Genomic DNA, 115,343 nt, shown 5'->3' with positions numbered 1-115,343 from the left:
GCAAGCTGAAAAGCAGTTTTTGGAGGCTCAGGCAAAGAAATGGCCGAATTTGTCCGGCACGGCATTAAAGCGCCATTTATCGGTAATCGCTGCCACGCCGATTTCAACCAACAAAGTATTAAATGACTACGTTCAAGAAGTAGGAGAGCGTGTTCTTGCCGCTAGCCCCCACAAAGGTCGAGACTATCGATTTTTGGTTCTTGACGATGAAAACCCCAACGCATTCACAATGGGGCAAGACTATATTTACATTAATCGAGGGCTCATCACCTTGTACCAATCTGAGGCGCAACTCGCCGGAGTATTGGGTCATGAAATTGGTCATAACATCGGGCGTCATGTTTCACGCAAGCAAGGAAAGGGCGTTCGAGACAGTATTTTTGCAACCACTATGAGTATTCTCGCTGGTTCAAACGCGGTTGGTAATGCGATAGCAACGCAGAATGCCGCAAATCTTCAAAAATACAGTCGAAAGCTAGAACTTGAAGCCGATCGTTTTGGTGCGACTTACCTGTACGGTTCTAAATATGAGCCCGAAGGCTTAGTGCAGGGCCTTGGCACGCTATTTGACTACGTAGGTTTACTGGCAGGTAAGGAGACCGGTCCTCGCTATCACGGTATATTTTCCTCCCACCCTCGAACCGATATGCGGCTAAGAGCTGTGATTCGAGAGGTTGGGGAGCTCCCTCCTGGAGAGGCTGATTTGGGGCGAGGTCGTTTTCGTGACGCACTTGGAAACGTGGTTTTTGGGCCGAACTTAAAACCCACGGCGCCTCCAGGCTACGTACGATATAACAATGAAACTCTGGGCATTACGTTCCTCCACCCGGAGGAATGGAATAGAACCATTAAGGGCTCTAAAATCATCATTAAGGACCCTGATCAAACACTGCAATTCAAGATAGAAATCGAGAAAACAGCCAATAAGACGGACACCAGTGACGTTGCGATTAAAGCAAGATACCCAGATGATTTATCTGATGTGAGGAAAATAAACCCTAAGTCTACAAAAGATCTTGGTGTTGTGGCGATGCGGCCGAATCAACGTGTTGCGCTAATTAAGGTGGCTCGTAATACGTTTCATTTTCAAGGCATTAGTCGCGACAATAAGTTGTCCAAAGAAGTGGACGCCATATTTTTAGGCATGATCGCTAGTTTTAGGCGCTTGCACCCGAACGATAAAAACTTGACTGAGTTAAAGAGAATCTATTTTGAGCAACTAAAGCCTGGTGAAACCTTTGGGTCGATAGCGGCGGATAAAAAGGACGAGAACGTGGCCAGTGAGCCAGAGCTCCGTGTAATAAATGGCTATTTTCCTAAAGGAGAAGCCGAACCGGGGACGTGGATTAAGAAGGTACGTCTAGTTAAGGTGGATCAAAATGATCGTAAAGGAAAAACGGCCGATGGAAAGGCGGTGACAAAAGGCAGCGCTACAAACAAGCCTTAAAACAAACTTTGACTTTTTAGTGTTGCCTGTCTGACGCGACTCTTGTAAACAGTGTTAGAATACAGGTTTTAGCACTAATTGATAATAAGTACACCATGGCAGGACACAGTAAGTGGGCAAATATTAAGCACCGTAAAGCAGCTCAAGATGCGAAACGCGGCAAGTTATTTACCAAACATATTCGTGAAATTACCGTTGCTGCGAGAGAAGGCGGAGGTGACCTTGACTCAAACGCCGCGCTTAGAATTGCGGTAGATAAAGCACTCGGCGTAAACATGACTCGAGACACCGTTGAGCGAGCTATCAAACGCGGCACCGGTGATTTAGAAGGGGTTAACTACGAAGACATGACCTATGAGGGGTATGCCCCTTGTGGTATTGCCGTGTTAGTGGAGTGCAGTTCCGATAATAAAAATCGTATCGTCGCAGAAGTTAGGCATGCCTTTAGTAAATATAATGGCAGTTTAGGAACGTCAGGTTCAGTGGCGTATATGTTTACTTCATTGGGCGTCATAGAAATGGCCGAAGGCGCGGACGAAGAGCAAGTCATGGAAGTTGCCTTAGAAGCCGGCGCTGACGATATTGTGACGCATGAAGACGGAACAGTCGAAGTAACGTGTCCTCCGGCAGAGTATGTTGCCTTAATGGGAGCGTTTGAGCAGGCCGGCATGGCCGTCGCAAACTCGGAAGTAACAAAACGAGCCGAGAATGAGATTGCACTAAGCCAAGATGATGCAGAAAAAGTAATGAAGCTGATTGACGCGCTAGAAGATTTAGATGATGTTGTTGAGGTGTTTTCTAATGCCGACTTTCCGGAGTCAGCGTTTGAAGCGCAATCCTAATTTTTATTCTGTTACGTTGCCATGTGCGCAGCGTACGGAACTGCGATTTGGCTGTTAAACCATAAAGCTGGCAGGCTCTTTCAATGAAGCAACTCGCTCCGTTAGAACTAATCAACCTTTAAATCGACTATCCTATTGAGCCTCCAACCCCCCACTATTATTCTTGGTATTGATCCAGGGTCACAAATAACAGGCGTTGGTGTGATTCGATCTCAAGGAAATGAGTTAAAACATATCTACTCAGAATCGTTGAAGCTGCCTAAAGGTGAATTGCCGTTAAGGCTAGAGGACCTGTACGTACGTTTGCAGAACATTATTGCTCAAACCAAACCTGACATAGTATCGATTGAACGGGTTTTTGTTGCTAAAAACCCTCAATCAGCGCTTGTCCTAGGCCATGCCCGCGGAGCCGCCATGTTGTCCGCCGTGACTAATAAGATACCCGTGGTTGAATACAGCGCTACTGAGATTAAAAAAACCGTAGTGGGTAAAGGGCGTGCTGATAAAGCTCAAGTACAGCATATGATGAGGGTGCTACTTGGTTTGAGAGTGGTTCCTGAAGTCGATGCGTCAGATGCTTTAGCGGCCGCGGTATGCCACGCGCACCATCAACAAATTAATAAAGTATTAAAAGGGGCATAAACATGATTGCATGGCTAAAAGGGGAATTGCTCGAAAAACTGCCGCCGAGTTTGGTGCTGAATGTCAACGGCGTGGGTTATGAGTTAGAAGCTCCGATGTCGACGTTTTATGATTTGCCTGTTGTCGGGGAGCAAGCCACGGTTTTTGTTCACATGGTGGTGCGTGAGGATGCACAGTTGTTATTTGGGTTTACCAGTAAGCAACAGCGTGAATTGTTCCGAAGCCTTATTAAAGTCAATGGTGTTGGACCGAAGGTCGCTCTTGCTGTCTTATCAACGCTGTCTGCGCAAGAGCTATTGCAATGCATGGCGAATGAAGATGTAACGCAATTATGCCGAGTGCCAGGTATTGGCAAGAAAACGGCACAGCGTTTGGTGGTTGAAATGAAAGACCGCTTAGAAAAAGAATTCGCTCATGTGGCGTTAGAAGTAACGGCGGGTGAATCCAGCAGTAATAATACAAGAGATGCCGTTGATGCGCTGGTTGCTCTCGGGTATAAAAATACAGAGGCAAGCCGAGTGATTAAATCCTTGGATAGTTCAATGAGTAGCGAAGAGCTTATTCGGCAATCACTCCGAGTCTTGTCAGGCAATGTGCTGTAGCTCGAATTATTATGATCGATGAGAATCCAATCAATCCGGACCTTCAAGGCAATGACGATGACGTTGTTGATAGGGCGTTGCGACCGGAATACTTGCAAGACTTTGTGGGTCAACCAAAACTCAAAGAGCAGTTATCTATTTTTATACAAGCGGCTAGATCCAGGAATGAGGCATTGGATCACGTGTTACTGTTTGGGCCACCAGGTCTCGGTAAAACCACGCTATCAAACATTATCGCGCGTGAGATGAATACCAAAATTCGTCAAACTTCAGGACCTGTACTTGAGCGTGCTGGTGATTTGGCTGCCGTATTGACCAATCTTGAGCCCCACGATGTTCTGTTTATTGATGAGATACACCGGCTGAGCCCGGTAGTCGAAGAAATACTCTATCCAGCTATGGAAGATTTTGAGCTCGATATTATGATTGGCGAAGGGCCAGCGGCACGTACAGTAAAGTTATCATTGCCACCGTTTACGCTAATTGGCGCAACTACTAGAGCTGGTCTGTTGACATCGCCTCTTCGAGACCGATTTGGCATAGTCCAACGTTTGGAGTACTACAATACCTCAGACTTAGCTTCAATTGTGCAGCGTTCCTCTAATATTTTGGGCGTTCCGACCGAGGACGCTGGTGTGCAAACCATTGCCAATCGTTCTCGAGGCACACCACGCATAGCCAATCGATTGCTGCGCAGAGTTAGAGACTATGCGGAAGTGAAAGGGTCTGGGCAGTTAACTGAAGACATGGCCACAGGCGCATTGGACATGATGGAAGTCGACCCCCACGGCTTAGATTGGATGGATCGTCAGTTATTGAAATCGATCATGGAAAAGTTCGATGGCGGTCCGGTTGGCATCGATAGCTTAGCGGCAGCGATTGGAGAAGAAAGGGGTACCATTGAAGACGTGATAGAGCCTTATCTCATTCAACAAGGCTTCATGATGAGAACACCAAGAGGTCGAGTAGTAACTAAGCGAACTTGGTCCTATTTTGGGCTTAATGCACCATCTAATCCTGAAACGAGCGGCCAAAAAAAGCTGTTTAACGACTAAGGTTGTCGGAGTGTTTGAAAAAAATATTAGGGTTTATTACGAAGATACCGACGCCGGTGGCATCGTTTATCATTCAAACTATTTGAATTTCATGGAACGCTGTCGATGTGATTGGCTAATGAGTTTGGGTTATAACGTTGCTGAACTTGAGGAAAATCAAGGGCTTGTTTTCGTTGTGCGTGAGGCGGCGTTGATTTTTGAAAGACCAGCAAGACTCTTTGATGAGCTTCGAGTGACCGCTGAGGTATTGCAAGTCGGTAAGGTAAAGTTGGTGTTGGAGCAAGCCGTTTATACTGAGAGGCAGCTGTTGTGCCGTGCAACCATAAAACTTGCGGCTTTGGACTCTACATCGTATAAACTACGCGCTATGCCCAGTATGCTTAGGCAGGCTATGCAGGCGGGCTAAATGTGGTTGGCCGTCACTACATACTGGTACATAAGTCTCGGTATGACCTAAAACAGGCGCGTAAATGGGGTCGCGCTACAAGAAAAGGCTCTGAACAAGAGCAAAAAAGGGTAAATCTAGTTACATGACGTTAAATCTTATCACTCTAGCGCAAGCGAGTTCGTCGCCTGCTGCACAGGCATTAACCGACGAAGCGGTCGCTGCGACGACTTCTGGTACTGCGCCTGCTCACGCGGCGGATAGTATGTCGATAATTTCTTTAGTAATGGACGCCAGTCTTGTGGTTCAGGGCGTGATGCTTCTATTGCTGCTGGCATCATTGGCTTCTTGGTCTATTATTTTTACTAAATACCAAGTCTTGCGAAAAGAAAACAAGCTAACCAAACAGTTTGAAAAGCAATTTTGGGCTGGTGGGAGTATGCAAAAACTCTATAACCAGTGGGGTGCCGAAACTAAGAAATCTTCAGGTATGTCCGAAATATTTGTGGCGGGCTATCGGGAGTATCAACGTCTTTCTGAAAGAGGTTATGCAAACAATAATGACTTGCTGGATGCTGTACAGCGGGCAATGCGGGTTGAATTGAGCCGAGAAATCGATCACCTAGAATCCCAAATTCCCACACTTGCTACGGTTGGTTCCACAAGCCCATACGTGGGTCTTTTTGGTACGGTTTGGGGCATTATGAATTCATTTAGAGCCTTAGGTTTATCAACTCAGCAGGCGACCGTCGCGAGCGTGGCACCAGGTATTGCTGAAGCATTGGTAGCAACTGCCATGGGGTTGTTTGCAGCAATACCCGCTGTGATAGCGTATAACCGTTTTAATACACAGGTTGAAAAGCTGGTTGCGCAGTACGAGATCTTTATGGAAGAGTTCGTCAGTATCATCAATCGTCAGCTCACGATAGGCGAGGCATAGAGCAAGCCATGAGTTACCGCAATCGTAAACGTAAGGCCATCGCTGAAATTAATGTGGTTCCCTACATTGATGTCATGTTGGTGTTACTTATTATCTTTATGGTTACAGCCCCGCTCTTGACTGAAGGAGTGAAGATTGACTTGCCTCAAACCACAGAGTCTGCACCCATTGACGCTAATCCAGATGCTCCCGAACCCTTTGTGTTAACTGTGGATGCACAAGGAAAACTATTTATTGATGACCGAGAATACGATGCGTCGGGTATATTGCGTTACGCAACGGTGTTGTATCAAGAAAAACCAGCCACTGATTTTTTGGTTCGTGGTGATAAAAATGCGCGTTATGAGTTTATTATGCAAGCCATGGTCTTGTTAAAGGAGGCTGGAATTGAAACCGTCAGCCTTGTTACCGAGCCACTTGCGGACACCGCAAAATAATGAGCCCATTATTGAAGGCCATACATATTTTTAAATGAGTAAGAGAAGAAGAAAGGCTGCGGTCACAAGCAAAATGATGGCTTACATTGGTGCGGCGATCGTGCACGCGCTGATCATTGGCGCCATGGTGTTTAATTTCACTAAAAAAGACAATGCTGAACGGGTAGAAGCGTTTGCCGCCGATAAAATTGACATTGTTAAAGCTCGTGCTGTGGATGAAGATCAGCTTGAGAAAACCCGTGAAGAAATTAAGAAGAAAGATGAAGCTAAGAAGAAAAAGCGTGACGACGAGCAGAAGCGTCTTGAGGATCTAAAGAAAAAGTCTGAACAAGAGCAGAAACGTCTTGCAGAACTAGAAAAGCAAAGATTGGCGGCGTTGGAAGAACAGCGCAAGAGAGCGATCGCGCTGGATAAAAAGAAAAAAGAAGACGCTGAGAAAGAGAAAAAACGCTTAGAAGATGAGAAAAAGCGCAAAGAAAAGGAAAAGCGCGAAGCTGAAAAAAAGCGTAAAGAGTTAAAGAAGCTAGCGGAAGAAAAGAAGAAACGTGAAGCCGAGTTAGCGCGTATAAAGAAAGAACAAGAGCTATTTGAACAAGCCCAGCGTGATCGTGAACGAGAAGAACTGCAAAAGCGTATCGAAGCCGAAGAGGCTCAGCGGCGAGCAGCGGCAGTTCAGCGAGCGGCAGCTCAAAGAACGACCACAGCAATCGAAGGCGCTATGGCCAGAATTGGCACTAAAATAGGGCAAGCATGGCGGGTTGATCCGTCATTGTCTCGCAATTTAAAGAGTGTTGTACTTATTAAAGTATCTCCATCTGGTGATGTGGTTTCCGTAAGAACGATAGAATCGAGTGGCGATTCTAGTTTTGACCTGTCGGGTGAACGAGCCGTCTTATTAGCTAGCCCATTGCCAATACCCACTGATGACGAAGACAAAAGTGCGAAAAAACGTTTTGTCGATGAAGGCTTTGAGTTTGATTTGTATCACCCATTTGCTAGAAGGTAAATTAAGAGCATGTTTATGAATAAATTAACGACGCTATTTGTCTCCTTATTTTTTCTTGTGTTTTCCCTACAGGTGGATGCGCAGCGTTTGCGTGGGTCTGCACAAGCGAGTCAAATTAGAGCTACCCCGATTGCCATTGTGCCTTTCAAGGTTTTGGATGACACTCAGTTTGAATACCAATTGGATCAAGTCGTCGCCAACGATCTATACGCAACAGGCAAATTTGACCCCATCCCTAACGAGAAGTACCTCACACTTCCTACGCGTGCCGAAGAAGTTCGTGCTAAAGATTGGCGTTTGATTAACGCCGAGGTATTGGTTTACGGTGAAATTTGGTCCTTGGGCGGGGATCGCTATGAAGTGCAATTTAGAATGCACGATGTTGCTCAAGACAAGCCTGTCGGTCAGACAAAACGTATCCCTAACCTACGTAAGCAAGATATTCGAGCGGCTGCACACGTTGTGGCCGATGAAGTGTATAAAGCGTTTACCGGTCGTGGAGCAGCTTTTCAGTCAAGAATTGCCTACGTTGAACGTCAACAGTTAGAGAATCAACGGTTCCGTTTTAAGTTAATGGTGGCGGATTGGGATGGCTATAACCCAACGGAAGTTTATGCCTCTTGGAATTCAATATTGTCTCCAGACTGGTCACCTGACAGCAGCAAAATAGCGTTTGTTAACCTCACAGCAAAAGGCCCGGTGGTCAAGGTGATCAACCTGACAGACGGTCGCGTGGAAGATATCGCTAATTTTAAAGGGGTTAATAGTGCGCCTGCATGGTCACCCGATGGGCAAAAGATAGCGTATTCCAGTTCGCAGCACGGTAGCCCAGATATTTTTATTTACGACACCGTGACTCGTCAACACGAACGCATTAGCACACACTACGCAATTGATACCGAGCCAAACTGGGGTCCTCGTGGGGAAAGCTTTTTGTTTACTTCAAGTCGTTCGAGAAAACCGCAAATTTTTCGCTATAGTTTACTTGATCAATCGTTGACTCGTATGACCTTTGAGGGAGACGAAAATGCGAATGCCAGCTACGACCCAGAAGGCAAAAACATCGTGTTGGTTCACGATGGTGGCAACATTGTACTAATGGATCCGGAAAGTAGAGAGCTAATGTGGCTTACTAACGCAAAATTTGATGAGTCTCCTAGTTTTTCTCCCAATGGAGACATGGTATTGTATATGACCGAACAGGGCTTTGAGCCAACAATGATTGTTGCTTCAATCGATGGCCGTGTTCGGACAAGGGTAGAATTCGTACAGGGTGACGTACGCGAGCCGGCGTGGTCACCTTTAAGAAGATAAAATGACACGGCAAAATAAAACAAATCATTCCTGGAGTGACACTATGAATCGTAAAATCGGCCTCATGCTAACCATATTGATGAGCCTTATACTTACTGCTTGCGCTAGTAAAAATAATGAGCAAGTTACTGATCCCGAACCAACAACAACTCCGGTAGCTGAAGTTGACCCTAATGCGAACAATGCGTTTGGGTCTGGTCTTTCTATGGATCAACTTCGTGCGCTTGGCATTACTGGCGATCCACGCGATGAAAAAGTGGTTTACTTTGAATACAACAGCACCGCGATAGACCGCCGTTCTCAAGTTATCTTAGGCGCACATGCGCGTTACTTGGGTCAAAATGCGGGAACTCGCGTAAGCCTAGAAGGGCATGCTGATGAGCGTGGAACTCGTGACTACAATCTGGCTTTAGGCGAACGCCGAGCAAACGTTGTTTCTGACTTCCTAAATTCAGCGAACGCTGGAAGCAATAACCAAACTATTTCTTACGGCGAAGAGCGCCCTGTTGATACTGCTCACACAGAATCAGCTTGGCAGCGAAATCGTCGAGTAGAAGTAAAATACTAATTTGAGTACCCGCGGCCAGTTAGCAGACAAGATCCTTGGATGCTAATTGGCTTGCAAAGCAAAGCTGATTTTACTTTTCTAAAAGCAGCAGCGTTTACTAATATTGAGACTTATGAAGACAGTTAAACTTTCTGTATTCGTTATCGGGGTTGCACTCAGTGCTGCCCCGATTTTTAATTCCGCCTTTGCGCAAGATCGAAACGGCCAAACCTCGGTTATGATCGAATTGCAAACGTTGCGAACTGAGATAGCCGAGCTGCGTGATTTGGTGGAGCGTCAACAGTTTGAAATGCAAAAGCTCAAGCGTTCCGTAGCAAAGCAAAATCAGGGTTTGTCTCAACCTGAAAATGGCGTACGCTTACAGCAATATGACAACCAGAGTTCCTTGAATCCGTTGCCGCCGACTGGTGGAATTGATTCAGTTAGTCAGACAGAGCCAATCAGGCAAGCTTCCCAAGATCCTAATTCCTATTCGGTAGGCACTGGCTCTCAGGTTCAGGGCAGACCAAACAATGGCGTGGAAAGTGACTACTATTCAGCCAGGGGAAATTCGAGCAATGAAAATTCCAGTGTGGTTGGGCAACCGAGTTATCAAAATGAGAGTGCGCCAGCGAACGATTATTCTCAGCTTGAACGCCCAACAGACCTATCCTCCTCAGAGGTTCAAGCGTCGGAATATAACGACGCAAGTAACGGATTAGGCGACACATCAGCACCGCAAGTGGTAGAACGTGAAATTACAGCCGCGCCAATAGAAAGCACTGATTACAGTGACAATGGTCCTGAAATTGTTGAACGCAGTATTTCAACGGCATCAGGCGCCGTGAATGCGCCCGTGTTAAGTCAAGATCAACCCTATAATACTCAGGGTCAACAGATTGAACGTTCTTATGGTGTTGACAATGGTCAGCCAAGCGAAGTAACAAGTCATGGGTCCGCTGCGCAGACCGATATTCAAGCGCATGGCGAGCAATACGAAAACGCGAGCCCAAACCTTCAGACCGGGCGGCCCATACTGGCGGTACCTGTGGAATCTGTGGACAAAACAGTGACTCCATCAAATTCTGGATTAAGCGCTTCTGTGGATGCGGAGGGCGTGAATGCCAACCCGGTAGTCGCATCTCCTGCACAATTTAGCGAAGACGATTTTTATGACCGTGGATTTGGCTTGTTGAAAGAGTCAAAGTACGATGAAGCGGTTAATGTGTTTAAAGAACAGATAGTGCAACATCCAGCGGGCAGCTTAGCGGACGATGCACATTACTGGATTGCCGAAGCCATGTTTATTAACCGTAAGCCAGCTGAGGCGCGTCCGCATCTAAAATCGATCATCAATGATTTCCCTCAAAGCGCTAGGGTTCCAGATGCGATGCTCAAATCCGCCTATATCGAACAAGAAATGGGCAATCTAATAGAGGCGCGAATTCTGTTTCAAGAGATAGTTAGTCGCCACCCATCCTCAAACGCAGCCATTGCAGCTAAAAATAGGTTGTCTAATTTGAAGATCGGACAGTAGCTCATTAATTACGCTTAATATAGTCCACGGTTTGCTAATTTTCGCGGCCAATTCTTAGTCCTAGTGGTTGTTGTTGGAGTAGGTAAGTCGTTACACTTCGCGTTTAACGGCTGGTAGGGGACATGTGTGCCCGACAGCGCTGGCAACGCCAGTGAATTAGAGCCAATTTGGTGTTTTTATGTCTATTCGAATCACAGAAATTTTCTTTTCATTGCAAGGTGAGTCAAACACGGTTGGATTGCCGACGGTGTTTGTCAGGCTGACGGGTTGCCCTATGCGTTGTTCTTACTGTGACACGGCGTACGCATTCCATGGTGGTAAAAAACATGAAATAGAGGATATTGTTCAACAAGTGAAACAATATAAAGCGCGTCACGTAACCGTCACTGGGGGAGAGCCGCTAGCACAGCCTGAGTGTCATCAATTACTTTCCGAGCTGTGTGATCTTGGGTATGAGGTGTCAATAGAAACCGGTGGTGCAATGCCAATAGAGGAGGTTGATTCTAGGGTCTATATCGTCTTAGACGTTAAGACGCCTGCGTCGAACGAAGAACCAAATAATAGATATAACAACCTTGAGCATATTAAAAAGAGCGATTGTTTAAAATTCGTTATTTGTGATCGAGAGGACTACATTTGGTCAAAGACCATGGTGTTAGATCAAAATTTAAGTGAGAAGTGCGAAGTTTTCTTTTCACCGTCTGCTGACGAACTCAATCCGACAAGTTTGGCAGATTGGATCGTGGAGGACCAAATTCCTGTGCGCATGCAAATACAACTTCATAAGCTGCTCTGGGCAGACGAAGCGGGGCGTTAATATGTCAACTCAAAACAATAAGCGAGCCGTTGTATTGGTTTCCGGTGGTTTGGATTCGGCCACGGTCTTAGCGATGGCAAAAGATCAAGGCTATGAATGTTACGCACTTAGTATGAACTATGGCCAGAGGCATCGGATAGAGTTGGACCGTGCGCAGAAAGTAGCACAGTCTAACGGGGCTATCGAGCATCGAGTTGTCAAAATAGATATTGGTGGGTTTGGTGGCTCAGCGCTGACGGATCAAGAAATACAGGTCCCCACCGAAGCGACCGAGGAGATCCCGATTACCTATGTGCCTGCCAGAAATACGGTTTTCTTGTCCGTTGCTCTGGGTTGGGCCGAAGTGCTCGATGCGCAAGCCATTTTTATTGGTGCTAATGCAGTGGATTATTCTGGTTACCCCGATTGTCGCCCAGAATACATCGCTGCATTTCAATCCATGGCCAACCTGGCCACGAAGTCAGGAGTCGAAGGAGAGAATATCAAAATCGAGGCTCCTATCATTGATTTAACCAAATCAGAAATAATTCAGCGTGGCCTTGAGTTAGGCGTCGATTATTCGCAGACCATTTCTTGTTATAACCCCCGTACGGATGGGCAAGTTTGTCATCAATGCGATTCTTGTAGGATTCGAGCGGCGGGATTTGCTGAAGCGGGCTCAGATGATCCAGCAATACGTTAGCTCTCTTTAGAAACTTGATAACGTGAGTCTTGTCTCATTGGCTAGTGAAAAAGTTCTATCCATAGAGGACGCCAATGTTGAGTTTAATGGGCGCGTTGTCTTGCGCGATTGCAGCTTTGAAGTTGGCGCTGGTGAAAACGTTGTTATTGTTGGAAGCAGTGGTAGCGGTAAATCCACATTATTGGATTTGATTGCTGAAGACCACGATTCGCTCTCTAAGACCGTTCGCTCAGCAATGGTGTTACAAGAAGGTGCTTTGCTTGAGCATCTTAATGTGATAGAGAATCTGGAGCTTGTTACCAGATACACCGGCCAGAATTCACCTAGATTGCTCGACAGTACAAAGACAACGGACCTTTTGTCGCAATTGAATATTGATGAAGCACTCCATACGGCACGGGTTTGTGATCTCAGTGGTGGACAAAAGCGCCGAGTAGCAATAGCTAGAGCACTGATCTCATCTCCTGAGCTAATGCTGTTTGATGAACCCGATGCAGGTTTAGATATCGGTAATTTGGCCAATTTGGCGGATACAGTAAGCGCACTGTCGAATGAGCAAGGCAAGACTTGCGTTACGGTTTCTCATAATCCGTTTTATATCGCTCGAATTGCGACAAGAGTATACCTACTTGATTCGGGTAAGTTGAGGCTTCTGGCAGACTGGCCTGACCTGGCCGTGTCTGAGTCGCAAAAGTCTGCTCGCCAATTAGAGTTGCAAGAGTTGTTGATCAATCAAGATGTTTCGCAATGGTACCCAAAGAGTAGTGTCCCAAAGATTAATCAGCAACCAAAGAGCCCATTCACAACGTTAATCAGTCAAAGTCTTGTGGTCATTCGAAGTTTGTTTCATAAGCCTGTTTCCATAATGGACCAGTTCAACATTGCCGTTTACGGTTCTTTCCTTAGCGTATTCAGTGGCTTATTCTTCTTTATTTTGGTTGGGGTAATGCTTGGGTGCACAACGCTTGCTGTCGTTCGAACCTTGGCCGATAGCGCATTGACCGGGTTTGTTGGGTGGTTTATCGATCCGGCGGATTTGGTGAGCATGATGAGGGGGCGATTTGCACTCTATTTGGCGCCAGCCGTTGGTGGAATGCTGTTTGTGGCGAGGTCAGGCACTATGATTTCTAATTGGATAGGGGAAATGGTGCGAACTCAGCAAATCAGGGCATTGGATTTATTGCATGTGCCGACAAAGCAATATCTGGTTGCACCAACCGTTGTCTCTCTCTTTTTTAGTATGACGGTTATCTTATTAGTGTTTTGCGTATCCGTCTGGTTAGGCGGCGTGATCGCGGCACAACACTTATTTGATATGGGCAATGCGTATGGAACCATGTTGATCACTTGGGAAGACATCAGTCATTCAAAGTTTTGGATGAAAACGGTACTCTACAGTGGAGTTGTGTCTATCATTGTGAGTGCTCTCGCTTTTGCGCCAAAGAAAAGCGCACATCAAGTTAATATTCACACGACTAAGGGTATTATCTACTCAACATTGAGCATCGCGATGGGCGAAATGCTCTTGATTCTGCTTTAAAGTCAATTCTGCGGTAGAGACAGTCAAAAAGCGCAAGAAATCGATAAAGAAATTGCTAAAAAAGGTTGACCAACCCCACATTTGGCAAGATAATCACGCCTCGTTTGAACAGCAGTCTTTTCAAACGAATTTTTTGAATATTTGGGGCGTTAGCTCAGTTGGTAGAGCATCTGACTTTTAATCAGGTGGTCGCGCGTTCGAATCGCGCACGCCCCACCATTCAAAGAAAAAACAAACCGCCGAAAGGCGGTTTTTTTTTGCCTGCAACATGATGGACTTTCTCTTACTACACTCTATCGGGTTTGCAAGGCGGTATCGGCAAATTGTAATATGAATTTCTTTAACTCCGACGTATATCTAAGAGGGTGCCATGAAGATTCATTACTTAGAAGTTGTAACTGACAATGTTGATATCACTTGTACTCACTATGAGAGTATTCACTCCGTCTCTTTTGGTGAGCCTGATGTCCGTCTTGGAAACGCGCGTGTGGCTGAACTCAAAGGTGGGAGTTTAATAGGCATCAGAGCGACTATGAGTGATCAAGAAAATCCGGTCATCAGGCCCTATTTTTTGGTTTCAGATATTGATGCGGCTATCGATATTGCGCAAACCATGGGTGCGATTTTGCTGCACCCAGCATTGGAAATACCTGATTTGGGGCAATTTGCGATTTACGAGTTAGGTGGTATTCAATATGGTCTTTGGCAGTTGTGATGTAATAGGCACGCTATTTTCCAATCGATATAGTTCATGTTTTCAGCCTTTCGGTGATCTATGCTTCGCACGTTCATTCGCGTTTTGATTTGTTTATTAAGTACTTGGCTATGTGCTGCTCATGCTCAGTCTGTCCTAACTCAATTTCCACCAAAAATTAACCCTGAGGGACGGTACGTATTTTATTCACATGGCTATATTGTCGAAGGCGATAATCCCACGCCGAGAAACTCGCGATGGGGTACCTACGAATTTCCACGTATTAAGTCTGATTTAGCCGATCATGGTTATCATTTAATTGCGTACCACCGAGGAAAGAACACTGATCCAAGAGAACACGCGCAAGAGCTTGTTACGCAAGCCCAAAGGCTCATCAAGCAAGGTGTTAAGCCGGAAGCAATCACATTTATTGGATTTTCTCGGGGCGGGTACATTACTATCTTGGTGTCTAATCTCCTTCGGTTAAAAGACGTGAATTTTGTTTTGTTGGCCGCGTGTGGAGAGAGTATTACGGCTACCGAGTCGGTGGAGCTTTATGGCGAGGTACTGTCGGTGCATGAAACGTCGGATGATTTAGTCCTTCCTTGCCAAGCGCTCGCAGCTCGCAGCAGTAACATTTCAAGCTTTGAAGAGATTCTCATCTCCACAGGGAAAGAGCATGGGGCATTCTATCAGCCGATTCCAGAATGGTTGCAGCCCGTTAAGCAGTGGGTAAATCGCACTATGTGAGATGACAAAGGCGAAAATTTCAATAGGTAAAAGTCGAATGGCGAGCGCAAAGGCAGGCGACACCTAATCAAGGTCCGTATGAGAGTAGAGGCGTGTTTATGGTCGCACAATAACGGTGGAATTCAGCGCGCTCTAAAAAGAGTGGAATTTTGGTGTAGTTTGATCCCATAGTTAATAGTGGTCATGTGGTTACCCCGCTGCAAAACACGAAGGAGGGGTGTTAGGGCATAAGGAGGCGCAGGAAAAAGGTGGCATATGAAACTAAGTCTACAAGACATCACGGTTGGGGATCTAAATAGCACTGGAATTCTGATTCTGTCAAAATTTGTGCGTGAATTACATGAACACAATGGGGATGTAATAAAGCTTCAAGACCCCGAAGTTCTGCTGAAAGTAGCCAATCGCGCTGCGACAGTCGACAATTCACAGTTGAGAATTTTGTATGAGAGGCTCAAATTAGAACTTAGAAATCAGCTCAATTCTTCCGTACCAAACCATGGCGACATCGGTACATCATTGATTCAGCCTAGCTTGAAAGCTCGTATTGAAGATCGTAAAAAAGAGCAGTTAAAGAGGTCGTCTCTATTTTGACCCTGTTTTAAAGTTGGGTATAGAGTTCAAAACCAGACTGATAATAGAGCTTAATGGCCGTTATAAATTCGTCTCCGACCCACGTGGTTCGGTCAACGACAAAAGTGGCTTTACCGGCGTCACTTTTAAGTGCGGCCGCAATTTTTTCGTTCATATTTTGCGCACTGAATAAAACATCTCCACTTGAAAAAGGAACTGTTTTTACAAGCCATTCATTCACGCTTATATCGTCAAAGCTTGCCTGCAGTATCTCCGGAACCGCCTGAGTGTTAACCCAGCGTTCTTCAACCGCTAACGGTGCGGAATTCGAAAAGTGGATCGTTTCTAAGTAGAGCGCTTTTTCTTGGTCTTCGATGTTCAGCTTGGCTCGTATATCACTCGGCGGTATTTCACGTTTTTTGCAAACAAGCTCATGCCGATATTGATCGCCTTTGGCTTCGACCTGTTCTCTGATTATGGGAATCTCGAATTTCGCATATCGAACGGGCATTGCACAAACTCGTGTTCCGCCCTTGCGTTTGCGTATGAGGAGTCCTTCGTCTGCAAGTGCTTGTAACGCTCGGTTGATCGTGGTTCGAGCACAACCGTATTCAGTTGATAGATCTTTTTCTGCTGGAATCAGCGCGCCAAGACTCCACTCACCATTTTCAATTCTCGTTCGAATTGACTCTCGTACGCTGTGATGTGAGTGATTGGTCATAGTGCTTTTCGGAGTTTGCTGATGGTATCTTTATATCTAATTGAAATGTCAGAGTGTTTAATGTGGGATCCTGCTTTGACCATGTGTCTACCTGCAGCCCAAACGTCGGTGACAATATCATCAGATGACGCGAATATCCAAGTATCTAAGATCGTATCCGAGTCGAGTTCGATTAACATCGGGTGTTGATCATCAAGGGCCACTAAATCAGCCAGGGTTCCTATTTGAATTGCGCCACTATTGCGACCTAACGCAGTAGCGCCCCCTAAGGCCGCTCGCTCATATAGAAAACGTCCGTTGGACGAAGTTGTGTCATCGGTAAGCACCACTCTTCGTTGATCTCGTAGTCGTTGCGACACTTCTAACATTCTGAGCTCTTCACTTAAAGCAATTTTGACGTTGGAATCAGAACCAATGCCAAACCTGCCGTTTTGTTCAACGAAAGATTTGGCATCAAAAATTCCGTCCCCAAGGTTGGCCTCTGTGATGGGACACAGGCCTGCGATTGCATTTGCATTTGCCATGTCTCTTATTTCATCGTTATTGGCGTGAGTTGCGTGTATCAAGCACCAACGATCATTAACGTCCAGATTATCAAGTAGCCAGCGTACAGGAGGGCTCCCTAGGTAGGAGGACACTTCATCTACCTCATTTTGTTGCTCTGCAATGTGGATGTGAATTGGTGTCTCATTTGATAGGCTCGAGACTAGATGAAGTTGTTCTGATGACACGGCTCTCAAGGAATGAGGGGCAACACCTAACACGAAGTCATTGGGCAGTTCGGAGAGCTTTGTGTTCAAGGTGCTATGCAAAAATTCGAATTCATCCATTGAGCAGCCAAACCGCTGCTGACCTGAATTTAACGCTCTGTTATCGAGCCCCCCACGAGTGTACAGAACGGGTAAGTGAGTGTAGCCAATGCCGGTTTCCATAGCGGAGCGAAACAGGCAGGCGGACATTTCATCTACTTGATCGTATCTTTGGCCAGCGGGTCCGTGGTGCAGGTAATGAAACTCAGCCACTGAGGCGTAACCACTCTCAAGCATTTCCATTTGCACCATCGCTGATATTGACACCACGTCTTCGGGAGTCAGTAATTCCAAGAAACGATACATGACTTGTCGCCAAGTCCAAAAATCATCGAAGGGCTTATCGCTGCTTTTTTCAGCCAATCCCGCCATGGCGCGTTGAAAGCTATGACTGTGAAGATTTCCAATTGATGGCAACAGCACACCATACGCATTTTGCGGCATGACACTTGCGTCCGAGATTGCGGATATCTTGCCGTCAGAATCTATGTCAATTGAGACGTTCTTTCGCCAACCAGAGGCGGTGAGAGCTTGCCTTGCGAATAGGGTGGTTGTCATTTGATTGATTATGTATTTATAATATGTGCATACATAATAATTGCCTCTCCTTCTTTTTTCAATGACAAGCTCCGAACACACTGACATTCTCTATGTTGATTGCGTGGTCGCAACCATGCAAAAAGGGCAGCCTAACTACGGCTTGATCGAGGGGGCAGGCATTGCCGTTTCTGGTGGCAGAGTGCAATGGGTAGGATTAGTCAAAGAAGTCCCAAGGGCTTTCGTCGGATATGCCAAGGAGTCATTAAATGGCAAGCTCGTTACTCCTGCGTTGATAGATTGTCATACGCATCTTGTATTTGGTGGTAACCGAGCGGGAGAGTTTGAGCTAAGGCTTAAAGGCGCCAGTTACGAGGAAATTTCTCGACAGGGCGGAGGCATTGTGTCAACCGTTAACGCGACACGTGCCGCGTCAGAAGATCAATTATTTGAAACAGCATTAATGCGTTTAGACTCGCTTCTTAGTGAAGGCGTTGCGGTGGTTGAAATTAAATCAGGCTACGGGCTTACTGTTAAAGACGAAATCAGAATGCTAAAGGTCGCTCGTCAATTAGAACAATCACGCAAAGTGAAAATTGTCACAACGTGGTTGGCGGCCCACGCCATACCAAAAGAGTATGCCGGCAGATCAGACCAGTATATCGATGACGTTGTCATCGCCGGTTTGCACGAGGCCGCAGCTAAAGGGTTAGTCGATGCCGTAGATGCGTTCTGCGAAGACATTGCGTTTTCCAACGAGCAGGTCGAAAGAGTGTTTAAAGAGGCACGCACACTCGGCTTACCTGTGAAGTTACACGCTGAACAATTAACCAATCAAGAAGGGGCGTTGTTGGTGGCTCGATACGAGGGACTGTCCGCCGATCATCTTGAATACCTTGCTGATAAAGACGTTTCGACCTTTGCCAGATCCGGTGCCGTTGCGGTCCTCTTGCCTGGTGCCTATTACACACTAAACGAATCTCAAAAGCCGCCGATAGACACCTTGCGAGCGCAGGGCGTGGATATCGCTGTGGCAACAGACTGTAACCCCGGTAGCTCACCAATTTCCTCGCTACTAACGGCAATGAACATGGCGTGTAACCAGTTTGCATTGACACCCGAAGAGGCTTTGGCTGGAGCCACACGATGCGCCGCTAGTGCGCTAGGTTTGTCTGAAGACTATGGAACCATTGAATCAGGTAAAAAAGCAGATTTTTGCCTATGGAATGTGGAGCACCCCGCTGAGCTAACGTATTGGGTAGGCGGAAATCCACTAACGCGACGAATACATTTTTAGGAAAACAACATGACGATCATATTGACACCCGGCCAGGTCTCTCTTGAGCAACTGGAGGACTTTTTTGAAGGTGAGGCGTATTTTGAGCTCTCACCTGATAGCGCGGCACTTATTGAAAAAGGCGCTTCTAGATTGCGTGAGCGCATCAAAAGCCAAGAAACAATCTATGGCGTAAATACCGGCTTTGGCAAGCTCGCCTCGGTTCGTATTGACGACGATAAATTAGCACAGTTGCAAAGGAACTTGGTCCGCTCACATTGCGCGGGCTTTGGTGATCCTCTGCCCACAAAGGTCGTTAGGTTAATCATCGCATTAAAATGTTTGTCTTTAGGGCGCGGTGCTTCAGGTGTACGCCTCGAGGTTGTGACCCTACTGCAAGATCTTATTAAGTTTGACATCATTCCAGTGATTCCCGCACAAGGGTCCGTTGGTGCATCTGGCGATCTGGCACCCTTAGCTCATATGGCCGCCGCTCTCATTGGCGAAGGCGAGGTGTTTTATAAGGGTGTCCGAATGGCGTCAAACAAAGCCCTGAGTTCGGCTGGGCTGACACCGATTGTTCTACAAGCAAAAGAAGGTTTGGCATTGCTAAATGGTACTCAAGCCTCTACGGCACTTGCCTTAGCGGGGTTGTTTGGGGCTTGGCGTTTGACCATTGCATCCATCACGACGACCGCGCTTTCCATCGATGCAGCCATGGGATCAAGTGCGCCGTTTCACGATGAAATTCATCAGTTGCGTGGTCATCAAGGTCAAATAAGCAGTGCCGGTAGGCTTAGGCAGCTGTTAGCGGGCTCGGAAATTCGGATGAGTCATCAGGAAGGTGACGAACGAGTTCAAGACCCGTATTGCCTAAGGTGCGCGCCACAAGTTATTGGCGCTTGCATGGATCAACTAACGTTTGCTGGTCGGGTGCTTGAGACTGAATCTAATGCAGTAACCGATAATCCGTTGGTGCTATCGGACGGTCAAATTGTATCAGGAGGCAATTTTCATGCCGAACCGGTTGCGCTGGCCGCAGATCAAATTGCGTTATGCATCTCAGAAATAGGGTGCATTTCACAACGACGTGTTGCCCTATTAGTGGATCCAGCGCTTAGTTTTGGTTTGCCCGCATTTTTAGCACCAGACCCCGGCCTAAAATCTGGATTGATGATTGCGGAGGTCACATCGGCCGCTTTGATGAGTGAAAACAAAGCGCTTGCAAACCCAAGGTCAGTTGATTCAACACCAACTTCAGCTAACCAAGAAGACCACGTGTCCATGGCTTGCCACGCTGCTAGAAGGCTGCTTGAGATGAATAAAAATCTATCGGCAATACTCAGTGTTGAGGCGATGGCTGGTGCGCAAGGCATCGAGCTGAGAGCTCCGTTGACCACCAGTAAAAGTTTGCAGGAGGCGATTGAATGTATTCGAAAACGCTGCCCAACCTTGAATGATGATCGTATGGTCAGTGCCGACATTGAAGCGCTCGCAGACCTTCTTCGCAATTCAACCGAACTGGTTGTGTTTGGCGAAACCCAACGGCTGACATTGAGCTAATGAACGCCGTTGAGGTAATACAGGGGTCAAGCCCCGTCATTCTCGGTCAACCACACTCAGGAACGTTTGTGCCTGAGGAAATTTACGCGCAGCTAAACGACGTTGGGCGACAGCTATTGGATACGGATTGGCACATACCCGCGCTGTACGAAGGCTTGCTGAAAAATGCGACTGTGGTTAGGGCGAATTTTAGTCGTTATGTGATCGACGCAAATAGAGACCCCAGTGGGGTTAGTCTCTATCCGGGTAAGAGCACCACGGATTTGGTGCCCATGACCACCTTTGATGGGGCATCTATTTGGCTTAACAAGCCTGATTCGGATTGTATTGCGCGGCGGCGGCGAGACTTTCATGAGGTGTACCATCGAAGCTTGCAAGCCGAGATATCTCGGTTAAAAGAGCATCATAACGACGTGCTTTTATATGATTGCCATTCAATTAGGTCTGAAATCCCTTTCTTATTTGATAACGAACTTCCGGTATTAAATATTGGAACCAATCTGGGACAGACGTGCACGCAGAAAATCAGCCAAGACGTTGAAGCAATTTGTCGGAGTAACAACGACTACAGTCACGTCATCAATGGGCGCTTCAAAGGCGGGTGGACCACGCGTCATTATGGCAGGCCCGAGACTGGTGTGCATGCTTTGCAAATGGAATTGGCACAACGAGCCTATTTAAAAACAGAGCGGCCTCCATTTGAATTCGATGAGGCTAGGGCTTCTGCGCTGCAGTCATTGCTTGCAGACGTACTAAATTCAATAGAAATGAATCTACAAACAATGAGTAAGACAGAGGCAAAACCCAGCGCGGTGTAATCTGTGCATCAACCAGAGTAATAGACATGAATCAATCCTTAGATACAAAACGAAATATTAAGAGTCCCATTGGGAGTGAATTGACGTGTAAGTCATGGGCTACGGAAGCTCCGTACCGGATGCTGCACAATAATCTTGATAGAGAAGTCGCTGAAAATCCTGATGAACTGGTTGTTTATGGAGGAATTGGCAAGGCAGCGAGAACATGGAAAGATTTTGACTCGATCGCGGATACGTTAAAAAACCTTGAGGAAAACGAAACCTTGTTGGTTCAGTCCGGAAAGCCGGTGGGTGTGTTTAGGACTCACGCGGATGCGCCTCGAGTGCTCATCGCGAACTCCAACTTAGTACCTCATTGGGCTAATTGGGATCATTTTAATGAGCTCGATAAAAAAGGACTCATGATGTACGGGCAAATGACCGCCGGTTCTTGGATTTACATTGGCAGTCAGGGAATTGTGCAAGGCACCTACGAGACCTTTGTGGAGGCTGGTCGTCAACATTTTGGTGGAAACCTGAGTGGTAAGTGGATCCTAACCGCTGGTCTTGGTGGTATGGGCGGCGCGCAACCTTTGGCCGCGGCAATGGCTGGCGCCTGTTGTTTGGCGATAGAATGTGATCCACAAAGCATCGAGTTTAGATTACGTACTCGATACGTGGACGAAAAGGCAGACACACTTGACGAAGCGCTTGAAAAAATCAACCGTTGGACGGCGGCCGGAGAGGCTAAGACTGTCGCTTTATGCGCTAACGCAGCCGATATCTTTCCCGAACTGGTTAAGCGAGGCATAAAACCCGATATCGTCACCGATCAAACATCGGCACATGACCCATTAAATGGGTATCTACCGCAAAACTGGACGATCGAAGAGTGGAAGCTCAAGCGTGTGTCTGCTCCCGAAGAAGTGGTCGCCGCGGCGCGGGCCTCCATGAAGGTTCACGTGAAAGCAATGCTGGATTTCTGGCACCAAGGAATTGCGACTCTCGACTATGGCAATAACATCAGACAAGTCGCCTTTGAAGAAGGATTGGAAAATGCGTTTGATTTTCCAGGCTTTGTACCGGCTTATATCCGGCCATTGTTTTGTCGCGGAGTCGGCCCATTTCGATGGGTTGCGCTTTCAGGAGATCCAGAAGACATCTATAAGACAGATCAAAAAGTAAAAGAACTGATGCCAGATGATAAGCATCTTCATCGTTGGTTAGACATGGCTCGCGAGCGTATAGACTTCCAAGGTCTACCAGCACGTATATGTTGGGTTGGTTTGGGTGATCGTCATCGTCTTGGACTGGCATTTAATGAGATGGTCAAAAATGGAGAGCTGAGCGCTCCGGTTGTGATAGGCCGTGACCACTTAGACAGTGGGTCGGTTGCCAGTCCGAATAGAGAAACGGAATCCATGAAAGATGGTTCGAGCGCGGTTTCCGATTGGCCACTGTTAAATGCGCTACTCAATACGGCATCTGGTGCAACTTGGGTCAGTCTACATCATGGTGGTGGGGTTGGAATGGGGTTCTCTCAGCACTCAGGGATGGTAATTCTTGCCGATGGTACGGACGACGCTGCCAGACGCTTGGAGAGAGTTCTCTGGAACGACCCGGCGACTGGCGTTATGCGTCATGCGGATGCGGGCTATGAGGAAGCCGTGGAATGCGCAAACGACAATGGCTTACATTTGCCTGCTATTTTGTAGCATCATTGCGGCGTTTCTAAGGAAAAACGCCGCAACTTCCCCGCTTTTTGTTACCAAAACGCCGCTGATCCCAGCCCTCATTGGAAATATGAGGACTTCTTAACTGCATTTTATTCGTTTTGTCTGATTTATAGAGGACTTATGTTGCTTTGACTTTGCGGAGCGATCGTAGATTATTTCGAAAGCTCCAAACTGACAGTATTTTACAGTCTAGACGCGATCATATTTGTTAGTATGCGCACCGTTTTACTAGACAGATTGTGGAATATAATGAATAAATCAAAGTTATTTCAGCGTAACGCGCTGTATCTCGCGATGACGACTGCGGCTGTGACGAGCTCGTTTTCAGTGGCTCAAGAAGCTGATCTTGATCGATTAGAATCCGCTCAAGCTGACTCTTTTCAACAGGTAGAAGCCGAAGAACTTTTCCTTGATGAGTTGATTGTGACGGCGCAAAAAAAATCAGAGAGTGTTCAAGATATTCCAATTGCCATTGCCGCTTTTTCAGACGATCAGTTAAACGCGTTAGGCGTGACTCAATCCGGAGAGCTCGGGCAATACGTTCCTGGCTTAGAGATCGGTAACTCCAGTGGCGAAGGCAGTCAATTGTTATTATTTTTACGTGGCGCAGGCCTCAATGATCTCAACACCAATAACGCTGGGCCTGTGGGATTGTATTCCGATGAGGTCTACGTGAGTTCACCTGCATTGAGTCCGTTTCAGTTGTTTGATGCTGAACGGGTGGAGGTTTTAAAAGGCCCTCAAGGCACAATTTACGGTCGTAATACGACGGGTGGCGCCGTTAAGTTTATTACCAAAAAGCCCACTCGAGAAACCCGTGCATCCGGGCGTTGGCGTTTTAGCAACCACGGTAAGTCTGTGATTGAAGCGGCCGTCTCCGGCGCTATGTCTGAAACGGTGAGCGCTCGATTGGCCGTTTCTAAATCCGATTCGGATGGCTATGGGAAAAACCTGCTTGATGGCTCTACCGTCAACGGCAGCGACAATACCGCCTACCGCGCACTGGTAGCGATTGAGCCTAACGAAAAAACAAGGATCTTAGTCAATTTGCATGGCGCAAAGGTAGATTCACCGAACAGTAGTTTTAGCCCACTAGGTACGTTGGACCCAGTTACAGGCGAAACATGCAGTGATCGACGAATTTCCAACAATGAATGCGTGGATCGACTCGGTTACCGATCTCCAGACAATGAGTTGGACGGTAACTACAATGGCATTGGTCGAATCAACCTCGATTCGGTCGGTGGTTACCTTCAAGTGGACTATGATGTTACTGATGACACCACATTTACCTCTGTCACATCGTATGACGACCTAGAGCGTGCCCTGCCTGAAGAGGCGGACGGCGGTCCCGGTAGTTTACTTCAAACGGAATATGGGGTTGATTCTCAAACCTTCAGTCAAGAATTTAGACTTGCTGGCGCAACGGATAGGGTTGATTGGCTTGCTGGGATTTTTTACCTTAATGAAGACCTAGTTCAAGACCAAACCATCGATCTTTTTCGATCGTTTAGAACTCTCACAGGTGGGCTGGCGGACTTGGACGGCAGCGCGGCCGGCGCGCCGATTTTGTTTGCTCGTTCAGTAAACGAACAGAACCTAGAAACAACGGCAGCGTACGCACAAGCAAACTATCGAGTAAATGATCTTTGGTCTTTTACAGTGGGTGGCCGTTACACCGATGAAACGCGAACGTTTAATGCCAATGCCGTTTTAGAGGAACCTGAAACGTTTGGGCCAGCTCCGGTTGAGGTTTATAACTTCCCTGGTCTAGAAACCAGTGCTAGCAAATTTTCGTACCGACTTGGTGCAGAATTCAGACCCAACTACACGACCCTATTTTACGGATCCATTGCCAGCGGATTTAAAAGTGGAGGCTTTAATGGCGGCTTTCTAAACCTTGATCCTGAAATAGCTCGATTGCAGCTTGAAGCGTTTGATCCTGAGTTTGTGACTGCCTATGAACTGGGTGTCAAAGCGGACTTTTTCAATTCTAAGATGAGATTGAATGCGTCTGTGTTTTTAAACGACTTCAAAGACCTGCAAGTCTTCACGTTGATCAACAACGGTACACTGCCAGTACTCGTCCTTGATAACGCCAGTAACGCGCAATCTAGTGGTATCGAATTGGATTTTTCAGCGATTTTAATGCCGGGTCTAAGTGCTAACTTGAACGCGTCATTTATCAGTAGTGAACTGGAAAACTTTGTCGTTGAAAGTACCGGCCAAGATTTCTCTGGTAACCGCTTAGCGCAGACGCCAGAAACATCAATCAGTGGCTATTTAAACTATGAATATGATCTAGCCAACGGCGGTTATCTGACAGCGCAAGGTGGCTTTGCGTATAAGGACGATTTGTTTTTCTCCACTGAGAATAACCCATTGGTTGGCCAATCAGCCTACACAATAGTCAGCAGCCGGATTGCCTACACTAATCCATCAGAGCGATGGACTATCGCACTTTTTGTTAACAACCTAACCGATGAACGTTATCTGACTAACGTATCTGATATTAGAGATATTACCGCGTCATACGTGCGTACTTTTGGCACACCACGTACGTACGGGTTGGAATTGTCTGTCGACTTCTAGTCGTGAATTGAACGTCTACATTTGCATTGTGTAGACATCAGTTTGACTTAACTATGGAGAAAACGATGAATATGAAAATTACAGTGATGGCCACCATGCTTGGCTTGATTATAACGTCTGCCTTCGCTAACGCGGCCGAGGTGCGGTCTTTGTCACGCGAAGTGAAAAGTGCGTTTGATGGAGACGTGGTTTGGACGGTGTACATTGAGTGCGCAGGCGTCACCGAAGAACGGGCAATTGAGCGAGCGCAAGATAGTCGCAAATGGTGTGCCGAAGACTTACCGACCATGTGCTCACGGCAAAAAGTAAAGGTCGCGAAGAAAGTGTGTGGCACTCATTACGAACGTTTGGTTAGTGAATACAGAGTAGAGAAAGCCAAAGCCGAGGCAATGGCCGGCGGAAAATAGTGGTTGTCTATGACCCGTTTAGCCAGTAGCGGTATGAGTGCAGCAACGTAATAGGTTGGTTAATATAACTAGCGTGAGAGAAAACAAAGAGGCCCTTCGTGATGTTCACTAAGGGTCTTTTTTAGTCTAAGCTTCCTGTGTGGACATGCTAATTGTGCCGTGTTAAAACTTGAGTAAAAATGGAAGTGTGAATTAGAAGGCTCTTGATGCCGTTTGAATTTGCTACCCTTTAGGCGGAGATATAGAACTCAGGGTAAAATGGCATGCAATAGCGGAGTCAGTGCAAAACCTAACGTCCGATTGAAGATCAAAAGGGTTATCAAGTGTGCGTAGTGCAGTGTTGATGCACTAAAAAGTGTTACGACTCCCACTAATGTCTCGCCTCTAAATACTGCTTAGATAAAGGAAACACAGATGTCAGAACAAGAATTACGATCAATAGCCAGTCAGCTGTCTTGCCCTAGTGGCGAAGTTGGGCTTGAGGTTGGCAACAAAATGAATGAACTGAACGAATTTATCACACGCAAAACCATCGAAGCCCTTTCTGCACAAGAGACTGAATCAATCGTGGAAATTGGGCCCGGGAACGGTTGTCTTTCGTTGCCACTCATCGACGCCATAGGCGTTGATGGCCATTATTGTGGGATCGAGATGTCAGATGCAATGGCCGCTGAGCTTAACCGAACACTGTCGAATACAAAGTGCAACGTTGACGTGGTCTACGGTGATTGTTTGGAGGTTAACTTAGAGACAGAAAGTGTCGACGGTATTTTAGGCGTCAACGTTCTTTACTTTATTGAGGATTTGGGATTATTTTTCAGTCATATATCTGACTGGCTTAAGGTAGGCGGTAGGGCGGTGTTTGGCATTCGATCCGATACAGCGTTAAAGGGCATTCCGTTTACTCAATACGGATTTAACATTCGCACCACTGATGAAATAAAATCATTCATGAATGAAGCCGGCTTTGGCTTTGTTAAATCGTTTCGTTACGATGAAGGCATGAGCCCCTTTGGTGATACGATGATACCCGTTGATTCTGTGATTATTGTTGGTGAAAAGATTCAAACACATAAATAAGTAAACCTCAGTACGTGCTCGATAAAGAGATACTTTGAGCAATCAAGTTGATAATTAATTATGGAAAAACAGATTCAGGAACTTCTTAAGAACCAAAAAGAACAACTGGCTATTCAAAGAGAGTCTTTGGAAATTCAGAGGCAGCTCTTCGCAATGACCGAAGTTCAATTCAAAAGAGCTGAAGAGATTAATGATCGTGCAGCGGAAATTCAGGATAAAGCCCATAGTCTACAGAAAGGCGCAAAACTCATTCTATTAAGCCTTATTCCAATAGGCCTAATTGCCATTGGGATAATTCTCTGGGGATGATGACTTCCCGTACATCTTGTTAATAAACGTGTGGCGCGTAAACGACTCTGAGCCCATCAACTAGAATGATAATCAAGTGGCTAATTGCTTTTAATGATTAACCATCAACGGATCTATCTAATTATCTGGATTACTCAGTTTAGAAGAATACAAATGCAACGATATTAGTAGTTATGAATATAAATATTACGCAGCTCGGAGATTGGGTAAGCCTCGTTTTCTATGTCTTGGGAATTGTTTTCGGAGGCCTTGTAGTAAATTTGGTGGCTAAGCAAGATGGCATTCATGTTGCCCGAAAGACGGCCTTCGGCACTCTTTTGGCATTTGTTCCGCCTCTGTGTTTAATCTATGTATGGTTTTTGCTTAAATCAAAACAAGCAGAAAGTTGACGATGGAAGTAGATATGGTGGCCATGAATGGCCGGATAGTGTATTCGTTTATCGGATTCACGGGTGTAAGGAGAAGGTCGATTGAGCTGGCAAGATAGAGTTACTGAAAATTTGAATACCATTGAAGTGTTTATCCAAGATGCCTCACATGCGTATTTCCCCGTGAAGATCTTGGGCTGGCTTGTGTTGTTTTTCGCATTAATCGGAACGAATATCATTGCAATTTGTAAGTGGCCGATATCACGTTGGTTTAGAGCGTATGCTAAAACGGATTCGATTGATGGTATGCCACTTAACGTTTTCAATGAAATCGAACTGAACAATGTGTTGGCTCGAGAGCGATTGGTTTTGGTGGACTTTTGGGCTCAATGGTGCGGGCCGTGTTTACTAATGAATAGAGCAATAAATGATTTGGCACAGACTTATAAACAGCAAATTATTGTTGTTAAAGTTGATGTTTCACTTGATGCAACACTCAGTAAAAAGCAGGCGGTTAGGGGGCTTCCCACGGTGGTCTTATTCAAAAATGGGGTCGAAGTTACTAGGAAAAGCGGATCACTGACAAAGAAGCAATTATCTGAAATAATAGAAAAACACGGGTGAGAGGTAGAAAGGGAGTTGCGATTGTTTTATTCAGCATTGATTTCTATCCTAGTTTGGCGCAACAGAAAAAGTTAGTTAGGGTAGGGCGCTAGATGTCTGAGGTGCTGGGTTTTTAGTTGGTTGTTGTGATTGGTTTTGTGTCGCCGTTGGTGCATTGAAATAGAACATTGAACAGGTTTAAAAAGAAATCAAATTTCGACTCTAGGTTGTTAGGAGATTCAATTCGACAATAGGAATCATTAGGATCAGCGATATAGGCACCTTTGGTATAGATGTGTCTGTCGGTGCTCTTGTGTTATCCGCATGAGGTACTTTTACATGAAGGAACTGTCGGCAAAGATGCGTTGGAAATGCGTTTCTATCGGCTCTGGAATCACAGTTAATCGAATGCCTACTCGATTGCTGAGTGCTTATGCCTGAACAACACTTAATCGTCTTTGATGACGTGTGCAAATTTTGTAATGGCGCCGTAAATTTCATTATTAAAAGAGATCCTGATGCCCTTTTTGTTTTCACACCCACGCAATCTGATTTGGCACAAGCAAAATATCAAGAACATAAAATTGATAACATTGGTATAGACACCTTTTTACTCATTAAAAACAATGAATGCTATTTGTTTTCTAAGGCTGTATTGGAAATAGCCAAAGACGTAAACGGTTTATGGTACTTGTTTGGGATTTTTAAGATCATCCCGACGCCTATTCGTGACTACTTTTATACATTATTTGGCAGTCATGATGAATGCATGATTCCTTCTCAAGAGAATAGACATCGTTTCGTTGACCGCTAACTGTTAGGGGGAACTAAATTGAGGCTCATTATCCGCAAAGAAGAACACAATGACTTTCAAGCTATTCATGACGTTACAACCGCAGCGTTTCTTGAGGCGCCACACGCTGAACATACTGAACAATTGATAGTTAAGGCACTCCGAGACTCGCAGGCGCTGTCCATTTCTCTTGTTGCAGAAGATCGAGAGCAAATCATAGGGCACGTGGCGGTGTCTCCAGTTACTATTTCTGATGGCGCTAATGGGTGGTATGGGCTGGGACCGATCTCGGTTGCTCCTAGTAGGCAAGGCAAAGGGATAGGCTCTGAATTGATGAACGTGGCTTTAGAAGAATTGAAAAATATTAAAGCAAAAGGCTGCGTTTTGCTTGGAGACCCTAATTATTATCATCGCTTTGGCTTTAAGCCTCTGGATAACTTAGTGCTTCCCGGTGTGCCACTGGAGTATTTTCAAGCGCTTATTTTGCGAGGTGATTGCCCACAAGGGTCCGTCTCCTTCCATGAATCGTTTTTAGTGCGGGGTTGATAAGACTGTCGTTGTTGAATAACGTTGTTGAACAACGTTGTTGCAGCGAGCCAAAAACAGCCGACAAGATCGGCTCTATATTAGTTGAAGAATCATGAAAGTTTACCTAGATGATGAACGAGTAACTCCGGAAGGATGGCATCGAGTTTACTGGCCAGTTGAGGCGATTGAGCTTTTGAAAAGTGGGGTTGTTAGTGAGCTAAGTTTAGATCATGATCTAGGGGATGATGATCGAGGAACCGGCTATGATGTTGTGCTTTGGATTGAAGAAGCGGTCGTAGTTGATAACTTCCTCCCACCGAAAATGACAGTTCATTCCGCTAATTCTTCAGCAAGACTGAAGATGGAAGCAGGTATAAGATCAATTGAAGAAAGAGTTTTATCGAAAAACTAGTTCAAGAACGCAAGCGCTGGAAATGCACACACTACTCGGCACTTGCATAGGCGTTTCATATAAAAAACGAGTATTAAATGGATATAGAGACACATTGGAAGTTGGTAAAAGCGACGTTTGAAGAGGGCATGGCTTCATCAAAGCATTGCGCCATTGCGACAGTTGATGCTCAAGGGAACCCTCACATTACGCCGATAGGCTTTTTGTTTTTAGAAAGCCCGACTAAAGCATTTTATTTTGAAGAGTACACGCACTCTATTCCGTTAAATATCATGAGCAATAGAAACCTATGCTTGATGGTGGTGAATAGCGGCTTTATTTATTGGTTCAAATCACTTTTTAAGGGTCAGTTTGTTTCTCCACCTGGATTAAGGCTTTACGGCACAGCGGGAGAGTTGAGGAAAGCGACTTCGAATGAAAGAGATCAATACCTCAGTAAAATAAAATCATCCAAGCGCTTAAAGGGCAATAAGTTAATTTGGCAAGGGCTGGAAAATGTCAGAGAAATATCACTAACCTCATTTAAGCCAATAACGTACCCAAAAATGATGCGTGGTCTATGGCCAATTTCGCAATAAATTAGCAATCACCGCCTTCAGTGCGGGTGAGGTGAAAGCGTGCTCGTTTAATGATATTAGGACGCATGAAAGCAAAGCGGTCGGTGAATACCAATCGGCTCCTAACGACGGGTTTTCATTCTTAGTCAGGTGGTTCGTAGTCCGATGAACTGATTGCCGTCAGAATAAAGTCATCTAAAAGTCATTAGGACGTCAGGCATTTTGACTTTGCTTTTCTTAAAGTATCAACATGTTAGATAACACGTTGATATAAATGGAAAGTAAGCTATGAGTCGTGCTTGTATTACAGTTTTATTGGTTTCTTTAGTCATTACTTTGGTTGGTGCTGCCTACAGTAAGGAAACATCGCCGACCTTGGTGCGCCCGTACTTTGGTGAAAAGCCACCAGGGTCTATACCAACACTCTTTGACCCTAAGCTGGTGTCTCCGGAAGGTCGCTTTGAGGGAGGTGAATTCACACCCGACATGACGGAATTTTACTTCTCTCGGAAAAACGGCAGATACAAACAGCGTAAATTTTTTATTATTCGTCTTGAAGATGGCGTGTGGGGACAGGAAGCTGAAACCGAGATAAGATGGCCGAAATTTTCTAAAGATGGCACTTTGCTTTACGGTGGAAAAGAGTATCGAGAAAGAACCGAATCTGGATGGTCAGAGCCTAAGAGCCAAGGGGAGTTTTTAAAGGATCAGGCGCACGGCATCTCTCTTTCATCCAAAGGGACCTATTATTTCGCTATTTATAAAGAGGAAGACGAGGGACGCGGCAATCTGGGGTACTCACGCCTCATTGATGGGAGTTATGAAAGCCCAGTAAAAATGAGCATCAATATTAATCGAGGGAAGTGGATTGCTCACCCACACATTGCGCCTGATGAGTCGTACTTAATGTGGGATGTGGAGCGAGAAGACGGCCATGGTAAGTCAGATATTTACATCAGTTTTAGGGATAAAAGTGGTTCTTGGTTACCTGCACTAAATATGGGGTCGCTGATCAATACCGGACTTCAGGAAAGTTCGCCACGAGTCACGCACGATGGAAAATATTTGTTTTTTTCCCGAGGTCAATGGAATGTCAACACAGACGGAAGCCGTAATTGGGTAGGAAAAAGCTATTGGGTGAGTACTCAGGTGATTGAAAATCTCAGGCCGAAACACAAGACTGCGGCTAAACCTTGAATCAGACGAGCGAGCGCAGACCATGTTTCAACGAGATCGATCTCACTTGCTTCGTCTGTTCAGATGTGGAGCGATAGATAATCAATCATGACCTACTCCCTTAGAAGGCGTAACCATGCTTAGCAACTTATCCGTTGGGTCAATGCTTCGTGGGGAGTACAGTCAGGTAGTTGAGCGCAGATACTGTTGGTTTAGCACTATGTCACGAACCTTGAGTAAGTTGCTGTGTGCTCCGTTACTGGCGTTTCCTAAGACACTCAACCAGAGTAATTCACCCAGACGTCGGCCTGTATTGTTGCGCGAGACAATCACCAGGTCTTTGTCTTTGTCTATCATCATGAATTGGCCGCCCCAGCCGTCTGTCCAGACTGTATTCGTGTCCTTGTCTACCCACCACATGTAGCCGTAACCGGTATAGACACGATGGCGTATTGGCGTGTAAGAGGACGTTGACTTTTTGATCCACTCTGGGCTGACTAGTTCAGTGCCGTCATGCGATCGGCCGTCGCGTAAAAATAACTGGCCTATTTTAATTAGATCTCTGGCCGACATAAACATCGTGTACTGCTTATGTTCTGAGTGCTTTGTCGTTTGATAGTAAAAGTGGTCTTCGTTGAAATCCTCAAATTGAAGTTTTCTGGCAAGTTCGTACGTTCGATGTTGTGTGGGTAGCCCGACCTTTTCAAGTACCGAATCAAGCGCATTAAAGTCCCAATTGTTACTGAAATACACTTCTCCTGGGCGATGTTCACCACGGTTTGGTCGCTTGGTTATTTGGTCATCGTGCTCCCCCGCTGAGCTTATATAGATCCCTGATCGTGACATGAGTAAGTGTTCCACTGTGGCGGTTTTTTCAACGTCGGTTAAGGGGGTCACTGAATCATCGATTGATAATTCCTGTAGTGTTTGATCGAGCGATAACATCCCTTCTGCTTGGCTCATGCCGATAAAAATACTCATGATGCTTTTACGAATAGAATGAGTATTAATAGGTTTGCTCACGACACCTTCGGAAAACAGTATCTGATCTGAAGACGCCACCATAAGGGCATCGACGGTTCCATCGGCGGCCATCAGAGATCGTATCTTTTGTGTCGTTAGGTCGTCGTAACGAGAAAGATCATCTGGCTTTTTTGCTGTTGTATTTGAAACCAAAGGGTAAGAAAGTATCGTGACCGAGATTGTGACGACGGCGAGCAGACTGATAGAAATCTTCTTGTTCATGTTTGGTGCTTGGATTGAAGTTGTAAAGCACTTAGCATCAACGTTAGCTCAATTTAATCCCTCTCATTTACCATCTATCGACTCTCAAAACTCACTTTTTGGGTTTGGTGGAGCTTTTTGAACTCACTTGGAGATGACCCGGTTAACTCTTTGAAAGCCCGATAAAAGCTTGCTTCGGATTTAAACCCACATTCCAACGCCAATGATAATATTGAATAGTGCGCATTTTCTGCGTCTTGAAGTTTATCTTTGACCGCATTCACCCTGTGTTCGTTAACGTAGGCTCTGAAATTTTTGTTTGAAATGGCTTTGATAAGACTAGACGTTTTATTGGCAGAAAGCCCAAGTGTTCTAGAAACGGTGTTTAGATTTAGGTTAGGGTCTAAATAGGCACCTCGCTCAAAAAGAGATTTAAGAGAAGTCTTTTCTTCGTTTGTAAATGCGTCAACTTCTTGGGCGACATCCGAATCCAGTTTAAACCTAGGCAGGGCTGTAAACTGGTAGCCCAAAAAGCCAACCACATAAACCATAGCCACGTAGAACAGTTGAGCGGTTTTGTTAATCGGAGCGGCGTTTGTGCGTTCGAGAAAGTAGAGGCTCAAAAATTGAGAAAACACAGCAATCAGAGCCAATGATGCCATGAGTAAAAAGATTTGATATATCTTTAGTCGCTCATTCAGATGGTCTGGCACCCAGTCTTTAATCAGGTGAATATGGCTGAAAAGTTTCCAAACAATGATGCTACCCAATACGGTATTAAAAGGGCCGGTTATGTAGTCTTCGAACTGACGAATGTTCTGATATTCCCAATCAAGCGCCAAGGTATTTTTCGCGTTTAATGTTGGTTCGAATAAAGCTAATAGGTAGAACACAAGGGAATACGAGAAAAAAACGAACCACGGCAGAAACCAAGGCAATCCACGGCGAGATAGAGTTATTTCTTGGTTGATTACGCGCAGTGTAAAACACCAAAACAGAGGCAGTATTAATAGGTCTGACGCAAGAGGTACCGCAAAAAGGGCACCCGTTCTGTCTAACGTCGATTCAAATAGACTGAGTCTAAGAAGCGTTGCTGTGAGTGCAAAAATTGCCAACGCTAAATAGAAAAGCGCTGGCTTGGATTTTGACTTGGCGAGCAGCACAACCCCCATAATGGCTCCCTGCAAGACGCCCAACATCAGGAATGTGCCAAATATGCTCATGTTCATAGTTTACTAGCATAGGGGCGAATGTTGATAGTGCTAGTCCAGTATTCGAATTCTGCCGCGATGTCTAAAGTGACATTATCCGATTCAATCAGAATGAAATAAATACATCCAAATCGGCTAGTCGCAGCATCAAAGATGAAACCACACCAATTCGTTAAAGGCATTGTCATGAGATACAGAGTCATCATTATGTTGTTGCTATTGAGTTCAGCTGCACACGCAACAGAGAAAACAGGGCATGATTTATTCAACAAACTGGCTGAGTTAGACGCCGTTTTGTTCAATAAGATCTTTAATGATTGTCAATTGCATCTTATCGAGAATTTAGTGCATGGTGATTTTGAGTTTTATCATGACAAAAGTGGTGTGCAAACGCGCGCTGAATTTATGAACACGCTAAAAGAAAATATTTGCTCGTCACCCAACAGGAAGCCAATCAGAAAATTGGCTGCCGGCTCCATGAAGGTTTTCGAAATGCGTGATAACAACAACATTTATGGCGCCATTCAGTCTGGTGAGCATGATTTTTACATACGGGAAACCGGCAAGCCGCTGTATAAAACGGGTGAGGCTAAGTTTTCGCACCTTTGGGTTGTGGATGATGGCGTATGGAAGCTCAAAAGAGTTCTGAGTTTCGATCATCAAAACCCCGCCATAACGTACCCATCAGCTTCCTTAGAGCAGGAATTGGATGCAGGGTATCGCCCCCGTGTGTTTGGGAAGGAATCTGAAGTCAGAGCAATACTTAATCGTCTTAAGATTCCGTCTATGGCGGTAGGCGTTGTTGACGAAGGTGTGTTACAGCAAGTTCGTGTATTCAGCGTTGATGGTAAATCCCCCATAAACGGCTTATATAACGTTGCGTCGTTAACCAAGCCGATCGTTGCATTGGTGGTCTTGAAGTTGGTTAACGCGGGAAATTGGGATTTAGATGAATCTTTGGCTAAGTACCATATTGACGACGATTTACGCGGCCATTCTTTTCTGGGAAAACTGACATCTCGCCATGTATTGAGTCATCAATCAGGTTTCCCCAATTGGCGCCATCAGGCGAAAAATAACAAGCTCACGTTTAACTTTGAACCTGGCACTGAATATCACTATTCAGGCGAAGGGTTTGAGTACCTTCGTAGGGCCGTTGAAGCAAAACTGGGTAGGCCATTTGAAAAAATAGCCAAGGATGTATTGTTTATCCCACTGGGCATGAGTGATACGCATTTCTATTGGAGTGATCGTGTTGATCAAGACCGTTATCAATATGAACATAATGCGCAGGGTCTTAAGTTGACGTTGGATCAACATGAGACATTGAATGCGGCTGATAACCTGATAACGACTGCCAAAGACTACGGTGTATTTATGGCTCATTTGTTGAACGGTGCTGAACTAGACCATGATCTATATCAAGACATGTTCAACGCTCAGGTTGAGATCAAGCGTGACATCGGCTTTGGCTTAGGTTGGCAGCGTTTTGATGGATTAGATCCAGGAGCGCGTTCTGGTGAATATGCGCTACAACACACGGGAAGTGATCAAGGTACGAACGCGCTGGCCGTTATGTTACCAAACTCTAAAAGAGGTTTGGTGGTGCTATCAAATTCCGATAATGCCACTAAGCTGTGGACCAAAATAGTATCTGAGCATTTTGGGGTGATCGGAAATCAGTTAATGTCGGCAAACTTTCGTTAGGTCACGAGATCTTAGTTATCATTGTTGTATCGCCCTTAAATAATCATCACGATTCTACGAGAAATTTATGTTCCCCATCATTGATGCTTTTGTGCCGTTTGCCGTGTTTTTGTCTATAGTTGTAGTCATTGCTTTAATTCTTCGTCATCAATACCGTATAAAGAAGTTAAAGATGGAAGCTATTTTTATTGCGCTGAAACGGGCTGATAGCATAGACGTCGAGATTATAGAAGCCATTAAGCGGGATGATTCGACTCTCTCTAAGGACTTACGGCGTGGCATTGTTTTCATGGCCTTTGCGGTTGCAGTTGCAACGTTCAGTCGATTTTTAAGCCTTTTGCGCTCACCTGAACTCAGTGACGCTGTATTTGGTTTGGCTGTTTTTCCCGCCGCGATAGGGGCGGTTTACTTGATGTTTTATTTTCTTTCGAAGAAATAGTGACTCCAGTGGCCGTAGATTTCACCTCTCTCTCGCAAGAGAGACTTGTAATTCTTGTGCAAAACACGAGCGATGGGGATGCCTTTTCGCTCTTATTACGGCCACACCAGGCACCTTTGTTGGCGTTTTTGACACAACTGACAAACAACACCAGTTTAGCGGAAGATATACGCCAAGAGACTCTATTAAAAGCGTATATAAACATATCTAAGTATCAAGCCAAATCCAGCTTTAAGACTTGGTTGTTTGGTATTGGTTACAAAGAGTTTTTACAGGCCAATCGAAAAAGCATGAGATTCTCGCGATTGGTTTCGGCATTTGAGGGGTTCGTTCGTGACTCTCACCTCCCAGATATCGGAGGAGACCTGGATATTCAGAATGCGTTGAATAAACTCTCTCATACTGAAAGAGCCGCAATATTGCTGTCCGAGGTATGTGGGCTGACGCACGTGGAAGTAGCAACTACGATGAATGCGCCACTTGGGACAGCAAAGACGTACATAAAACGAGCAAAGGATAAATTGAACACTCATTAGTGGAGATTGCTTTATATGATAGAAAACACAGATTCAGATAATTGGTCACTGTCAAAATTAGCGCAAGAACATCGGGCTTTGGAGGAAAGTTTAAAGCCACAAAATGCTCAGTTTCAGGTGATGCCAGCAACGCTAAAACGACGGTTATTCTACCATCAGTACAAGAGAGCCATATGGTTGGCGCTTGTTTTGAGTGTTTGTGTTGTTTTGGTGTACCCAACGATAAAACCGCTACTTACTGCGGCTTTTCATGAAAATCATGTGTTGACCTCAACGTTGCTTGTCTCTTTTCTGGTGGCGATTTTTACGCTAATGATCGTCGAAAAGCTAGAGGATGAATAAAGACAAATAGACGGTATTGCTGTTTAGGGCGCCTAGTACTTGTTTAAAGTTAGCTGCCAATACCCAACATCCACCCAGCTGCCGAACTTATTGCCTACTTCGTTAAATTGACCGACTTTTTCGAACCCAAGTTTTTCGTGTAAGGCGATACTGCTTGGATTTGGTAACGCAATACCGCCGATTGCAACATGCAGCTTCTCATCCTTTAGCTTGGTAAGCAGGCTGTTATAAAGGGCAGTTCCCAAGCCTTTCGATGTGGCTGATTGGTCTAAATATACAGTTGTTTCTACTGAGTGTTTATAGGCGCAACGTCCTTTCCATTTACTGGCGTAGGCATACCCCAGCACGTTTTTATTTTCTTCAGCTATCAGCCAAGGAAGCTTGTCTCTAATGGTTGAATCGATACGATTGGCCATCTCATCTTTTGCGATTGCGTGTTCTTCAAACGTAATAATGGTGTTAGCTATGTAGTAGTTGTAGATTTCGGCAATCGCTTCAGCGTCTTCTTTTGTAGCCGTACGTATCATGCTTGTATTCCCCCGGGGCGCTAGTGCTGGTTGGCTTTGGGATTATCGCCAATGAACTCATCGAAAAATTCATACGCTTTTGATAGCGCTGGGTCGTTGCCCAATCTATCTCGGTCGGCGGTTTTCAGTAATATTCGCGGTTCAAAATCTTCTCTGAATGACCCATTAACATGATACAAACGTTCAAAACCAAGTTATAGCCAGGCGTTGCTGTTTGTTAGTGTTACTGTTTTTATACCGCCCAATAAGTCCGCCATCGGTGCACCTATGATGGTCTTAGCGCCTAGGGCGTCCAGCCCAATTGTCATTCCTTCGCCCATACTGCCGGTCCAGTGACCGGCCAATACCAAAAACGGTTTGGCGTAATAAGGAGAAGAAGGCTCGACATAGGCTTTCTTCATTTCAGCATCTTGGTATCTTACGCCAGCGGCTTGTTGTTGATAGAGCTGATACGTTGTCTTTTTGTCGACAAAGTGGCCCATGATCGGTTCAGCCGTGCTGGTGTTACCGCCACTGGGCGTGTTGCGGAGGTCAATGATCAAGGCCGTTGTATCTGACATGGCTGATAATGCCTTTTTAAACTCAGCCGCAGTCTTGCTATTGCCAAGGGAATTATTGAACTTAATAAGCCCGATACCGTTGGATATTGAATAATAAAGAGTAGGGCCGTCCCTCATGTCATTGATCGACTTGTAACTTGGCGGCAAATCATACGTTTTGAGTTGATTCAACGTCTTGATTTCGATGGCTCTGTGTTGATTTCTTAATCCACCTAAAACGACATTGGCGCCATAGTTGACCTGATTAAGAGAGAGCTCGCTAACCTTGTTCCCGAATAGCATTTCAATGGCTTGCTCGATGGGTGTCCCATCGATGGACATAACTTCAGCACCGGGCTTGATTCCGGCATTATCTGCCGCTGCTTTGCTTTTGACGTCTTCGATGATGAATTTTCCATCAATATACACAACACGAATGTCTGAACCCGTTGGAAAAACACTAAAGTCACTTTCGTTATACGGGCCTAGATTTAAATGTGGGTCATAAAAATGCCTTAGCAGTTTTTGAGCTACGTCTAAAAACGCTTGTTTGGTTTTTGAGGATATGGCTTCATCTTGAAATTTTGAAAATAAAGCTTCTACGTCGACCCCTGGGCGGTCGATATAGGCGTATTGCTGAGTCAGTACATTCTTAAGTTCTTCAAAAGAGGCCTGTGCGCTGAAATGGGTATCTTTGCGAGTATCGGCAACGGATGCGGTGAGGAAAAAAACAAGAAATAGTGTGGATATTATTGTGAAATTTTTCATTAATTTAGGGAGTGCGCAAACAGTGTCGTGATTGGGGTGTGAGCAAGAGTGGGTGTTCAAAAAAGTTGTTGTTGGCTGCCGACCAGCGTATCAAAATCTAGGCCAATAAATGGTAATATTCCATCAGCTATTGGCTTTAATTGCTTCTCTACATAATGTTCGTAGTCAATGTTAGAGAGGTGATATTCGATGGGCTCTGGACCATTGGTTGTCATCAAGTATGAGATCCAGCCTTTGTTTTGGTACCTTAATGTCTTCCCAGTCGAGGCATTGTGTTCGTCGGCAATTCTTGCAGCTCTTACTTGAGGTGGCACGTTTTTGACGTAATGATCGAGCTTTCGCCGAAGTTGTTTCGAGTAAACGAGGTCGTTGTCGCGTTGTCCAGTCAGCGTTTCGATCACGGTACTTTTTACGTACTCGCTAGGGTCTTGATCATGAAAGACTAGGTCGAACAGCTTGCCTTGAAATGATCTGGCGAGTTCAGTCCAATCGGTTCTTACGTTTTCAAGACCTTTGAAAACGATGGTTTCATTTTTGCCTTGACTGTTTTGCTCGGCATGGACTATCAGGCCGGCGTACCGTTTCTTACTGCCTGCGTCTGAACCGCGAATGGTGGGCATTAAGAATCGGCTAAAGTGTGTTTCGAATTCTATCTCCAAGAGGCATTCAATTTGGTATTCCGTGGCTAATGTCTCTTGCCAACGCGCATTGGTCATTGTGGCAAGCTCTTGGCCAATACGTCGACACTCCTCTGGTTTAAGTTGTTCATTTAATGCCACAAACGTGGAATCTGTATCGCCATAGATTACGGTGTAACCAGCGTCTTCTATCCATCGACTTGTTGTCTGCATAATCTCATGCCCGCGCATCGTTATAGAACTCGCTAACCTTGTGTCGTAGAAACGGCAACCACCCGAACCCAATACGCCATAAAAGGAATTCATGATAATTTTTATGGCTTGAGAGCGTACGCTGTCACCCTCTTTTTTAGCGTGATCTCGTTGACGCCATAGGTCGGAGATGATTTTCGGTAAAAAGTGCTTTTCTCTGTCGAATTTCGCGCCGCGAAACCCAGGTAGACTGTTTGCTGGGTTAGTTAGACCTTCGATTAAGCCCATTGGATCTACCTTGAAAGTTCGAATGATTGATGGGTAAAGGCTCTTAAAATCCAGCACCAGTACATTTTTATACAACCCCGGTATCGATTCCATAACGTATCCTCCCGGGCTGGTCAGGCCACCGCTCGGCGGCAGGTTGGGAGCAATGTATCCACCCCGATGAAGTTGAGGTAAATAAAGATTCGTAAACGCCGCAACCGAACCGCCTGCACGGTCCAGCTCTAAGCCGGTCATTTGACTGCGCAAGACTAAATAGTCGATTATTTTTGTGTGGGAAAATATGTCCAATACTAAGACGCAATCTTCTAAGTTATACGCTGCTAGGGCAGGCTTATCATGATGAAAGTTGTGCACAATTTCAGAAATTCTATCGTCGACGTCACGCTCGACTTTTTTACCTCGATTTAACAGCGTTTGTGCAACCTGTTCTAAAGAAAAACTGGAGAAGCTCCATGTTGCAGACTTCAGAGCATCAATGCCGTCTATGGCTACGCGACCAGGAATGCTTACGTAGCCGCGTTGAGCGTCATTGTGCCGCGCCCGCCAGCTAGCGCTTGCCCCACCTCGGCCAATGGATAGCTGAAGGTTGTGTTTTCGTGCGCGCCCTATCAGGATTCGCAAATCGAAATTGATTAGATTCCATCCTGTGATCAGATCCGGGTCATAGTGTCTTATGCGATTACATAATGACAATATGAGTTCTCTTTCATTATTTACCCAGATAATATCGGTGTCGGCAGGCTCTGGTTTGCCGATCATTATTACTTGACGCACATCCGTATGATGAAGCTTGCCTGCAAGACCAACTGAAAACAGCTCACCGTCAAGCGCACATTCGATATCCAATGATAGAGATGTTAGAGAAGGGGTGTAAGCAGCGCTCTTTACTCTAGTCTGATGATATTCGGTGTGGGAGTCATATCGATTTGTGTTGCCCTCAAACGCTAGACCACCTCTGACGAATCGCTCTATTAGATATCGGTCGTGAGGTCTAAAGTCTGATTCAAACACCTCAATACTGTGGTGTTTCAACGTATCTAGTATTTGAAAAGTAGTCTTGATGGAGTCACAATAGACTCCAATAATTTGCTCACCAGAGAAGGTTTTTAGCTGAAGCTCCTTGAGTATGACCGCGGGGTGTAATGGGCTTAGTAGCTCTTTCGCCTTAGCGTATTGATTAATGGAAATGAAAAAAATAGATTGCTCAGATGAGATAACTAACTTTACAGGACCTGAGGGCGTTGCCACCCAGTACTCGATCTCAATTTTCCCGCTACGATCTCGACTAGAACGAGTTAATAAGAAGCCAAGTTGTAGAGTTTCACTCATTCTGGGGTAAGTTTTAAACCGTCGTTTCGGACAAAAGCACTTACTCAGTATAACGGTGAACGTTCTAAATTTAACCATTAATGCCCTGCTTTCCTTATGATACTAACCCGCACCTCCTACCCTTTGGCTTATGACCACGTCCTACCTGACGTGACCGGGATAGACGGTGATTCCCCATGCGTTGTCTTTTGTCCTGGATTCAATTCCACAAGGCAAGGCGCCAAGGCGTTGGCCATAGAGACTCATTGTAGGCAGAATAATATCGAATTTATTCGTTTTGACTATGGCGGGCACGGTGAGTCAGGCGGAGATTTTGCGAAAGGAAGTATTAGCGCTTGGTTAAATGACACGCTTGATGTGATCGAACGATTGCCCAAGAGTAGACAGGTTATGTTGGTTGGCAGCTCCATGGGAGGTTGGATCGCACTGCTTGCCGCGATAGCAAAGCCAAAGATAGTAGGCGGGTTATTGTTAATTGCGTGCGCTGCCGATATGACTCGTTACTACCCATCACGATTAAAGGGGCTGCCCACGCTGTCTGACGAGAGCGGAAGAAATTATTTTAGTGTGCCTAATGAGTATGGCGATCAATTACCTTACCGCGTATACCAGCACCTTATAGACGATGGGGGTGCGCACTATTTACTGGATCAACCGATTGATTTAACGATTCCAGTTCGCCTTATTCACGGAGTGGACGATGATGTGGTCGAATGGCAACGGTCAGAGAGAGTACTGGCGCAATTAACCTCTAAAGACGCAACACTTCAACTGATTAAGAATGGAGATCACCGTTTATCGAATCCGCGCCACATCGCGCACATACAAACTGCGTTGTCGGATTTAATCGATCTTGGAGAGTGAAGCCACAAGTTAACCGGAGGCTTCTGAGTGTCAGTTTTGGCAGCGTTGATCACCATAGTAGTCATTGGGATAGTTGCATTGTTTGGTATTAGAATGGTGTGATTGCGGGGCAGTAAGGTAGTTAATTATGGCGATTAAATAGGTCATGATTTTATCTTGTCCGTTATTGATCGTTTAATCTTTGTTTAAATTAGGACAAGTAAACATCAATTAAATTTGAACTTAATGTTCGAAAATGGCAATCATAAGACCTACTTTTTCAAATTAGGAGATAGTGTGATGTCTTTAGGAGCATTTTCATTGAGTTTGACCGTCAAGAATCTCGAAACGTCCATGGCGTTTTATGAACTACTTGGCTTCACAAAATTTGCGGGAGAACAAGATCAGAATTGGGTGATTATGAAATCCAATGACACATTAATTGGTTTGTTTGAGGGCATGTTTGATAAAAACATGCTTACTTTTAACCCTGGCTGGGATCAGAGTGCGGGCAACCTTGATGAGTATTCAGACATTCGAGCTATTCAACAGACTCTCAAGAAAGCGGGTGTTGAGCTGCTTAGTGAAGTCGACGGGAATACGCAAGGCCCAGCGAGTTTTATGTTGCAAGACCCTGATGGGAATCCGATTTTAATCGATCAGCATCGATAGGCATCATTAGCGTCACTTTTCTATCGAAAAGCCGAATGTGGTTATTTGCGTTCTGGGTTTGCCTGCTTGTAACAAAGGTGAGTAAAACGACTGTTGATTAATTGCATCCGGTGCGTACTGTGTTTCGACGCAAAATCCGCCAGATTGACTAAACGGTTTGCCTAGATGCGCTGAAGTATAAAATTGATAGCCTGGTGAGTTGCTGGTAACGCGCAATTGAACTTTGCTGGCGGTTGATCGCGCTTCCAGCATTAATTTCATACTCAAGTCATCGTTCTCTTGAACATTAAAGTGATGATCTACTGATCCACTAAGCGCGGTGTATTTACAGCTGGAATCAATTGAATAGGTAAGAGGTGATTCGATCGGCGTGGTAATACCCGTTGGAATGCCTGAATCATCCACATCCACAAAGTGGTCGCCGTAAAGAGTAAATACATGGTCGTTGATGGGGCGATTTTGTTCGCCAACACTTTGGCCGGAGAGGTTGAAATAGACGTGATTGGTCGTATTAACATACGTATCTTGATCACACACTATGTTGTACTCTACTGTGAGTTTATTGTGATCAATACGGTAGGTTATTTGAGTGGTTAGGGTGCCATGCATGCCGATATTGGCTAAATCGTAATCTAATTCAAACACAACCTGGGAGTCAGATTTCGCTACGATTGGCCAGTCTAAGAGATCGAATCCTCCGGACCCTGAATGTAAACAATTCGAACTTTCGTTGGATGGTAACGTGAATAGTTGATCATGAACTTTTAGCGTAGAGCGACTAATGCGGTTCGTAATTGGGCCAATGGACGCTCCCAGATAAAACTGATCTGTTTCGAACTGCGCTTTATCGGGGTAAGTTAATGCCAATTCTTTGTTATCGAACTGTATGTTTGTGATACGAGCTCCAAAAGAATGCAACGTTACCACCAAGGTTTCGGAGCCTTTTTTATGAGGCGAAGCTGATCGAATTTGAATGTTCTGCATAGCGCTGAGTATAAACCAATTTTATCCGGCTTTTTTTAAACGGCGAATATTGTCCGATAGACAGGTACTTAATAAATGATCGATGTAAATGCACTACTACAATCAATGACCAATAGGATTATCTTGGTCACTGTGGTTGTTTATGTATTAGTTGAGGCACTCTTCGCAGGTGCCCCAAATGTGTTTGAGATGTACAGCTGGCAAACGTCTTACTTTGAATATTGGCAGCTACTTTCTCATGTTTTTCTGCACGGAGGGTTTACTCATCTGCTGTTTAATATGATGGGGCTGTGGTTCTTTGGGCAAGTTCTGGAACGCGTGTGGGGCAAACAGCGTTTTTTGATCTTTTATTTGGCTTGTGGTGTTGGTGCAGCGGTTATTTCCCAAATAATTGATCAGTATTTACTGAATCAAGTTAGTGATCGAATGGTTGGCGCTTCTGGGGCCATTTACGGAATATTGGTTGCGTTTGCGATGTTGTTTCCAAATCAGAAGGTCATGTTGATTTTTTTGCCAGTACCGATTCCCGCAAAGGTGTTTGTCCCGATATTGTTGCTAATAGATTTGACTGGAGGCTTCACAGGTATTTCTATTTTCGGAAGTAATATTGCGCATTTCGCGCATATTGGAGGAGCAATAGTGGGGTTTTGCCTGTGCTTGATGTGGCTTAAGAAAGCCCGCTAATCGCTTTTCCCTGGGCGCAGTCCACATTGTTCAAACAGTCTTTGCAATTGTTTTGAGTGTGAAAAAGTTGCCGATAGCCCTCGACTAATATGGTCATTTCTATCGTTACTCCATTTCTGAAAGGCCGCCGTGGAGTAGGGCATCAACTGGCTTTCGAGCTCTAAGATTGACGGTAATAATTGTTCGTAGCGGCGCTTTAGTAACACGGCTTGGGCTTGCACTCGTTTAATGAAAAATTTAAGCACCACATTATTAAGGTATCGGGCTTGTTCATTCGGCCTAGGTGTAGGGCAAAGTTTGCGTTCTAAACGCTGTCTGATGGCTTGGTTGGCATGCTCTAGGTAATGGTGAAGTTCTGATAATTCAGACATTAATTGCCCGGCGTCCCCCAATCGCAAACGGCCTAAGGTACGCTCAATGTCATTGAATTCTTCAGTGGAATAATTAAAGCTTCCCGATAAAACGCGACTGGAAAATTCATTCAATCTACGCAAATCATTAGTGATCGTAGCGTTACTTACAAACTCTGGGTAAATGTCCTTATGGCTTTTTTGCGACCACAGTGCTTTATATTCAGATTGGGCTAACAGTGCATACCATAAAGTGTGGGGTATACGTTTCCTTTTTACGGCGAGGAAATTAGACAATTTTTTACGCAGCGTAGGATTATCAATCTTGTCTAAGCATTTGGGTCCATGGCTTAGAATTTCCAAGTCAAACTTTAAACGTTGTGAAGGGGAAGCTACTTTCCCGATTTGGCTGTTACGCTGGGCGATGATGACATGAAGTTTGCATTGCCTTAACCCTAGAAACTCTCGAATACTAATGAGGCTTTGTGTTTGCTCGGTCCGTAATTCTCTTTGTTGAGGAAAGGTTGGCATTGACCAGATGAGTGAAGGTCCGTCTACGGCCAACACATTGCTTAATCTTAGGCTATATGTTTTTGCAGGAGAAGCAGGGTCATTAAAACAAGCTGCGACAAAGCACAGGGAGAAAAGAGTTATGGCGGTCTTAAGGCGGAAACGCAAATCGATGGACCTAAACTGGTCGGCTTTTTGTGATCAAGGGGATTTCCAAATCTTGAAGTTGCTTTCTTAGTTGTTTCTTTTCATCCAGGTTTAGAAAATCACCAATTTCGACTTGCTCATTGAGGTGATTTAGCCACAGTGAGGGTGCGCTCAATCGATGGTTATTTGGAATCTGAACTAATCTTGTGGCGCTTCGTTGCCAATGCCATTCTTGTTTTGGGAAATAGACGCCCTTCTGCAAGACAAGCGATTCATTTTCGATTGTAAGAATTTGCTTGAAATTCAGTTTCCATGAGACGTAGTACATGCCTATCCCGACGAAAAAAATTTCTAATCCTGCGAAGGGGAGCACCATCCATGCGCCCATCGCAGTCCAAGCTAAGGCGATGGTCATGTTAAATAGAAACAGAATGATAAGAATTTTTTTGTTCGCCTTCCAAGACATAGACCTATTAGGCATGAGCACAATTTGTACTTGCTCTGAGTTTGTTTGAGCCTTAATCATGGTGACGAGTGAATTACTGTTAGATAAACCGAGTTTAGCAAAGTCAAGTCGAGACTGAGTCACGACAAAGTTGACGCTGAGTTTGCTATGCTTAAACCTGGTTTTTGTTCACTAGGATCATAATATGACTGATAAAAAACGCATTGGAGCAATCGAATGGCGCGACCTTACCGTTAAGAACGCGACCGTGGTGAGTGACTTTTATGAAAAGGTAGTAGGATGGACCGCCGAACCAGTCTCCATGGGAGACTACGATGACTTTAATATGAGCCTAGCTGAAGACGGTGAAACGGTCGCTGGAGTTTGCCACGCAAAGGGGGTGAACCAAGATATTCCTCCTCAGTGGATGATGTACGTTCGAGTGGCCAATGTGACGAATAGCATTGATAATGTAATTGCATCAGGGGGCAAGGTGCTGTCTGGGCCGAACACGTTTTCAGGTGACACCTATTATGTGATTCAGGACCCTGAAGGCGCGGTGTTGACCATTTTTTCTTAGATGCATCTTCGAAGTCAGAAGACGTTTATCAAACCTGAATAGCACAGTTTTAGTGCCAAGACGCTGAGCACAGCATTGAGCATTATATTGAATTTTCGCTCATCGACTTTTAGTAACATTTTACGTCCGAATAAAGTGCCTATGAAGCCTGCAATAAGCATTGCGATCATAAGAAGCACATAGTCGGTAAAGGCGAAGCCTAAGAGCCCAAACACAATTACTTTGAGCAAATGTTGAATGACCATGCAAGCCGCGCTGGTTGCAACCAACTTCGTTGGAGAAAATGTGAATGGACGTAAGCAGGCGAGCACAAATGGCCCAGTCGCCCCAACAAACATAGTAAGCAGAGTCGAAATGCCACCGTTAATACAAAGTAATGGGACGCTTGATGCGTTTGTTTTAACTTTAGGTCCCCAAACTGAAAAGAGAATGAAAGTGCCAAGCACGATTTGAAGAATCGTGACAGGAAGAGTGATAACAAGATTGCCACCGACAATTGCGCCAATCATCGACCCCAGTAGAAAATACGCTGCGTGTAAAACGCTTATGTCTTTTCGAAGCAATCCTGCTCGACTCAGATTGGACCCGAGTTGAATTATTCCATGAACGGGGATTAAGGCTTTGATCGGTACTAACTGAGCCATAATAGCCAGAAGCATGGTGCCACCGCCTATGCCAATCGAGGCGGTAAGATACGAGGTAAACAGACTGGCTAGAGTGAGCGCAAGAGCATCAAGAATAGTAAGGGAACTAGGTAATAGACTGAGTGCATCCATGCACCGATAGTACTCTAAATGAATTTAATTTTGACCTTTCTTATTATCATCGTCAACAATCAGGTCCGCAGCCGGTAGCCCGAAACTGAGCGTGGGATCCGCAAGTGTTACCCAGTTGTAGATAACCGTTTGACTGCGTTCCCCTGTCCCTAATAATGCTTGTTTCGCCATCAATACCGACGTGCCTAGATCTTTACCTTCCTGTGTCATCAATCTAAACAAAGTTTTTGCAAACCGCTCATTGCTAGACGCGTAGCTCAGGAGCGCAGGGCCACTTAAACCAACGGCTCCGGCAGGGTTATCGGTAAACAGCCTTTCGGCTAATGATTTTACGTTTGGCGTTTCATAATAGGTTGTGTAACAAGCTAGAGGCACGATTAACGTTGGCTGCTCTGAATTAGTGAACCGATCAACCACTGAGGTCGTCAATAAGTTTTGATTGCCCCAGTTCGTTGGTGAAGCGTGGCCACTGTAAACCGTTAACGCCGGCCCTTGATTGAATCCGTCGACTAAGCGATCACGTGCGGTATTAACCTTGTCATCAGTGGGAACAGAGGTGTCCGCAAGAATGTCAGAAAAGTAAACTTTATTGACATTGTTCCAAGGCTGATCCTGATGCCCAATACGATTTTCTAATCGGTTCAGAGACGCACTGAAATTATTGAGATCTTCGTCTTTTTGGGCGATCAGTAACGCGTGTAAATTATCTTTGTTTGATCCTGTAGCGTGCCAGGCTAACGTTTTATCAACGACCAGCTTGAGTTGTTCTGCGTCACGAACCGGCCATCGACCTATGGCTTTGTCTGGCGCTCCGTCATCATTAAAATCAACGAATGGAACGGCTGTTGGTATTTGACGGTTAATGGAATCGGGCCCGGGTCGATAGAATGACGGAAGTAGATTAATCGGACGTTCATCGTTCGCGACGTTATGGCCTAGGTAGTTATAGGTGTGCCCGCCAACCAATAGTACGTAGCCGAATTCAGATTGGTTGAGGTTGTCTTTGCCGAGTGCCGATGCGTTTAAAAACTGTTTTATGGCGTTCGGGTTCTCTATCCCATCGCTGTATTTGGCGTAGATATCAAAGGCGCTAATGATTTTGGTGTTTCGACCGCCGTTAACCTGTGCTTTCACGTATCGCTTTAAATCTTCAGTTATTAGCGCAGGCGGCGCTATGACCACATAATCAATGCCTTCTAGGTTCAGATCTTGGCTATTGGTGGTGGGTGCACGCGAGATACTTGTTGGACTGAGGTATCCGGTCTCAGAAGACAGCCATATCGTCCGCTTTGTGCTTTCGCCAATTGACTTAGCCACCTTTACAAGTTTGGAATTGGCTCTTTCTAGAAGATTTAAGCGAGAAAAGTTTCCTGCCGTGTCGTAGGCATAGGCCCGTTTAATACTCTGACTAACATCATTGAAGGCTACCCATTCTTGGTCGTCAGTAAGCTCAAACTGGTGATGAACCTTGTTGACGTTATTTTGTTTGGCGAAGCCTACTTTTGCGTTAAGAAAGTAAGCTGCATCAAGGTTATGACCATTGTCAGGTATCACTTCCAATTCGAAGCGGTTTACACCGAATTGGAGTTGCCCAGTGGTGTTGGATTCAATTTTTACTGCGTCGACTTTTTCGGCATAGCCTTCATAAATTGGGTCAGGAAATGTATCTCGATTGAGGAATAGGCGAAAGTGATGATCTGGTTCTACTTCGCCATCCCCATCGGCATCCACGTTGTCGAAACTGGTGCCACCCATCAAATTTGCAATAAACGAAACAGGTTGATTGAGCTCTGCCGTGTCATCGACGTCGAACTCAAAGGTCTTTGAGCCTACTTGTCCAAACGCGTAAATTACTTCATCGTACCAAGGCGTATCTCCAGGAATAATAAATGAGTAGCCGTTTGGCTTTCCGTATCCAATACGAGTTATGTGCGTTTCGCTTATATCTTGTGCATCACCCTCGTCTGATTCAGCTGCGATTGTCGGTGCGTTTAGTACGTTGGTCACATCGGCCGAGATCCTGATGTTTGCTACGTTGCTAAATCTTGCGTCTTCCCCTTGAGGAGGCTCGGCATAGAATATGATTTCTCCACCAGCGCCGAAACGACGAGCGCGTCGTGTACTTCCCTTGACGATTCTTGGAATCGGTTTGCCAGCTTGCGTCAACGCTAAATGCTTAACCGGAAACTTGTCTAAGTTTACGCCATGGCTTAACAGTTCCTCGTGCGTTATTCGATACACTCCAGGTTCATCAATGGTTATCCAACTGTCTGGATAGCGGCGTTGTCTGCGTTCATCAAACGCCTTGATGCGCCTGTTCACTTTTCTCCACCGGTTCTTTCGGTATTCGAAACCGGCGTCATTCATCGCCTGAGCGTATTTGCTTCGTTGTTCGGTCCAATCAATGGCTTTTGGCACAGCCAGTTCGCCATATTGTTCCCCGACTTGAAACGGGCCATAGAACTCTTCGAATCCGGAGCTGGAAATTGAAGAAATACCGATTTCCGTGGGCGGTGAAGGCAATTTATTTACATTGAATCGCTTGCGGTAATGTTGAGGTTCAACTGAATCGACGGTTTTACTTGGTATTAGTTTGCGGTTGAGTTGAGTCCATTCACCTTCGATGTTTCCCCAAAGGTTAAAGCCTAAATTAAATGCTTCGCTGGCTGTTTGCCAACGGGTGCGAATGTGCCTTCCTTTTTGTTCTGACGTGAACGCGCTGAGTACCACCGGTACGGTGGTTACGTCAATACAGCTTCCTGTGGGGACGATACTGCCTGTGTCTTGGCCAGCATTATCAGTGACCGAAATGGTCCATGTGCCCGCTGGGGTTTCGCCATCAAAGGAAGACAGACTTCCCGTTGGATTGAGTGTGCCGCTAATCGCGGGAGCGGCTGAGCACTCGGTTTCCACGGCAACCCCAGAAGCATCGTCAAAGGTAGCGTCGACATTGTTTTGACTGCAGCCAAAGGTGCTCGCTGGGACACCAGGGCGATCCATCAGTGTCACTACGGTGCCTGCAGGGCTGGTGAGTGTTACGATTAAATCACCGACGTACGTGTGGGTTATATTGAGATCGAACGTTAAATCAGTGATGGCGTTGGTGTAGAAAGCCGGAAAGACAATGGAGGCGGTTGCGACTGCACCGGGCGTAGCAGAGCCCGAGCCGTCAGCGATGGCAACGGCTGGTCCGGTACCGCATGTCTGCGAGTAAGCGGTTGAGGATAAGCATAATGCTAAAATCCAAGTACAACCCTTAATCGCCATATTTAATAGCGTATAGTTTTTGATCTCTCAACCCCCAGATTTCCCAACGAATCTAAAGGTATCCTAACAAATGTCTGCGATAGAACGCTAATAAATAAGGATTTTCGGTGTAATTTTTTGTTAAAACGGTCGTTAAGCGTGATTTTGAAGCCAATCAATGACCTCACTGAGGACTTGATTTTGCTCAGGCTCATTAAAAATTTCGTGGTACAACCCGTCGTAAAGTCGTAATGTTTTGTCCGAACTACTGCATTGCGCGTGCAAAAGTTCTGAGCCTGAGGGAGCGGTCATTGTATCTGAAGTGCCATGCATGATGAGAATTGGAAGATTTATTTGATTCGCATTTTTCTTAACGGCTTCCATGGTATTGGTCATTTCGAGTAAAAAATTCGCTGACAATTTATCCTGACTCACCAGCGGGTCGTTCATGTAAGTGTCAACCACGACAGGGTCTTTACTGATCCCAGATGCATCGAGCTGTAACATTCCTGCTTTTGGAAAAAGCTTGGCTATCAATGTTATGATTCCGACCTGCCAAGCGGGAGGTTCTTGTGGGCTTCGAATGGCTGCTGCGGATAGCATAGCCCCAATAAATTTGTCCTGATGACCCAATAGAAGGTGAGCGGCGATTAAGCCACCCATGCTGTGACCTAATAAAAAAATTGGTGTATCTTTACCGATTGAGTCGTATAACGACAGCGCGGCGTTTTCAAACACAGAAAACGAGTCGACGTGCCCCCGGCTGCCTGATGATTTGCCGTGGCAGGGGAGGTCCATTGAATAAAGTGAATACCCTGCACCGTTAAAGGCAGCGGCCACGTGTTCATAGCGTTGGCAATGTTCCCCTAGTCCATGAATGAGTAGGATGGCGGCTTTTGCATCTTTTGCTGGCCAGGTTTTGTAAAACAGGCCGTTTTCGGTACGTTCGTTCATCTGCGATTCTTCGTTATATGTGCATTTTGGCACTATTGAAAAGACTTATCTACGGTCATCAGTGCCCCGAAAATAAAAATGAGCTCTTTGCATGAACTTGTTTACTCAGAAGAGGGTGGTTTCTTTGATCAACTGCTTGGTGAAATTGACGCTCTAGGGCTTTGCGGTCATCGTGTCGATCTGCGTGACGTAAAACCATGACTATATTTTGTAAGTCATTTAACAAGTTGTCTACAATATGCTGCTCAAATTTTGGATTGTCAAACGATGAGTCGAATTCTTTGAGCTTGGCTGCTTCATCGAACACCGCCAACAATTCGTCGAGTTTTTGATTGCTCTCGACCATTAGCTCTGAACAAATCTGCCAGTGCTCGTTATGCAATAGATCGTTCCACACGTATTTACTTAATTTGGCAGCGGACTTAGGCTCATGATTATGCAGTTTTAGAAACTCTTCCAAGGCCTCTGATTCACGTCCTAGTGCTCGGCATAGCGCGAAAAAGTCATGAAAACGTTCCGGGTCGCGCCCCTTCTCGAAATACGCGTCAAGCATCTCGTTTTTTTTACGTTCCAACGCCTTTTTAGCCCCAGGAAACTCATGGGCCAGCTCTGTCCATCCATCCAAACAATGAGATAAGCGAACCGCGTATAAAGCGTATGGGTCGTCGTCCAGTGCGTGGTCGAAAAAGTGTTCATAGAACTTCAATGAGTTCGCAAAGTCTCCCGCTCGAAATGCGGTCTGCGCGTCTTTGAGTACGGATAGAATGTCAGGCTCTTGCATGGAAGGTGAAGAATACGAATCAGAATCAACGTCGAAGTATAAGACTCAACTGGGCGTCACGCACCGAAATATTTTTAGAAGTTAAGTTTATCCGGATTTCGGAGTATGTAGATCCACTCGATTTCAGCATGTTGGTTGGTTCGAAGGGTGAAGATCATATTCTGGTTTTCTGTGTTCCGTACTCTAATAGCAGGTAGATTGTTGGCTACGCAGGTCTCAAAATTCAAATCCGTGCTGTATTTTGAAACAATTGAAAGCAGAACATGGCACACTTCTTCTTGTCCTACTAGTGGCCTTAGGGCGGCTCTTACTTTACCTCCGCCATCGCTAATTGCGGTTACATCCGGAGCCAGTAATTCGAGAACGTGTTGGTGATTCATGGTTTGACAGGCGTGCATGAAACGACTCATCACCTTCGAAATGTCGTGAGCCTTTGCGGTATCTGACAATGATTCGCAGTTAATCTTTGTACGGGCTCTGCTTACAAGCTTACGACACGCCGCCTCTGATTTACCCAGTGTCTGTGCTATTTCATCGTAGTCACTGTCGAATACGTTTCTAAGGATAAATGCGCTGCGCTCGTGAGGTGTAAGACGTTCCATGGCGTACAGCATCGCTAACTCGCATTGTTTTGCAACGTCGAAAGCGCGTTCTGGTTCATTAGGCGCTTGATCCATGATGGGTTCTGGTAACCATGGCCCGACGTACAGTTCTCGTCTTGCTCGTGCTGATCTTAAGCTGTCAATCGCTATACGAGTCGTGACTTTAGTAAGCCAAGCAGCATGAGTATTAATCGTTGATTTATCAACGGCATGCCACTTTACCCATACCTCTTGAACGGTGTCTTCGGCCGCGGCACGTTCTCCGAGCATGTTGTAGGCAACCGCGATGAGTTGTGGTCGGTACTGCTCAAATACTTGAGTGTCGTTTTCAATTGTCATGGCACGTAAGCAAGAGTTGAGTCATCGATTTGTAATTGTTCGCACTGTTTATCGTACCCTAACGCTCGCTTGATCAAAGGGTAAACCTGAAAACAGCTTGCTGCATAGCTGGCAGCGATGAGCGTTGTTTCGCCATGTTCTAGTTTAATTTCATCACGAAGTGGCTGCAAAGAGTCACTATTCTCCAGTACTGCGTTAGAAAATCGAAAGCCCAAGCCAACTTCCTTGGCTTGTGTCCAATCCTTGTTTAGGCAGGCTTTAAGGCCTTCGGCGGGAACTCCTAGCTCAATGCTGCGATCTATTGATAGTTGCGCACACGGGCCACAATCGCCGGACAATGTGCTGTTCAGAGCGGCTCCTGCCCAGACATTAACGTTAGCCCCCTTGAAGTCAGTCATCGCCGAAAACAATAAGAGGCGAGCGGCTGCGCTAGACGAATGTTGGTTTATGTGGTGCATATAGCTGGCGTCATAGTTATGTTGGCGCTCAAATTTTTGCAGCTGCGATCGTAAAAACCGTTGTATCATCTTGTGTCTTCCTAGTAGTTTGGTTAGTTGCTCACCCAGAGATTGAGAGAGCAACCTAATGCCTATGACTGTGATGACCCTGTGCTGTAAGTCAGTGGATTTGGTCATATTCGAAGTATGTTCATACTTTAAAGACGATATGACCTGTCCGTTTGTGACTGATTCGAGAACAAAAAACGATTTTAATGGGCGTTAAACTTCGTCGCCCTGGTTTTGCTCTTGATTTTGTAACGTCAATTGCTGCCAATTGATATTGCGCGTTGCGAACATGATGCCAGCGAGCAGAGCGAATACTAAAAGTGTTCCCATTAGAAAAGCATAATCTTCAGATTGGAGTATGGCGTACATCATGGTGTATAGACTCACAAATGCCGCCGACAGTGAAAGCGCGACGCGTGTGCTGCCGAGTGCTACGCGTAAGTAAGAACAAATCAAGAAAGTGCACACCGCGCTGCCAATTGCGTAAGCTATTTTGAATTCAATGTGTTCCGAAAGAGAGATTACGAGAAGGTAAAAAATAGCCAAAGCAGCGGCCACAAAACCGTATTGAATCGGGTGGATTGAATAGCGTCTTTGTAGTTCTAAGAGAGCAAAAACCACGAAGGTTAATGCGATAAACATAAAGCCGTATTTCAGTGCTCTGTCGGTCATCTGATAGACGTCCACAGAGTTGCCTAGGTGTGCGCCAAATTGATTGTTTTGTAGCGTGTTGGCGCATTGTTGAGGTTCTTTAGTGCATGCTTTTAGAACGCGTTCTATCGAGCTGGCAAAGCTGTTGACGGTCCAGTTTGAGCTAAAGCCACTTTCATTCACCGTCCGTTTGCTGGGTAGGTAGTTGCCAATGAAAGAGGGGTGAGCCCAAGGTGCGGTGAGAGTTGCCGACAGGTTTTGAGCGGTAGGAACAAAACCGATTTTTTTTACGCCTCGGAGGTTTAAATCCATTTTAAGATTGGCATCTGACTTCAATAAGGTCAGGGGTATGGGGGCTTCGATGTAGCTTCCCAACAGTTGTTGGGCGGTCCCAGGTTTGAAGGCTATATTTTGATCGTTCCAGGCTAGTAGAGGCTGGTTTGCAAGACCACGAATGTCCTTTATAGAGATCAGTAGCTCTGCGTTTATTAAATGTGTAGTGTCACGTAAATCGTTAGCTAGGTGTGCTGCGGAAAGAGCTATTTTTGCGGTGTAAACTGGCACATTAAATATGCCAATGTATCGTTCTTGCATTTCCAAAGAAGCGTTGATCATGACATTGCTAAATAGTCGGTACTCCGACCAGCGTCGAGTTTTTTGAATCTCGACGTACTGTTTAAGTTCTTTATCAAATTTTCGATCAATGTATTTCCTTTCAAAGCTCAGTCGGAGAACTGGACCGGCAATGAGCTGCGGGTGTGACCAGCCCTTAGCCACAGTTTGTGTCGCTTGATCACGATACGATTGACGTTCAGAAACCTTGTATTCCACCATGCTTAGCACGGCTGAGAAGATAATGAGGATGACAAATATGCCAGCGCATTTGAGTAGAGGACGGGAATTCATAAAAAGCATCTAGTTGGTTTATTTCCGCTAGAGATTAGCGCTAGAGTGCTTTTAAGAGTTTGAGGCTTTTATGAGCTTTGTGTGTAAGCCACGTGTGGGGCGGGTATTACCATGATTAATCTTTTGGAGGGATTGCGTGAAATACGTAATCCCCTTGCTGTTCGTTCGATACTAAATGCCGAATGGTGTATTCATGTTTCTCCAGCCAGTCAATGCACTGGTCTCTCTTCTGGTGTCCATGAGCGGATAGCAATATTTGTGGCCGATTTATTGAAATAAGGCGTTCAGCACCCTTAAGAAAATCGTATTCGGCCCCTTCGATATCGAGTTTTATAAAATCGGGCGCTGTATTAAGCTCATCCATGTAATCATCTGAACGCGCAGTTTTTACTTTATATTCCCCTTCCGCACGGAGATGGCTTTGTTGAGCATTGTCGGAAAAATTAGCGGATCCGTTTGAATTGCAGAGTGCAATTGAATGCACCTTAATTTGCGTAAAGCCGTTTAATAGGCAATGCCGCTCCAAGAAGTTGACGTTTTTTGGATTGGGTTCAAAACTAAGAATAGTTGCACTTTGGGGTAGATGTTTTGCAGCAAGCATAGAATACCAACCCACGTGCGCGCCGACATCCCACAGTACTGATGACCCTTGCAATAGTTGAATAAACTGTGCTTCATGTTCCGGTTCATACCGACCGAGAGCTTGACCAGGGTTGGCGGAGCCAAGAAGCCAGCGAACTCCTTTCATATGGCCGCGAGGTATTCTTAGCGACACCGCCGGGAAGGCATTGAACAGGGTTTTCGCTATCTTGGAGAGCAGAATCACAGTGTGTTTAGATCATTCCCAGTTCGAGTTTGGCTTCTTCTGACATATTGTCCATGGTCCAAGGTGGGTCGAATACCAACTCAACCTGAGCATCAGATACGCCAACGACGCTCTTCACGGCATTTTCAACAATGCCTGGGAAGGTCTCTGCAACTGGGCAGCCAGGGGCCGTTAACGTCATGGTAACGTCAACAAAATAGTTATCATCTACCTCAAAGCCGTAAATAAGGCCTAAATCATAGATGTTAACGGGGATTTCAGGGTCGTACACGGTACGCAAAGCGTCCACAATATCTGGCCCTAATTCTTCGGGCGAGCGTTGACGTAAGGCCGCTTCATCTACGGGCTTGCCTGACGGTTCGTGCGGTACGATATAAGGTTTTAATTCTTCAGTCATGATAGTTACTTTAACATCTCAACGGCTTTGGTTATGGCCGAAACTAAGGCGTCTATGTCTTCCTTAGTGTTATAAAAAGCGAGTGAGGCGCGAGCGGTTGCTTCTACGCCAAAGAATTCCATTACTGGCATAGCGCAATGGTGGCCAACTCGAATCGCGATTCCTTGATGGTCCAAGAGTGTTCCTAGGTCGGATGCGTGTACGCCGTCAATTTGAAAGGAGAGGATGCTTGCTTTGTGTTCAGCGTCGCCGATGATTTTAAGGCCTTCTATTGTCAACAGCTTCTGCGTTCCATACTCAAGTAGATCGTGTTCGTAATTCGCGATCTTAGAGATACCGAGTTCACTCACGTAATCCAACCCCGCGGCCATTCCAATGACGCCGGCAATGTTCGGTGTGCCAGCTTCGAATTTATGCGGTACTTCATTAAAGGTCGTGCCGGAAAAGCTGACTACTTTGATCATTTCTCCACCGCCTTTGTATGGAGGCATTGAATCCAAAAGTGCTCGTTTGCCGTAAAGCACGCCCACGCCCGTGGGTGAGAATATCTTGTGCCCAGAGAACGCGTAAAAGTCGCAATCGAGCGCTTGCACATCGACGTGAGTATGAGCGATGGCTTGCGCCCCATCGATTAATACCTTGGCTCCCACGGCATGCGCAGCTTGAATGATTTCTTTAACTGGCGTGATGGTGCCAAGTGCGTTGGATAATTGAGTGATGGCGACAAACTTGGTTTTTTCACCAATCAGTGCCTTGAACTCTTCAAACAAGAAGTCGCCATTGTGATTGATCGGAGCAATGACAAGCTTAATGCCAATCTGTTGTTCTAGCAGTTGCCAAGGAACGATATTAGAGTGATGTTCCATGGCTGAAATTATCACTTCGTCGCCGGCTTTAAGAAAAGCACGGACGTAAGAATGCGCCACCAAATTGATGGATTCAGTGGTGCCGCTCGTAAAGATGATTTCAGAGTCAGATGGTGCATTAATGAACTTCTGAACAGTGACCCGAGCCGCTTCAAATTGGTCCGTCGCTCGCTGGCTCAGCGTGTGAATTCCTCGATGAACGTTGGAGTTATCACGTTCATAATACTGCTTTACTTTGTCGATTACTTGGCGCGGTTTTTGAGTAGAGGCACCGTTGTCTAAATAAACCAGCTTATGACCATAAATTTCTTGGTCTAACGCAGGAAAGTCTGATCTGACTTTTGTTATGTCAAAGTCAGACGTCACGGTTTCATTAATGGCCTTATTCATCTTTAACCTACTTTGATAACGTTGTGCACTCTTAAACCAAGTCTTCTAGGCCAGAGAGTAATTCTCCAGCGATGATTTTGGTGAGCTCAGATTTCACAGAATCTACTTGAATGCGATCAATGACTTCATTCGCAAACGCAAAGGTCAGTAAGCCGCGAGCGGATTCTGCATCAATACCTCGGGACTTAAGATAAAATAAAGAACTCGCGTCCAGTTGACCCACTGTGCATCCATGCGAACACTTTACATCATCCGCGTAGATCTCTAGCTGGGGCTTGCTGTCCGATTCGGCATGACGAGAAAGCAGTAGATTGTTGTTTTGTTGGTCTGCATTGGTCAATTGGGCGTCTTCGGCAACAATAATTCGGCCTCTAAAAACACTTCTAGATTTATCGTCAAGAATTGTCTTGTAGTACTCATCGCTGGTGCAATTAGGAACCACGTGATTTACTTCAGTATGATTGTCGATGTGTTGGCGACCTGAACCTAGCACTAACCCATTCATTTCCATATGAGCGCCTTCACCCAACAGGTTTGTGTTAACGTCGTTGCGCGTCACCAAACCACTCAATGCAATGCTGTGGCTTTTTACGTTTGAGCTGCTCTGTTGATTGATAAATACGCCGCCAATGTGAAAAGCCTCGTCGGATTCCTGTTGAATCTTATAGTGGTCCACATGGGCGTTGTCGTTGGCAAATATTTCAGTGACACTGTTGCTCAGATAAATCGCGTCAGCGTTGCCGATATGGCGCTCTACAACGGTACATTTGGTGTTCGCTGCACATATAATGAGGTTACGTGTGTGGCTAACCGTTTCAGGGCTTTGAGACACAAAGAACACTTCTAATACGTCGACCAAGTTGGCGTTATTTCCTATTTGAACAACAAAGCCATCTTGTGCGTAGGCGGTATTGAGGGCCGTAAAGCCATGTTGTTCTTTGGGAAGGGCTTGCCCAAAGTGAGCTTCAACCAGAGAATTGTGTGTTTTTAGTGCTGAGCTGAGTGTGCTGACGCCATCTACGTTGAGTGCCGTTGAATGTTCGGTATTCAGAATGCCGTCCACGAATACTAATCGAGGGTTGTCGCTGGTTGGCAGTTCAACAAGCAACTCTCTAGACTCAGCAACAGAATAGTTGTGGCTTTTAAGAGCCCGCAAATTGGTATATCGCCATTGCTCGTCTCTTATTCCTGGTAAGCCGACCTCTTCAAAATGAGAAAGCGCCTTTTCTCTTGCTGTATTTAACCAGTCAGCTTCAATCGAAACAACGGCCGAATGTTGATCAATCCAACTTTGGGTTTGGTCTGCGGCAATCATCTTAGCTGGCCTCTGCGATATCTTCCGACAAGCCTTCAATCCAACCATAGCCCTCAGCTTCGAGTTTTAACGCAAGTTCCTTATCGCCAGATTTAACTATTTTTCCGTCTGCGAGGACGTGTACAAAATCTGGAACAATATGATCGAGTAAACGCTGATAGTGAGTGACGACCACCATGGCGCGTTCTGGAGAACGCAGCGCATTGACGCCGTGCGATACAATTTTAAGCGCGTCGATATCAAGCCCCGAATCCGTCTCATCAAGCAGTGCTAGCTTGGGCTCGAGCATGGCCATTTGAAGAATTTCGTTGCGTTTTTTCTCTCCACCAGAGAACCCTTCATTGACTGATCGTTTTAAAAACTCTTGTTTCATTTCAACAAGAGCGGCTTTCTCACGAATCAATTTTAGGAAGTCACCCGCGCTGATCTCGCTTTGCTCATTGTATTTTCGAATCGAGTTTACGGCGGCTTTCAACATCGCCATGTTGCTGACACCGGGGATTTCGACAGGATATTGAAACGCCAAAAAGATGCCTTCGCACGCGCGTTCTTCGGCTTCAAGTTCAGTGATATCCTTGCCTTGATACTCGATTGAACCACTGGTTATTTCATAGCCATCACGGCCGGCGATCACGTTTGATAGCGTGCTCTTGCCTGCGCCGTTCGGTCCCATGATCGCGTGAACTTCGCCGGCTTTAACTTCTAGGTTTAGGCCTTTTAAAATAGGAGTGCCAAAAACGCTGGCGTGTAAGTCTTTAACTACTAACATTGCTTTTTACCTTAATGCTGCCGATGCCGAAACCATGAACGAGAATGAAAGGTCCTAGTTTGGTGCGGTATCGGTGAATTTAATTCTTAACCGACGGCGCCTTCTAGGCTGACGTCTAATAACTTTTGAGCCTCAACGGCAAACTCCATGGGCAACTCTCGGAATACCTCTTTACAGAATCCGTTTACGATCATTGATACAGCTGCTTCTTCTCCCAACCCTCGTTGTTTCAAGTAGAACAGTTGATCCTCCGAGATTTTGGACGTGGTTGCCTCGTGCTCTAAGTTCGCGCTTGGGTTTTCAACTTCCATATATGGGAAAGTGTGAGCTCCGCATCGGTCGCCCATCAGCAATGAGTCACACTGAGAAAAGTTTCGTGCATTGTCTGCGCCTTTGAGCACTTTAACCAAACCACGGTAGGTGTTTTGCCCGTGGCCAGCAGAAATGCCTTTAGAGATGATCGTGCTGGACGTGTTTTTGCCCATGTGAATCATTTTTGTGCCTGTGTCGGCTTGTTGCTTATTGTGAGTCAACGCCACGGAGTAGAACTCACCCACTGAATGATCGCCTTGTAAAACAACACTGGGGTACTTCCAAGTGATTGCCGACCCAGTTTCTACTTGGGTCCACGATATTTTGGAATTATTGCCTTTGCAGATTCCGCGCTTAGTTACGAAGTTATAAATACCCCCTTTGCCATTCTCATCACCGGGATACCAATTTTGGACCGTGGAGTATTTGATTTCAGCATCAGTATGGGCAACCAATTCCACCACGGCCGCATGCAGCTGATTTTCGTCTCGCTGTGGCGCGGTGCAACCTTCTAAGTAGCTTACGTAAGAGCCTTCATCAGCAATAATGAGAGTGCGCTCAAATTGGCCTGTGTTCATTTCGTTAATACGGAAATAGGTCGAAAGCTCCATGGGGCACCTTACTCCCTTTGGTATATACACGAACGAGCCATCAGAAAAGACCGCAGCGTTAAGGGCTGCGTAGTAGTTGTCTTGAGTCGGGACGACGCTGCCAAGGTACTGTTTAATTAATTCTGGGTGTTCATGAACCGCCTCTGAAATTGGCATAAAGATGACGCCAGCTTCGGATAATGTCTCACGAAAAGTGGTACGAACCGACACGCTGTCAAAGACCGCGTCGACGGCGACATTCGCCAGCATTTTTTGTTCTTCGAGTGGGATACCGAGCTTTTCATACGTTTCCAACAACTTAGGGTCTACTTCATCCAAGCTGTTTAGCTTTGGCATCTCCTTAGGAGCCGAATAATAGGCGATATCTTGGAAGTCAATTTTTGGGTAATCAATGTGAGCCCAGTCTGGCTCTTTCATTTTTTCCCAGCGACGAAATGCCTTTAGCCGATACTCCAGCATAAACTCAGGCTCACCTTTCTTAGCTGAAATGCGTCGTACGATGTCTTCATTTAAACCCGGTTCAAACGTGTCGGATTCAATATCGGTAACGAACCCTTCTTTATACTCACGCTTTACAAGTTCTTTGAGCTCTTTATTGGGCTCGTCGAGAAGGTTCTGTTCTAAGCTGTGATCAGACATATTAAGTTACCTACTTACTGATTTGCACCGGGATGTTCCCGATTTGAGTTACGTCTTGCATGGTTGCCATCGTCTGGACTTCTCGGCTTTTAACAAGGTCGTCTAAATTTTTACTGTCTAAGAACTCGAAGAATTGCTGACTTAAATTTGTCCAAAGCCCGTGAGTTAGGCAGGGTGTGCTGTCACTACAAGAACTACCACCGCACGCCAAATTTATTTTCTCATCGGCCGCAATGAGGATGTCAGCAAGCGAAATCTGTTTGACTTCTTTGGCGAGCATATAGCCGCCTTTTGCTCCACGTACGGAATTCACTAACCCTGCTTTTCGTAAGCTACGAAAAAGCTGTTCAAGATAAGCCAACGATATTTTTTGACGTTCAGCTACGTCGACGAGAGACACGCAATCGAGTTTGGCGTGTAATGCCAAATCCATCATTGCCGTAACAGCGTATCTGCCTTTCGTAGTGAGCTTCATAATCCGGAAGTGTATCTCTTTGAGTGTGAAACCTGAGTGTTTTACTCGGGAATCGGAGTATAAGAGGCGCAAACCCACTAATCAAGGGCTTTTCGGCGTGTAAACTTAAGTAAATTGTCGAGTTTGAGGCTGACTAAAAATCGAACATTGCCTTATAATCCGCGCCAAATCACAAAGTGATTTATAAAAATTTAAAAACGAGAAGGAATTAAATAGGGGTGGGCCGTGAGTAGTTGGTTGAAGGTGTTGGGGATTTTAGTGATTTCAGTGTTTAGCCTTGAAGGGTTAGCGCAGTCTCGTCTACCGATTTCTATCTCAAATAATGTATTGCCGGTAACCACTCTCACCGACTATACGGTAAGGTTGGACATTAACTCGACGAATGCTCCTGGTTTTGACTTCAGTAATAATGGCGATGACCTAATCGCATGGAATTTTGACACCACATCGCAATTGGACTTCTACGTAGAAAGTGTCGACCCAGTCACGTCGACCGCCGTAATCTGGGTTCGAGTGCCCAGCGTTCCTACGAGCCCCCCGGATACCCAAATCTTTCTCGACTACAATCGGGTCGATGTCATGACACCACTTAGTGATGCCGCCAGCACGTTTGTTAACGCGGGTCTAAAGTATCACAGTCAGCCACATGTGGCTGCCGACCCCGACCCAGCAACCAGCGCAGCAGCTCATAGTTTATTTGATTTTAATACCGTTACGTCAAACCCTAATTATGGATGTACGGTATTGTCTGAACTGGTGGATGATCACAGCACCATATTCACTCAAAACGGCGACTTCGGCTTGTCAATTTCAGGTCAGTTTATTGTGCCTGCCGACGCCCTCTATGAATTCCGCTTGGGCGCTGATTTCGGCTTAGGTGGCGAGCTGACAGTTGATGGAACCCCTTTAGAAGAGGACTGGGGTAACGATCTATGGTGGGCTACCAATTTTGCTAATGTTGATGTCCTACAGGGTGATCGGTTGTTAACCGCAGGGTCGCATACGATTAGAGCGCTCGGTTTTGAGCGGTGTTGTGATGGTAGAGCTGAGCTTGAGTATCGCTATGACTCGGATGGTGACGGGCTATTGAGTGATGAAACTTTTCAAAATCTGACGGCAGGTTCACCCGGTTTGACGCTTTTAGCGCCTTCCTGCCCGGTTGCTCAAGTAACGTTTGGAACCATCACCACGGTTCCAGTCACACTTGCCAAATTTCAGAGTTTTAAAGCGGGACCCTTTTTGAAGCTAGAATGGGAAACGGCTGACGAAACGTTTAACGTTGGGTTTAATATATGGACGTTGGAAGGGGATCAAGATGAGTCCCTGAGGCAACTCAATGACGTTCTAATACGAAGTGCTAGTTTTGATTCAATTGATGTTCAGAGCTACCAATGGAGCTACTATTTAGATCGAGAATCAAACCTTGATCGTGTGGTTATATCCAGCGTAGACATCAATGGAAAGCAGGAGTTTTTTGGCCCCTTTGATCTTGGGGAAGACTACGGTGAAGATTTCACACCACAGCCGATTGATTGGCAAAGCGTGCACAATGAGTTCGTGGGTAAAATGCAAGCGCGTGGATTTCGATGGGTAAACAACCGCTGGCGTAAAAAGCGATTTGTCTCACCAGACGCTGACAGAGTTCAGGTGGGCGTTAAAACCAGTGGTGTTTATCGGGTTACCTACGAAGACCTTTTGGCGACAGGTGTTGATTGGTCGAACGTAAAAAGAGCGGATATCGCGGTGAGTCTAAATGGTAAACCCATTCCGAGGGCAATCTACGCTCCGAAAAAACGAGGCAACAACAAGTCGAGACGGCTCTTCGGTCCAGGGAGCGCCATAGACTTTGTCGGCATAGAGCCGAGCGGTGATCTTTCAATTTATCAAGATGAGCGATTTTATCAGATTCATATTGACCCTAATTTGGCCCAGAAAATTCGAAGCGTACGACGTAACTCCGAAGACCCTCAGGCATGGCATTATGAGCGTCAGGAACTTAACGTCGACAATCAACACGTCATTTTCAGTCCGCTACAGTCCCCTTGGGTCATGGATCTGATGTTTAGAATCGCAGAGCCCGTCAGTCAAGTTTATGATTTCACATTACCTGAACTGATCGAAGGGGTGGAGGCTAAAGTAAAGATAGAATTGGCCGGAATAGCCAATGCTCCTCTGCAAGACTTTGATAACGATGGAGCCTTAGATCCGCATCATGCGATTACGGTTTTGGTCAATGGCCAAGCGGTTGCTACTGAGGTGTTTGAAGGGCAACGAGCTAGGAATATTTCTTCAAGTATCCCCGCGGGTGTACTAAATAGTGGGGTGAACCAAGTTGAAGTTAGGGTAGAGCATACTGGCTACGATTTTGATGTCGTTGTAGTTGACACCGTTGCTCTTTCTTATCCTGTGTCGAACCGCAGTACTGGCGCGCTGAGGTTCACAGATGATGGGCGTCATGCTCAAGGAATCGTCTTTAAACCTAAGCCTCGGAAAGGGCTGATCGCTTACGCTTTTCGCGCTGACCACAACCTTATCAGACTGAAGCCTGTTCGAGCGAAGGAGCTTGGTCGTAATCAATTTACAGTGCCATTGGTTGCGGGCGGTGAGAGTCGATATTTTATTGGACATAATAGCGATTTGTTGATGCCTAGCAGTGTTGCGGTGGTAAATGGTGGTTTGGGTATTTTTGTGTCAGATGTGGATCTATTGATCGTCAGTCATCCTCATTTTATTGGTCCAGATTTAGAGCGGTATTCACAAGAGCGTCGCTTGCAAGGCATTGAAAACCAAATCATTAGTACAGCAGATATCGTGAGTCAATATGGCAGCGACATCCCGCTACATGAAGCAATTCAATTGTTTTTGAGGTCCACTGGCGATAGCGTAGAATACGATCATGTGTTGTTAGTGGGTGGACACACTTTTGATTATCTTAATAAGCAGAATACACAAAGCGTTAACTTTATCCCTACGTTTTATCGTCCAATAGGAAGTTCCAGATTTACTCCAAGTGATCAACCATTTATTGATTTTGATGGTGACGGATACCCAGAAAAGTCAATCGGTCGTTGGCCCGTACGCAGTCTTGATCAAGTAAAGTCTATCGTCGATAAAAGCTTATTATGGGCAAACGGTGAGACTGACCGCGGAGCAGTCGGCCACAACGTGTTGCTATTGGCTGATAAAAAGCGCGAATTTGATTTTGGATCAGACTTAGATGCTCATTTCGCGACTCTCAAAAGCGTTAATATCAACTCCGCAGCCAGAGTTTACATAGATCAAGTATTGCAAGACCCGCTATCAGCTAATGCCTCGGTCAATGAGGTTGTACAGAAACGAGTTCAAGACGAAATCAAAAATGGTGCGACATGGACGTTTTATAATGGTCACGGGTCTCCAAATGCGTGGTCCTACTCTCAAATGTTAACGGCCTCAAAAGTATCAGATCTGGAAAACGAAGGGTCACCCATGTTGATAACTTCCTTGGGCTGTTACACGACGTATTATGAGAGCACAACTCACAACTCTTTGGCTCTTCAATTGATGTTTTCTGAAAATAATGCCGCGATGGCGATACATGGGCCATCTGTTGTGGGCGGATACGAAAACCAACGAGAACTGGCTGAGCTCATTGCATCTGAAATGAAGGCTGGGCAGAGTGTTGGAAGGGCAATACAGTTAGGGATGAAACGACTGCCTTTGAATTACCGTACTGCGATTAACAATTGGGCGTTGTTAGGCGACCCAAGCCTCCCCGTGCAATAAGCATAAGAGAAACTCGATTAGTCGTTAGAGTATATCACTCGAATTTCTTTATAAGCTTTGTTATTGGATTTTCTAATATTGGATGGTCCTTGATAGTATGTAAGCCGCTTAGTGTTAGTGCTGTAGCCGAGTTCAATTGGAGGGACCAGTAGGCGTAGAAACCGATTTGCTATGCGCATTTTAAATACAGTGAGCCCGTTTCTTTCAAGAAACTTCACTGAATCAGTTTTTTCAATATCGACTTTCTCGACTAACATTTTGAACGTTCTGCCTCTTTCTGGAACCACTAAGTCAATTTCAATCGTTTCTCCTTTGCTCAGCTTCGGCCAAGCTCTGTCGATCGCGTTAAACATTCCTGCATTTACAACTGCGGTACTGATGTTTTTTGGCTCGAAGGTTTTGACGGTGGATTTCTCGGCGTTGATTTCGGTGTAGGTGATGCTCTTAGATTTCCTGTTCACGCGCTTTTCAATGCCTAGACCTGGCTGCTGAAACACATAATTTGCTGCAAAACCGGCATTAAAATTTACTGTTCTTTGGGCGATAACCTGCCCATCTATGTCTTTGTAAGTGGTGTGCATGCTTTCGTTAAGCGGTGTCTTATTGAATACGTGGAACTCCCTGTAGATCAAGTCATTTGTTTTTACATCGTAGACCTCACCAACGGACGTCAATGTTTCGGCGACAGTAGGAGTCATTTTGAGGATCATCGCGAAAGCGAATACTAGGGTCGTCAGTTTTTTCATTCGAGGAGTCTATCGTGGCTTAATGAACGTCATGTGTTTTAACGATTGAGGTATTTCGTCTAGTCCATATATTTTATTGTGATCAGTGTCGAGGGGCGTAAACTATAAAGGACAAAAGTACAGTAAGTCCTCTAAAGTACTGATGGGCTTGCGTTTAACGAATAAGTGGCCATATGGAATTTGGGTGTTTTTTTACCATGCAGTCTCCGGATATGCGGACATCGAGTGAGATCTATCAGCGGGGAGCAGAGTTGGTTTTAGCGGCTGAAGAATGCGGCTTTACAGGAGCATGGTTGGCTGAGCATCACTTCACTTCATACAGCTATTTATCTAGCCCGATAACTTTTTTAGCTAATCTGGCAGCTCGTACGAAGACGATACGTCTGGGCACGGCGATTACGCCGTTACCAATGCATAACCCTTTGCTTATCGCAGAGCAAATGGCAACGTTGGATGTGTTGAGCGACGGGCGAGTTAACGTTGGGCTGGGTAAAGGATATCAGCATTATCAATTTGAGCGCTTGGGCATCGGATCGGATATTTGCATGGAGCACTATAAGGAATCCGTCGAATTGGTTTGTAAGGCGTTAGAGGGCAAACCGTTTGAATTTAGTGGGGACCACTTTCAAGTGCCTGAGACGATCATTTTCCCCCAGCCTCTGCAAACGAAGCCTCCCGTATGGGTGGTTGTCAATACCTCTGTTGCTGAGTCTGTGGAGTTTGCTCTCGAACGAAATCTCAATGTATTCACTGGTGTCCTTGAGCCCTTTTCTAAATTGAAAAACATTGAGAGTGCCTTTCCGGAATTAGTTAGTAGAGCAGGAGGAGCGCGCATTGGGACTCATCGTCCCGTGTTCGTTTCGGAATCAAAACGTGAGATCAAGCGTGCGCTTGATGAGGTTCGATGGAATGCCAGAGTTAGTGTTAGCCAACGTTTTGATTTTGGTGAAGTTGATGGCGGTAGAGTGGTCGAGGTGCCGTTTGAGGGCGAGCCTGACGATGAGCGAATGCTAGAGGATTACGTGATCTTTGGCTCTCCTGAGCATTGCATTGAGAAGATCAAGCATCTGCAAGACGAACTCAGTTGCGATCACTTTAACGCCAGTTTTTGGTTTGGAAGATTAGACCAAACCAGTGTTTTGAAATCTATGAAGGCATTTTCTGAGCATGTTATGCCTGCCTTTTAATTGGCCAGTTAGTTGGTGGCTTTGTTGGACCAACTTTTTTATTCACAATTTGGAGAAATATAATGAACCCCATTACTCGAGAACACCTAGAAGACATCGCAGACAGACTTGTCGCTACGGTAACAAACCCTGCATTTTTGACGGAAGTGGAACAAGTGCATAAAGCAGGAGATCATGATGCGCAATACGCTATTGCTGAAAAGATAAACGTAGACTCGCTTGCTAAAGCGGGTGTTAAAATTCCGCAGGGGTTTAGAGCCGTCCCTCGAACCTTCGAAGACCCAGCATACGCAGAGCAAAATGGAGTGCAATCTATGGGGAAAGAACCCGGATCTAGTTCGGGAGCAGCAGCGCCTGAAACGTATGACACAAGTTCCTGGGCTGAATCCCCCTTAGAAGGACAGCCCGAAAAGAGACTGGCCCCAGAAGAGATTGGCAATGCTATTAGGATGGGCATGAGCCGTATCGCAGACTTTGTCACCACGGAAAATTTCCAAAACTTACTTGCTGAAATGTCGGAATTACCGCCAACAAGTCGGCCAGCGTTTGTGTTGGATGTCGTGTTAAATCAGCAGGAATTAGAGAGTAGAGGCGTCGTGGTTCCTCACGACATGATGATACAGCGATCTACATTCCACGATGGCAGGCCTACCTTGTTTTGCGTTTCCGCGCTCACTGCGTTGGCGTACCCCTGGCGTAAGGTCACGTATACATTCGATAATGACTAGCTTGGTCACACTGGTTATTGTTTAATGAAAGGATGGGCAAACGAAGTTTCGCCCATTCTTCTTTCCTGTTATGCCCTAGTTTGCACTCGTTTGACCATTGAGCGCTTTGAGTAAGGAGATGCCTTGCTGCGATACTATTTCGCCAACGACATCAAGCACGTCTTCTTCCTTGCAAACCTGTTCGACATCAAGCCAGCGGGCATAGATTGGTCGAGTTCGTTCCGTGATTATCCCCGATTTCACCAGCGTACGAACTAGCACTCGAAAAACGTTTCCTTGCTGTTGCATTTTTTCTCGCTGAGAGTCTTCGCTAAATAGAGATTCGCACTCCTTGCTAATGATCTCCCAAGGAAGACCATGCTTGGCGAAAATTTGTTTGCGTTCCTTAATGTTCATGAGGTTTAGTAACAGTTTTTCAAAGCAATGAGCGGCCCAATCCTCAAGTATTATGTGTTCGTCGGGCGTTGTGTTAGGTACCGTTCTCGCCGCCCATGTTTTGCCGAACTTATGATGAAAAGTTTCATCGGTCATCACCAGTTGGGTTAAGCGTTTAAGGACTGGATCATTGGTTAGCGCGTGAATTACAGCAAACATTCCCATGGCCAAGCCTTCGACCAGAATTTGCATGCCTATGAGTTTTTTATACACTTCTGGCGCGCATACAAGTTCGGTTAGTAATCCTCCTAGAGCCGGGCCTGGTTCTAACGGAGTCGCCCACCGTGCCTCAATGTAACGCGTAAACGCATTAACATGTCTTGCTTCTTCACGAGCTTGATTGCTGGCGTATTCTTGACCACCTGGATCCACCAACGTGTTAGTCAAACTCGAGCATAGGGATAAAGCCGCTTGTTCGCCATGCAGCAAACTGGAAACCATCCAATGGGCGTTATCGTTTGCCAGTGCAATTTTTTGACTATTGCTAAGTTGCCGAATACTTGGCGTATCGAATTCAGGAAATACCTCCATTGGCAACACGAGCTGAGTCGTTAGGTCAAAGGGGGATGAAAAGTCTATATATCGATCGTCCGATGGGTCCCAGTAGTGGCTGTGTGTTCCGGATATTAACTTGTCGAAGACGTCGGTTCGTGCACCGTAACGTTGGGCCGAAAATTGCGCGCTGTGATCGCCAATCTTAAACGAAGCAAAGATCGGGTCATGGTTAATTTCTTTGCTCATAAGGCTTATAAAATTAGTAAATTGATATGGTAAAAGGCACAGCGACTATCAGGGAATGATCGCTGTGCCAGTACTGCTTTACTGCTTATGTGTGGTGTGGATTTTAACCAACCGAAGCACACACCCCGCAGCCTACTGATGCGCACGCACTGTGCGTTGCGCCTTCAGCTGCTGAGGTTTGGTGGATTCGTAATGCGTTGGTATCAACTCCCGCTTTTTCCAGTGTTCCTACTGGGTCCTTGGTGAATTCCTTGGTTAGTCCTGCTTCGCGTACTTTTTGTAACGCTTCTGCTCCTGTACTCATGATATTAGCCTCCATATAGCTAAAAAATAATTATGCTAGCTAAGAATTTAGCTAACGCAGTTACCCTAGGATTATCGTATTTATTAGTCAATAGTCTAATTGTCGCATTGCGCGCACCATCACGAGTGTCTATTTTGTATCGTAAGAAGCGTTTCCGACTATCCCGTTGATTAGGTCGGATCTAACCCTAATACCGAGAATAAGGAAGTTTATTACGATGAATTATACGCGAGAATATTTTGTGAACTTGGCGACAGAACTATCGGAGATTGCCAGTCACTCACACGTTGTTAGTGAAATGGTTAAAGTACGAGAAGCGCCAGATCATGAGCGTATTAGTTTGGCAACGGCCGTATACCCAGAGGAATTGGAGAAAGCTGGTGTCGACGTCCCCTCTACATTTAGAGTCGCCCCAAGAACGTTTGAGAAACCCGATCACGCGGTATCAAATGGACCCCAAAACTTAGGTGTTGAGCCTGGTTCTGAGGAGAAAAGGGCTTGGAGTTCTTACGGTTCAATGGACGTCGATGCCTACGATAGATCTGCATGGGGGGCAGAAAGTGAACCGTTACCTGACGCACCAGAGGACACCGATGTGATCCGCAATACTGTTTACGGAGCGGTGATAAAGATTGCGGATTTTGTGCTCGACAGCGCATTTAATTGTGTGATCGGCGAGTTGTACTCTTTACCTGAAGATGACCGCCCTCAATTTGTTTTAGATGTACTTCTAAATTCAGCCGAACTGTCTGAACGAGGTGTGGTGGTGCCTGAGCGGATGAGCATCCAAAGATCGACGTTCTATGATGGTCGGCCAACTCTTTTTTGCATAGCGCAAAAAGAAAACCTCGCCTATCCATGGCGGAAGATCACCATTACATTCGATAATCTTTCGGACGTCATAAAACGAAATGAAACCGCTCGGTTTGACAACGTGATTCCGTTGAGTCTGCAGTCCTGAAATAGCCGATCGCCTTTTCGTGGTTCCTGCAATGAGATGAGTAAGGAGAACTAAATAATGCAATTGGACGAGAGTGGTTTAAACTTTAGTGAGATAAGTTTGCTTATGCAAGCCGAGGTCGCAATTGAAGAGCGAAGAGCTAGTTCTCAGTCAGAACCCGACGCCAGTGCGGTGCGAGCACCGTATAAAATTTTGCTGAACGGGTACTGCGGGTCTGGAAACATTGGTGCTGATATACGAACAGGCGAAATTATTCGGCAGCTTTTAGTGCTGTTTCCATCGGATCAAGTCCGTATATTTTACACTTGTTCCCAGCCACTTGATTACGAACCATTCTCTCTGATTGACGTTGAAGAGCGTGAGATGGGGGCAAATGAGTTTCTATCGGACTACGACGGAGTCATTATTGTTGAAGGGTCGGTATTCAAGTCAAACTTTTCAAACGTCATGGCGATTTCATTTATAAGCGCCTTAGCGCTAGCCGCCGCAGAGGGAAAGCTGAGTGTCGCGTACGGTGCAGAAGCTGGGAAAATGTCGGCTGAGGTCAGCGACTTCGCTAAGGTGAATAGTTCGGAGAGTTTAGTGATCGCGCGCAGTCAGCAATCCTTTGATATTGTTTCTAGAGAGCTAGGGTACCGCGCCGTACTGGGTGCTGATACGGCTTGGACGTATCAGCCGTCGTCGCCTGAATTAGGTGGCAGATTATTGAAACAAGCCGGATGGGATGGCCAGGCTAAGGTTGTCTGCATCGCGCCAATAAACCCCTTTTGTTGGCCAGCAAAGCCAGACTTTAAGAAATACGCGGAACTTAAAGAGTCGGGTAAGCATCGAGAGTCTCATTGTCGATCAGTGTTCTTTTACAATGATTCTAAGAAGGCGAAAGCGCGCTATGAGGAGTATTTAACGTCCATCGCTCGTGCGATTAGCCGATACGGTGAAACGTCAACGATTTTTCCGGTATTAATTGGAATGGAGTCGCTTGATCGCAAGGCTTGCCTTGATCTTAAAAAAGAGCTCGGTGTTGATGTGCCTATGTTTGTGAGCTCTGAGTACAGTGCTGACGAAGTTGTCTCTCTATTGCGCGCCGGATCAATGGTAATTAGCTCTCGTTATCATGCATTGGTTACGTCGATGCCCGCAAACGTGCCCGGCATTGGAATCACGATTGATGAGCGCATCACTAATCTAATGTGTGATCGAGGTTGCCCTGAGTTGGTGGTCGATGTTTCAAGTCCCAGTTTGTCGGACGAGCTATTTGCGTTGATGCAAAAAGTATCAAATCGAGACATAGAGCCGCTCGAAGAACTAGACAGCTTTATGGCGCGCCAACTGTCGAGAATTAGCGATATGGGGCGAGCTTTATGTGGTGAGGTTTCCAGTAAACTGCCTTATGTCGATGTACCGGATAAAGATTCTGATATGAAGACCTTTCTGCCGGAGCTCAGTAGCGGGGTTAGGTCCTTTCTGGGGTACACAGAATGAACTTGAGCATTGATAACCCACCGAGTCAGCCTGACGTTGATGAACTCTATTTGTCTACGACTTATCATAATGCCAATACGCTGTGGTGTCGTGCTTTGGTTCAGGCGGCGATTACGACGGGAATGAAGACGGTCGTCAGTATTTGTGGTGGACGATCCACGGCATTGATTTCTATTCTGAGTACACAACCTGGTGTTGATGTGGAAGTGTATAACGATGAAAGAGCCGCTGCGTTCTATGCTCTTGGTCTTGCTAAGGTCACGGGAAAGCCAGTTGGCATCAGTACAACTTCGGGCAGTGCTGTTGCAAACCTAGTGCCTGCGCTGGTAGAAGCCAAAGCGTGCGGCATTCCGCTGATATTACTGACGACAGATCGTCCTAGATCGGTGCGAGACACAGGAGCACCCCAATGCGCCGATCATATGGGGATTTGCAAATCCTTGGTGTGTGCCGCTATTGATTTAGATGACCCACAAGACTCTTTCGAGTCCCTGAAGTCGATGCAGAAAGATGTATTGAATACGTTATCAAAAGGCTTGCCTAGAGGGCCAGTGCATATCAATGTGCCAATGCTGGGAGCAATTACGAGCATGGATCAAGACCCAAATTGGAAGGTGCCTGACTTTTCGATTGATTCCTTAAAGATTAACGCTACGGAGAAGCAAAATTTAGAACCGACACCAGCCACACTTGATTTGAAGGCTCGGCTAAAACACTTACAGTTAAAGCCAAACATGAAAGGTTTGATCGTTGTGGGGCCAGATTCCCCTGTTGCGATAGCGTCGATTATTTCATTGGCAGAAAAATTGAATTACCCGGTCATCGCCGATGCGCCCACGGGGTTACGTCGCCCATCAAAGTTAGATAACTTAATTAGCGATGCAGATTTAATGGTTGTTTCTCCCTCAGCGTTTAGCTTACAACCTGAGGTGTCAATTCGTTTTGGCGAAGCGCCAATTGCCAATATGGTTCAACGGTACCTGCAGAATCAGGCGTGCCCAACAATTTGTTTTTCTAAAGGCTCTCGTACTTCTGATTACTTAAATCGAAATGCGGTAATGCTGGATAGGTTGCACGAAGCGGATATTGACGATTTAATTTCTTTGTTGGGCAGCGGTGATGAGCAATGGTTGAAAAGTTGGTTGTCGTTATCTCAGCAGGTGGCGTTGGCACGTGAAACCTATTTGCTTAATCTTGGATGGAGCGAGTCTAAAGCGGCATCGATTGTGTCGAATGCTCAAGGGTTTGAGTTGTTTCATGTTGCTAACTCGTTGTCTATTCGGCACGTTAACTTACATCTAAAACCCGCAAGCTCAGCTCAAGCAGTGACGGTCAATCGGGGGGCTAGTGGTATCGATGGAACGATAAGTACGTTTTTGGGCGAGCTTTCAGCGTTTAAGGGTAATGGTTTGCTCTTGTTGGGTGACTTGGCAGCTGGGCATGATATAGCCGCTTTACATAATGTCAGTCAAAGTCGGAATGGTGGTGCGATTTGTATTATGAATAATAATGGAGGCGGCATTTTTGACTTACTTAGTTGCAATGAAATGCACGACTATCAACGTTTAGTAAGAAACCCTCTCAACATGAATTTTGAAAAGGTATCCAAGGGTTTTGATGTCCCTTATATCAAATGCTGCAGTCAGGCTGAACTCTTGGCGGCTTTGAGCGATGCGGCCGAGAATCAGCGCTTATGTCTGATTGAAGTGGTTGTGCCTGATGATTCAGCGAAGTCGGATTTATCAAAGCTCTTTGGACTAATAATGAATGGAGTCTATTAACATGATGATGGAATCGTTTCCTACTATTAACGGCATTGACCCTCAGCTTGCAATTCGAACGGCGGATCATATTCGTTCCGAGCTGCGCCCACAACTTCTGAGCGAATTTGCTGTATCGCAGCAAAGCTGTGATGGTGCTAAGCGTCTGGTTGACTTAGAAAACAAGATAGAAGAGCTAGATAAATACGCGTTTGAACTGGATCAGTACTTGGTAAGCTCCGGTGGATTAACGTCTGCTCAACATCAGGACGTGGTGCTTAATGAAAAGCGACGAAACGGGAGTGAGTATATAGAGGCAACCACTGAGCTGTTTTTCTCGGCAGAGTCACTAACTAACGTCCACGGTCCGGTCATGATCTTGTATTTAGCCACCTTGGCGGAAGAAATTTTAAATGTTGGTGAACACATATCTAGCCTGAATCGGGCTTCTTTCAAAAGGCTGGTTGTGCAAAATATGCGATTGCACATTTGTGACTCCAGCGTAGGTTTTACCGATGACGTGGCGCAACTAGAAGCAGGCGCGTCTATTACTGGTAAGTTTAAGACCAACCAAGGACGGACGTTGCTATTTTTTGGAGTGCAATTGGAAGGTCGGCCAGTGACACAACTGGCTAATTTTAACTCGTTTGCAATCAACATATTGCCCGCCGGTTTTGCTTACAAAAAGAGCGGTGACGTCTATCAAATGACATTATCAACGGACATTGACGCGATTCATGTGCCGCAGCATGGTTTTTCAGTTGCGGCAAGCCTAATGACAATTTTGGATATCGTCATAATCATGATGTTTCGTTATCCAAGTGCTGCTAAAACGAACCTTCTATTGAGAATTTCCGAACTGGATTTGATCGCCGACTTGCCGACTGTTTTGTCATCTGGTTTAACTATTGAGGCAATTCCTCGTGAATCGAAAGTGTATCGTATTAATGATGACTTTAATTTGATGCCGGTGGATTATCGGTTTTCGCCTCTAGAGCAAAAATTCAAACGTTTTCACGTTGCAATGGGCAATCAACCCTATTATCGAGTCGTTAACACCTAGGCGATAATATCGGCGTATTTTAACGCCTGTTATCGCTTGCGGCTTTCAATGAGGCTGGGTAGTGAGGTTACTCCGTCGAGCCCTCCGAGGGTAAACCGGCACCTTGTTCAGACGGTTCAAAACCCAGAGAGGAGGCAGATGACTTTAGTAGTGATTCAAGCTTAGATGATCTGAGGTCGTCTCGTTCAGAAGCGTACAAGTCGGCATCATTTGCCAATAATGCAGCCGCACATCCCGAGACCAGTGGGCAAGCCATTGATGTGCCGCTCAGTTGGCCGTAGGCGTTTTCAGGGATTGTGGAAATGGCACCCACACCCGGAGCAATAAAATTAACGCCATTACCAACAGACGTGAATGCCGCGAGGTAATTATCATTATTGGTGCCCCGTTCATCTGTAATATCCAGCGTTGGTTGAGACCCTTTTGGTGTAGTGTCAATTATGCCCATCGCTGATACGCCAATGCAATTGGTATAAGCGGCGGGGTAGCCAAGCTCGCCACCGTAATTATTATTGCCAGCGGCGACCACAAGCGAGCCACAAGACCTCGCATGATCTATCGCTTCTTTGAGCACAGCGTCGTCTTCGTTGACTCCTAAGCTTAAATTTATTATGTCGCAGCCATCCTTAACGGCATCTAAGATTGCGTGGGTGATCGCGTAGCTTGTGGCGTTCTTTTCGCCCTCACCAAACACCCGGTAAGATCGAAGACGAACGCCAGGAGCCGCGCCTAGCACGAGATCATTTGCGCCGACAAGCCCTGCCACGTGTGTGCCATGAGGGTCACCATTGCTACCGTATTGATCGGGTTCTTCTCCTTGCACCGTGTTCATGCCTCCGACTAAGTTTAATCCCGCGTGGTGAGCAACACCAGTGTCCACGACGGCAACGGTAACGGGCGTGTTTAAGTCACATTGATTGTCAGGGTAGGTCGCTTTAACGCAATCGGTAAAACTTGGGTTTACGGGTTTAACTTTAAGAGTTAACTCATCGGATACAGAGACGTTGTCTTGGGATAATCCCCAGTAGGTGGGCAACTCCGGGGGCATCACAATCATTTTTGATATGGTGGGTAGGGTCTTTAACCATAGGACTTGTGTTACGCCAGATGAATTTGTGGTTGCCGGTGGAGCTCCTTTGCTTGAAGCATAGTCGAAATAGGCAATGACAGTCGCGCCTTCTATGGGCTTCCCCGTTTCGGAGTCTTCAACGCGAACGCTTAAGTGAATAAGATCAGTGCTTGAAACGTGGTTGGTGTTCGTGTCACTTGGTGCCACATGATCTGCATTCACTGAGGCTGTGTGGTATTTGCGTACGGGGTAGAGTTTGTAGTGATCGCCGAGGTCTGCATCGGCGTGCTTGAGGCCATCAGCTGCATCCATTTCGATTAGTTTCGGCCCTAATTCAGAGATGGAATGAAGAACACTTATTTTATGGATGTTTCCATCGATGAGTAATCGCGCTTGGCGCTTCTCTTGATTGTGCTCAACGTGAGGTAGGTCGTTCAGCGCTGATCGCTCTTGTTTGCTTTTTGCCAGGGCACCAGATTTGGCCTGTAATATAAACTGTCCTTTGTTAGTCATAATATTCCTTCACTAATTTTGCCTATCTCGCGTTATATCATAAACTTTTACTGGATGTTTGTAAGTTATTTTGGGTAAAAAAATAGCCCGTAAACGGGCTATTTGGGGTAGAACTATATCCTTTGCCGCTATGCTTTAGGAATAATGATCTTTTGCCCTGGAAAGATCTTATCAGGGTCTTGTATGACTTCTTTATTGGCTTCGAATATTTCGGTGTACTTTGCGCCGTTGCCCATTGTTTTGGCCGCAATGCCCCACAGTGTATCGCCGCTCTCGATCGTGTAGTAGTGGTCTTCTTCTACGACCACGGGTTCAGGAGCACTTAGTCCGTCAGCAACTACTTCGCCAACCCCCATTACGTTACCTGCCATTAGCACCGTTTTGGCTTTCGCTTCGGCGGATTCGCATTCACCCGTGAGAGTGCAAGTTTCACCGTCCATTGATACATCAAGATTCGAAACGCCAGGATTGAACGCTTCAATCTCAGTCTTTACTTGCTCAGCGGCATCGGCGTCGCCGATTCCAAATACTTTTTTGCCAATATTTGAAGCAAAATCAAATAATCCCATCGTTACTCCTGCCTGTCTTTCAGGTCTATGTTGATAATCGTTGTCCGTAGAGTGAGGCGGTATTCAGCGGCTTCTGTCTAGCATGCCATCGAATTCTCGCGGCTCAACCATAACCCGAGAAAGATAAAATAGGCAAATTCTAAACTTAAAGCTTTGTTAACTCTTGCAAAGCGATAGCGCAGGCTTGCATCTCGTCTTCAGTGCCAATGCTGATTCTTAAGAATTGATCTAGTCTTGGTTTATCAAAGTATCGGACAATGATTTTCTTCTCTCTAAGGCCCTCGAAAAGGGATCGTGCATTATGTCCCTTATGACTTGCAAATACGAAATTTGCACTTGAATCTAAGACGTTAAACCCGAGCTCCAATAATTTTTTAGTAAATTTCTTGCGCGTTGTTTTTACTTTGAGGCTACATTCTTGAAAGTACTCGATATCCTTAAATGCCGCCTCAGCGCCAGCTAACGCCAGCGCGTCGAGGGCATAAGGGTGAAAGCTGTTCTTTACTCTCTCCAGTCCATCAATTAAGTCTGGGTGAGCCAATGCAAGTCCAACTCTTAAGCCTGCTAGATTGCGAGACTTAGATAATGTTTGTGTCACGAGAAGGTTGTCGTATTCACTAATCAGTTCTACGGCTGTGCGAATATCTCCTTCAGCAAAGTCTATATAAGCCTCGTCTATAACGATGACAGAATCCGGATGCGTGTCCAGTAGCTTTGTAAGCTGGTCTATGTCAAGCCCCAAACCGGTTGGGGCATTTGGATTAGCGAAAATAATGCCGCCATTGTTGGCGGGGAAATCCTTGATGTTGATGGTGAAATCTTTCTGTAGAGGCACCGTCTGATAGTCGATGCCGAATAGATCACAATACACAGGGTAAAAGCTGTAGGTGATATCGGGAAACAGTAAAGGCTTGCTTTTCTTTAATAGGCCCCTGAAAACATGTGCTAGGACTTCATCAGAACTGTTTCCCACGAAAACATTGTCGCTGCTTATGTTGTGATGGGAGTAATATTCGGCGATGGTTTTCTTTAAGTTGAGCGCAGTGGGGTCAGGGTATTTTCGCAAGCCCTCGTTATTTACATTGGATATTGCTTGAATGACCTTGGGCGATGGGCCATACGGGTTTTCGTTGGTATTAAGCTTGATGAGATCTTGTATTTGGGGTTGTTCGCCAGGCGTATACGGCGTAAGTTTACTGACAATGTCGGACCAATAGCGGCTCATGATGATTCTGGGAAGTTTATTGATTCAGCTTGGGTTAATAGTAACACTGGTAAGGTATGTAAAACTTGAGAATTAGTCAGGAGACGAATATGAAAGCACTCATAAAATTAACGACAGTAAAGCAGTCCTTCGGCGTTTTGGTTGCTGCCTTAGTGCTGGCCCCTTCGCCTACATTGGCCCAAGGAAACTACAACAATGGGTATCAAGGGAGCGGTTACGAGCAAGAGCCGTATATCTCTATTTACGAAGATTGCGATTTTCGTGGGGAACGACGAGATGTCTCAGTGGGTGAGTTCCGAAATATGAGTCAATTAGATTTTAGGAACGACAGCATGTCTTCGATCCGAGTGCCTAGAGAATTAGAAGCCATCATTTTTCAACATGATAAGTTTAAAGGTGACTACGCAAGAATAGACCGAAATGTGCGTTGCTTTGATGATTCATGGAATGATGAAGTCAGCTCCCTACGCGTTGAGTACACAAAGAAGCGATTCGATCGAAACGGCGATGGTAATCGTAATAACGGAAGAATTTACGGTGGGAATGATCGAGTTGAAGATCCTCGACCAAGACGGGATCAGACTAGAGACGTGCGCAGAAATTTTAATGACGGAGTGACGGCAAAAACGGTTTCCCAGGTGGTGTTTAACAATCGTGTGCTTCAACGTATAAACCAGACCCAATGGCATATCCAAGGCCGCAGAGGGCTTGCGCAATACAATGTGACCCGAAGAGACGATAGTAATGTCTACTTGCAGAACCAACATACATCGGAAAAGATAAGAATAGACTTGTTCGCCAATGACGTCACCATTGTTAAGCCTCGAGGAGCTCAGCAGCGATTTGCAATTACCAGTCGCAAGGGTCGTGTTGCCGCAACGCCTAGAAGGCAGCAACCGGTCGTAAACCGCGGCCCAAGTCGACGTATCAACAGTAATTGCTTCGACTACCGTGCGTTTACAGCTGGTGGCCAAGGCGGCATCCGTTTTCATGGTAAAGATGGGTTCCATCGTTTTGATAAGAAGGCCACGCAAGGGCGTATTTGCCACAACGGAAGTTTGACGATGGAAATCAATAAAACGAACCCAAACACTAAAGCGATAGTTGAAATTGACGGTCGTAGATTTGTTTTTGCAAAGGGTGAAAAAGAAACTTCTCTAAAGAATAATTGGTATCGTAAAGAAGTAAGGTTGAAAGTAGGAAGATAATCTAGTGTGATGAAACTTGTTTACACAAACGAAGACAGGTTTAAGGTAAACGCCATGCGGTCTTTTTTGGAATCGCATGGCGTACCTTGTTTTGTTAAGAATGAGCAACTGTCTTCGATCATGGGTGAGATACCGTTTTTTGAAACTTGGCCTGAATTGTGGGTCGCTGAAGAAATAGCTCCGAAGGCGACTGAATTGATTACTCAGCTTAAGGAGCCGAACGCTAATCGAGCAGACTGGGTGTGCTCAGAATGCCAGGAAGAAAACCCAGGTACGTTTGATTTCTGTTGGCAATGTGAATGCTCCTATTAGTTGTGCCCTCAGTCCTTGATTTCCGCGTATTTGCCCCTAGATAGAAACCTTCACGCTGTTCATTATTGAGCTCAAGTTGGTAATTACTGAATCAACGTTTTCTAAACATGCCATTTTTACTTCTTTTAGCCTTGTTCATAGGCGTTCCAATCATAGAGCTCAGCCTACTATTTAAGGTGGGTGCGGCAATCGGTGGATTAAAAACCGTGTTATTTGTCATTTTTACTGCAGTCTTGGGTGCCTATTTGGTGAAGCAGCAAGGAATGGCCACTTATATGAAGTTCCAGCAAGAAGCTAATTCAGGACGACTGCCTGCTCAACAAATGCTTGAAGGTATTGCCTTGCTTTTTGCCGGTGCCGTACTATTAACGCCTGGCTTTATCACTGATGCTATAGGTTTTGTTTTGTTAGTTCCGTCGTTTAGACAAGCTATTATCGCAACGTTGATTAGAAATGGTCGTTTTGTTGGGGGTATGCCCGACCCTTCATCAAGTCAAAATAATACTCGAGGCGCTGGTAATCCAAATGTCATTGAAGGTGAATATAGTTCAGGGCAAGAAGAGCAAAAATAAAATCTAACTCAAGTCTTGACTTTATCGTCCTCAGCCCTATTATTAGCACTCCCGTGCGGTGAGTGCTAAAACTCATCTCGTTAATTAAATCCCAATCATTTTTCTATTTTTGGAGGAAAAACGAATGGCTATTCGTCCACTTCATGATCGCGTTCTCGTTCGTCGTAACGAAGAAGAGCAAACTTCTGCTGGCGGCATCATCTTAACTGACTCAGCAAAAGAAAAACCGGTTCAAGGCGAAATTATCGCCGCAGGTAACGGTAAAATATTAGACAGCGGCGACGTACGTGCGCTTGACGTAAAAGTTGGAGACACCGTTCTTTTCGGTAAGTACGCAGGTACTGAAGTAAAGGTTGATGGTGAAGAGCTTCTTGTTATGAGAGAAGACGACATCGTTGGTGTTGTAGAGTAAAACAGTTTGGGTTCTGTTCTGATGAGAAGGCTAGAGTATGTTTAGCCAGTTCAGAACGCGCCTTAGATCATTAAGATCGTAAAGTTAATTGTAAGAATTAAGAGGAATTTGATATGTCAGCAAAAGACGTAAAATTCGGTGATGACGCGCGTACCAAAATTTTAAGCGGCGTAAACATATTGGCGGATGCCGTAAAAGTAACGTTAGGCCCTAAAGGTCGTAACGTTGTTCTAGACAAAGCATTCGGTGCTCCAACCGTAACTAAAGACGGTGTCTCTGTTGCCAAAGAAATCGAGTTGGAAGACAACTTTGAAAACATGGGCGCACAATTGGTTAAAGAAGTAGCTTCTAAAACTAATGACGTCGCTGGAGACGGAACAACAACCGCGACCGTACTTGCTCAAGCAATGGTTCGAGAAGGTTTGAAAGCTGTTGCAGCTGGCATGAACCCAATGGATCTTAAGCGTGGTATCGATAAAGCGGTAGTCGCTGCGGTTGCATCATTGCAAGATCTTTCTAAGCCGTGTGAAGACGCTAAAGAGATCGCTCAAGTGGGTACTGTTTCTGCTAACTCTGACGAGTCAGTAGGTAATATTATTGCTGAAGCAATGGATAAAGTTGGTAAAGAAGGTGTTATTACTGTTGAAGAAGGCCAATCTTTAGAAAACGAACTCGACGTCGTTGAAGGGATGCAGTTTGACCGTGGTTACCTGTCTCCATACTTTGCTAACAAGCAAGACACAATGATTGCGGACTTAGAGAGTCCGATGATTTTGTTGCATGACAAAAAGATTTCAAACATCCGTGACCTATTGCCTACGCTAGAAGCGGTTGCAAAAGCGGGTCGCCCGTTGCTAATCATTGCTGAAGACGTTGAAGGCGAAGCCTTGGCGACATTGGTTGTGAACAACATTCGCGGTATCGTAAAAGTATGTGCCGTTAAAGCACCTGGTTTTGGCGATCGCCGAAAAGCCATGTTGGAAGACATTGCTATCTTAACCGGTGGTCGTGTTATTTCTGAAGAAATTGGTATGAGCCTTGAAGGCGCTACTTTAGAAGACCTTGGTTCAGCTAAGCGTGTTCAAATTTCCAAAGAAAACAGCACAATTATTGATGGAATGGGCGACGCGGCTCAAATCTCTGATCGTGTTAACCAAATTCGAGCTCAAATCGAAGAGTCATCTTCAGATTATGACAAAGAGAAAATGCAGGAGCGTGTTGCTAAGTTAGCAGGCGGAGTGGCGTTGATCAAAGTTGGAGCGGCGACTGAAGTTGAAATGAAAGAGAAGAAAGCTCGTGTAGAAGACGCTCTTCATGCAACTCGTGCAGCGGTTGAAGAAGGCGTAGTACCTGGCGGCGGTGTTGCTCTGGTACGTACGTTAGAAGCGGTTGCTAAAGTGACTGGAGATAACGCAGATCAAGACGCTGGTGTCAAAGCCATCCTAAAAGCAATTGAAGCTCCTTTGCGTCAAATCGTTGATAACGGCGGTGACGATGCTTCTGTGGTGTTGAACGAAGTGCGTAACAATAAGGGCACTTTCGGTTATAACGCCGGCACAGGTGAGTATGGTGACATGATTGAGATGGGTATTTTGGACCCAACGTTGGTTACTCGTACCGCACTACAACATGCAGCATCTATCGCGAGCATGATCATTACAACTGAAGCAATGATCACTGACACTCCTCAAGATGCAGCGGCAGCTCCTGCTATGCCTGATATGGGTGGTATGGGCGGTATGGGCGGCATGATGTAAATGCCTCCTGTAAGACAATGATTTAGTCATTGTCCTGCAAACCATCTTAAAAGCCTCTCAGGTTATTCTTGAGGGGCTTTTTTTGTTTTTTTAGATATTACAATATGCTAAGAAAATGTCATTTGCTAATTTTCGTCAACACAGGTAGTCTAAATATTAGGGGCTCAAAAGTGAAAGAAGGCTAATCTTTTACTGAGTGATGTTGGGAGTTAATTTCGAAAAGTGTTCATTGCAGAACACATTGACTCAGGCATAACTATGACAATTCCTACCCTCCAATATGATCGTCAAACGATCAAGTTAGCGTTTGAACTAAAACGCACTCTGCCTCTTGATGACCAAGCAGATTTCAAAATATCCAACCCCGATTTCGTTTCAAGAGTGAAGGAAATCTATCAAGCAACGACTAAGAAAAAGACAAAAGATCTGGCCGAAGAATTTTTGGGTTTAGTTGGTGAACCTGTTAAAAGTTCTAAATTAGGATTGTTGGCGGCTTATAAAAATTTGGATCTAGGCGCGAGGCTAAATACTCGTCTGACTTCAATCAGTCAGTCAAAGTAGTAAAATATACATTAGAAAGTTTGTTACAAACTCAGGCGAATTAGGACGCTAAAATTTAAAATGCCGCCCAGGCCACATTCAAGATGTGGCCGAGAGCGGCTAAGAGGTTTTGTGCAGCGGAATTACCATCCCAGGCCAAACCCATCATGACCTTACGCCACGCACGGCGTTACTGCGAACAACACACGGCTCCTGCCGATAGCGTCATCCTGATGCTGTGTTGTTGAACAGATTATAGGAAGTACTTCAACGAAAAGAATCACCCTAACGGGTGATTCTTTTCGTTGGAGGTATTGTTTTGTGATTTTTACTAAATGCGCAGGCTCACGTTTAATGGAATTCCAAGCTACATTATTTACCCATGTAGTTAATTTGGAGAATTACCTATTTAAATAGATCACATAGTCACTTAGACTATATCGAATCTATTTTCACTCTAAATTCTCTTTTATGAACAAATTACAACAACTCAAAGGCATGACTACGGTGGTGGCAGACACGGGCGACATCGAGGCCATTAAGCATCATCAGCCAAAAGACGCTACAACCAATCCATCTTTACTATTAAAGGTCGCACAAAACCCTAAGTATGTTTCGCTCTTGGAGGCGGCCATCAATGGCTCAGGAGGGTCTGTTTCGAACGTGCTGGATCAGTTTTCGGTGGAAGTGGGAGCCGCTATATTGCGTCTTATACCTGGCCGGGTATCAACCGAAGTTGATGCTAAGCTTTCCTTCAATACGGCAGCAACGGTAGCTAAGGCTAGAAAGCTAATTGATTTGTATGAGGAGAAAGAAGTAAGTCGAGATCGAGTTTTAATAAAGATAGCTGCAACGTGGGAAGGTATTCAGGCCGCTGAAGCATTAGAGAAAGAAGGCATAAGATGTAATCTGACCTTGCTTTTCAGTCTTGCTCAAGCCGTTGCGTGCGCTGAAGCAGGGGTGTTTTTGATATCCCCGTTTGTAGGAAGGATATTGGATTGGCATAAAAAGGCTGAGCCAAATAAGAGCTATGTTCCAAAAAACGATCCAGGTGTTATTTCGGTGTCAGGGATTTACGACTATTACAAACAGCATGGTTATAAGACGATCGTAATGGGGGCTAGCTTCAGAAGCAAAGGCGAAGTAGAAGCGCTTGCCGGTTGCGATTACTTGACTATTTCTCCTGAACTATTGACTGAACTTACTCAAGATCGTGGCGTGTTGGAACGAGCTCTTGGTTCCAGCGAGTCTTTTCAACCACAGGAAAAGTTGATCTTAGGAGAAGAGCAATTTCGTTGGTTAATGAATGACGACGCGATGGCAACGGAAAAGCTTAGTGAGGGTATTCGTGGGTTCGCGGCGGACCAATTGAGATTAGAGTCGATCATTGCAGAGCGGATCCTATCGCTAGAGAAAGAGTCTGCCTAATGTACGTGTAGGATGTAAAGCAAAGACAACTTGCGCTCCGAAATCATTGGAAGCGCAAGTTAACTGTTTGCAGGAGAGCGAAGTAAGTGGATCTCGGCGTTTCAATGATTTGCCCTAACGGTCGCCAAACATATCTCCTAGGCCGCCGAGTACCGAGCCCTCACCTTTACTTCCGCCAAAGCCGGCTGCTTGCGTGATTCTGTTTGCCAGTCGTGAAAAGGGTAGGCTTTGTAAGTAGACGGTCCCTGGACCGCGCAATGTCGCCAAGAACAAACCTTCGCCCCCAAACACCATCGACTTAAGATTCCCGGATCGTTCAATGTTGTAATCAACTCCACTCGTAAATGCGGCAAGGCAGCCGGTGTCTACACGAAGCGTTTCTCCAACATTTAGTTCCCGTTTAATCACAGTGCCACCGACGTGGATAAATGCTTTTCCATCACCTCGTAAGCGTTGAAGAATAAACCCCTCGCCGCCGAAAAAGCCAGTCCCAAGTTTTCGTTGGAATGCGATATCCACGGACGTACCAAACGCCGCGCATAGGAAGGCATCCTTTTGGCAAATCAGCTCGCCTTCGACCTCGTTCATGTCGACTGGAATAATTTTTCCTGGATAGGGGGCGGCGAAAGCCACTCGTTTTTTGCCAGAACCCGTATTGCTAAAGTGAGTCATAAAAATGGATTCGCCAGTCAAAACGCGTTTACCCACGTTTAATAGAGAATCCATAACGCCTGATGAGGGCTTGGAACCGTCTCCCATTTTAGTCTCAAAAGTGATGCCATCCTCCATGTAGTTCATGGCTCCAGCTTCAGCGATGACCGTTTCACTCGGATCGAGTTCGACTTCGACCACTTGCATGTCATCGCCAAAGATCTCGTAATCAACTTCATGGCATTTCATTGTTATCTCCTTTCTATCGTTCTAAGTGTAATATCTAAATTGCTGTGGTAGCGTCAATCGCGCATCGGGGTTACGGATATAGTAGAGGATATTTTTCGAATGTTCTACGTCGCGATTGTTTGGTAACTACTTGGCCTTAATACTTTGGGCTTTGATATTACTTTCCGTGTTGGGAGAGAGCCGTGATTGTGTGTTTTAATAGGTGACCTCAGAACCCAATTTCTCACTTTTACTTTTATGAGTCATTCGACACACACGTATCTAGATGATGATCGCAATGCATCAATTTTAATCAATATTAATGGCGAATTGTTTCCGCGAGAGGACGCTAAGGTGTCTGTATTTGATTCTGCATTTATGTTAGGCGACGGAGTTTGGGAAGGACTTCGAGTTCATAATGGCAAGGTCGCATTTCTTAAAACACACTTGGATCGTTTGTACGCAGGAGCGAAGGCATTGGACTTTCATCCTGGGGTGACACAAGAAGTATTACTTGGCCGTATAAATCGAACGTTAGAAGCAAATGAAATGTCAGATGGGGTGCACCTTCGCTTAATGGTAAGCCGAGGTACAAAATCAACGCCCTATCAAGATCCGCGTGTGACCATATCAGCGCCAACGATTGTCATCATACCGGAATACAAGGAGGCCCTGCCTGAAACCGTCACTAAGGGCATCGACCTTTTTACGGTTCACGTTCGTCGTGGTTTCCCCGATGTTCAAGACCCTAAGTTAAACAGTCATTCAAAAATAAACTGCATACTTGCTTGTATTCAAGCGACGAAAGCGGGCGCATCAGAAGCCTTGATGCTCGATCCTCACGGTTTCGTGGCAACCTGTAACAGCACACATTTTTTTATTGTTAAGGGGGACAGAGTTATTACGTCAACCGGGCAGTATTGTATTGATGGCGTTACTCGAGGTGCTGTTTTGACCGTGTGTCGCGAGAGCGGAATAGAGTGGGCTGAAACCAACTTCTCATTATCGGACGTCTACAGTGCCGATGAGGCATTTGTGACCGGAACGTTTGCTGGGTTGGTGCCAGTTACCAGTGTCGATGGACGTGTTATTGGGGATATGGATTTAACGGCAGATGATCGGCGAGGCCCTATGGTCACCAAATTGCAGAGTTTATACAAAGCGCTGTTGGATCGAGATTGCCAATAACAATGAGCAGGAAACTTAAGCGAATTGCCATGTGGTCTGGTCCTAGGAATATTTCAACCGCATTAATGCGTTCTTGGGAAAATCGGCCAGATACCTGCGTTGTTGATGAACCTTTCTATGCGTGCTATTTGGCATCCACCCAGATTAGACACCCAATGCAAGATGAGGTTTTGGCCAGTCAATCCTCTGATTGGGATGAGGTGATTAGCAAGGCGCTGTCGGCCAGCGAGCCAGGCCATCTTAGGATTCAATATCAGAAACACATGACCCAGCACATGGTTGGCAAAATCGACAAGCCGTGGTTTGCTTCTTTGAGTCACGCTTTTTTAATTCGACATCCTGCTGATGTTGTCGTTTCCTATCGAGCGAAGCGGAATGAGGTGACGGCCGCTGATATCGGATTTGAACAACAAAGTCGGTTGTTCGACTTGGTCTGTGATTTGAGTGAGCAGCCACCTCCGGTTGTTGATTCGAAAGACATTCTGCTTAACCCTGAATTGACGTTACGAAAACTGTGCGGTGCACTTGAGGTTCCATTTTTCGAACAAATGCTTCATTGGCCTGCTGGCTCACGAGCCAGCGATGGTGTTTGGGCGTCTCATTGGTATCAAAATGTCGAACGCTCTACAGGGTTTGCAGAATATCGGCATAAAACGCGAACCCTAACTGATGCTGAACAACGTGTTGTTGATGACTGCTTGCCATTCTATTTAGCGTTGAAAAAGTACTGCCTGTAATTTTAATATCCCGTTGTTTTTAAGCCTCAAATCGAGTGCCTTTCTTCGACTTTTTTCTACCATTAAAGCGTGAGGCTAAAATTTTAAGCTGAAAAAAGAATGTTCTTGCGTTACGCTCTCTATTTACAGGTTTGTAAATAGACTGTGATTGTCCTCATTTATAATTGGATTGAACAGAGTCTAATGATGCGATTTGTATGACTTGGCAGCCCCCCCCCTTATTAGGAAGATGTGCTCCATTTTGGGTAGGCTTCTAAGAGAAAGATTAACTTTGCCGTAATTCAACGTTTTTGAAAGTTACTGGGTAAGGTAATAAATGCTGACTATTATTGGATTTAGAATGTATGACGACTCTTAAGTCAAAATTGGATATCAGTTCAGAAAGCTTTCAGCGGAATGAAAAAGCGATGGTGGAAGCGATATCTGAGTTTCGAGCGATTGAGAAGCGTGTCGCTGACACGGCTAAAGCTAAGGAGGCTCGATACCGTAAGCGTGGCTTACTTTCGCCTAAGGAACGCTTAGGCCATTTGCTCGATGCAGGCGCACCATTTTTAGAGCTTTCGACGCTGTGTGGCTATTTGCAGGAAGGCGACAAGGATGGCTCTGATGCCGGTGGCCACATGATTGGAGGCCTAGGTTATGTTGAAGGTGTGCTTTGCGTTGTGTTGGTAGACGACTATCTAACCAAGGGGGGCACACTCACCAAACTTGGTGGCGAAAAGCGTCGGCGCCTAATGACACTTGCAATGAACCACAAATTACCATTGCTCTCATTGTCGCAATCAGGTGGAGGAGATTTAACGTCGTTGGGAGACTGGTTTGGCTTTTCGGGGGCGGCGTTCGCGTTGCAATGCCGTTTGTCTGCACAAGGTATTCCTCAGATCTCGGTGGTGCATGGCAGCGCAACTGCTGGAGGCGCTTATCAGCCAGGTCTATCGGACTACGTTATCATGGTTCGAAACCAATCGACTGTGTATTTGGCAGGCCCGCCACTATTGAAAGCCGCAACAGGAGAAATTGCCACGGATGAAGAAATTGGCGGTGCTGAAATGCATGCTCAAATTGCGGGCACGGCAGACTACATTGCCGAGAACGATGCGGATGGAATACGCCTAGCACGTGAAGTCACTGCCAAGCTAAATTGGGATCGTGGATCGAATGACCTTAAAGAGTACGCTGAACCTAACTATGACAGCAAAGAACTTCTTGGTGTGGTACCTGAAGACCCGCGGACACCATACGATGTAAGAGAGATCTTGGCTCGCATTGCCGACGGGTCAGATTTTGTTGAATTTAAAGCGGAGTACGATATTGGCACCGTTTGTGGTCATATTGATATCTTCGGTATTTCCTGTGGGGTGATTGGAAATAATGCTCCAATTACGGCTAAGGGCGCGGCCAAGGCAGGACAATTTGTTCAGCTGTGTGAGCAGAGCGGGACACCATTGGTGTTCTTACACAATACCACTGGATTCATTGTTGGCACGGAATCTGAGCAAGCTGGAATAATTAAGCACGGCGCCAAAATGATTCAAGCAGTAACTAACTCTACGGTTGATAAGATCAGCATCATCGTTGGTGGCTCATATGGTGCGGGAAACTACGCAATGTGTGGTCGAGGTATTGATCCCAATTTTATTTTTGCTTGGCCTCGCAGTGTTGTGTCTGTTATGGGCCCTGCGCAGGCTGGCAGTGTTGTTCGGACCGTTGCTGAGGCTAAAATGAAGCGCTTGGGAGTGGTTGACGAGACTAAATTAGAACAGATCGAAAATGGGACTAAAGCCGCGATGGAAGCGCGTTCAGGCGCCTTGGTTAACTCTGCGCGGTTGTGGGATGACGGATTGATAGACCCGCGCGATACGCGGGCTATTCTGGGGTTCGCACTGCAGGTTTGTCGAGATGGTCGTTTACGGAAAACCAGAAAAACAACGTTTGGAGTAGGTCGTTTATGAATACGTTGCCGCATTGTGAGCACCTTCTACTGAGCCATGAGGAAGGAATCTTAACCATTGAACTGAACCGACCCGAAAAGAAAAATGCCATGAGTGCACAAACGGTGTTTGAGCTCTCGAGCGTTTTCGATTCGATAAAAGATGATAGGACCGTAAGAGGGGTGGTTTTGCGTGGTTCGCATGGCAACTTTTGTGCTGGCGGTGATATTTCGGGAATGCGTGACTCTAGGATAAATTCGAACGCAGCTGATTTACCGGATAATAGCGGCATGGTGCGGGATGAAAGCTGGCATTTCAATCGATCGTTTGGACACTTGATCACCGCAGTAAATCAAGCACCTCAGGTGACTGTTTGTGTGCTTGAAGGCGCTGTTTTAGGTGGCGGGCTGGGGCTGGCATGCGTTTGCGATGTGGCAATAACCAGTAACGACGCGATGTTTGCGATGCCGGAAACTGGCTTGGGTATTATTCCAGCGCAAATAGCGCCGTTTGTGGTGGCTAGAATTGGTTTAACTCAAGCTCGTCGATTGGCGTTGTTAGGTGAACGGATTAACGGGCAACAAGCCTTGGATCTAGGGCTTGTTCATCAGGTCGTATTCAATGCTGAAGGTATGGTTGAGGCGTTAGACAATACGTTAAAAATGTTGCGCAAATGTGCTCCGCAAGCCACGGCAATCACTAAAGCATTATTGATAGACGCAAGTAAGCCCATCAGAGAACTTGAGTCCTTTTTAGATCGAGCTTCCGATGATTTCTCTAAGGCGTTAAAGGCGGACGAAGGCAAAGAGGGTACACAAGCCTTTGTCGATAAGAGAAAGCCTAACTGGCAGCTCTGATTGAAGCGACAGACAGGGTGCTAATGAACGAATTTCGAGCACAATTAAAATGAAAAAAATAGATAAGATTCTCATAGCAAACCGAGGAGAAATCGCGGTTAGAGTCATACGTTCAGCACGAGAGCTTGGCTGTCAGTCAGTGGCGGTTTATAGTCAGCCAGACTCTCAATCTCTTCATGTTCAGCTTGCTGACGAGGCTATTCTTCTATCAGGGGAGCTGGCAGGTGACACTTACCTCGATATCGACAAAATTATTGACGCGGCACTTTTGAGTGGTGCGGACGCCATACATCCTGGTTATGGTTTTTTGTCTGAGAATGCTCGTTTTGCCGAGCGTTGTGAGTCAGATGGTATTACGTTTATTGGTCCATCAGCCGATGTAATAAAGCTAATGGGTTCAAAGAGGCAGTCCAAGATTGCGATGCTTAATGCTGGCGTACCGTGCATTCAAGGATATCAAGGCATCGCACAAGGTGATCAAGAGCTGGAGTTTGAGGCCAAAAAAATTGGTACACCGCTGATGATTAAGGCTTCTGCTGGGGGTGGTGGTCGCGGAATGCGTCTTGTGCATGATATTGATAATTTCTCTCAAGAACTTAGGTCTGCGAAACAAGAGGCGTTGAATGCGTTTGGCTCGGATGAGGTAATTCTAGAAGCCGCTGTGATTAAACCTCGGCACATAGAAATTCAAATATTTGCCGATCAACATGGAAACGTCGTGCATCTAGGAGAACGAGATTGTTCGATTCAACGGCGCCATCAAAAAGTGGTCGAAGAAGCACCCTCGCCATTCATGACCGAGTCACTTCGTGACGCTATGGGGGCCGCGGCTGTGAACGCGGCCAAAGCATGTGGGTACGTAGGCGCAGGCACGGTGGAATTTTTGGTAAGCGAAGATCAGGCGTTTTATTTCTTGGAAATGAATACACGCTTACAGGTTGAGCACCCAGTCACCGAATTGATCACTGGCATCGATATGGTCGCCTGGCAAATAGCCGTTGCCGCCGGTGAAACGCTGCCCTTGTCGCAGTCAGAGATAAGCTTGAAAGGCCATGCAGTTGAAGTAAGGGTGTACGCTGAAGACCCTCGTCACAACTTTATGCCGCAAACGGGCACCATCTGGAAATGGAGTGTGCCAATCTCTGACAGCTATCGAGTCGACAGTGGTATTGGGATTGGACAACGTGTTTCTGCATATTACGATCCAATGCTAGCAAAGCTGGTAGCTTTCGGAGCTTCAAGGAATCAAGCCATTGAAAACTTAATGTGGTGTTTGGATAGAACCGTATTGCTTGGTTTGGAAAATAACCTTAGTTTTCTGCGTGATGTCGTAAGTAAGGAGAATTTTAAACAAGGTAGTGTGACGACTTCTTTTTTGCTCGATAACTACTCCGATGGGGTTTTTCAAAAGATTGAAGCGCCAAGTGAAGACCTTGCATTAGCTGGAGCGCTCATGCATCGCTCACAGCAAATTGGCGGAAGGCAGAGCGGCTTGAATTGGCGGAACGCGACAACACTAGAAAAACACATCGTATTAGAATATTACGGTAAAAGTCATACTATTTCGGTGTCGAACGAGAACCAAATATACCGAGTCAGGCTGATTACGGGTGGCTCAAATGTCGAAGCTGATATTGAATATGTCTTTGAGATCTCTCCGTCGCGAGAGAACGCGGCCACTTCTGTTTCATATTTAGGGGTGCTGAGGACGATTCACCATCACGTCAACGGCTCAGAACTTTTTCTACAGACGCCAAATGGCCATTTTTCCTTCACCGACCAAACTTATCAACCTGCCAGCAAAGACAGCAGCCGTGGAGATGAAAACGTGACCGCGATCATGGACGGCGCGGTTGTTGAATTGAATGTTTCCGTTGGAGACTATGTCGAGGTAGATCAGGTCGTTGGGTCATTAGAAGCAATGAAAATGATTCACACGATGAAAGCATCGATCAATGGAGTGGTTGATCAAATTTCTGTCAGTGTGGGTCAACAAGTGAAAGCTCGAGAAGTGATAGCAATAATAAAGGAGCCTTCTTAATGTCAATTCGAATTGGCGGTGCGTCTGCATTCTATGGTGATAGCCAATTGGCGGCACGCCAATTAGTTGATCACGGCAACATCGATTATTTGGTGTTCGATTACTTAGCTGAAGTGACGATGGCTTTGCTGGCGCAAGTAAAGATTAAGAATCCCGATGCTGGGTTTGCGGCTGATTTTGTTTCCGTCGCAATGCAAGATGTACTTGAGGACTGTGCCAAGAAGGGCGTGAAAATAATCGCTAATGCCGGAGGCGTAAATGTCTCAAGTTGTGTTAAGGCGGTCCGTGCATTGTGTGAAAGTAAGGGACTGGAACTCAGTATTGCCGGTGTTTCTGGGGACGATTTAACCGCGACTCGAGACGAGTATAAGGAAGGTGAAATGCTGGATATGGAGTCTGAAGAGGCTCTGCCGTCATCTCCTATTAGTATGAATGCCTATTTGGGAGCTGTGCCTATAAAGGAGGCGCTTGACGCTGGAGCTGACATAGTAATTACCGGTCGCGTAGTAGATAGCGCCGTCACGTTAGGCCCGTTAATGCATGAGTTCGGGTGGTCTGAAAATGAATATGACTTACTGGCTCAGGGGTCACTGTGCGGGCATGTAATAGAGTGCGGCGCACAGTGTACGGGCGGCAATTTTACGGATTGGCACCTTGTTCCTGACTTTTCGACTATTGGTTACCCAGTCGCTGAGATTCATGAGTCTGGCGAGTTTACGATCTCTTTACCAAAACAGAGTTCAGGTTTGGTAAATATTGGGTCTGTCAGCGAACAGATAGTTTACGAAATTGGAGACCCGGCTAATTATCTACTGCCTGATGTTGCCTGCGATTTCAGTAATGTCAAGGTTGAGCAAGAGGGTGATAATGTCGTTCGTGTGACGGGAGCGAAAGGCAGGCCGCCTGGAAATCGCTACAAAGTATGTACCACGTGGATAGATGGCTATCGATTGCTGGGGTCGTTCTACATGGCTGGCCCGAGATCCGTTGATAAAGCTCAAACTGCGTTGAATGCATGGGTTAAACGGACACAAAAGGTGTTCGCTGAGCGAGGTTGGGAAGACTATAGAAATGTCAGTCTCGGCGTGATCGGTTCCGAAGGGAATTATGGTGCTAGAAGTTTAGGTCAGGACAACCGGGAAGTGATGGGCAAGTTCGGATTGCATCATAATAGTAAAGCGGCGTTGATGTTTGCATCAATGGAAATGGCGTACTTGGCCACTTCCGGACCACCCGCAATGTCTGGCTTTGGTTCAGGGCGTGTTCGACCCCAGCCTTTGATAAAGATTCACTCTAGTTTGATAGACAAGTCCAGAGTACCGATTACCATTACTGTGGATGATCAGAGGTTAGAAGATCGAATTTACTCATCTTCATCAAGTGAAATGATTACTGGTCCGAGCCCCAAATCACATGGTGCTTCCTCACTAATAGAAGTTTCTGATTCAGGCGACACTGTTTTGGTTCCCCTAGAGGCTTTGGCGTACGGCCGAAGTGGCGATAAAGGGGACAATGCCAATATTGGCATTATTAGTAGAAAGCCAGTTTTTTTAGAACTCATTATCCAACAAGTTACTGAAGAAGCGGTGTCTGAGTATTTTTCACATTTGCTTGAAGGGCAGACAAGACGTTACTTTATGCCTGGAATCAACGCCGTAAACTTTTTACTTACTAAGGCTTTGGGTGGTGGAGGAACGGCCTCAATTCGAATTGACTCTCAGGCCAAAACATACGCTCAAATGTTGCTGTCTCTTCCTATAGCGGTGCCAAAAAAGATGGCAAAAGAATACGGTTTATCCTGAAAAGAAGGTCATTTAAAAGACCAAAAACCGTGGCCTCTATCGATGCCTTGTGTTGACACTATAGATGTTGTGTTGAGTCGACTAATGATTCGCCCCAATCTAAAAATTTTCCGAACAATTCTTGTTGGTTTTTAACGCCAAGCTTGGCGTAGGCGTTTTTTCGATGGCTTTTTAGCGTAGGCAGAGAGATTCCCAGAGTGACGCAAATGGATTTTCCCGAGTGACCTTTGAGGATCAACTGAGTCACTTGGTTTTCGCGTTTGGTTAATTGTTCGTTAGCGAATTTTTCAAGCTGATTCTCCAACCTCCTTTGAGTAGGCTGCGTTTCGATATCAGTTGTTGTTAAAGAGTGTTGTGCCAGAGTATCCATCGCGATAGAAAAGAGCGGGAAAAAAGCGTGTAACGTACTGATGGTTGCGTCGGTAAAACCGCCCAACGAGGCAGGTTGTGCAAAACTGATTTCTACCATTGTGTTGTCAGAGAGCCGGCTGACCATCACTAATTCTTCGAGTTTGGCAGGCCAACCAGTAGTCAAAAAACCGATTTCTTCTTCTGAATCAGGCGACAGATTTTGCTGTGTTGATTCATTGCTAAGATGCCAATGATCTGGCGCTAAGTCGCGCATTCGATAGACGCCAGACTCCATGCCATTTAGGAACGCGTTGTATACAGGGTTTAATAGGTAGGTGGTTTTGATATACCTTTGAACAGCCTCTTTTTCAGCGATGCCTTGGTAGGTGTCTTCTAAGTAGAGAGGCGCAAAATGTTTGCGGTTAATAACGCAAAGCGCAGCCCGAAACGGGACAATTGACCGCGCGGCTTCTATTAGCGAAAAGGCATTGGGTGGTGTTCGAATTGCTTCCGACAAAAAATTGCTTAGTGTTGATATGTGCTCTAACTTGAGGTGGTCCATGATCAGTGCATTTTAATGATAAGGGTCAATTAGGCCGCTGAAACTATGGCATTCTTATGACAGCTTGTAGTTTTAGTGATTAATATCATCCTTTGGGATGATTGTGCGAGTATCTCTCCAAGCTCTAAAATAGAGAAGCGAAAAATTATTAGTAATTCGATTGAGAGTCGGTGAAATGAAGATAGAACCTTTTGGAGTTGAGCTATGGATGAACGAGTTCGAAACGAAGTGCACGTACAACTTAGCTGAAACTTGCGTTGAGAGCATTACAGTCGCGGAACTGTTGGACATGACGGGACACTCATCAAGCACGATAGAAGATTTGCTCACGCTAAAACTAACGTACGGTCCAATTGAAGGCAGTGATCGTTTAAGGCGTGCGATTGCCTCGCTGTACTCCAATCAATCAGCTCAGAATGCGTTAGTAACTCATGGAACAATTGGCGCGAATTCCTTAGTTCATCAAACGCTGGTTTCCCGTGGTGACAGAGTGGTTGCGATTGTTCCAACGTATCAGCAACATTATTCAATACCCGCGAGTATTGGGGCTGAGGTGCATCAGTTACACTTGAAAGAAGAAGACAATTTTCTTCCCAACTTAGATGAATTGAAACGCTTGGTAACGGCCGATACTAAGTTAATTGCCGTAACCAATCCCAATAACCCTACTGGTAGTTTGATAGAAAGACCGATGTGGGAGCAAATCGTCCAAATCGCCAGAGAAGCTGATGCTTGGTTATTGTGTGATGAGGTCTACAGAGGGGTAGATCAATCGGGTGATGGTGCTTCGTGCTCCATTGCTGATATCTATGAGAAAGGCATAAGTACGGCCAGTATGTCTAAGGTTTATTCTTTGGCTGGTTTACGTTTAGGTTGGTTGGTTGCTCCTAAGCAAGTCGTGGATGCGGTCATGATTCATCGAGATTACAACACGATATCAGTGGGAATGATCAATGACTATCTGGCCACTCTCGCGTTGGAAAACCAGCAAGAACTTTTGAAAAGAAGTAGACAAATCACACGCGAAAACCTCACATTACTGGAAGCATGGGTTGAAACCCAACCGCTCATCACATGGGTAAAACCTCGTTCGGGAACTACCTGTTTACTCAGGTGCCAGCTAGACATGCCGTCCAGAGAGTTTTGCGTGCGACTATTACAGGAAACAGGCGTGATGCTCACACCCGGTTCGGCAATGGGGATGGAGGGATACGTCAGGATTGGCTTTGCAAATGACAGTGAAGTATTGCGCAAAGGATTAGAGCTTGTTTCAACATTTCTAACAACGAAAACATAGTGCTTGTCTGGGGATTCTTTCGTATGACTAAACCGGCAAGCTTAATGTGACGCGCAGTCCGGTGGGCCGCTTGTTTTCAATGACTAGTTTGCCGCCGTCGGTGTGTAATATGGTTTCCGTTATGGATAAGCCTAGGCCTGTGCCGCCGGTTTTTTTATTTCTTGATGGTTCAAGCCGAACAAACGGTTTAATAGCATCATCAATTTTTTCCTCTGGAATCCCCGGCCCATCATCTTCGATGAAAATCGAGAAGCGATCATCGGCAATATGGTAGCTAACCCGAGCCATTCCTGCGTACTTTAACGCATTGCCGATCACGTTTGTTATTGCCCGTTTTAGGCTCAACCGACGGATGTTTAGAATTACCCCAGTGTTCGTGCAAAGGACGACGTTATGGCCTTGGTCAGAAAAGTCACTCACTATGCTGGTTAGTAACGCATGAATATCCACTTGAGCCAAAGGTTCGATACTTGAGGTATTCTTGGACCAGCTTAGAATTTCTTCGGTCATCAAACTCATGTCGTTGATGGTGGCAATAAACTTCTCTCGCTGATCATTATCCGGGATCATTTCTGACCTGATTCTCAGTGAGGTTAATGGGGTTCGTAAATCATGGCCTACCGCTCGAAGCATTGTGTTTTGAGTTTCAATGGTTCGTGTTAATCGGCGCTGCATGCGATTAAAGGCTTGGGCTGCTTGCCTTATGTCGGCTGGGCCATCTTCGCTTAGCTGGCTTGGTTCTTGGCCCCTACCAAACTCATCAGCCGCTTCGGTAAACTTTGACAGAGGACGTGTTATCCGGCGCATAAAGAACATTAAACTCACTAGCGTAATGATGAACAGTGTTGTTGTCGCTGCAAGGATTCTAGGCGTTAAGGCTTCCATCGGCGGATGTGGAATGATCGCGTTAAACCAACGGTTTGCACCAAGTTGGATGGAGACCATCAAGTGTGCTTCACTCGGGTTTACTGAAGGCTTTCTGGCTTTTGGAGGTGGGCCTTTGCCTCGCGGGCCACGAAAGCTTTTTCTCGGTGGCCGGCGGACGTCTTGTGCTTCTTGTTTTTGTAGTTCATAACTGTAGCGAGAGTTAGCGGGGACTAAGGTTAACTGCAGAGATTCGTGTCGTATGCCGTATTTTTCCAGAGTCTGTTTGGCTTTACTTTCGTAAGATGCGAGTCTGAGGTCTGCATTTATCAAGTTCGCCCTGGATGTCGTTGAGATGAATGCTCGCCCGTCTCCGATCTCTCTTCTGCGCAGTTCAAAAGGGATTTGAATGCGGTCTAAGTTTGGAATTCGACTAAGCGTTCTAGCGACATTTTCGCTTGCTGATTCAACCAAATTGGCTTTGGCACGTAATCGGTGTTCGCCGACCAAAATTGCGAGATTTATCAATTGTGCAACCAACAATACAAAGCTCATGATGGCTAAAGTTTGGCTGGTGATAGTCTTTGGGTACAAGCGGGTGAAAAATTTCATTTTCGACTAACGCTAACAGATCTTCTAATTTGGCGTCTGTGGGTTGAACTTATATCCTCCCCCCCAGACGGTCTGTATGTAGATAGGTTTTGAGACATCGGGCTCGATTTTTCTTCTTAAGCGACTGATCATATTATCTATGCTTCGTTCATACGGAAAAGATTCTCTGCCTTGCGTGAGTGAGATAAGGTCATCCCGAGATAGTATCTTGTTAGGGGAAGCGATTAATGCCTTAAGTAGCTTGAATTCACCTGTACTTAGCATAACGATGGTCTCATCATCGCCCAGCAGTTCGCCAAGGTCGTGATTTAGGCGCCATTGGCCAAATCGACTTATTGACGAGCGTGTTTTGTCTATCGGTAAATCTGTTCTTCGCAAGACGGCTCTGATTCTCGCTATCAACTCTCTTGGATTGAATGGTTTTCCCAAGTAATCATCGGCACCGAGTTCTAGCCCCACAATGCGGTCTGTGTCATCGGTTAGTGCCGTTAACAGTATGATTGGTGTGTGCTTATCTTTGGAAAGGGTTCTGCATACATCCAAACCGCTTTCGCCGGGCATCATCACGTCTAATACCATGAGGTCTATCTTTTGAGTGGCAAGCAATTCATACGCTTGACTCGCACTGTCAGCACCAATGGTATTAAATCCGTTGCGCTCTAAGTGTTCACACAGTGGTTCCCGAATATCCGCTTCGTCGTCCACGATGAGTATCGTTTTATTGTCTGCCGCCATTATTATTTGGACCTAATGAGATTTTTCTACCATTGGTTTGTTAAACTAATGAATCTTTATTTATAGCAAATATCTATCATTAAGTTGTATCACAAATGTACCAGTGTTTTTTTGATAGAGACACTTCCGTAATCACTTTAGAGTAAATATGTTGAGAACACCTAAGAGTATGTCTATTAGTCGAAGGCAACTTTTGAAATCTGTGGCTGCGATGTCATTATTTAACATTGCCGGATGCAGTACAGCACCCTATGGAAGCAAGCATTCGTATTTGACTCAAATCATTGAGCCCCAAAACCAAAATACTGTTTTTCATTGGGTTGACGTTTTGCTTCAACAAACACGAGACCAGCGAATTGTGCCACCACGTGCGGCCTATAACTTTGCGATGCCTATGGTGGCAGGATTTTTAGCTGCGAACGCGATATTAAAGGATTATCAAGAGCCCTTCGGCGTAGGCGAAGGGCCTAAGGATGCAGACCCAGAGGTCGCTTACGGTGTGGCATTCTCGATTGCAGCCGCCGAAGTGTTTCAGCAACCATTTTTACGGGAGAAAAAGGCTTTCTTGGATGGTTTTCCAGATTCAGTTTCAAAAACTTCTGGAATAGATTGGGGTAAGAAGGTCGGGCGTCACGTGGTTAAAATGCGCAATAACGACGGAGCGGAGCCCAGTGAGGTGAATTACTATTTAGGGCGATATAAAAGGCGACAAGACAGTCTTAAATGGAGCCCAACTGGGACCTTCTACAGTGCTGATCCTGGGCCGGCATTTGGCTCTTTTGATCGAGGTCTCTTTCCAGGGCACGGTCAAATTAAACCTTGGTCCATGCGTTCTGGAAGTCAGTTCCGGGCGACAGAGTTTTACGACCCGGCCAGCCCTGAGTTTGCTGACGAGTTTGATACCATTCGGCGCTTAGGTGCAGCAGACAGTAGCATCCGCACAGCCGATCAGTCTGAGATAGCGCTGTTTTGGGAAGATGGTCCATGGGGGGTGACTCCGCCAGGGCATTTTATCTATATTGCTATGCAGGTTTTACAGCAACAAGCTACAACGTTTAACGAGCTGGCGCGCAGTTTAGCTTTGATCGGGATGACGCAATGTGATGCCTCGATTGCTGCGTGGGACACTAAGTACTTTTTTGACGTGATCAGGCCCGAAAGCGCGATACGGCAAAGAGCCGAAAAATTTCGTAACCCTGACCCGAGAGTTAAACGGCAGAGTCACTGGAAAAGTTATATTCCGACTCCGCCATTTCCTGCGTACACGTCAGGGCATTCGACTTTCGGGGCAGCTGGAGCTGAAATGATCGCGTTATTGCAAGATACTGATCGCGTATCCATTACCGGACGTTCTCCGGATGTGGTTATTTGGCCGCAATTAGAAGGCGTGACTAGGCATTGGCGAAGTTTGAGTGACATTGCCGAGGAAAATGGAATGAGTCGTTTGTATGGCGGTGTGCATTGGGAGCTAGATCATACTCAGGCAATGGCCGCAGGTCGTGGTATCGCGAAGCAAGCATTCAACGACTTTTTTCAAAGGAGGGTATGACATGGCGAATACCTCAAGAGCCCACACAAAGTATCTGTTTAAGTCAGTGTTGATCAAGCACTCACTGGCGGTATGGCCTCTCTTGGTCATGTCCCCAGTGGCGGCGATTGAATTGAATTACGAAAGTCTTTCGTCTTTAGAAAAACCATTAGCGATGCACTATGGTGACGTGACGTACCTACTTAATGGATTAGTTGATGGCGGGTACCATTATCAAGATGAAAACGAGAATTCGGACTCTCGGATAGTGAGTAACTTTCAACTCTCAGCGGAAACTCAGCTGTCTAATAGTTGGACTATGGGTGCAGCGTATTTTGGTGAGTACACATCTTCAATTAGTGACGATGACATAGGGCATGATGAAGATAACTACCAGGATAATGCCGCAGTCTATTTAGCTGGGGTTTGGGGCACACTATCACTGGGGAACGTTACTGGAACCGTTCGAGAGGAAACTCGGCGCAAAAGAGGAGTTGGCAATGCTCGTTTAAGTTTTGACGATCAACTTGGTCAATTGACAGACCTTGGCGTTGCTTACGTTATGCGATTCGGGCCAAGCAAGTTCAGTGCAACGATTGATGAAGATAATGGGTTTGAATTGGGAGGCTCCTATCAGCGACCTCTTGGTAATAAAGACTACAGGTTGACTGCGAGAGTGAGAGATACGGTGTATCAGCCGAATCCGGCAACTGATGTTGTGTTTGATTCTCGATCTTTGGGCTTCGTAGGAGAGCTTACTTATGGTTCCTCTGTGTTTGATATTGGCGTGGGAATTGAACACTTAAAAAGTGATACCTATGACGCCCGACGTGAATATTTGACGGTTGGCGCAGCTAGAAAAATTGGTCGGCATACGTTATCGGGAGCAGCTCATATTGGTAGCACAGAGGGGCAACGCGAAACATCTTATGCGATAGGCCTTAGCAGTGATATTGCGAGAGGATTGTCATTGAATCTTGGAGTTAACTACAAGGACCTCGAGTCGGGTGATTTTGATTTACCGTCAGACCTAGTACGTGGCACTGATGCAACAATTTCGGTGAGATACAGTTACTAAATATTCTAAGTCGATCCCAAGGATGGATACGACTTGGGATATGGGTGGGAGAAATGCTTGGCTTGAATCACTATGTTGATTCGATAGAAAGGTATTTTCATCATTTAGCTAAGGTAATTGGAATCTGCTTTCATGGGTGAGAACTATCTTAAAAAATGATGGCAACCAGAGACCCAGGAGTATTGTTAAATGGCTAGGAAGAAAAAAAATGCGAATCGAGAGAGTAAAAAAATATCGCGTGAAGAGTTTCAAAATCTAATAAAAGACATTGAAGTTAGTGACTCAGAATTGGCCCCATATTTTACTTTGGACGGCATGGAATCTGATGGCTTTGCACCAAGCGTAATAGTAAACGAGTCGCTGATTTCGGATAATAATGAGGGAGCTCGGTTACTTAATTCTGCTAACAGTATCGCTCGTTGGAGGCGTAACAGACGCTATCGTAAACGTATAAAAAATTGGAACGGTATCAAAATTGTTGCCGAAGGTGATTCTTGGTTTCAATACCCCTTTGTTTTAAAGGACGTCATTGATCAGTTGTCTGATCTTGATCAGTTTAGCTATGCGATTTTCGGGTTGAGCGAAGCGGGTGATTTACTATCAAACATTATTGCTGAAGACGAACTGACTAACGCCATACAGCGAGAAAACCCCGATGTTTTTCTGTTAAGTGGCGGAGGCAACGATATGGTGGGCAATGAGCGGATGGCGACGCTCGTACACCCATTTAAGGCAGGTCGAAAAGCCGAAGACTACCCAAATGAAAAATTCGATGAGTTTTTGGAAGAGCTGGGAAAGCTATATAAGGGCTTGTTCGCACGGTTGATCCAGCAGTTTCCGCATTTGAAAATTGTCTGTCACGGTTATGATGATGCGATTCCGTCTAACGGGCCTTGGCTAGGCAAGCCGCTGATTAAACAACAAATCAAGTCTGCCAAGTTACAGCGAGATATTGTGGCTGAGATGATTCGTAGATTTAACGAAGAGTTAGAGAACCTTGTTCTTGAATTTCCTGGCGCTGTGTTCCATGTTGATTGTCGCGGTGTGGTAGGGTCTAAAACGAATTGGTACGATGAACTTCATCCTAGAAACAAGGGATACCTTGAAGTTGCTAGGAAGTTCGACACAGTAATTAAGCAAGCGTTGTCTATGCCGACAATATCGCCTCATTTTGAGAGCGATATCAACATTGTATCTGGCTTAGGTGAAAATGCTAAACCTCTGACAGGGCTGAGAGAACTGGGTGATGATGAATTCGCTGAGTTGGTCGTTGCACGAGCGGAAATGATTCTCGATGAGCAGGTTAAAAGTCCAAAAGATAAAGTAGAGAGACGTCAGATCGAGCAAGGATTTGAAAAAATTAACTACCAATCAGACTTTTTGCCAAGCAGCTTTTTAGAGGTGGGTGTCACTAGGGCACAGTCCGTATGCCGAATTTCAACGATAGATCCTCTTGGAAAAGCGTTTGCTAGTGGTTTTTTGATCGGGACCCGTGGTTACATTATGACTAACAATCACGTACTAGAAAATGAAGATATGGCGAGGTCAAGTGTCTTAGAATTTGACTACGATCAAGACTCTGTCGAATATAGAGCGGTGTTGCGGCCGGATAAGTTCTTTATAACCAGTAAGGAGTTGGATTTTACTATCGTGGCTTGTGATGCGAGCTCTTTACCAAACTCTATAGAGGCCGTGCAAATACCAACTAGTAAGCATCTTATCACTCGTAAAGAGAGAGTTAATATTGTTCAACACCCTCAAGGACGTCGTAAAGAAATAGCGATCCACGATAATACGGTAACCTACGTTTACGATAAGGCAATAAGGTACTCCGCGGATACGGAGCGGGGATCCTCAGGGGCTCCCGTATTCAATAACAATTGGCAACTGTGCGCGTTGCACCATGCTGGTTGGAAAAAAGACACCGGCGGTGCTACGAATGAAGGGGTTCGCATAACAAGTATTGTTGATTATCTTCGCTCTAATATTGATGAACATAATGACCAAGCAATTCAGGAAATATTAACCGGACAAAACCACGCCAAACCCATTGAGTCAGTTTCGGAAACCCAAGGAATCAATTCAGCCGAGAGCAGTTTGACCATCAATATCGCAAATCAACGAAGAGAAATAGTCATTAACGTGAGTGATTAGCCTAGATTAATGGCATCCTCTGCGCCGCTTAGCCATTTGATCTGCAATGAAAGATGGTTAAGCGAGTGTGAATTTGATCTTTCGGACTAGTAAGAATCATATCTAAAGTTAGTTAACCATCCTTAGTTTGTTTCATGTTTTTAACTCACCACCCAAACAGGTAAGCCACCGGCAGTGAATTCAAACAATTGTCAGATAAATTTTTGCTGTGCTATAGTCATCAATCAGTATGTAGTTTACGCCCGTTGAAAGTGCCGTGTAGAGCGCAGACGAAGCGGTCGGGATTGGAAACCAAACTATAACTCGGCTGGGTGGGGCCATGAGCTGGTGGACAAGGGACAACGCGAAGAAAACAATTCCCGAGAAAACTCTTCCAGCGCCTCTGTGGTGAAGAGAATAGGTGTTGGCGACCAACGCGCCGAAGCCGAACTCGTAGAAAAATATTATCAAACACTCCATTTTATTTTAAAGCGACGGTGTAATGATCCTCAGTTGGCCGCGGACATTGCCCAAGACGCGTTTATTGTCGTTATTGGCAAGGCCCGCGCTCAAGAGATTAACAACCCTGAGGCTATAGCCGCGTTTATTAGGCAGACCGGTGTAAACCTCATGATTGCTCATTTTCGAAAGGAGACGAGGCGTGCAACTGATACTTACGGTGAAGTAGCAATAGAAGTTCCTGATCATAATACCAATGTGTCTCGTGCAGTAGAGTCCAACCAAACCTTGTCGTTAGTGCAGCAGATGATTGGTGAAATGAAGGTCGAACGAGATCGAGATATCTTAATCAGCTATTACGCTAAAGAAGAAGAGAAAAGCAGCATTTGTAACAGGTTAGACCTAACATCAGCACACTTTGATCGAGTGCTTTTTAGAGCTAGAGCGAGGCTAAAGCAACTTGTTGATTTTAAATTGGGGGGCATTAATGTCTTCGATTGAAATTATTCTTATGTTCAGGGTGAGAGAAACGTATTTCCTTCGGCACTTACCTCATAGAAGTTCACACTTAAGTGCACCGCAATCGGGGGCAACCCGCCAACCACATATAGAACCAGTGGAGGTGCACTCTAATGGATAAAAGATACATAGAAGACAATGAAATTGAGATTAAATACCTACGTAACCAACTCGCGCCTGAAGAGGCTGAGGAGTTTGAGGTGTATTTGATGGAAAATCCATGCTTTCTAGAACAGTTAGAGACCACGAGTGTGCTTATGAAAGAGGTGCCTCAGGTGAAACCTGAAGCCGTTACTGAGATAGAAAAACGCTCTCTTTTAGGTTCAATATTAACGATGAAACCGCTATTGAGTGGCTACATCGCCGGGGCGATGACCGTTGTTGGTGTTATCGGGATATTGAGTGTGAGTGAGCCTAGTGTTGACAATAATCCAACATTTTCACAAGTGGTTTATTTGAGCCCAACAAGAAGCGCCGGTGAGTTAGATACTGATTTTCTTGAAATAGTATTTCCACCAGCAAGTTTCGAGAAAGGAAGTAAAGACACTTTGATTCTCACTGTTGATGCTAATTCAACCCCTAACGATGATGTCGAGATTTACCTTACTCCAAACGGTTCGAATACTAAACCGAGAAAGAGACTAGGGATATTTAAGGTAGATGAGCTGGGGCAGACCACTTTCTCGATACCCACCAGAAATTTGTCTCCAGGAAAATATAGGTTGTTTCTTAACAATTCAGAAGTGGGAACAAATGCTCTCTTTGGAATAGAGATCATAGGGAAAGCCAATTAATTGATATGTCCTGTCAACTGAATAACAACGGAAGTAAAAGAGGTCCGATTTCATCTATTGTTCGACTTAGCGGTGACTTAATGTTTAATGAGCTTCTTAAGCATAAGCACTGGAATATCCCGTTTTCTTTCTTTGGGAAGAAGCCTCTTGCACGTTGGCATTTATCAGAGTCTTCAGTCGAAAAAATCATTGATGCTATTGTGATGGAGGAGGGAGCTAGTGGTATTCAAGGTTTTCCTGCTGGGCTTACGTACTTAGGGCAGCTGATTACTCATGATATTGTTAGCGATTCTGAACCTGATGGTTGGCGAGCTACCGCGCAACTAAACCTCGATAGCTTAATTCCGGATTTCACTAGGTTTAATAAATATTCAATGAAAGATTTGTTAAACGATAACGGAGAGATCCTTTTAGGAAAAAAAGAAATCAAAAATAAAGATAAATTACGAGGCGATCTATTCGATTTTAAACGAGAGCGAATAGGATGTGGTAGCAAGAGAATAGCTAAAATACCTGATCAACGAAATGACGAAAATATAATTGTTTCTCAAATGGCGATGATATTTATGCGGCTTCACAATTTGTTTGTTAGAGATCTGGTCTACAAAGATAAGCAAAGAAAAGGCGCCATGCGTGATAACTACGAAATAGCTAGAGCTGCGACTTCGCTGGTGTTTCAAACAATTGTTGTTGAAGAATATTTGGCTAGAATTTTAACAAGAAAAGCTTGGGAGCATTATTTTAAGAAGGAGAAAAAGCCTTTTTTTTCAAAGTCAACCAAAACTAAATATAGAGTCCCTTTAGAATTCTCACATGCAGCGTTTAGGTTTGGTCATTGTATGGTAAGAGAGAGCTATAGTCTGCGCAAAACAGATTGTGAAATTAGTACGACAAAACTCTTTAGACGAAGTATGCCACTCGAAGAGAAAGATCATCAAATAGATTGGGATCTTTTTTTTCCGCCTGCTCCAAAAGGAAAGGGTGACCAAGATAGACGTCCTCTTTATGATTCGCAAGTGGTAAACATAAATGGATTTAATAACGCTTCACCGCTGGGTTTACACATTGCAGGTGCTTTAACGGAGGTCCCTTTTCGAAAAAAAGACCGTGATATGAGATTTCTAGAAAGATACGAGTTAAGAAAAGCTTCTGTTTGTTCTGCCTCCAATCCCTCTAGCGCTAAGAGAGAACGGTTTAAGCATTTAGTTATTGGTGACTTGCGAGCTTCAGCGAAGCTTCCAACCGGAGGAGATATTTGTCGCGTACTTTATAACTTCAGTGATGATTTTGACTGCATAAAATCCCAATCTGAGATTCTTAAAATAGCTGATTTTCCGACAAATAAAGAAGCATATGATAAGAAAACAGACTTTTCTTTGCATGATCATAAACTCTGGCGGAACGTAAAAGTAGGACTAAAGCGAGGTTGTAGGTTTAAGGAAGAAGGAACTCTGAATATTGGTAATGCTCCGCTATGGCTTTTTGTTTTGAGGGAAGCTGAAGAGTATCCACTTGAAAAAACAGAGCCTAGACCGGCCTATGAAGAATCGTTAAATCCCCATCGCTTTAAACTTGGCCCCCTCGGTAGCACAATCGTTGCTGAGGTGATTTTTTCTTCAATAAAATCTGCTGCTATTAATATATGGGATACAGACATCGAAGCTAAATTATTAACAGCCTCTAAATTATATGAAGACATTATTGAAGAACCATCTATGTATAAATTAATAACCAAGGTAATTGCACTGGAGAGTAAGTATGAACAAAAAAGACACATGTGATATACGAAAATGGGCAGGAGGCGCTGGGGTTTTCTACAAGGCTCGAGAAGGATCGAAATTAGATTATTCCCCAGTTTTTCAAAACGCAGGTGTATTAACCAAATATCTACCTAAAACAGACGCATCTGGTTCTGTAGAAGATTATGAAATAAGTCGTCATTTAGACTCGACGAGCAGTTCAATAATATTGACGCCGCGCGGGTGGGATAATGATATCGGTCGAGTGTGTAAGCAATTAAGATTTAAATTATTTAGAATTTCTAGCACTCAAGAATGCTACTTAAGTGCTTATCCTAATTTAAGAGTAGATCCTGAATATCCCGATACAGTTGTGTTTAGAGTTGATGATCAAAATAATTTCATACTTACTAGATGGGACATAACCTATGTGGAAGCGACAAGAGCACTAGAAAGTCATATGCTTGGAGAATTGTATTTTGAAAAGAGTGATGTGAACGGAATACCGTTGGATTCAGGAGCACTATTCAAAACCTCATGGTTATGGAGAAACTAGATTTTCGTTGAGTTACATAAATAAGTTTCATTTACTCTTATTGGCGCTACTTTCAATCACTCTTTTTGAAAGTAGGGCTAATTCGATAAGCACGTTATTCGAGCAAGATTTAGACGCATCTTCACATCCTCATGTGGTGTACGTTGATCAGCTTGCGACTGATACGGAAGTGCATCTTGTCGTCGATGAGGCTCGGAAAGAGACGCTTACACTTAAGGCGAGTAGGAATGTTGGTGTGCTTTTCTATTTGCCGCCCAGTCATGCTAAACGAAAGATTTCGCTTAAGTTACAACGGCAACATGCTTCTCCACTTCCTATTGCGGCTAGGTGGAATGTAGAGCAGCTTGATCGCAATACAAATTCACAGAAGCATACAGAGCAGTATTGGCTTACGTTGAAGCTAGCAATGGAAAGTGCAGAAGGGCTTAAAAAGAGCTTGGTCCTTCAAAATACGTTATTGAACAGTCAAGGACTGAAAGATCCTCTTAGAACTTTCGTACAAAAATCATACTTGAATGGGCTTCTGGAAACAGAGAGCTATCAGGAGGTATTTGACTACGTCAAAGCTCAGGATAATGCGTTTGATGTGAGTGTCATGGAGGCTAACGGAAACAGTGTGTTTTTTGCCTGGGCTCTCGCCACCGCTTACGCTCAGCAAGAGCAGTATGAACAAGCAGCACTCTATTATTCAAGCATGGTTCAACATTTGGAGAAAAACGTTGAGCGGTCTAGTTGGCAGGATCTGGTTCATGTAAACGCTAGAGTTGGGTTGGCTACCTCTTTGGTGTTACAGGGGTTACAGTTGGGAGAAGCATCACTTTTGGCGTCTGGTAAAGACATGTTGTTAAATGCTAAATCAAGAGCTTCTGAATTGGGGGACAGTCTATTGATGTCCCAAATTGAGAACGCGCTAGCACCCTACTACTTTGCCACGGGAGACTTTGTTAAAGCAGAGGAGGCCCTATTAAATTCGATTCAAATTAGTAAGGATATTGAGTTTGAAAATGGTGCTGCGGCAGCTCTCAATAACTTATCGGTTCTGTATCGTAGACAAGGGCGGTTGCATGACTCTTTGGCATCCATAAAGAATGCACTGCATTTAAAGCGCAACGACGATTACAGTTCAGAAAGAGCCAACTACTCTCTAAATTTGGCGACCGTTTACTCTGAACTAGGCAAACATAATTTGGCCTCAATAAGCGCAGGCAGAGCCAGTGAAGAATACAGCAATGTTGGGAATGACTACGCCGCTGCGCAAGCTTGTTTAGTGCAAGGCAAAGCGTATCGGTATGGTCGTCGTTTTGAAGAGTCGACAAAAACAAATAGAAAGTGCTTGTCGAGTTTATTGGACGTTTTGGATTTAAGCGACGATAACCATAAAGAAGCCAACAGAGACCTAGCGCAAGCGTATTTGCAGATAGCCCTCGACGAATACGATTCAGGGGATTTTAAAAAAAGCCAGATACTTGCGAATCAGAGTAAACATTATATGTTCGGCTCGAGTGGATTAGCGGCCCACGAGTATTTCTTAACCAGTGCGCTGGAGTTAGATGTCATCCTGTTGCTTTCAAGCTTATCTTTAGCTTCAAAGGATCATCGTGAGTTCAATAAGTATTTACCCAGTCTAGAAGCTTTTTTTTCAAGTAAGTTGACGCAAGATAAATTTCTACGTCAGAAACTATCATTGTTAAAACTTAAGGTGTCATATTTTCATGCACTTGAGGATTTTCTAAGTGTGGACGGCGTCATCGATTCGATGTTTGAGCTCGGTGAACAATTAGGTAGCAAGTTAGATGGCTTATATCTTGGGCCTGCATGGTCTGCAGAGTTTGCCGCAAGTTTTGACGAGCATATTGCACGAACTATCTATCGTGCTGAAGTGGATCAAAACCCAGAACTGTATGATTCTGTATTTCAGGTTTTGGAAAGATTAAGTGGCGCCAGTTTGCATACTAGTAGATTAGAAGGGGCTCTGGTGGCAATGCCTGATAGAGGAATTGTGCAAACTGAGCGAAATGCATGGAGCGCTGCCACCGTTCGAGATAAAAAGGCCCAGACAGATTCTCTGCTTAAGGTTATGGAGAATAGGAGCGCACTACTGGAGCCTTCGCGTTTGCCTATTAATTTCTTAGGGCGAACAGTTTTGTCGACTAAAGAGGTCCAAGATCAATTACAGGAAGGCGAACTGGCTCTAAAAGTATATCAAAGCGATGATGTCGTTTTGATATATTTAATTTCCAATCAACGTATAAAAGTTATTAAAAAAGATGGCTCAAAACGCCAGTCGGAGTTGTTGAAGGACGCGATATCATTGATTACGAAGCGCTCCAGTAAGTTCGGTCAAAGTGGCTTAACCGTAGAGGCAATGTTTGGTGAAGACAAAGACCTAATTCTTGAAGCGACGAAAGTAATTTTTACTGCAAATAATGATGTGTCGTCATTCCCTCTTGGGTCTCTCAATATAGCGAGTTCTGGAGAAAGATATATGCCGCTTAGCAGCCAGGCTGAAGTGGTTTCAACTTATTCTTTGAGTGAATATTTCTCTAAGGTCGATGGAGATTCTAAGGCATTCACGAATGACTTTGCGGTATTTGCAGACCCTGTTTTTAATACTGAGTCAACAGACAAAGAAAGTGCAGAAGATTCTGAACTTAGATCTTGGTCGGCAACACTGAGACGTCTGCCTTGGTCAGCGAAAGAAGCGTCCCATATCAAGAACCTGTTTAATGTTAAACGAACAGAAATCTATACTGGGAATGAAGCCACCTCTGAACGGCTATTATCCAAAGGGCTTAGAAATAGCCGAGTTTTGCATATAGCGACTCATGGCTATTTTAGTTCTGAAACTCCCGATGTGGTTGGTATTGCAACGTCTCCGATAGGTGAAGATTCACCGGGCTTTACAACACTCTCAAGATTGTTTAGTAAGAGCTATGACTCGAATTTAATCGTGATAAGCGGCTGCGAAACTTCGTTAGGAGATGATTTAGGTGTCGAAGGAGCACACAGTCTATCAAGAGCGTTCATTGCTCGTGGTGCAGGTTCAGTTATTGGAACTTTGTGGCGCGTACCAGATCGTCCGACCGCCGAATTCATGAAGCTATTTTACAACGAGTTAAAGAAACAGAATGGAAATGCCAGTCGGGCACTGGTAATGGCTAAACGGTCATTCTGGGAGTCGGGTCAGTTCAGACACCCGTACTTTTGGGCTGGTTTCAACTTAACTTCTGTAAACCGGGTGTACGATACCAATTCGTTTAGATAAATAGTAATTCGTAGAATCTAAATTGAACGATAATGGATAGGTCTATAAGATCTGTTGGCAAAAGCTAAGGAACTGCTTTTTTGTGAGAGAAACTCCTCAATGGTGTCACTAAGAAAGAAACACATCGTATCTTTTACTCCAGGGAGCAGCCCATGTCACTTTCAGCATGTACTTTTAAATACCCTTTCGTCGTATTACTTATTTTTCTCGCCCAGTCAGTTCAAGCCAACGACAGCGGTGCGACGGATGCTTTCAAAGGATTTGGATTTGGCGTGGGTTTGTCTCTCACTGTAGATACTGGCAATAACGACAGAGTCGCTTCAGCCTCGGTAGTGGACGGCATTGTTCGTGTCGATAATGAGGACGATACGTTAGCTCGAGTCATGCTCGAGTCTCATTACTTTTTGCCTAACAAAAAGGGGAAAACGTTACTTGGCACGCTTGATGGTTCTAGATGGGGGCATGGGCCATTTGTCGCAGTTAGACCAGGCAGTGGAGACGTGATAGATGCAGTCGGCATCGGTTGGATGCTTGGTTTAAAGAGAAACGTCGCTGACCCCAAAGATGGCACCAGTTGGAATTTCGGAATTGGGTATGTCGTTGACCCCGATACCCAAATATTGGGCGATGGCATTTCGGCTAATCAACCGTTACCCGGTAATGAAACAGTGGTGCGGTATAAGGAAAAGACGCAGACAGGGTGGTTGCTCATGGCGTCATTTACTTGGTGAGCATGTTGCGCTTCACAGAAAAGGAATTGAGCGTTTTTAATTGCGACTAGACACAGGGGAAAATCCAAAATGGAAATGAATAGGGAAGAGGAACAAGTGTTAACCCAAATCGATGTGCTGTTAGAAGAAGAAGCGCATTTCGACGAGAGTGGTTTTGATAGAAAAAGAATCAACCGTGCCAGTGAGCTTATTAAACACAGGCACAGTGAAGGTAATGAACGCACGGCACTTTGCCTCTCAGGAGGCGGAATCAGAAGTGCCACGTTTTCCTTAGGAGTACTCCAGGGGCTTGCCAGGGCGGGATTGCTGAAACAAATTGACTATCTGTCTACGGTGTCCGGTGGTGGATTTATTGGCAGCTGGCTTTCGCGCTGGGTTAATGAAGAAGCAGACAACGGAGGGTTGGACAAAGTTGAGTCTGAACTGGCAAAAAGCGCACCGGAGCCAGACGCAATAAAGAATCTTCGAGCACACAGTAGTTACCTATCCCCTAAGCGAGGGCTATCGAGAGATAGCGCAACATTAGCAGCAATCGTAATTCGTAACATGATGTTGACTTGGTTAGTGATCGTTCCAATAATCGTGGCGGCGCTCTTATTGCCTGCGCTTATGGTTGCTCTATTGCATGAGAGTAATCAGTTTTTGTCTTTGCTCACGGGCACCCTAATTTTGGTATCCTTTTTAGCATTATGGTTTGGCGTGTTCCACTTTTTAGGCGGTAGCAATCAGGTCACTGAAAAGCCAGCCTTACTCGGTTTATTTCCTTGGTTGGTTGCCGCGGTTTTATCGGTATGTTGGAGCCCTGCCTGGGATGCTTTTGTGTTTCTTGGCATGGTGCAAAGCAAATCCGGCTCAAACGCACACTATATGGAACTGGCGATTTTTACGGTTCTCGCCATACCATCGTTTTTGGCGCTAGTCTTTGTCTTGAACGGTTTGTTTCAAGGGGTATTAAGTCAATGGTTACCTGAAAGGTTACGAGAAAGGAGCTCGAGAAATAGTTCAATACTGATTCGGTATTCAGTACTTTGGGTAATTCTATCGTCTGTTGTTCTGATTGTGCCGTTATTGTTTTTAGACGCTTTGCGTTACGCCCCGACTTGGGTGTCTGGGGTTGGAGGGGTTGCTGGCTTGGCCGCTGTTGTTGCTGGATATTTTGGACGCAGTGGAAACACACAGCCATCGAATATCAAAGGGTCATGGCGTGGCTGGTTAAACCGAAATATTTTGCCTGTATTGGCATCACTATTACTCGTCATTATGGCCAGTGCGATTTCCGTTGTGATATCCGAGGTTCTTTACTCAAATACACCTATAGCGAGCGCAGAAGGCTCAAAAGTTGGTGGGAATAGTGGTTCGGAAAGAACTTTGTCAGAACGGCTATTTTTGAATCACAGTCAACAAAGTGTGGTTGGCGAAGGACCGAACGTTAAGAATTTATCCAGAGCTGACTTTTGGAACAACCAGTTAATCGAGGTAGATAGAGAGTATAGGAAAAAACATTTAGCGAGTGAAAGTGCCTTTATTGCGTCGGCTATTTTTGCCTCGGTATTCATGTCTTTTGTTACGTCTTGGCTATTTGGGGTTAATCGATTTTCTTTACATGCCATGTATGGAAACAGATTGGTTAGATCATATTTGGCCGCTGCTCGAAAAAAACGAGAGCCGGATTTAGAGACGGGATTCGACGCTAACGATAACATTGCTTTTTCTATAATGAAATCGAACAGGCCTTTTCATGTTATCAACGCCGCACTAAATTTAGGCGCAAGTGAGCGTACTGAATGGCTTCAGCGTAAAGCCGCTTCGTTCACGTTTAGCTCACTGCACTCTGGATCTGAGCCAACGCAGTACGTTCGCTCTCATAGTTATACCAGCAGTGAAAATGGGATTTCGCTGGGCAAAGCCATGACCATTTCTGGCGCGGCTGTTAGCCCTGCAATGGGGTACCACTCATCTAAGATCGTTGGCGCACTGTTGACCTTACTTAATGCGAGGTTAGGGTGGTGGTTGCCAAACCCTCGACAGCGTGGAGAAACTCACTTAAGGCGAAGCGAACCCCGCTTTGGCTTTTTCCAGTTATTGACGGAATTTCTTGGCTCGACCAATGATAAATCCAGTTTTGTTCACCTTTCCGATGGCGGTCATTTTGATAATTTAGGTCTGTACGAAATGGTTCGTCGGCGCTGTCGCTGTATCGTTGTTGTGGATGCGGGTCAGGACTCGAACAACGACTACGAAAATCTATGCAATGCCATACGAATGATTAGAGTCGATTTTGGAATTGACGTGGTTTTTGATCCCAATGAAGGGCCGGGCCACGGAAACAAAATGACAAAGCATTACGCCGTTGGTCGCATAGGCTATGCCCAAGCTGATCAGTCGCTGTCCGATGAATATCATAATGATGGTCATCAAGCTGATCAAAACTGTGAAATATCGGACGGTGTCATTATTTATATCAAACCCGTTTTAACCGGTGATGAGCCGATTGATTTGTTTCACTATGCGGAAAAAAAGCGAGAGCGCGCAAAGTTCCCGCACGAGACCACCGCAGACCAATTCTTTGATGAGTCTCAATTTGAGAGCTATCGAAAACTAGGCTTGATTAGCGGCGAAGATGTGGGTTCAAAATGTATCAAGGGGAATAGGCTAACCGCCATTACCGCCCCGCAAATAGATCGAACTCGGGTCGTCCGGTTAGAGGAATCAAAAAGTGTTTCCGATACCACTTCTAAAGAGGAGTTGGAGCCCAGCTCTGATGCTCTGGAAACAGCGTCTAAGGTTTCGCAAATTTTCGGTCAAGCTTCGAGCTGGGTTGCTCCAGCGGTTGTTTCAACAATAGCCGCGGCTTCCGTTGTTACGATCAATCACAAGTTCGTAAATCCTAAGGAAGGGATTCAATTAAAACTTCCTGAACAGGCCATATCGATAGAGAATCCTCAATTGCAATTGCCCAATGGTTGTGAGGTTAAGGATGGCAAACTGTATTGTGGTGCGTTGGATATTAACATTGGTCAGCTGGGCTTATCGCCAGAAGCGGTGGAATTAAAGCAACAGGGGGTTTCGCTCAATTTGGAGCTTCCGGAGGTGCTCGAAAAAGCCACTGATGAGCTCCAAGGCATTCGCGTAAACACGAATGATGCTAACTTAGTAAGCAGAGCGTTAGGGGGGCAAGAATCAGGGATTGTTTTAACAAAAAGTGCCAGAACTGAACTATCCAGCGCGACCACCAAACTCGATGGCGTAAGGATAAATGAAAATGACCTTGCCGCACTGCAAACCGCGGTTAAGGATATTCAGCCAATCACTGGCTCTCTAGATCGAATGGCAAAATCCATAGTTGGCGTTGCCGCTACCATTAATGGATTGACCGAGGTCAATAAGAACATGACTAAAATCGACGGCCGCTTAAAAAAGATAGATGATCGTATTAGTGGGCTCCGAAATGACTCGGGAGGCAACTGATGAATAAAGTTCAAAAACTCAGTTTATTGGCTTTACTGTTGTTTCAGGGAGCT

At 45.4% G+C, this 115,343-nt stretch carries 108 protein-coding genes and 1 tRNA gene (2 of these 109 only partly in view); 74 read left to right on the top strand and 35 right to left on the bottom strand.

Annotation, left to right across the window (positions count from 1 at the left end):
- From ABWW54_RS01995 to ABWW54_RS01905, 19 genes are all read left to right on the top strand, one after another.
- Window positions 1–1,447: the 3' portion of a M48 family metalloprotease gene (locus ABWW54_RS01995; RefSeq protein ID WP_353409572.1), read on the top strand. 119 nt of this gene lie to the left of the window's left edge; the window shows 1,447 of its 1,566 coding nt (coding positions 120–1,566); its start codon lies beyond the left edge, outside the window; the stop codon is at window positions 1,445–1,447.
- 95 nt (window positions 1,448–1,542) lie between these two features.
- Window positions 1,543–2,289, top strand: a complete 747-nt coding sequence (locus ABWW54_RS01990) for a YebC/PmpR family DNA-binding transcriptional regulator (protein ID WP_353409570.1) — start codon at window positions 1,543–1,545, stop codon at window positions 2,287–2,289.
- 135 nt (window positions 2,290–2,424) lie between these two features.
- Complete coding sequence (gene ruvC, locus ABWW54_RS01985; protein WP_353409568.1) at window positions 2,425–2,931, top strand: crossover junction endodeoxyribonuclease RuvC; 507 nt, start codon at window positions 2,425–2,427, stop codon at window positions 2,929–2,931.
- A 2-nt stretch (window positions 2,932–2,933) separates the two neighbouring features.
- Window positions 2,934–3,533: a Holliday junction branch migration protein RuvA gene (gene ruvA / locus ABWW54_RS01980; protein WP_353409566.1), complete on the top strand. Its 600-nt coding sequence runs from the start codon at window positions 2,934–2,936 to the stop codon at window positions 3,531–3,533.
- A gap of 11 nt (window positions 3,534–3,544) precedes the next feature.
- On the top strand, window positions 3,545–4,588 hold the full coding sequence (gene ruvB, locus ABWW54_RS01975; RefSeq protein WP_353409564.1) for a Holliday junction branch migration DNA helicase RuvB: 1,044 nt from the start codon (window positions 3,545–3,547) through the stop codon (window positions 4,586–4,588).
- 10 nt (window positions 4,589–4,598) lie between these two features.
- Complete coding sequence (gene ybgC, locus ABWW54_RS01970; RefSeq protein ID WP_353409562.1) at window positions 4,599–4,994, top strand: tol-pal system-associated acyl-CoA thioesterase; 396 nt, start codon at window positions 4,599–4,601, stop codon at window positions 4,992–4,994.
- 244 nt (window positions 4,995–5,238) lie between these two features.
- The gene (tolQ, locus tag ABWW54_RS01965) at window positions 5,239–5,913 is read left to right on the top strand and encodes a protein TolQ (protein ID WP_353410370.1); all 675 of its coding nucleotides are present in this window, start codon (window positions 5,239–5,241) and stop codon (window positions 5,911–5,913) included.
- An 8-nt stretch (window positions 5,914–5,921) separates the two neighbouring features.
- Window positions 5,922–6,350, top strand: a complete 429-nt coding sequence (locus ABWW54_RS01960; protein WP_353409560.1) for an ExbD/TolR family protein — start codon at window positions 5,922–5,924, stop codon at window positions 6,348–6,350.
- A gap of 34 nt (window positions 6,351–6,384) precedes the next feature.
- The gene (tolA, locus tag ABWW54_RS01955; protein ID WP_353409558.1) at window positions 6,385–7,356 is read left to right on the top strand and encodes a cell envelope integrity protein TolA; all 972 of its coding nucleotides are present in this window, start codon (window positions 6,385–6,387) and stop codon (window positions 7,354–7,356) included.
- A 15-nt stretch (window positions 7,357–7,371) separates the two neighbouring features.
- Window positions 7,372–8,670 (top strand): Tol-Pal system beta propeller repeat protein TolB, encoded by a 1,299-nt coding sequence (gene tolB, locus ABWW54_RS01950; protein ID WP_353409556.1) that lies wholly within the window; start codon window positions 7,372–7,374, stop codon window positions 8,668–8,670.
- Window positions 8,671–8,713: 43 nt separating this feature from the next.
- Complete coding sequence (locus ABWW54_RS01945) at window positions 8,714–9,238, top strand: OmpA family protein (RefSeq protein WP_353409554.1); 525 nt, start codon at window positions 8,714–8,716, stop codon at window positions 9,236–9,238.
- Between the two features lie 112 nt (window positions 9,239–9,350).
- Window positions 9,351–10,754, top strand: a complete 1,404-nt coding sequence (gene ybgF, locus ABWW54_RS01940) for a tol-pal system protein YbgF (RefSeq protein ID WP_353409552.1) — start codon at window positions 9,351–9,353, stop codon at window positions 10,752–10,754.
- Window positions 10,755–10,932: 178 nt separating this feature from the next.
- Window positions 10,933–11,571: a 7-carboxy-7-deazaguanine synthase QueE gene (queE, locus tag ABWW54_RS01935; RefSeq protein WP_353409550.1), complete on the top strand. Its 639-nt coding sequence runs from the start codon at window positions 10,933–10,935 to the stop codon at window positions 11,569–11,571.
- A 1-nt stretch (window position 11,572) separates the two neighbouring features.
- Complete coding sequence (gene queC, locus ABWW54_RS01930; protein WP_353409548.1) at window positions 11,573–12,253, top strand: 7-cyano-7-deazaguanine synthase QueC; 681 nt, start codon at window positions 11,573–11,575, stop codon at window positions 12,251–12,253.
- A gap of 37 nt (window positions 12,254–12,290) precedes the next feature.
- Window positions 12,291–13,793 carry an ATP-binding cassette domain-containing protein gene (locus ABWW54_RS01925; RefSeq protein WP_353409546.1) on the top strand — a complete coding sequence of 501 codons (1,503 nt, stop codon included), beginning with the start codon at window positions 12,291–12,293 and terminating at the stop codon, window positions 13,791–13,793.
- 143 nt (window positions 13,794–13,936) lie between these two features.
- Window positions 13,937–14,012, top strand: a tRNA-Lys gene (locus ABWW54_RS01920).
- 151 nt (window positions 14,013–14,163) lie between these two features.
- On the top strand, window positions 14,164–14,508 hold the full coding sequence (locus ABWW54_RS01915) for a VOC family protein (RefSeq protein ID WP_353409544.1): 345 nt from the start codon (window positions 14,164–14,166) through the stop codon (window positions 14,506–14,508).
- A 60-nt stretch (window positions 14,509–14,568) separates the two neighbouring features.
- Window positions 14,569–15,237 carry a lipase family protein gene (locus ABWW54_RS01910; protein WP_353409542.1) on the top strand — a complete coding sequence of 223 codons (669 nt, stop codon included), beginning with the start codon at window positions 14,569–14,571 and terminating at the stop codon, window positions 15,235–15,237.
- A gap of 255 nt (window positions 15,238–15,492) precedes the next feature.
- Complete coding sequence (locus ABWW54_RS01905; RefSeq protein ID WP_353409540.1) at window positions 15,493–15,828, top strand: hypothetical protein; 336 nt, start codon at window positions 15,493–15,495, stop codon at window positions 15,826–15,828.
- Window positions 15,829–15,835: 7 nt separating this feature from the next.
- Here ABWW54_RS01905 and hutC read toward each other — a convergent pair whose 3' ends face one another.
- A complete protein-coding gene (gene hutC, locus ABWW54_RS01900; protein WP_353409538.1) occupies window positions 15,836–16,528 on the bottom strand; it encodes a histidine utilization transcriptional repressor HutC in 693 nt (230 codons plus the stop codon).
- Window positions 16,525–17,895 (bottom strand): formimidoylglutamate deiminase, encoded by a 1,371-nt coding sequence (locus ABWW54_RS01895; protein ID WP_353409536.1) that lies wholly within the window; start codon window positions 17,893–17,895, stop codon window positions 16,525–16,527. Before ABWW54_RS01895 ends, hutC begins: the two co-directional genes overlap by 4 nt.
- A 61-nt stretch (window positions 17,896–17,956) precedes the next feature.
- On the opposite strand from ABWW54_RS01895, the gene hutI reads away from it, so the two are divergent.
- From hutI to ABWW54_RS01820, 15 genes are all read left to right on the top strand, one after another.
- Entirely contained in the window at window positions 17,957–19,171 is a 1,215-nt protein-coding gene (gene hutI / locus ABWW54_RS01890; protein WP_353409534.1) for an imidazolonepropionase, read from the top strand.
- Between the two features lie 9 nt (window positions 19,172–19,180).
- A complete protein-coding gene (gene hutH, locus ABWW54_RS01885) occupies window positions 19,181–20,713 on the top strand; it encodes a histidine ammonia-lyase (protein ID WP_353409532.1) in 1,533 nt (510 codons plus the stop codon).
- Window positions 20,713–21,531, top strand: a complete 819-nt coding sequence (hutG, locus tag ABWW54_RS01880) for an N-formylglutamate deformylase (RefSeq protein WP_353409530.1) — start codon at window positions 20,713–20,715, stop codon at window positions 21,529–21,531. Before hutH ends, hutG begins: the two co-directional genes overlap by 1 nt.
- Before the next feature lie 26 nt (window positions 21,532–21,557).
- Complete coding sequence (gene hutU / locus ABWW54_RS01875) at window positions 21,558–23,225, top strand: urocanate hydratase (RefSeq protein ID WP_353409528.1); 1,668 nt, start codon at window positions 21,558–21,560, stop codon at window positions 23,223–23,225.
- A gap of 270 nt (window positions 23,226–23,495) precedes the next feature.
- Window positions 23,496–25,838: a TonB-dependent receptor gene (locus tag ABWW54_RS01870; protein ID WP_353409526.1), complete on the top strand. Its 2,343-nt coding sequence runs from the start codon at window positions 23,496–23,498 to the stop codon at window positions 25,836–25,838.
- A 65-nt stretch (window positions 25,839–25,903) separates the two neighbouring features.
- On the top strand, window positions 25,904–26,245 hold the full coding sequence (locus tag ABWW54_RS01865) for a hypothetical protein (RefSeq protein ID WP_353409524.1): 342 nt from the start codon (window positions 25,904–25,906) through the stop codon (window positions 26,243–26,245).
- A gap of 414 nt (window positions 26,246–26,659) precedes the next feature.
- On the top strand, window positions 26,660–27,325 hold the full coding sequence (locus tag ABWW54_RS01860) for a class I SAM-dependent methyltransferase (protein WP_353409522.1): 666 nt from the start codon (window positions 26,660–26,662) through the stop codon (window positions 27,323–27,325).
- 60 nt (window positions 27,326–27,385) lie between these two features.
- The gene (locus tag ABWW54_RS01855; protein ID WP_353409520.1) at window positions 27,386–27,634 is read left to right on the top strand and encodes a hypothetical protein; all 249 of its coding nucleotides are present in this window, start codon (window positions 27,386–27,388) and stop codon (window positions 27,632–27,634) included.
- Between the two features lie 173 nt (window positions 27,635–27,807).
- Window positions 27,808–28,023: a hypothetical protein gene (locus ABWW54_RS01850; protein WP_353409518.1), complete on the top strand. Its 216-nt coding sequence runs from the start codon at window positions 27,808–27,810 to the stop codon at window positions 28,021–28,023.
- A gap of 81 nt (window positions 28,024–28,104) precedes the next feature.
- Window positions 28,105–28,626, top strand: coding sequence for a thioredoxin family protein (locus ABWW54_RS01845; RefSeq protein ID WP_353409516.1), 522 nt, complete (start codon window positions 28,105–28,107; stop codon window positions 28,624–28,626).
- A 412-nt stretch (window positions 28,627–29,038) separates the two neighbouring features.
- On the top strand, window positions 29,039–29,419 hold the full coding sequence (locus ABWW54_RS01840; RefSeq protein WP_353409514.1) for a thiol-disulfide oxidoreductase DCC family protein: 381 nt from the start codon (window positions 29,039–29,041) through the stop codon (window positions 29,417–29,419).
- An 18-nt stretch (window positions 29,420–29,437) separates the two neighbouring features.
- Window positions 29,438–29,944 (top strand): GNAT family N-acetyltransferase, encoded by a 507-nt coding sequence (locus ABWW54_RS01835; protein WP_353409512.1) that lies wholly within the window; start codon window positions 29,438–29,440, stop codon window positions 29,942–29,944.
- A 94-nt stretch (window positions 29,945–30,038) separates the two neighbouring features.
- Window positions 30,039–30,338 carry a cyclic-phosphate processing receiver domain-containing protein gene (locus ABWW54_RS01830; protein WP_353409510.1) on the top strand — a complete coding sequence of 100 codons (300 nt, stop codon included), beginning with the start codon at window positions 30,039–30,041 and terminating at the stop codon, window positions 30,336–30,338.
- A gap of 77 nt (window positions 30,339–30,415) precedes the next feature.
- Window positions 30,416–30,916: a pyridoxamine 5'-phosphate oxidase family protein gene (locus ABWW54_RS01825; RefSeq protein WP_353409509.1), complete on the top strand. Its 501-nt coding sequence runs from the start codon at window positions 30,416–30,418 to the stop codon at window positions 30,914–30,916.
- 267 nt (window positions 30,917–31,183) lie between these two features.
- Entirely contained in the window at window positions 31,184–32,092 is a 909-nt protein-coding gene (locus tag ABWW54_RS01820) for a TolB-like translocation protein (protein WP_353409507.1), read from the top strand.
- A gap of 162 nt (window positions 32,093–32,254) precedes the next feature.
- Here the strand turns inward: ABWW54_RS01820 and ABWW54_RS01815 are convergent, their stop codons facing one another.
- Together ABWW54_RS01815 and ABWW54_RS01810 are read right to left on the bottom strand one after the other, a co-directional pair.
- Window positions 32,255–33,316: a serine hydrolase domain-containing protein gene (locus tag ABWW54_RS01815; RefSeq protein ID WP_353409505.1), complete on the bottom strand. Its 1,062-nt coding sequence runs from the start codon at window positions 33,314–33,316 to the stop codon at window positions 32,255–32,257.
- Window positions 33,317–33,390: 74 nt separating this feature from the next.
- A complete protein-coding gene (locus ABWW54_RS01810; protein ID WP_353409503.1) occupies window positions 33,391–34,518 on the bottom strand; it encodes a helix-turn-helix domain-containing protein in 1,128 nt (375 codons plus the stop codon).
- Between the two features lie 141 nt (window positions 34,519–34,659).
- On the opposite strand from ABWW54_RS01810, the gene ABWW54_RS01805 reads away from it, so the two are divergent.
- The 4 genes from ABWW54_RS01805 to ABWW54_RS01790 all read left to right on the top strand — a co-directional run bounded on the left by ABWW54_RS01805 (window position 34,660) and on the right by ABWW54_RS01790 (window position 37,530).
- A complete protein-coding gene (locus ABWW54_RS01805) occupies window positions 34,660–36,213 on the top strand; it encodes a serine hydrolase domain-containing protein (protein ID WP_353409501.1) in 1,554 nt (517 codons plus the stop codon).
- A 67-nt stretch (window positions 36,214–36,280) separates the two neighbouring features.
- Window positions 36,281–36,652, top strand: coding sequence for a DUF6249 domain-containing protein (locus ABWW54_RS01800; RefSeq protein WP_353409499.1), 372 nt, complete (start codon window positions 36,281–36,283; stop codon window positions 36,650–36,652).
- A gap of 56 nt (window positions 36,653–36,708) precedes the next feature.
- Entirely contained in the window at window positions 36,709–37,188 is a 480-nt protein-coding gene (locus ABWW54_RS01795) for an RNA polymerase sigma factor (RefSeq protein WP_353409498.1), read from the top strand.
- Window positions 37,189–37,203: 15 nt separating this feature from the next.
- Complete coding sequence (locus ABWW54_RS01790) at window positions 37,204–37,530, top strand: hypothetical protein (protein ID WP_353409497.1); 327 nt, start codon at window positions 37,204–37,206, stop codon at window positions 37,528–37,530.
- Between the two features lie 32 nt (window positions 37,531–37,562).
- Here the strand turns inward: ABWW54_RS01790 and ABWW54_RS01785 are convergent, their stop codons facing one another.
- From ABWW54_RS01785 to ABWW54_RS01770, 4 genes are read right to left on the bottom strand one after another with little or no spacing between them, the layout of a single operon-like run.
- Complete coding sequence (locus ABWW54_RS01785) at window positions 37,563–38,057, bottom strand: arsinothricin resistance N-acetyltransferase ArsN1 family B (protein ID WP_353409495.1); 495 nt, start codon at window positions 38,055–38,057, stop codon at window positions 37,563–37,565.
- 20 nt (window positions 38,058–38,077) lie between these two features.
- On the bottom strand, window positions 38,078–38,236 hold the full coding sequence (locus tag ABWW54_RS01780) for a hypothetical protein (protein ID WP_353409493.1): 159 nt from the start codon (window positions 38,234–38,236) through the stop codon (window positions 38,078–38,080).
- 15 nt (window positions 38,237–38,251) lie between these two features.
- Entirely contained in the window at window positions 38,252–39,364 is a 1,113-nt protein-coding gene (locus ABWW54_RS01775; protein WP_353409491.1) for a S41 family peptidase, read from the bottom strand.
- A gap of 56 nt (window positions 39,365–39,420) precedes the next feature.
- Window positions 39,421–41,811 (bottom strand): DNA polymerase II, encoded by a 2,391-nt coding sequence (locus tag ABWW54_RS01770; RefSeq protein ID WP_353409489.1) that lies wholly within the window; start codon window positions 41,809–41,811, stop codon window positions 39,421–39,423.
- A gap of 96 nt (window positions 41,812–41,907) precedes the next feature.
- Between ABWW54_RS01770 and ABWW54_RS01765 the strand changes: the two genes are divergently transcribed.
- Together ABWW54_RS01765 and ABWW54_RS01760 are read left to right on the top strand one after the other, a co-directional pair.
- Window positions 41,908–42,675, top strand: a complete 768-nt coding sequence (locus tag ABWW54_RS01765; RefSeq protein WP_353409487.1) for an alpha/beta hydrolase — start codon at window positions 41,908–41,910, stop codon at window positions 42,673–42,675.
- A gap of 279 nt (window positions 42,676–42,954) precedes the next feature.
- Complete coding sequence (locus ABWW54_RS01760; protein ID WP_353409485.1) at window positions 42,955–43,326, top strand: VOC family protein; 372 nt, start codon at window positions 42,955–42,957, stop codon at window positions 43,324–43,326.
- 12 nt (window positions 43,327–43,338) lie between these two features.
- On the opposite strand, the gene ABWW54_RS01755 is transcribed toward ABWW54_RS01760, so the two are convergent.
- Window positions 43,339–44,310: an aldose epimerase family protein gene (locus ABWW54_RS01755; protein ID WP_353409483.1), complete on the bottom strand. Its 972-nt coding sequence runs from the start codon at window positions 44,308–44,310 to the stop codon at window positions 43,339–43,341.
- A gap of 75 nt (window positions 44,311–44,385) precedes the next feature.
- On the opposite strand from ABWW54_RS01755, the gene ABWW54_RS01750 reads away from it, so the two are divergent.
- Entirely contained in the window at window positions 44,386–44,994 is a 609-nt protein-coding gene (locus ABWW54_RS01750) for a rhomboid family intramembrane serine protease (protein WP_353409481.1), read from the top strand.
- Here ABWW54_RS01750 and ABWW54_RS01745 read toward each other — a convergent pair.
- Both ABWW54_RS01745 and ABWW54_RS01740 read right to left on the bottom strand, forming a co-directional pair.
- Window positions 44,991–46,022, bottom strand: a complete 1,032-nt coding sequence (locus ABWW54_RS01745) for a DUF3080 family protein (RefSeq protein WP_353409479.1) — start codon at window positions 46,020–46,022, stop codon at window positions 44,991–44,993. The two genes, ABWW54_RS01750 and ABWW54_RS01745, sit on opposite strands and share 4 nt — an antisense overlap.
- Before the next feature lie 10 nt (window positions 46,023–46,032).
- Window positions 46,033–46,590, bottom strand: coding sequence for a DUF2244 domain-containing protein (locus tag ABWW54_RS01740; RefSeq protein ID WP_353409477.1), 558 nt, complete (start codon window positions 46,588–46,590; stop codon window positions 46,033–46,035).
- Between the two features lie 61 nt (window positions 46,591–46,651).
- Between ABWW54_RS01740 and ABWW54_RS01735 the strand changes: the two genes are divergently transcribed.
- Window positions 46,652–47,026: a VOC family protein gene (locus tag ABWW54_RS01735; protein ID WP_353409475.1), complete on the top strand. Its 375-nt coding sequence runs from the start codon at window positions 46,652–46,654 to the stop codon at window positions 47,024–47,026.
- 14 nt (window positions 47,027–47,040) lie between these two features.
- Here the strand turns inward: ABWW54_RS01735 and ABWW54_RS01730 are convergent, their stop codons facing one another.
- The 14 genes from ABWW54_RS01730 to ABWW54_RS01665 all read right to left on the bottom strand — a co-directional run bounded on the left by ABWW54_RS01730 (window position 47,041) and on the right by ABWW54_RS01665 (window position 62,387).
- Window positions 47,041–47,802 carry a sulfite exporter TauE/SafE family protein gene (locus tag ABWW54_RS01730; protein WP_353409473.1) on the bottom strand — a complete coding sequence of 254 codons (762 nt, stop codon included), beginning with the start codon at window positions 47,800–47,802 and terminating at the stop codon, window positions 47,041–47,043.
- A 24-nt stretch (window positions 47,803–47,826) separates the two neighbouring features.
- Window positions 47,827–51,069: a C25 family cysteine peptidase gene (locus ABWW54_RS01725; RefSeq protein ID WP_353409471.1), complete on the bottom strand. Its 3,243-nt coding sequence runs from the start codon at window positions 51,067–51,069 to the stop codon at window positions 47,827–47,829.
- Window positions 51,070–51,201: 132 nt separating this feature from the next.
- Window positions 51,202–52,002 carry an alpha/beta hydrolase gene (locus ABWW54_RS01720; RefSeq protein ID WP_353409468.1) on the bottom strand — a complete coding sequence of 267 codons (801 nt, stop codon included), beginning with the start codon at window positions 52,000–52,002 and terminating at the stop codon, window positions 51,202–51,204.
- Window positions 52,003–52,060: 58 nt separating this feature from the next.
- Complete coding sequence (locus ABWW54_RS01715) at window positions 52,061–52,783, bottom strand: hypothetical protein (RefSeq protein ID WP_353409466.1); 723 nt, start codon at window positions 52,781–52,783, stop codon at window positions 52,061–52,063.
- Window positions 52,784–52,857: 74 nt separating this feature from the next.
- Entirely contained in the window at window positions 52,858–53,724 is an 867-nt protein-coding gene (gene sigJ / locus ABWW54_RS01710) for an RNA polymerase sigma factor SigJ (protein ID WP_353409464.1), read from the bottom strand.
- On the bottom strand, window positions 53,721–54,359 hold the full coding sequence (locus ABWW54_RS01705) for a hypothetical protein (protein WP_353409462.1): 639 nt from the start codon (window positions 54,357–54,359) through the stop codon (window positions 53,721–53,723). Before ABWW54_RS01705 ends, sigJ begins: the two co-directional genes overlap by 4 nt.
- Window positions 54,360–54,443: 84 nt before the next feature.
- Window positions 54,444–55,787, bottom strand: coding sequence for a cell envelope integrity protein CreD (creD, locus tag ABWW54_RS01700; RefSeq protein WP_353409460.1), 1,344 nt, complete (start codon window positions 55,785–55,787; stop codon window positions 54,444–54,446).
- A 115-nt stretch (window positions 55,788–55,902) separates the two neighbouring features.
- A complete protein-coding gene (locus ABWW54_RS01695; protein WP_353409458.1) occupies window positions 55,903–56,535 on the bottom strand; it encodes an FkbM family methyltransferase in 633 nt (210 codons plus the stop codon).
- Window positions 56,536–56,620: 85 nt separating this feature from the next.
- Window positions 56,621–57,010: an SUF system Fe-S cluster assembly protein gene (locus ABWW54_RS01690; RefSeq protein WP_353409456.1), complete on the bottom strand. Its 390-nt coding sequence runs from the start codon at window positions 57,008–57,010 to the stop codon at window positions 56,621–56,623.
- 5 nt (window positions 57,011–57,015) lie between these two features.
- On the bottom strand, window positions 57,016–58,266 hold the full coding sequence (locus tag ABWW54_RS01685) for a SufS family cysteine desulfurase (RefSeq protein ID WP_353409454.1): 1,251 nt from the start codon (window positions 58,264–58,266) through the stop codon (window positions 57,016–57,018).
- Between the two features lie 31 nt (window positions 58,267–58,297).
- Window positions 58,298–59,629 (bottom strand): Fe-S cluster assembly protein SufD, encoded by a 1,332-nt coding sequence (gene sufD / locus ABWW54_RS01680; protein ID WP_353409452.1) that lies wholly within the window; start codon window positions 59,627–59,629, stop codon window positions 58,298–58,300.
- The gene (sufC, locus tag ABWW54_RS01675) at window positions 59,583–60,350 is read right to left on the bottom strand and encodes a Fe-S cluster assembly ATPase SufC (RefSeq protein WP_353409450.1); all 768 of its coding nucleotides are present in this window, start codon (window positions 60,348–60,350) and stop codon (window positions 59,583–59,585) included. Before sufC ends, sufD begins: the two co-directional genes overlap by 47 nt.
- An 86-nt stretch (window positions 60,351–60,436) precedes the next feature.
- On the bottom strand, window positions 60,437–61,912 hold the full coding sequence (gene sufB, locus ABWW54_RS01670) for a Fe-S cluster assembly protein SufB (protein ID WP_353409448.1): 1,476 nt from the start codon (window positions 61,910–61,912) through the stop codon (window positions 60,437–60,439).
- Between the two features lie 10 nt (window positions 61,913–61,922).
- A complete protein-coding gene (locus tag ABWW54_RS01665) occupies window positions 61,923–62,387 on the bottom strand; it encodes an Rrf2 family transcriptional regulator (RefSeq protein WP_353409446.1) in 465 nt (154 codons plus the stop codon).
- 225 nt (window positions 62,388–62,612) lie between these two features.
- Here ABWW54_RS01665 and ABWW54_RS01660 point away from each other — a divergent pair, with 225 nt between their 5' ends.
- Window positions 62,613–66,152: a DUF2341 domain-containing protein gene (locus tag ABWW54_RS01660; protein WP_353409444.1), complete on the top strand. Its 3,540-nt coding sequence runs from the start codon at window positions 62,613–62,615 to the stop codon at window positions 66,150–66,152.
- Between the two features lie 17 nt (window positions 66,153–66,169).
- Here ABWW54_RS01660 and ABWW54_RS01655 read toward each other — a convergent pair whose 3' ends face one another.
- Entirely contained in the window at window positions 66,170–66,898 is a 729-nt protein-coding gene (locus tag ABWW54_RS01655) for a hypothetical protein (protein ID WP_353409442.1), read from the bottom strand.
- A 173-nt stretch (window positions 66,899–67,071) separates the two neighbouring features.
- On the opposite strand from ABWW54_RS01655, the gene ABWW54_RS01650 reads away from it, so the two are divergent.
- Window positions 67,072–68,085 (top strand): LLM class flavin-dependent oxidoreductase, encoded by a 1,014-nt coding sequence (locus ABWW54_RS01650; protein WP_353409440.1) that lies wholly within the window; start codon window positions 67,072–67,074, stop codon window positions 68,083–68,085.
- Window positions 68,086–68,147: 62 nt separating this feature from the next.
- On the top strand, window positions 68,148–68,813 hold the full coding sequence (locus ABWW54_RS01645) for a hypothetical protein (protein WP_353409438.1): 666 nt from the start codon (window positions 68,148–68,150) through the stop codon (window positions 68,811–68,813).
- 75 nt (window positions 68,814–68,888) lie between these two features.
- Here the strand turns inward: ABWW54_RS01645 and ABWW54_RS01640 are convergent, their stop codons facing one another.
- Together ABWW54_RS01640 and ABWW54_RS01635 are read right to left on the bottom strand one after the other, a co-directional pair.
- Complete coding sequence (locus tag ABWW54_RS01640; RefSeq protein ID WP_353409436.1) at window positions 68,889–69,989, bottom strand: ferritin-like domain-containing protein; 1,101 nt, start codon at window positions 69,987–69,989, stop codon at window positions 68,889–68,891.
- A 103-nt stretch (window positions 69,990–70,092) separates the two neighbouring features.
- The gene (locus ABWW54_RS01635) at window positions 70,093–70,293 is read right to left on the bottom strand and encodes a hypothetical protein (protein ID WP_353409434.1); all 201 of its coding nucleotides are present in this window, start codon (window positions 70,291–70,293) and stop codon (window positions 70,093–70,095) included.
- 217 nt (window positions 70,294–70,510) lie between these two features.
- Between ABWW54_RS01635 and ABWW54_RS01630 the strand changes: the two genes are divergently transcribed.
- The 4 genes from ABWW54_RS01630 to ABWW54_RS01615 are packed head-to-tail and all read left to right on the top strand — an operon-like array spanning window position 70,511 to window position 75,559.
- Window positions 70,511–71,254, top strand: coding sequence for a hypothetical protein (locus tag ABWW54_RS01630; protein WP_353409432.1), 744 nt, complete (start codon window positions 70,511–70,513; stop codon window positions 71,252–71,254).
- 57 nt (window positions 71,255–71,311) lie between these two features.
- A complete protein-coding gene (locus tag ABWW54_RS01625; RefSeq protein WP_353409430.1) occupies window positions 71,312–72,736 on the top strand; it encodes a polysaccharide pyruvyl transferase family protein in 1,425 nt (474 codons plus the stop codon).
- Complete coding sequence (gene menD / locus ABWW54_RS01620) at window positions 72,733–74,517, top strand: 2-succinyl-5-enolpyruvyl-6-hydroxy-3-cyclohexene-1-carboxylic-acid synthase (RefSeq protein WP_353409428.1); 1,785 nt, start codon at window positions 72,733–72,735, stop codon at window positions 74,515–74,517. The genes ABWW54_RS01625 and menD overlap by 4 nt, the downstream gene beginning before the upstream one ends.
- Window positions 74,504–75,559 carry a hypothetical protein gene (locus tag ABWW54_RS01615; protein ID WP_353409426.1) on the top strand — a complete coding sequence of 352 codons (1,056 nt, stop codon included), beginning with the start codon at window positions 74,504–74,506 and terminating at the stop codon, window positions 75,557–75,559. Before menD ends, ABWW54_RS01615 begins: the two co-directional genes overlap by 14 nt.
- 67 nt (window positions 75,560–75,626) lie before the next feature.
- On the opposite strand, the gene ABWW54_RS01610 is transcribed toward ABWW54_RS01615, so the two are convergent.
- From ABWW54_RS01610 to hisC, 3 genes are all read right to left on the bottom strand, one after another.
- The gene (locus ABWW54_RS01610) at window positions 75,627–77,141 is read right to left on the bottom strand and encodes a S8 family peptidase (RefSeq protein WP_353409424.1); all 1,515 of its coding nucleotides are present in this window, start codon (window positions 77,139–77,141) and stop codon (window positions 75,627–75,629) included.
- Window positions 77,142–77,269: 128 nt separating this feature from the next.
- Complete coding sequence (lysM, locus tag ABWW54_RS01605) at window positions 77,270–77,710, bottom strand: peptidoglycan-binding protein LysM (protein WP_353409422.1); 441 nt, start codon at window positions 77,708–77,710, stop codon at window positions 77,270–77,272.
- Between the two features lie 145 nt (window positions 77,711–77,855).
- Window positions 77,856–78,935: a histidinol-phosphate transaminase gene (gene hisC, locus ABWW54_RS01600; RefSeq protein WP_353409420.1), complete on the bottom strand. Its 1,080-nt coding sequence runs from the start codon at window positions 78,933–78,935 to the stop codon at window positions 77,856–77,858.
- 89 nt (window positions 78,936–79,024) lie between these two features.
- Between hisC and ABWW54_RS01595 the strand changes: the two genes are divergently transcribed.
- The 7 genes from ABWW54_RS01595 to tal all read left to right on the top strand — a co-directional run bounded on the left by ABWW54_RS01595 (window position 79,025) and on the right by tal (window position 85,164).
- Window positions 79,025–80,143, top strand: a complete 1,119-nt coding sequence (locus tag ABWW54_RS01595; protein WP_353409418.1) for a beta/gamma crystallin family protein — start codon at window positions 79,025–79,027, stop codon at window positions 80,141–80,143.
- A 9-nt stretch (window positions 80,144–80,152) separates the two neighbouring features.
- Window positions 80,153–80,455, top strand: coding sequence for a putative signal transducing protein (locus ABWW54_RS01590; RefSeq protein ID WP_353410368.1), 303 nt, complete (start codon window positions 80,153–80,155; stop codon window positions 80,453–80,455).
- A gap of 107 nt (window positions 80,456–80,562) precedes the next feature.
- Window positions 80,563–81,027: an FxsA family protein gene (locus ABWW54_RS01585; RefSeq protein WP_353409416.1), complete on the top strand. Its 465-nt coding sequence runs from the start codon at window positions 80,563–80,565 to the stop codon at window positions 81,025–81,027.
- 124 nt (window positions 81,028–81,151) lie between these two features.
- The gene (gene groES / locus ABWW54_RS01580; protein WP_353409414.1) at window positions 81,152–81,439 is read left to right on the top strand and encodes a co-chaperone GroES; all 288 of its coding nucleotides are present in this window, start codon (window positions 81,152–81,154) and stop codon (window positions 81,437–81,439) included.
- Between the two features lie 113 nt (window positions 81,440–81,552).
- The gene (gene groL, locus ABWW54_RS01575; RefSeq protein ID WP_353409412.1) at window positions 81,553–83,196 is read left to right on the top strand and encodes a chaperonin GroEL; all 1,644 of its coding nucleotides are present in this window, start codon (window positions 81,553–81,555) and stop codon (window positions 83,194–83,196) included.
- A 258-nt stretch (window positions 83,197–83,454) separates the two neighbouring features.
- Entirely contained in the window at window positions 83,455–83,757 is a 303-nt protein-coding gene (locus ABWW54_RS01570; RefSeq protein WP_353409410.1) for a hypothetical protein, read from the top strand.
- A gap of 450 nt (window positions 83,758–84,207) precedes the next feature.
- A complete protein-coding gene (tal, locus tag ABWW54_RS01565) occupies window positions 84,208–85,164 on the top strand; it encodes a transaldolase (RefSeq protein ID WP_353409408.1) in 957 nt (318 codons plus the stop codon).
- 114 nt (window positions 85,165–85,278) lie between these two features.
- Here the strand turns inward: tal and ABWW54_RS01560 are convergent, their stop codons facing one another.
- Complete coding sequence (locus ABWW54_RS01560; protein WP_353409406.1) at window positions 85,279–86,064, bottom strand: TIGR00266 family protein; 786 nt, start codon at window positions 86,062–86,064, stop codon at window positions 85,279–85,281.
- Window positions 86,065–86,301: 237 nt separating this feature from the next.
- Here ABWW54_RS01560 and ABWW54_RS01555 point away from each other — a divergent pair, with 237 nt between their 5' ends.
- The 6 genes from ABWW54_RS01555 (at window position 86,302) to ABWW54_RS01530 (ending at window position 94,599) form a co-directional block, all read left to right on the top strand.
- Window positions 86,302–87,231: an aminotransferase class IV gene (locus ABWW54_RS01555; RefSeq protein ID WP_353409404.1), complete on the top strand. Its 930-nt coding sequence runs from the start codon at window positions 86,302–86,304 to the stop codon at window positions 87,229–87,231.
- A gap of 2 nt (window positions 87,232–87,233) precedes the next feature.
- Window positions 87,234–87,968 carry a sulfotransferase-like domain-containing protein gene (locus ABWW54_RS01550; RefSeq protein ID WP_353409402.1) on the top strand — a complete coding sequence of 245 codons (735 nt, stop codon included), beginning with the start codon at window positions 87,234–87,236 and terminating at the stop codon, window positions 87,966–87,968.
- A gap of 344 nt (window positions 87,969–88,312) precedes the next feature.
- Window positions 88,313–89,920, top strand: coding sequence for an acyl-CoA carboxylase subunit beta (locus ABWW54_RS01545; protein ID WP_353409400.1), 1,608 nt, complete (start codon window positions 88,313–88,315; stop codon window positions 89,918–89,920).
- Entirely contained in the window at window positions 89,917–90,756 is an 840-nt protein-coding gene (locus tag ABWW54_RS01540) for an enoyl-CoA hydratase/isomerase family protein (RefSeq protein ID WP_353409398.1), read from the top strand. Before ABWW54_RS01545 ends, ABWW54_RS01540 begins: the two co-directional genes overlap by 4 nt.
- A 49-nt stretch (window positions 90,757–90,805) precedes the next feature.
- Window positions 90,806–92,797 carry an acetyl/propionyl/methylcrotonyl-CoA carboxylase subunit alpha gene (locus tag ABWW54_RS01535; protein WP_353409396.1) on the top strand — a complete coding sequence of 664 codons (1,992 nt, stop codon included), beginning with the start codon at window positions 90,806–90,808 and terminating at the stop codon, window positions 92,795–92,797.
- Window positions 92,797–94,599, top strand: a complete 1,803-nt coding sequence (locus ABWW54_RS01530) for an acyclic terpene utilization AtuA family protein (protein WP_353409394.1) — start codon at window positions 92,797–92,799, stop codon at window positions 94,597–94,599. The genes ABWW54_RS01535 and ABWW54_RS01530 overlap by 1 nt, the downstream gene beginning before the upstream one ends.
- A 58-nt stretch (window positions 94,600–94,657) precedes the next feature.
- Here ABWW54_RS01530 and ABWW54_RS01525 read toward each other — a convergent pair whose 3' ends face one another.
- A complete protein-coding gene (locus tag ABWW54_RS01525; protein WP_353409392.1) occupies window positions 94,658–95,512 on the bottom strand; it encodes a helix-turn-helix transcriptional regulator in 855 nt (284 codons plus the stop codon).
- 175 nt (window positions 95,513–95,687) lie between these two features.
- Here ABWW54_RS01525 and ABWW54_RS01520 point away from each other — a divergent pair, with 175 nt between their 5' ends.
- Window positions 95,688–96,809 carry an aminotransferase gene (locus ABWW54_RS01520; RefSeq protein WP_353409390.1) on the top strand — a complete coding sequence of 374 codons (1,122 nt, stop codon included), beginning with the start codon at window positions 95,688–95,690 and terminating at the stop codon, window positions 96,807–96,809.
- A 27-nt stretch (window positions 96,810–96,836) separates the two neighbouring features.
- Here ABWW54_RS01520 and ABWW54_RS01515 read toward each other — a convergent pair whose 3' ends face one another.
- The gene (locus ABWW54_RS01515; RefSeq protein WP_353409388.1) at window positions 96,837–98,285 is read right to left on the bottom strand and encodes an ATP-binding protein; all 1,449 of its coding nucleotides are present in this window, start codon (window positions 98,283–98,285) and stop codon (window positions 96,837–96,839) included.
- 24 nt (window positions 98,286–98,309) lie between these two features.
- Window positions 98,310–99,020 (bottom strand): response regulator, encoded by a 711-nt coding sequence (locus ABWW54_RS01510; protein ID WP_353409386.1) that lies wholly within the window; start codon window positions 99,018–99,020, stop codon window positions 98,310–98,312.
- 211 nt (window positions 99,021–99,231) lie between these two features.
- On the opposite strand from ABWW54_RS01510, the gene ABWW54_RS01505 reads away from it, so the two are divergent.
- The 11 genes from ABWW54_RS01505 to ABWW54_RS01455 all read left to right on the top strand — a co-directional run.
- Window positions 99,232–100,569, top strand: a complete 1,338-nt coding sequence (locus ABWW54_RS01505) for a vanadium-dependent haloperoxidase (RefSeq protein WP_353409384.1) — start codon at window positions 99,232–99,234, stop codon at window positions 100,567–100,569.
- A 1-nt stretch (window position 100,570) separates the two neighbouring features.
- The gene (locus ABWW54_RS01500; RefSeq protein WP_353409382.1) at window positions 100,571–101,626 is read left to right on the top strand and encodes a hypothetical protein; all 1,056 of its coding nucleotides are present in this window, start codon (window positions 100,571–100,573) and stop codon (window positions 101,624–101,626) included.
- 189 nt (window positions 101,627–101,815) lie between these two features.
- Complete coding sequence (locus ABWW54_RS01495) at window positions 101,816–103,780, top strand: trypsin-like peptidase domain-containing protein (protein ID WP_353409380.1); 1,965 nt, start codon at window positions 101,816–101,818, stop codon at window positions 103,778–103,780.
- A gap of 327 nt (window positions 103,781–104,107) precedes the next feature.
- Entirely contained in the window at window positions 104,108–104,719 is a 612-nt protein-coding gene (locus tag ABWW54_RS01490; protein WP_353409378.1) for an RNA polymerase sigma factor, read from the top strand.
- Between the two features lie 131 nt (window positions 104,720–104,850).
- A complete protein-coding gene (locus ABWW54_RS01485; protein WP_353409376.1) occupies window positions 104,851–105,531 on the top strand; it encodes a hypothetical protein in 681 nt (226 codons plus the stop codon).
- Between the two features lie 80 nt (window positions 105,532–105,611).
- Window positions 105,612–107,312, top strand: a complete 1,701-nt coding sequence (locus ABWW54_RS01480; protein ID WP_353409374.1) for a peroxidase family protein — start codon at window positions 105,612–105,614, stop codon at window positions 107,310–107,312.
- On the top strand, window positions 107,290–107,826 hold the full coding sequence (locus ABWW54_RS01475; protein WP_353409372.1) for a hypothetical protein: 537 nt from the start codon (window positions 107,290–107,292) through the stop codon (window positions 107,824–107,826). Before ABWW54_RS01480 ends, ABWW54_RS01475 begins: the two co-directional genes overlap by 23 nt.
- Before the next feature lie 7 nt (window positions 107,827–107,833).
- Window positions 107,834–111,091, top strand: coding sequence for a CHAT domain-containing protein (locus ABWW54_RS01470; protein ID WP_353409370.1), 3,258 nt, complete (start codon window positions 107,834–107,836; stop codon window positions 111,089–111,091).
- 152 nt (window positions 111,092–111,243) lie between these two features.
- Window positions 111,244–111,822 carry a hypothetical protein gene (locus tag ABWW54_RS01465; RefSeq protein WP_353409368.1) on the top strand — a complete coding sequence of 193 codons (579 nt, stop codon included), beginning with the start codon at window positions 111,244–111,246 and terminating at the stop codon, window positions 111,820–111,822.
- Window positions 111,823–111,891: 69 nt separating this feature from the next.
- The gene (locus tag ABWW54_RS01460; RefSeq protein WP_353409366.1) at window positions 111,892–115,290 is read left to right on the top strand and encodes a patatin-like phospholipase family protein; all 3,399 of its coding nucleotides are present in this window, start codon (window positions 111,892–111,894) and stop codon (window positions 115,288–115,290) included.
- Window positions 115,290–115,343, top strand: the beginning of a protein-coding gene (locus ABWW54_RS01455) for a hypothetical protein (RefSeq protein WP_353409364.1). The gene runs 585 nt beyond the window's last position; the window shows 54 of its 639 coding nt (coding positions 1–54); the start codon lies at window positions 115,290–115,292; the stop codon falls past the right edge of the window. Before ABWW54_RS01460 ends, ABWW54_RS01455 begins: the two co-directional genes overlap by 1 nt.

This window comes from Arenicella sp. 4NH20-0111, from assembly GCF_040366405.1.
Lineage (GTDB): Bacteria > Pseudomonadota > Gammaproteobacteria > Arenicellales > Arenicellaceae > Arenicella.
The sequence above is the reverse complement of the archived record's forward strand: the minus strand, read 5'-3'. Positions and strand labels throughout refer to the sequence as shown.

Coding starts and splice junctions, on each gene's coding strand:
- ABWW54_RS01820 (WP_353409507.1), top strand. CDS start 31,184: ATGAGTCGTGCTTGTATTACAGTTTTATTGGTTTCTTTAGTCATTACT.
- ABWW54_RS01635 (WP_353409434.1), bottom strand. CDS start 70,293: ATGAGTACAGGAGCAGAAGCGTTACAAAAAGTACGCGAAGCAGGACTA.
- ABWW54_RS01570 (WP_353409410.1), top strand. CDS start 83,455: ATGACAATTCCTACCCTCCAATATGATCGTCAAACGATCAAGTTAGCG.
- hutI (WP_353409534.1), top strand. CDS start 17,957: ATGACAAGCTCCGAACACACTGACATTCTCTATGTTGATTGCGTGGTC.
- ABWW54_RS01790 (WP_353409497.1), top strand. CDS start 37,204: ATGATAGAAAACACAGATTCAGATAATTGGTCACTGTCAAAATTAGCG.
- groES (WP_353409414.1), top strand. CDS start 81,152: ATGGCTATTCGTCCACTTCATGATCGCGTTCTCGTTCGTCGTAACGAA.
- ABWW54_RS01505 (WP_353409384.1), top strand. CDS start 99,232: ATGTCATTATTTAACATTGCCGGATGCAGTACAGCACCCTATGGAAGC.
- ABWW54_RS01915 (WP_353409544.1), top strand. CDS start 14,164: ATGAAGATTCATTACTTAGAAGTTGTAACTGACAATGTTGATATCACT.
- ABWW54_RS01840 (WP_353409514.1), top strand. CDS start 29,039: ATGCCTGAACAACACTTAATCGTCTTTGATGACGTGTGCAAATTTTGT.
- ABWW54_RS01495 (WP_353409380.1), top strand. CDS start 101,816: ATGGCTAGGAAGAAAAAAAATGCGAATCGAGAGAGTAAAAAAATATCG.
- ABWW54_RS01770 (WP_353409489.1), bottom strand. CDS start 41,811: ATGAGTGAAACTCTACAACTTGGCTTCTTATTAACTCGTTCTAGTCGA.
- sufD (WP_353409452.1), bottom strand. CDS start 59,629: ATGGTTGGATTGAAGGCTTGTCGGAAGATATCGCAGAGGCCAGCTAAG.
- ABWW54_RS01775 (WP_353409491.1), bottom strand. CDS start 39,364: ATGAAAAATTTCACAATAATATCCACACTATTTCTTGTTTTTTTCCTC.
- ABWW54_RS01905 (WP_353409540.1), top strand. CDS start 15,493: ATGAAACTAAGTCTACAAGACATCACGGTTGGGGATCTAAATAGCACT.
- ABWW54_RS01705 (WP_353409462.1), bottom strand. CDS start 54,359: ATGACCAAATCCACTGACTTACAGCACAGGGTCATCACAGTCATAGGC.
- queC (WP_353409548.1), top strand. CDS start 11,573: ATGTCAACTCAAAACAATAAGCGAGCCGTTGTATTGGTTTCCGGTGGT.
- ABWW54_RS01895 (WP_353409536.1), bottom strand. CDS start 17,895: ATGACAACCACCCTATTCGCAAGGCAAGCTCTCACCGCCTCTGGTTGG.
- ABWW54_RS01810 (WP_353409503.1), bottom strand. CDS start 34,518: ATGAGCATATTTGGCACATTCCTGATGTTGGGCGTCTTGCAGGGAGCC.
- ABWW54_RS01800 (WP_353409499.1), top strand. CDS start 36,281: ATGTTCCCCATCATTGATGCTTTTGTGCCGTTTGCCGTGTTTTTGTCT.
- tolB (WP_353409556.1), top strand. CDS start 7,372: ATGAATAAATTAACGACGCTATTTGTCTCCTTATTTTTTCTTGTGTTT.
- ruvA (WP_353409566.1), top strand. CDS start 2,934: ATGATTGCATGGCTAAAAGGGGAATTGCTCGAAAAACTGCCGCCGAGT.
- ABWW54_RS01530 (WP_353409394.1), top strand. CDS start 92,797: ATGTCAATTCGAATTGGCGGTGCGTCTGCATTCTATGGTGATAGCCAA.
- ruvB (WP_353409564.1), top strand. CDS start 3,545: ATGATCGATGAGAATCCAATCAATCCGGACCTTCAAGGCAATGACGAT.
- hisC (WP_353409420.1), bottom strand. CDS start 78,935: ATGAGCCGCTATTGGTCCGACATTGTCAGTAAACTTACGCCGTATACG.
- ABWW54_RS01855 (WP_353409520.1), top strand. CDS start 27,386: ATGGAAAAACAGATTCAGGAACTTCTTAAGAACCAAAAAGAACAACTG.
- ybgF (WP_353409552.1), top strand. CDS start 9,351: ATGAAGACAGTTAAACTTTCTGTATTCGTTATCGGGGTTGCACTCAGT.
- ABWW54_RS01860 (WP_353409522.1), top strand. CDS start 26,660: ATGTCAGAACAAGAATTACGATCAATAGCCAGTCAGCTGTCTTGCCCT.
- ABWW54_RS01520 (WP_353409390.1), top strand. CDS start 95,688: ATGAAGATAGAACCTTTTGGAGTTGAGCTATGGATGAACGAGTTCGAA.
- ABWW54_RS01480 (WP_353409374.1), top strand. CDS start 105,612: ATGTTTAATGAGCTTCTTAAGCATAAGCACTGGAATATCCCGTTTTCT.
- ABWW54_RS01545 (WP_353409400.1), top strand. CDS start 88,313: ATGACGACTCTTAAGTCAAAATTGGATATCAGTTCAGAAAGCTTTCAG.
- ABWW54_RS01650 (WP_353409440.1), top strand. CDS start 67,072: ATGGAATTTGGGTGTTTTTTTACCATGCAGTCTCCGGATATGCGGACA.
- sigJ (WP_353409464.1), bottom strand. CDS start 53,724: ATGACAATTGAAAACGACACTCAAGTATTTGAGCAGTACCGACCACAA.
- ABWW54_RS01465 (WP_353409368.1), top strand. CDS start 111,244: ATGTCACTTTCAGCATGTACTTTTAAATACCCTTTCGTCGTATTACTT.
- hutG (WP_353409530.1), top strand. CDS start 20,713: ATGAACGCCGTTGAGGTAATACAGGGGTCAAGCCCCGTCATTCTCGGT.
- ABWW54_RS01945 (WP_353409554.1), top strand. CDS start 8,714: ATGAATCGTAAAATCGGCCTCATGCTAACCATATTGATGAGCCTTATA.
- ABWW54_RS01785 (WP_353409495.1), bottom strand. CDS start 38,057: ATGATACGTACGGCTACAAAAGAAGACGCTGAAGCGATTGCCGAAATC.
- ABWW54_RS01865 (WP_353409524.1), top strand. CDS start 25,904: ATGAATATGAAAATTACAGTGATGGCCACCATGCTTGGCTTGATTATA.
- ABWW54_RS01550 (WP_353409402.1), top strand. CDS start 87,234: ATGAGCAGGAAACTTAAGCGAATTGCCATGTGGTCTGGTCCTAGGAAT.
- ABWW54_RS01560 (WP_353409406.1), bottom strand. CDS start 86,064: ATGAAATGCCATGAAGTTGATTACGAGATCTTTGGCGATGACATGCAA.
- ABWW54_RS01615 (WP_353409426.1), top strand. CDS start 74,504: ATGGAGTCTATTAACATGATGATGGAATCGTTTCCTACTATTAACGGC.
- ABWW54_RS01525 (WP_353409392.1), bottom strand. CDS start 95,512: ATGGACCACCTCAAGTTAGAGCACATATCAACACTAAGCAATTTTTTG.
- ABWW54_RS01500 (WP_353409382.1), top strand. CDS start 100,571: ATGGCGAATACCTCAAGAGCCCACACAAAGTATCTGTTTAAGTCAGTG.
- groL (WP_353409412.1), top strand. CDS start 81,553: ATGTCAGCAAAAGACGTAAAATTCGGTGATGACGCGCGTACCAAAATT.
- ABWW54_RS01540 (WP_353409398.1), top strand. CDS start 89,917: ATGAATACGTTGCCGCATTGTGAGCACCTTCTACTGAGCCATGAGGAA.
- ABWW54_RS01630 (WP_353409432.1), top strand. CDS start 70,511: ATGAATTATACGCGAGAATATTTTGTGAACTTGGCGACAGAACTATCG.
- ABWW54_RS01715 (WP_353409466.1), bottom strand. CDS start 52,783: ATGCAAGAGCCTGACATTCTATCCGTACTCAAAGACGCGCAGACCGCA.
- sufB (WP_353409448.1), bottom strand. CDS start 61,912: ATGTCTGATCACAGCTTAGAACAGAACCTTCTCGACGAGCCCAATAAA.
- ABWW54_RS01755 (WP_353409483.1), bottom strand. CDS start 44,310: ATGCAGAACATTCAAATTCGATCAGCTTCGCCTCATAAAAAAGGCTCC.
- ABWW54_RS01665 (WP_353409446.1), bottom strand. CDS start 62,387: ATGAAGCTCACTACGAAAGGCAGATACGCTGTTACGGCAATGATGGAT.
- ABWW54_RS01585 (WP_353409416.1), top strand. CDS start 80,563: ATGCCATTTTTACTTCTTTTAGCCTTGTTCATAGGCGTTCCAATCATA.
- ABWW54_RS01695 (WP_353409458.1), bottom strand. CDS start 56,535: ATGAAAGGAGTTCGCTGGCTTCTTGGCTCCGCCAACCCTGGTCAAGCT.
- ABWW54_RS01990 (WP_353409570.1), top strand. CDS start 1,543: ATGGCAGGACACAGTAAGTGGGCAAATATTAAGCACCGTAAAGCAGCT.
- menD (WP_353409428.1), top strand. CDS start 72,733: ATGAACTTGAGCATTGATAACCCACCGAGTCAGCCTGACGTTGATGAA.
- ABWW54_RS01640 (WP_353409436.1), bottom strand. CDS start 69,989: ATGAGCAAAGAAATTAACCATGACCCGATCTTTGCTTCGTTTAAGATT.
- ABWW54_RS01595 (WP_353409418.1), top strand. CDS start 79,025: ATGAAAGCACTCATAAAATTAACGACAGTAAAGCAGTCCTTCGGCGTT.
- ABWW54_RS01870 (WP_353409526.1), top strand. CDS start 23,496: ATGAATAAATCAAAGTTATTTCAGCGTAACGCGCTGTATCTCGCGATG.
- tal (WP_353409408.1), top strand. CDS start 84,208: ATGAACAAATTACAACAACTCAAAGGCATGACTACGGTGGTGGCAGAC.
- ABWW54_RS01830 (WP_353409510.1), top strand. CDS start 30,039: ATGAAAGTTTACCTAGATGATGAACGAGTAACTCCGGAAGGATGGCAT.
- ABWW54_RS01590 (WP_353410368.1), top strand. CDS start 80,153: ATGAAACTTGTTTACACAAACGAAGACAGGTTTAAGGTAAACGCCATG.
- queE (WP_353409550.1), top strand. CDS start 10,933: ATGTCTATTCGAATCACAGAAATTTTCTTTTCATTGCAAGGTGAGTCA.
- ABWW54_RS01725 (WP_353409471.1), bottom strand. CDS start 51,069: ATGGCGATTAAGGGTTGTACTTGGATTTTAGCATTATGCTTATCCTCA.
- ABWW54_RS01805 (WP_353409501.1), top strand. CDS start 34,660: ATGAAACCACACCAATTCGTTAAAGGCATTGTCATGAGATACAGAGTC.
- ABWW54_RS01850 (WP_353409518.1), top strand. CDS start 27,808: ATGAATATAAATATTACGCAGCTCGGAGATTGGGTAAGCCTCGTTTTC.
- ABWW54_RS01610 (WP_353409424.1), bottom strand. CDS start 77,141: ATGACTAACAAAGGACAGTTTATATTACAGGCCAAATCTGGTGCCCTG.
- ABWW54_RS01960 (WP_353409560.1), top strand. CDS start 5,922: ATGAGTTACCGCAATCGTAAACGTAAGGCCATCGCTGAAATTAATGTG.
- ABWW54_RS01720 (WP_353409468.1), bottom strand. CDS start 52,002: ATGAACGAACGTACCGAAAACGGCCTGTTTTACAAAACCTGGCCAGCA.
- hutH (WP_353409532.1), top strand. CDS start 19,181: ATGACGATCATATTGACACCCGGCCAGGTCTCTCTTGAGCAACTGGAG.
- ABWW54_RS01825 (WP_353409509.1), top strand. CDS start 30,416: ATGGATATAGAGACACATTGGAAGTTGGTAAAAGCGACGTTTGAAGAG.
- ABWW54_RS01535 (WP_353409396.1), top strand. CDS start 90,806: ATGAAAAAAATAGATAAGATTCTCATAGCAAACCGAGGAGAAATCGCG.
- ABWW54_RS01460 (WP_353409366.1), top strand. CDS start 111,892: ATGGAAATGAATAGGGAAGAGGAACAAGTGTTAACCCAAATCGATGTG.
- ABWW54_RS01475 (WP_353409372.1), top strand. CDS start 107,290: ATGAACAAAAAAGACACATGTGATATACGAAAATGGGCAGGAGGCGCT.
- ABWW54_RS01625 (WP_353409430.1), top strand. CDS start 71,312: ATGCAATTGGACGAGAGTGGTTTAAACTTTAGTGAGATAAGTTTGCTT.
- ABWW54_RS01510 (WP_353409386.1), bottom strand. CDS start 99,020: ATGGCGGCAGACAATAAAACGATACTCATCGTGGACGACGAAGCGGAT.
- ABWW54_RS01750 (WP_353409481.1), top strand. CDS start 44,386: ATGATCGATGTAAATGCACTACTACAATCAATGACCAATAGGATTATC.
- ABWW54_RS01515 (WP_353409388.1), bottom strand. CDS start 98,285: ATGAAATTTTTCACCCGCTTGTACCCAAAGACTATCACCAGCCAAACT.
- ABWW54_RS01910 (WP_353409542.1), top strand. CDS start 14,569: ATGCTTCGCACGTTCATTCGCGTTTTGATTTGTTTATTAAGTACTTGG.
- sufC (WP_353409450.1), bottom strand. CDS start 60,350: ATGTTAGTAGTTAAAGACTTACACGCCAGCGTTTTTGGCACTCCTATT.
- ABWW54_RS01815 (WP_353409505.1), bottom strand. CDS start 33,316: ATGAACAAGAAGATTTCTATCAGTCTGCTCGCCGTCGTCACAATCTCG.
- ABWW54_RS01690 (WP_353409456.1), bottom strand. CDS start 57,010: ATGACTGAAGAATTAAAACCTTATATCGTACCGCACGAACCGTCAGGC.
- hutC (WP_353409538.1), bottom strand. CDS start 16,528: ATGACCAATCACTCACATCACAGCGTACGAGAGTCAATTCGAACGAGA.
- ABWW54_RS01645 (WP_353409438.1), top strand. CDS start 68,148: ATGAACCCCATTACTCGAGAACACCTAGAAGACATCGCAGACAGACTT.
- ABWW54_RS01730 (WP_353409473.1), bottom strand. CDS start 47,802: ATGGATGCACTCAGTCTATTACCTAGTTCCCTTACTATTCTTGATGCT.
- creD (WP_353409460.1), bottom strand. CDS start 55,787: ATGAATTCCCGTCCTCTACTCAAATGCGCTGGCATATTTGTCATCCTC.
- ABWW54_RS01555 (WP_353409404.1), top strand. CDS start 86,302: ATGAGTCATTCGACACACACGTATCTAGATGATGATCGCAATGCATCA.
- hutU (WP_353409528.1), top strand. CDS start 21,558: ATGAATCAATCCTTAGATACAAAACGAAATATTAAGAGTCCCATTGGG.
- tolA (WP_353409558.1), top strand. CDS start 6,385: ATGAGTAAGAGAAGAAGAAAGGCTGCGGTCACAAGCAAAATGATGGCT.
- ABWW54_RS01485 (WP_353409376.1), top strand. CDS start 104,851: ATGGATAAAAGATACATAGAAGACAATGAAATTGAGATTAAATACCTA.
- ABWW54_RS01735 (WP_353409475.1), top strand. CDS start 46,652: ATGACTGATAAAAAACGCATTGGAGCAATCGAATGGCGCGACCTTACC.
- tolQ (WP_353410370.1), top strand. CDS start 5,239: ATGTCGATAATTTCTTTAGTAATGGACGCCAGTCTTGTGGTTCAGGGC.
- ABWW54_RS01760 (WP_353409485.1), top strand. CDS start 42,955: ATGTCTTTAGGAGCATTTTCATTGAGTTTGACCGTCAAGAATCTCGAA.
- ABWW54_RS01685 (WP_353409454.1), bottom strand. CDS start 58,266: ATGAATAAGGCCATTAATGAAACCGTGACGTCTGACTTTGACATAACA.
- ABWW54_RS01765 (WP_353409487.1), top strand. CDS start 41,908: ATGATACTAACCCGCACCTCCTACCCTTTGGCTTATGACCACGTCCTA.
- lysM (WP_353409422.1), bottom strand. CDS start 77,710: ATGGGATTATTTGATTTTGCTTCAAATATTGGCAAAAAAGTATTTGGA.
- ABWW54_RS01655 (WP_353409442.1), bottom strand. CDS start 66,898: ATGAAAAAACTGACGACCCTAGTATTCGCTTTCGCGATGATCCTCAAA.